The sequence below is a fragment of the Microthrixaceae bacterium genome, assembly GCA_023957975.1.
GTDB lineage: Bacteria > Actinomycetota > Acidimicrobiia > Acidimicrobiales > Microtrichaceae > JAMLGM01.
In genome coordinates this window covers 1-102,693 of the sequence record JAMLGM010000011.1, presented here as the reverse complement: position 1 = coordinate 102,693, position 102,693 = coordinate 1, and the positions used below count along the sequence as shown (strand labels likewise).

Sequence of the window (102,693 nt, the reverse complement as noted above, 5' to 3'; positions counted from 1 at the left end):
TACGGCCCGCGCGGGGTGGTGGCCCGGGGGGGGGGACCCCCGCCGCCCCCCCCCCGACGGCTTTTTCGTGGGACCCGAGCCCCATCGCGTTGGCTCAGACCGAGTTGTACTTGTAACCGACGCCGCGCACCGTCAACAGTCGTTGCGGCGCCGCCGGATTGTCCTCGATCTTGGCCCGCAGTCGCTTCACGTGAACGTCGAGGGTCTTGGTATCTCCGACATAGTCGTAGCCCCACACGCGATCGATGATGGTGCCGCGGGTCAACACCCGCGGTGAGTTCTCCATCAGTAACAACAACAGCTCGAATTCCTTGAGCGGCAGCGCCAGCAACTCACCGTTGCGGCGCACCTCCCGGCTGTCGACGTTGATCACCAGGTCGCCGACGGCGACGATCTCGTCGTGGGATTCGGCTGGGGTGGCATCGACCCGACGGCGAAGGACGGCCCGGATCCGGGCGACCAGCTCGCGCAACCGGTACGGCTTGGTGACGTAGTCGTCAGCCCCCACCTCGAGGCCTACCACGGTGTCGATCTCTGCGGCCTTGGCGGTCACCATGATGATCGGCACCTGTGACGTTGCGCGGATCTCTCGGCACACGTCGATCCCGGAGATCCCCGGCAACATGACGTCGAGCAACACCAGGTCGGGCGCGACTTCAGCAAATCGTGCAAGCGCCTCGGACCCGGTCCGGGCCACCTCGACCTCAAAACCCTCGCGGCGCAGCCCCAACTCGAGCGCGTCGACATAGGACTCCTCATCCTCAACGACCAGGATGACGAGTCGGTCGCCGGTGGCGGTAGTGGTCACGTTGTGTTCTCCGGTCATGTCGGTCGGCTTTCGGTCGGCCGCGGCGTCGCCGATAGGGCTGGGTTCCGGGCAGGAATCTTCACGGTGAACGTCGAACCCTGCCCCTCCTTCGAAGTGACGGTCACCGACCCGCCGTGGTTGTTCACGATGTGGCGCACGATCGCCAGCCCGAGGCCGGTTCCGCCGGTGACGCGGCTTCGCGCACGGTCGACCCGGTAGAACCGTTCGAAGATTCGATCGAGGTCGCGGGTGGGAATGCCGTCGCCGCGGTCGCTCACGCTGATCACCGTGACGTCGCCATCAGCGCCGTGTCCATCCGCGTCGTCTCGTCCTCCTCCGGCCCCGTCGCGACCTCCGGTCGGCGGGCCCATGTCGATCGTCACCACCGATGCGTCGGCGCCGTACTTGATGGCGTTCTCGATCAGGTTGGACAGCGCGCTGGTGAGTTGACGCTGGTCGGCGAACACCGACCGGTCGGGGTCGCCGATGACCTTGAGTTCGATCTCGCGTGCCGCCGCCGCGGAGTCGAGTCGAGCAGCTGCCTCGGCCACGATCGGCCCCAGCACCTGCTCGGTGAGTTCGAGGTCGTCGGCGAACTCGATCCGCGACAGCTCCAACAGGTCGTCGATCGTCGCGGCGAGGCGATGCACTTCCTCGACGATGCGCTTGGTGAAACGAGCGACGGTCGCCGGGTCGGTCTCGGCATCGACGGTCTCGGCGAGCAGGCCGAGTGCCCCCACCGGGGTCTTGAGCTCGTGGGAGATGTTCGTCACGAAGTCACGGCGAACCTGTTCGGTACGTCGGCGTTCGGAGATGTCCTCGATGACGACGACCACGCCCTGTTGTGGAGCTTCCGACGACACGACCAGCGGGGATGCGACGACGAGATAGGTCGCCTTCGGAGGGCCGAACAGATCGACCTCACGTCGACCGCTGCGCCCGGTGGCCGCCTCGGAGATGAGCTCGATCGTCGCCTGACGCACGATCGCACGCGAGTCGCTCGACGTCATGAGTCGACTTGCGACGCCGTTCTCAAAGGCCACCTCCCCGCTGGGGTCGACGACGACCACACCGAGTTCGACCGCCTCGAGCGCCGCGACCAGTCGGGCGAGTTCAGTCGAGGTGTCGACGTCATCGACCCCGGGTTCGACGACATTCGCACGCAGGGCGGACAGCTCACTGCGCTGGCCCAGAACGATCGCGATGAGCGCGACGACGGCAGCGACGAGCACTACGACCGAGACGATGAGGACGATGACCATGCTGATCGGATCCGGGGATCCGGCCGACTCCGAGAACTCAGCCGGCCGCCGGTTCGCGGCGGGTCTTCAGCTCCATGCGGGCGATCGCCGCATGTTCCGGAAGCCAACCGCTCACCATGAACGCAACCCGCTCGCCCATGTTCACCGCGTGATCGCCGATGCGTTCGTAGTAACGGCCGATGAGCGCGAGCTGAACCGCCGAGCTCAACCCGTGAGCGCCGGTGTCGTGGGAGTTGATGATGGCGTTCATGTACTCGACCTGCAACAGGTCGAGCCGGTCGTCGATGTCGTCGAGCGCGTTCGCCTTCGCCGCGTCGCTCTCGACGAACGCGTCGATCGCCTTTCGGGTCAGCGACGCCGCCTCGATGCTCATGTCCTCGATGTAGCTGCGCACCTGCGGTGACATCGTCACGTCGTACATGCGCCGCGACGCCTTGCACACGTTGACCATGAGGTCGGCCGACCGCTCGAGTTCGTTGGCGAGCCGCAGACAACAGATGATGAAACGCAGGTCTCGGGCCATCGGCTGTTGGAGGGCCAGCATCCGGTAGCACGATTCCTCGATCGTGATTTCCAACATGTCGATCGCGTCGTCGGCGTCGATGATCTGCTGGGCGGCGTGCAGGTCCTGGTCGAGCATCGCCGCGGTGCCCTTGCCGATCATTTCGACGGTCATCGCACCCAGGCGGATGATGTCGTCGCGCAGTTCGTCGAGCGACTCGTGAAATTCGATTCGCAGATCGGTGTCGTCCATGGTCACCCCACTCGGCCGGTGATGTAGTTCTCGGTTCGTTCGTCGGCCGGGCTGGAAAAGATCCGTTCGGTCTCGTCGAACTCGACGAGAAGTCCGGTACGGCGGTCGCCTTCGGCGCTCACCTCAACCCCGAAGAACGCGGTCGTGTCGGACACACGGGCAGCCTGTTGCATGTTGTGGGTCACGATCACGATGGTGTAATCGTCGCGCAATTCGCGCATGAGATCCTCGACGCGGTTGGTGGCGATCGGGTCGAGCGCCGAACACGGCTCGTCCATCAGCAGCACCTCGGGCTCCGAAGCGATCGCCCGGGCGATGCACAAGCGCTGCTGTTGCCCGCCCGACATGCCCATCGCCGAGGTGTTCAGGCGGTCCTTGACCTCGTCCCACAACGCCGCCCGACGCAGCGACTTCTCGACGACATCGTCGAGGTCCTGCTTCTTTTTGACCCCGGCGATCCGGGGGCCGTAGGCGATGTTGTCCCAGATCGACTTCGGGAACGGGTTGGGCTTCTGGAACACCATGCCGATACGGCGTCGCACCTCGACCGGGCTGACCTCGGGGTCGTAAAGATCGACTCCCCGGTACAGCACCTGCCCTTCGACGCTCGCACCCTCGACGAGATCGTTCATCCGGTTGAGGCACCGCAGCACCGTCGACTTGCCGCACCCCGACGAGCCGATGAAGGCGGTGATCTCGCCGCGGCGAATCGTCATGTTGACGTCGCGCACCGCACGGAACCCGGAGTACAACACGGACAGGTTTTTGGTTTCGAAGACGGCTTCGGTCACGATGTCGGGAATCTCCTCAGCCCCGGCAGGCGTTTCCACCGGGCCGCTGCGAACGGCGCCGCGTGCGGTTCGCACCGTGGCGCCGCCATTGTCGTTCATCGTCATCAGACTCGGTCCTTGGTCGGGGGTCAAACTCATCTGGCACACCCATCCGGGCACACTCATCCGGCACACCGTGGCGGGCTCGGCCGCAGCCGGTGTCCGGTGGGACGATGGGTACGTTACGGCCGCTATGTGTACCTTCGCCGCCCCGGAGGTGAACAGCAGGTGAACGGTCCACAAAATCTGCAACTTCGGGACCTCGCGCCGTAGGCATCGAGGCGGCGCGTCGGTACCGTGGGTGCGGTGACGACGACGCGTTTCAACAACCGGGAACTCAGCTGGCTCGACTTCGATGCCCGGGTGCTGGCGCTGGCCACCGACCCCGCGGTTCCGGTGCTTGAACGGGCAAAGTTTCTCGCCATCTTCGGCCAGAACCTCGACGAGTTCTACCAGGTGCGTGTCGCCGGCCTGCTCGACCAGGTCGAAGCCGGCATCGTCGAGCCGACCCCCGACGGGATGACCCCCGCCCAGCAGCTCGCCGAGATCTCCGATCGGGTCGAGGAACTCGTCGCCCGCGCCGACGAGGTCTTCGTCCACGGATTGCTGCCCGCGCTGAACGCCGAGGGCATCAGCTTTTGCACGTGGGATCAGCTCGACGTCGACAACCGCCGCCATCTGCGCCAGGTGTTCGACGACCGAATTCTTCCGATCCTCACCCCCCTCGCGGTCGATCCGGCCCACCCCTTTCCCGAGATCTCCAACCTGTCGCTCAACCTGGCCCTGCGCGTCGTCGACCCCGACGACTCCGAGGAGCGATTCGCCCGCCTCAAGATCCCGCCAGCGCTGCCCCGCTACATCCCCACGCTCGACGAGAACCGGCTGTTGCCGATCGAGGAGCTCGTTTCCGCCCACCTCGACCGCCTGTTCATCGGCATGAAGATCGAGGAGTACCAGACCTTCCGGGTGACCCGAAACGCCGACCTCGACCTGTCCGAAGAGGACGCGGACGATCTGTTGGAGCTCGTCGAGATGGAGATCCGTCGCCGGCGTTTCGGCGACGCGGTTCGACTCGAGGTTCCCACCTCGATGTCGGATGAGATGGTGTCGTTGCTGCAGCGCGAGCTCGAGGTGAGCGACGTGCATCGCCACGCCGTGCCGCTCGATCTGTCGGGGCTCTGGGTGGTGGCCGGGCTCGATCGACCGGAACTGAAATTCCCCCACGTCCCGACCGTCGATTCGCGTGCTCTGGCGGGCAGCCCGGGCCTCGACAACGACGTGTTCGCCATCTTGCGCCGTGGCGACGTGTTGGTGCACCACCCCTACGAGAACTTCTCGAGTTCGGTCGAGGAGTTCATCCGCCAGGCGGCCATCGACCGTCAGGTGCTGGCCATCAAGGTGACCCTGTATCGCACCTCCGGCGACTCGGCGATCGTCGCGTCGCTCGTCCGCGCCGCCGAGGCGGGCAAGCAGGTGGTGGCCCTGGTCGAGTTGAAGGCCCGTTTCGACGAGGAGAACAACATCGCCTGGGCGCGTCGCCTCGAACGCGCCGGGGTGCATGTCGTGTATGGGCTCGTCGGGCTCAAGACTCACACCAAGATCACGATGGTCGCCCGCGACGAACCCGACCGGGTGCGGGTCTACTGCCATGTCGGCACCGGCAACTACAACTCCCGAACCGCCAGGATTTACGAGGATTTCGGGTTGTTCACCGCGTCCCACGACGTCGCCGACGACGTGCAGAACCTGTTCAACTACCTGACCGGATACAGCCGTTCGGTCGACTACCGGCGCCTGCTCGTGGCTCCCGACGAACTGCGCAGTCGAATCGTGTCGCTCATTCGCAACGAGCGCCCGGCACCGATCGGCACCACCGAGGCCGGAGCGGGGCGCATCGTCATGAAGATGAACAGCCTCGTCGACCCCGAGATGATCGACGAGTTGTACGCAGCCTCGGCCGATGGGGTCCAGATCGACCTGATCGTGCGTGGCATCTGCTGCCTGCGCCCTCAGGTGCCGGGGATGTCGGACAACATCCGGGTGCGAAGCATCGTGGGCCGGTTCCTCGAGCACTCGCGGATCTACCGCTTCGCGAACGGCACCGGCCCCGGCGAGGCGGCGCTGTATCTCGGTTCGGCCGACCTGATGCCCCGCAACCTGGACGGACGGGTCGAGGCGCTGATCGGCGTCACGAACCCGGCGTTGGTCGACCGTATCGACTCGGTGCTCGACATCGAGCTGGCCGACGACATGCTGGCCTGGGAGCTGCGCGACGACACCTGGGCGAAGGTCCCCACGAGCGTCGGCGTCGATGCCCACGTGCAACTGACCGAGCTTTCGAGAACGTGGGTCAGTCAAGCTCGATAACGTCGCTGGGCGTTATGGCCAAGCAATACGGACCCGATGGGGTGTTGGAGGCTGCGGGCGGTGTCATCATCGACGACGCCGGCCGTGTCGCCGCGATCTACCGACCACACCGAAACGACTGGTCGTTGCCCAAAGGGCATCTCGATCCCGGCGAGGACGCCGAGGCGGGCGCACTCCGCGAGGTTTTCGAAGAGACCGGGCTGCGCTGCCGCATCGACTCGACGGGACCGGAGGTGCGCTATGTCGACGGCAAGGGGCGCGACAAACGGGTCAGGTACTTCCTGATGTCGGTGCTCGACGGTGAGTTCCGAGCCAACGACGAGGCCACCGAGTTGGTGTGGCTCGACGACGACCTGGCGCTGCTCACCTACGAGGTGGACCGCCAACTCATCGCCGACGCGCGCCGTCGCCCGCCAAAGGACCGGGCGTAGCGGGTTTCAGTCGCGACGTCGGCGGTCGCGATCGCGGTCGTCACGGTCGCGGTCGCGGGGTGGGAACGGCTCGCCGAGCTCCGGCGGATCCCAGGTCAGCAGGATGTTCTCGCGCTCCGCATCGCGGATGACTCGCTCGCGGTTGCGGCGAAACTGCGGGTCGTGTGGCGGCACCAGCATCAGCCGGGCGTTCAGCCGACGGAAGAACTCGTCCACCACGGCGCGGTCGCCGAAGTCTGATCGCACGTCCCAATGGGGTGCGACCGGACCCAGATACACCACGGTCACTGCCGCCGTCGGCGGCTCGGTGGACTCTGGTGCGTAGTCAGACATCGGTGTCTCCTGGTTCGACGGGCGCCAGCGGACTGCCGCGGGCGCCCACAGCTTACCGACTGTCGATCACCCGCCGCGGCGGCCCAGTGTCGCGTTGAGGGTCATCTCCCGGCCTCGACGCTCCACGACGATCTCGACCGAGTCCCCGGCGTCGAATCCACGAATGATCGTCCCGACGTCGATGTTGGACTCGACCTGTTGACCGTCGACCCTGACGATGACGTCACCGGGTTGCATCCCGGCGTTCGCGGCCGCAGTTCCCGCGGTTACCGACGTCACGAACGCGCCATGGTCGGTGACCACGCCGTAACGAGCCAACACGTCTGACTGCTGGCTCTGGACATCGAGAGTCGTGACGCCGAGAAACGGGCTGTCGCCGTCGACATCGCCGCGCCCGGCGAGGATTTCCTCGATCAACGGCTTCACCGAATCGATCGACAACGCGAAGCCCAGGCTCTGAGAGTTGTTGATGATCGCCGTGTTCACCCCGACGACCTGACCGTAGCTGTTCACGAGCGCGCCGCCCGAGTTTCCGGGGTTGATGGCCGCGTCGGTTTGGATGAGGTTCTCAAGGACGACGTTTTCGGCGGCCAGCGTGCGGTTGAGTGCCGAAACGATGCCGCGCGTCACGCTCGGCTGCGCGCCGAGGTTCAACGCGTTACCGATGGCGATGACGTCCTCACCCACCGTCAGCGCCTCGGACGATCCGAGTTCCGCCGGCGTCGACTGATGGGGTTCGACCGTGCGGACGATGGCGACGTCCTGATCGGGGAAACTGCCCACGAGCTGGGCCGGCACCGACGCCCCGTCGTGGAACTGCACGGTGATCGCGCTCGACAACCCGTCGGTTCCGGAGATCACGTGCGCATTGGTCAACACGGTTCCGGCATCGTCGATGACGATACCCGATCCGCTGGCCTCGACGCTCGAGGACTCGATCCGAATCGACACGATCGACGGCCGCGCCTTGTCGAGAATGCTCCCGATGTCGAGCGGCTCGCCGACGATGGTCGGGGTCGGGGCGCGATCCAGCGACGTGTTGCCGCCCGGGTTCGACGTGGACCCCGACGTCGCCGAGTCGGAGGTGCGCACCGACGCCGTGTAGATCGCTCCGGACACGATCGATGCCACGATCGCTCCGATCAGCGCACCGAGCACGAGCGCACCCCACCAGTTGCGACCCTTGCCCGGCCTGGTTTCTGGTGCCGACGGCATCGGCCGTGGCGACACATGCAGGGGGGCCGCCGGTCCGTTGGTTCCGGTGAGATACAGCGGCGGCGCTCCATCGAACGCGGATCGTTTGTCGCGATCGTGCGTCGGCGCGGGCGTGGGCGTCGGAGACCCCGGTGGGTGAACGCCGGGTGGCGCATACCGCGGTGATTCTGCACCCAGTGGAGCGGCTGGCGGTGGCCCGCTGGCTGGAGGCGTGGCCGGCTGCGATGCGTACGGCTGCGGCGCGGCGACGGCTGGCTGTGGCACGGCTACCGACGGCACGGCCACCGACGGCACCGCTACCGACGGCACCGCTACCGACGGCACGCCCACGGGCGAGGCAGCATCGACGTTGGCAGGATCGAGTGGGGAAGGGTTGTGCTCGGACGTCACCTGGCTCCTCCTTGGACGCTCCAGTTTGCCCGACCCACACCGCGGTGGCGGACGAGAACCGCTGCGCACTGTGACGACGCTCAGCGAACCCCGCCATTCTGAGATGCATCTCAGAGCTACCGGCCGATCGCGCTCGGCAACCCTCCATGCTGGAGACACGCAATCTGCCCCGGCCCCAGGCCGAAGCAGAAGGAGGCTACATGTACGGCACCGACTATTCCGATACCAGCTGGATGAGCCAAGGCAACTGTTCGCATCGCGACCCGGCGATGTTCTTCCCGTCCGATGGAGTGGGCGTCGAAATCGCCCGAAAGGCATGCCAGGGATGCCCGGTCATTGCCGAGTGCCTGGAGTACGCCATCTCCGAACGCATCGATCACGGCGTGTGGGGCGGATGCTCCGAACGTGAACGACGCCGCATCATCCGGGCCCGCGCCCAGGCCGCCAAGGCTCAGCCGGTCACCATCGGCTGAGCCCGGCACCGCTGACTCACCGGGGCGCTCCGCTGGGCCCTCCGGGCGCGACAACGGCGTCCCGACCATGCCGTGCGGCAAACGGGGCCGTGCGGCAATCGGGACGCCGGCGAACGGCGTTGGATTACGACGACGCCTTGTCAGCCTTGTCGTCGGATTCCTCGGAGGCTCCCTCGTCCAAGCCCTGCTTGAACTCCTTCTTCGCTTCGCCGAGCGAGCGGGCAAGCTTGGGGATCTGGGAGCCGCCGAACAACACGACGACGGCGATGATGATGAAAATCCACTCGGAACCCTGAGGCATGCCCTCACCCTACCCCCGAAGTTCCGTCGTGCGACATCGCCCCGTTCGAGTGTGAACTATGACTTGGCGGCGATGAGGGGTTAGACCTTCCACATGGCCTGGCCCAGCCCCGATTCGCCGAACTCCGAACGCGACGCGCAACCGACCGCAACGCATCTTCGAATGACGATGCGCCGACGTCGCCGCGAACTCGATGACGCCGAGCAGCGTTCCGCTGCGGAGGCGATCGCGGTCCGACTGCTGAGCGATCGGCGGGTCAGCGAGGCCCGACGTGTGGGCGTGTATCTGGCCTTCGACGGCGAGGTGCGCCTGGATCAGGCGATCGAAGCGCTGCGGAACCGGGGGGCCGAGGTGGCCGCCGCAGTCCTCGGCGACGGTCGGTTGCGGTTCGCCTCGATCGGCCCGGATACGCCGTGGCGCACCAATCGTTACGGCATCGACGAACCCGATATTCCGGCTGCGCTCACCCTCGACGGCGGCGAACTCGACGTGGTCGTGGTGCCAGCGGTCGCGGTCGATCTTCGGGGAAATCGCGTTGGGATGGGTGCCGGCTGGTACGACCGCACCTTCGCCGGGCGCAGCGGCGAGTCGCCGCTCCTGGTCGCCACGGTGCACGATTTTCAGGTGGTGGCAGGCATCGCCAGCCAACCCCACGACGTGGCCGTGGACGCGATCGTCACGCCGACCAGATGGATTGACGCGACGCTCGGTTGAACCGCGGCCGACACGGGCGGTCAGGCGGTGCTGCTAGGCGGTTGCCGTGCGGGTGGTTTCGGCCGATGCCTCCGCCGCCCGGGCCAACGCACGCTGACGCCGGATCCGGCGCCGTTCCCGCTCGCTCAGCCCACCCCAGATACCGAACTTCTCACCGTTGACGAGTGCGTATTCGAGGCAGTCGTCGCGCACTTCACAACCTTGGCACACGGCCTTGGCTTCCTTGGTCGATGCGCCGCGTTCGGGGAAGAAGAGGTCGGGGTCAACACCAAGGCAGTTGGCCGCCAGTTGCCAACCGTTGCCTTCATCCGTGTTCTTCGCTTGTGCCATTCCCGTCCTCACCGTGACGTAATTACATCCCTGTTATCCGGAACATCTTGACCGGAGTCGTCAAGAATCGCAAGGCCGACATCGAGAAGTTCACACACGCCCCTCATCCGCCGCCGCCCTCAGCGACGGTTCAACAGGCGGCGGCGCTGATCGAGGAAGTCGTGAAGCACGAAGTCGCCCAGATTCTCGGGGGTTGTGAAGAACGCGCGGCCCCGGTTGAGTTCGGTCATCCGGTCGACGAAATGCTGCAATCCGGAGTCCGCATCGATCATGAAGGTATTGATCGTGATGTGTTCACGGGTGCATCTCGACACCTCGAGCAGGGTCGCATCGATGCAATCGCGGGTCGGTGGATAATCGAAGATCGAACGCCCGTACGAATCGATATGGGCGGTCGGTTCGCCGTCGGTGATCATGATGATCTGTTTGGTGCCGTGTTCTCGTGCCAACAACTGTCTGGCCAGGGCCAAACCGTGTTGCATGTTGGTGCCGTAGTCGTAATCCCAGGTGACCGACGGGAGGTCCTTTGCCGGGAAGACGTGGGCGAGCCGACTGAAGCTGACGAGGCCGAGAAAGTCGCGGGGAAACTGCATGGAGATGAGCGCATGCAGCGCCATCGCCACCTTCTTGGCCGGCAGGAAGTTGCCGCGCATCGGCATCGACATCGACAGGTCCAACATCAACACGGTGGCGGTGCGGACGCTCTGTTCTGTCTGTTCGATCTCGAAGTCGTCGGGGGTGAGCTGCACCCGGCCGCCCATCAGCCCTTGGGATGCCCGGCGGCGCACCGCATTTTCGATCGTGGAGTTGATGTGCAGGTTGAACGGGTCGCCCCATTCGTAGGCCTTGGTGTCGTAGGTCCGCTCGTGGCCAATGCCGGTTCGCCGGATCTGGTGCTCCCCCGCAAGGTGCTCGCCGAGTTTGGAAAACAGCTCGTCGAGCGCATTGCGGCCGAGGCGTCGCAGGCCCTCGGGGGTGAGCTCGAGGCGTCCGTCGACGGTGTCCACCATGCCCGAGTCGGCGAGCATCTTGGACAGTTCGCTCATCTTGCGCATCGACTCGGCGGTGTCGTGTCCGAGCAGCTCGCGGGCCCGGTCGAGATCCACCTCGCCGAGGGAGGCCGGCGACATCGCCTGACCGAGCAGGTTCTCGAGCTGATCGAGATCGCCGAGGTCGCTCATCATCTGCATCGCGGAGGGGAAATCGAGCGGGTCGACACCGTCGAAGTCGTAGCTGCGCCCCCACCCGGCGTCGGGGAACAGCTGCTGCAGGTTCGACGAGAGCTGGTCCATCTGCCAGCGCAGGTCCATGTCTTCGAGCAGCTGATTCGACAGGTCCATGAGCTGCTGGCGCTGCTCGGGGGTCATCGAGTTGAGCATCGCCTGCATCGCCGCCATGCGCTGGGCCATCACCTCCAGCAACTCGTCGAGGGTGCTCGGATTCTCCGGGAAGAAGTCGCCGTAGCGCTCCATGAAGGAGTCGAAGTCGGGCTCCTCGCCGGCCGCACGCTGGGCGAGCATGTTGTTGAGCTCCGCCATCATGTCCTTGAGGCGCGCCATGTCCTCGGGGGTCATGTCCTGCACGGCGGAGGACATCTGATCGAGCGTCTGTTGCATGAGCTGCTCGCGCAGGCGATCGACGAGTTCGTCGAAGCGGTTCTGCGCGGACTCGGAGGTGAAGTCGTAGTTCTGCAGGTCCTTCACCTGCCCGGCGAGGTCGTTCGGCAGCATTTCGAGGCGCATGTTGCGTTCGGCGACGTCGTTGTTCGTGAGCGCCTCGCGCCGTTCATCGCCGGATGCGGCCGCCTCCTGAGCGAGATGATCGAGGCTGGAACGCTCGTCGTCGACGAGTTCGCGCAGCTCGCGGGCGATGTCGTCGAACACGCCGCCCAGGCTGTTGTTCTCGAGCCGTTCGCGCCGGGCCTCCCGGAGGCGCTCCATCATCTCACGCAGGCCCTGAACGTGGTCGCCGTTGCGGTCTTCGAATCCCTCCTGCAGCAGGCGACGCAGCCCCGCGTTCACGTCACCGTGATAGAGCAGGTCGTCGGTGAGTTGCCCCATGACGTCGAGCGCGTCAAGTTCGAAACCGCTTTGGGTTCCGTCCCAGGGCGAGTAGCGAAAGCGCCGGTGCGACATGTCGAGACGCTACCGCGCCAGCCCCGCCAGTTCCCGCGCGCCCCCGCCAGTTCCCGCGCGCCCCCGCCAGTTCCCGCGCGCCCCCGCCAGTTCTCCGATAACCAGTGGTCGTGATCACGACCACTGGTTATCGGAGAACAGGCTGAGGGCGGCTGAGGGCGGCTGAGGGGCTGAGGGCGGTCAGGCGTTGAGGCGGGCGTCGAGGCGTTCGAGCACGACGAGCTCGTTGCGCGCCAGCGACCTGATGGCAAAGCGCGACGACGCGAACCACACGCCGAGCTGTGCCGCCAACGCCCCGATGAACACGAGCGCGGCGAGGCCCCACCGGCGGTTGTCGACCGCCCACCACAGCGAGATCTCCGGCAGCGCCACGATCGCCGCCCCGACCACCAGATACATGATGCCGACGAGGCCAGCCACGCATCCCGTGCCCTGCATGGCCTGTCGGTTGCCGAACGGGTTGCCGCTGTCGGGCACCGGCGTGGCGAATGCCGGCGACATGGCGGACCCGAGCCCGACGAGCGCGAACGTCGCTCCGATCATCGTGGCGACCATCACCGCGAACTGTCGCCACCCACCCGACACCGCGGCCAGCACAACACCGGTGATGAGTACCGGCGTCAGGATCGACACCGCCCCCAACGCCTGCCGTCCGGCCCAGCGGGCGATCTGTTGAGGTCCCGCCACGACCTCGATCCAGAACGCGGCCGGGTCGACGCCGTTCTGGTTCGCGGCGTACTGCAGCGCGAACACCATGGCGAGCGGCGAGACGAGCACGATCATCGGATCGCGGATCTGGCCGCGCGCCGCGAGCATCGCCACGTAGGCGAAACCCAACATGAGCGAGGTGAGCATGGACGCCCTTCGGCCGGGCGAACGTTTGAGATAGACGATCTCCCTGGCGACGGCCGCTCCCGCCGGGGTGTGGGCCAGACGAGACCTGAAGCCGTCGAAGATCGGCAATGCGCTGATCGTGGCGGCGGCCTCGAGGCGTCCGCGCACATCCGATTCCGACATCAGGCGGTCGAGTTGGCGACTCCAGCACCACGCCGCTGCTGCGGCGACGGCACCGAGCGCGGCGATGCGCCACAGCGCGCCCACGACGTCGCCGTCGCCGAGCAGCCGGAAGGCGTCGCCGATCATGCCGAGGGGTGTCGCTCTCGCGATCCGGGTCATCGTGTCGAGTTGCTCGTCGGAGATGAACTGCAGCGCCTGCCCGGCGACGAACAACATCGCCGCTCCGAGCACCGCCACGAAGGTCGCAAGATCGCCGCCACGGCGGGTGCGGTTCAGCACCGCGAGCGATGTAGCGATGGCGCGGCTGCCGATGAGCGCCGTCAAAACGAGGACCACCGCGGCGAGGATCGAAAAGGGCACCGTCCACCAGGGGCCAGCGGTGCCGATGACCAGGCCGATCCCCCACACGACCACCATCAGCGGAGCCGGCCCAACGAGCCCGGCGGCGATCTGACCGCGCCGCAACTGCGCACGCGTGAGGGGCAACAACGCGAGGCGCATCGGGTCAACCGTTTCGTCGGAGCCGCCGCTGAGGACGGGGCCGAACCACCAGCCGAAGATGACGAGAAAGCAGCCGATGACGAGGAACCGCTCCTCGGCGACGGCCGACCATCCACCGCGCAACGACACGGTCGCGATGAAGCCGGCGATCGCCCCCAGCAGCGACGCCAGGAGCGCGACGAACGTGCCGACGCGATTCCACACGCTTTGTCGCCGCCGCAGCGAGGCCCGCAACAGGACGAACTTCAGCTTGGCGAAGGTCCAGGTGAGCGACCCGTTCGAGCCCCCCGCCGACCCGTTCGCACCCCCCGCCGACCCGTTCTCCGATAACCAGTGGTCGTGATCACGACCACTGGTTATCGGAGAACGGGCATTTGGAGGAGGGGGCACGGAAGTCACACCTCCGTGCCGAGCCAACCGAGGTCACCGCCCTGCGCGGTGCGCCCGCCGACCGCGTCGATGAACACGTCTTCGAGCCGTCGCCCGCCACGAACCTGTTCGACCGTTCCTGCGGCCACGATCATGCCGGCGTTGACGATGGCGACGTGGTCGCACAGCCGCTCGACGGTGTCCATGACGTGGCTCGACAAGATGACCGTTCCACCCCCGACGCAGTAGGTGTGCAACACGTCTTGAATCGTCCGCGCCGACACCGGGTCGACCGATTCGAACGGCTCGTCGAGGAACAGAACTCGCGGATTGTGCAACACGGCCGCCGCCAGGCTGATCTTCTTACGCATGCCGGTCGAGTAGTCGGCGATCAGCACCCGGGCCGCGTCGTCGAGGCCGAGCACCGACATGAGCGCGGCCGAGCGATCAGCGACGACGCCCGGCGCGAGCCCACGAAATACCCCGAGAAAGCTGAGGAACTCCCCGCCGGTCAGCCGCTCGAACAGCGGGAGGTCGTCGGGGAGCACACCCAATCGATGCTTCGCCACCGTGACGTCGCTCCAGACGTGATGGCCGTCCACCCACACGTCGCCGGCATCGGGCCGCAGCAGCGTCGTGCACATTTTGATCGTCGTCGACTTGCCGGCACCGTTGGGACCGACGATGCCATAGAAGGCGCCCCGCGGCACGTCGAGGCTGATGCCGTTGACCGCGTGACGGTCACCGAAACGCTTGGTCAACCCGCGGATGATGACGGCCCGCGGGTCGGCAGCGGTGAGGGCGGGTGCGTCCGGGTCGTGTCCGGCGCCGCTCATGCCCGCGAGCGGTACTGGGCTCGCCCGCCGAACGCTTCTTTGTTGAGGCGCTTCGACAGGTGCAGCCCTTCGAGCACCAACTCGACGGCGCTGGCGACGACCTCGGGGCGTTCCGAGCCGGTCACCGAGCGCACCGCCTCGCCGAGCGGCGCGATCTCGGTACACAGCGAGACGTACTCCTGCGCTCCAACGTCCTCGCCGGCGACGACCGGTTCGCGCCCTTCGAACGCCTCGGCGATGCTGATGAGGTACTGCGGGCCGACACGCTCGCGAAACACGGTGAGCACCGCGGCGTTCACGAGGTGGCGGATAACGAGTTCGTCGCGGGCGCTGTCGATCGACTCGATCTCGATCTTGCCCGCCGTCGACGCAGCGATGGCATCGAGGTCGCAGACCCGAGGCGCAACCACCGACTCACCGGCATACAGCGCCCGGCGCGCCGCGGCCGCCACCACCGACTCGTGGTTCGATACGGTCAGGCGCACCGACACCCCCGAGCGCTGGCTGATGTGGTTCGACTCGCGTGCCAACTGACTGAACGTGGCGATGATCTCGGTCATGAACTCAGGAACGTCGACGGTGAGCCCGGCGGCCTGAAGCGGCGCCGCTTCCTGGTCGATGATCGCCATTTCGGTCTCGACGTCGAGCGGGTAGTGGGTGCGGATCTGGGCGCCGAAACGATCCTTGAGTGGGGTGATCATCCGACCGCGGTTCGTGTAGTCCTCCGGGTTGGCCGAGGCCACCATCACGAGGTCGAGTGGGAGGCGGATCTTGTAGCCGCGCACCTGCACGTCGCGCTCCTCGAGCACGTTCAGCAGGCCGACCTGGATGCGCTCGGCGAGGTCGGGCAGTTCGTTGATTGCGAAGATGCCGCGGTTGGTGCGCGGTACGAGGCCGTAATGCAGCGTGAGTTCGTCGGACAGGTAGCGGCCTTCGGCGACTTTGATCGGGTCGACCTCGCCGATGAGATCGGCGATCGAGGTGTCGGGGGTGGCGAGCTTTTCTCCGTACCGTTCGCTTCGATGCACCCAGTCGATGTGAGTGTCGTCTCCGTGTTCGGCCACGAGGTCCCGCGCATAGCGCGAGATCGGGTTGTACGGGTCGTCGTTGATCTCGCTGCCGGCGACGATCGGCATGTACTCGTCGAGCAGATCGACCAGACCGCGGATGATGCGGGTCTTGGCCTGACCGCGTTCGCCGAGGAACACGATGTCGTGGCCGGCGAGCAGGGCCGTCTCGATCTGGGGAACGACCGTGTCTTCGTACCCCATGACATGAGCGACGAGCGGCTCCGCGGCACGGATCTTCGCAATGGCGTTGCGACGCAACTCCTCCTTCACCGGGACCGATTCCCAGCCGGATGCCTTGAGTTCGCCGAGCGTTGCGGGTCGAGTCATGCGCGGCACGATATCGCGTGACGGTGAGGCCCCGGCTGCGCGACCGGGGTTGGTCGGGGTTTGGTCGGAACGATTCGCGTGGGGTCCGGCATGATTGGCCCTTTGCGCCGATAGCCTCTCTTGTCATGACTGCACGTGTCCGACTTCGCAATCTCGCCGTCGCCGCGCCACTCGCGTTGGCGTTGACCCTTGGCGCCACAGCCCCTGGCGCCGGTGCCGCTCCCCTCCAGGAGACCCCCGCGACCGAGGTCCCGACGACTGCGGCGCCCGCACCTGCGCCGGCTCCCGCCGGTCCGGTCACGCTGTTCTATCTCCCGTTGTCGGGCCCCGACTTGGCCAAGGGTCAACACAGCGCCGAAGTGTTCCTGATGCAGATCCACCTGGTGCTGCGCGGCTATCACATCCAGGACTTCCCCGGAGCGTTCGGCGAGTCGACCCGCCACGCGTTGACCGCGTTCCAGAAGTACCACCTCCTGCCGCGGTCGGGCGTGCTCGACCCGCTGTCGCGGTTCATCCTCGGCGCTTCGCTCGAGCGCGTGACGCCGTCGTTTCCGACGTTGGGTCGCAATATCGAGGTCGACATCAACCGTCAGATCATGATCGTGTCGACCAATGGCGTGACCGATTGGGTCTTCGACGTCTCGACCGGCAAGTCCTCCACTCCGACGCCGCGCGGTTCGTACAGGATCCAACGCGAGATCAACGGGTTGCGCGTCGCACGGCTCGGTCGACTGTGGCGCCCCAAGTACTTCCACGGTGGGTATGCGTTCCACGGGTACCCGAGTGTGCCCAACTACAACGCCTCGAGCGGTTGCGTGCGCATGTACAACCCCGACATCGACATGTTGTGGGCGAGCGGTCTCGCCCCGGTCGGCACGCCGGTTCGCATCTTCTAAACCACCCGGCCACTAACCAACCTGCCTGCCCCCAGCCTGTTCTCCGATAACCAGTGGTCGTGATCACGACCACTGGTTATCGGAGAACGGCGTTTTTGGTGGCGTTCTTGGTGGCGTTTTGGGCAGCGATCAGCGTCGATCAGCGGCGGGCCAGTTGCCGCTGCAGGTCGGCGAGCACCACCGGGCGTTGCTTGCGATCCGACAGCAACGCCAGACCGCGCCACAGCCGGCCCAGCGCCAGCACCGCGACTCCGGCCAGAGCGTTCGGATGCAACTCGATGCCATCGGTTCCCTCGTCGCGCGGAGCCGAACGGCCCGAGGCGCTCCACATGCGATCGGCGCGTTGGGCCACCCACACCCTGCCGGGATTGGTCCTGTCGGCGAGGCGCCGGAACTCGGCATTGCCCGTTCGCTTCGCGACCAGGTCCGTGGCGAGAATCCGCGACTCCGCCATGTTCGACGCGCGCATCGACTCGCCGACCCGGTAGTAATACCCGAGCCTGCCGACCCGCACGGGCGGGGCGACCCCCGGAGCGAACAGCGCCTGCCATCGAAACGCCTTGTCCTCGGCCGACGACATCGTTTCCGGATATCGAATGTCTCGTTCGCGGATGAGGGACATGCGAACAGCCGGCTGCATGACCGCCTCGTGATCGACAAACCACGGCGCGATCCGCACCGGCCCGACCTTGCCGGAACGCCACGTCACCCGACTGGCATAGCGGCGGCCGAGTTCGACCGTGCCGTCATCGCTCTGAGAAAACTCGATCAGATCATCGGCCACGATCGATGCATCCGGGTGTGCTGCGATGGCATCGGCGAACCACAAAAGCCGATCCGGCGCCCACAGGTCGTCGGCATCCATCGGGACGTGCCACTGGCCCCGAACCCGGTCGAGCCCGGCGTTGCGGGCTGCGGAACGTCCGACGTTGGAGTCGAGGTGCACCACCACCACCCGATCGTCGAGCGCAGCGAACCGGTCGATCACGTCGCCGGTCGCGTCGGTGGAGCCGTCGTTGACGACGATGAGTTCGAAGTCTCGGCAACTCTGATCGAGCACCGACCGCAACGTGATCTCGAGGAGGTCCTGCGCGTTATGCGCGGCGAGCACGATGGAGAACAACGGAGGGGTGCCGTGTCGCTCGAGGTTGTCGTGGCGCTCGGGGGTGCCGTGTCGGTCGGGGGTGTCGTTGCGGTCGACCGTGTCGTTGCGATCCATCCGATCCGTCTAGTCGACCCGACCCGCGGCAACCCAGTCGTTCGGCCCACCCGAGACCGAATCTGCACCCAGGCGCCGCCCAACTTGAGGCCCCTACCTGACATTTCGTGGCCGTTCAACCCTTGACGCGCCCACCGGTCTGGCGTAGGCAATACCGGACGTCCATGTACGGAATGGATGCCGAGGAGGGGCAATAGACATGATCAACCGATCAGCACTTGCTGTGGTCGTCGGCGCGTTTGCGCTGTGCGGCGCGGCCTGCACACCGAGCGGCGGCAGCGGCTCTGGGACTACGACAACACCAACGACCGCAGCGCCGGTGGATAACGATGCCGACGGTTACAACACGGCGTCCGACTGCAACGACAACGATGCGACAATCCACCCGGGTGCCGCCGATGCGTTGGGCGACGACATCGATCAGAACTGCGACGGCGTCGACGGCGTGGCGACCAACAACGTGTACGTGAGCTCGGCGGCTTCCGACACCTCGACGTGTGGTGACATCGCCGAACCGTGCCGCACGATCAACAAGGGCATCAGCCAGGCGGTGGCGTTCTCGCGCTCGCAGGTGCTGGTTTCCGAAGGCTCCTTCGGTGCGTTCAGCGTTACCGAAGGCATCAACGTGTCCGGTCACTACAAGTCCACGACGTGGAAGAAGGCTGGTGCGGGCGACAGCGTGGTGACCTCGACCACGGCGTCACCATCCCTCGTTGCCGATGGAATCTCCGCGGCGACGGTCGTGTCGGACCTGGTCGTTCAGGGCCGCAACGGATCGGCTGGGCAGGCCACGATCGCGGCCGCGGTCACCAACTCGACCGATGCTCTGGTCTTCGACACCGTGACCTTCCGTGGCGGTGTGGCCGGTGACGGCACCAACGGCAACGCCGGCACGAACGCCTCGCAAACCGCGGCGGCGAGCGGCAGCGCTGGTGAGGCGGGCGCCAACGGCGGGGGCTCATGCGACGACTCGACTCGCAAGGCCGGGGGCAACGGCGGCGGTGCTCCCAATGCCGGCGGCAAGGGTGGCGACGGCGGCAAGATCGACACCAAGTGCAGCGTGTGGGCGTGGGAATGGAACTACGACTCGACCGCTGGCCTCAACGGCGCTGCTGGGTCTGGCGGTGCTAGCGGAGGTAACGCCGGCGGACCGTTGACGACCGCGGCCTTCTGCGGTTCGAGCACCGCCGGCCACGGCGCCAACGGCACCAACGGAGCGGCAGGCTCCGCCGGCCCGGCCGGGGTTGCAGGTGCCTCCTCGAACGGAACCGTCAACACCACGACCTGGGCTTGGACCCCCGCCGCGTCAGCGACCGGCGGAGCCGGTGGTGCTGGTAACGCCGGTGGTGGCGGTGGTGGCGGCGGTGGCGGCGGTGGCGCCGACTGCGACGTCGACGACTTCGGCGGCGCCGGTGGTGGCGGCGGTGCGGGCGGCGCGGCTGCCACCTTGGGCGGCACCGGCGGCACCGCTGGGGCGGCCTCCATCGCACTCGTGTTGCACAACTCCAACCCGACCCTCGCCAGCGTGACGGTCGAGGTCGGCACCGGCGGCAAGGGTGGCAACGGCGGCAACGGCGGCCTCGGCCAGCCCGGCGGCGCCGGAGGTGCCGGAGGCGCGGCATTCCAGAAGGGTGGTGCCGGTGGTGCCGGTGGAGCTGGCGGCGCTGGCGGCAACTCAGGCGCTGGCGGCGGTGGTGCCGGCGGCAACGCCATCGGCATCGCGCTGAGCGGCACCGGAGCGGTCAACGGCTCGCCGAGCGTCTCCGGTGGCACCGCTGGTGCTGGCGGCACGGGCGGCAACGCTGGCGCCTCGGGCGCTGTCGTTGGGCTCGCGACGCTGTAGCGCTCAGACGCTGCCCACAGTTCAACTGTGGGCAAATACGACCACCTGCCGGCCGGGGTTGCCCACAGATCAACTGTGGGCGACCCCGGCCGGTAGCGTTCAGGCATGTTTCGCCGTCGAGCGCCGCGACCAGACCGAGCGTGGTCACGCCCAGAGCGGCCCGACCCAGAGCGGCCCGGCTTCGTTGTCGGCACCTGGCTGGGAGCGATGCCTGCGGCGGGCGACGAACGAAGCGTCCTCACCGCCGCCCACGAACTCGGGATCGGACTCGTGGCGGTCACGCCCGACCAGCACCGGCACCTCACCGCCGGGTTTCTCGAGGCGGCAGCCGACCTCGGCATCACCCTCCGACACGACCTCGCCATCGAGACGCGGTCGGCCCCGCGGCTCGGATGGCGCGGCGGCGACGAACGCGACTTTCCCGAATGGATCCGGCGCCATCGCCGACGAGCGACCTTCGTGACCAGCTTCGGGGCCCCATCGATCGCCGCATCCAACCCGCTCACTGCCGGCTCCAACCTCACCCCCCTCAACCTCGCTGAGGTCGACCCATCGGGGTGCATCGCTCATCACAATCCCCCGGATGTCTTCCCGTCACGAGCGCTCTGGGCGGAGGCCACCCGCAACTACCAAGCGATGGTCGTGCGGTTCGCGATCGAGGCGATGCGGGCGCGGCGCCACGACCCGGTCCTCGGCTTTGTCCACGCGGCGTTACTCGACCACGACGCGCCCGTTGCGTCGCCGGGTCTGCTCGGCGCCGATCTGCAGCCGAAGGAGGCGTTTCGGGCGTTCGAGATCGCGAATCGTCCGGTCGTCGCGGTCGCCGATCGTCTGCCCGGCCATCTCCACGGCGGCGAGCCGTTGGCGCTCGACCTCACCGTCGTGAACGATTCGGAGGAGCGGGTCGAGGGCGAAGTCGAGGCGCTGCTCGAATGGAACGGCGACCACCACCGCTGGGGTGCCCGGGTCGGGGTCGATCCGGATCGTTCCGTCGTGGTCGCCACCCCACAATTCGTGGTGCCTGCCATCACCGGACCGCTCAGCCTCACGCTGAACCTTCACCTGAGCGACGGGTCGCCGGCGATCGTTTCGCGCTACACCGGCGAGATCTTCGCCGACCCCCACGAACACTGATCCCCACGAACACTGATCCCCACGAACACTGACCTCCCACGACTCGAGAACGCGCCGATGCCCACCGACCAGCCCAACGAAGCACCCAACCCAGAAGGATTCCGCCAACACCGTTACCGCCCACCGTCGGGGGCGACACGCCTGTTGCTGGTTCGCCACGGGGAAAGCGAGCCTGCGGTTCGGGGCCAACGATTTCCTCTCGTCGACGGCCATGCGGATCCGGCATTGCACCCCGACGGTCGGGCGCAGGCGCAGCGGGTGGGCGAACGGCTCGGCGTCGAGTCCGACATCGCCGGAATCTGGGTGACGACACTGCGTCGAACCCATCAAACCGCGGCACCGCTCGCGAAGCGCCTGGGGATCGAACCGCAGGTCGCCGCAGACCTACGCGAGGTCCATCTCGGCGACTGGGAGGGCGGTGAGTTGCGTTGGCGCGCTGCGGATCGCGACCCGCTGTATCTGCAGGTCATCGAGCAGCGGCGTTGGGACATCATCCCCGGGGCGGAACCGCGGGCGGACTTTGCGGCTCGCCTGCGGCGCGGCGTGGCGATGATCACCACGGCGCATCGTGGTGAGACGGTGGTGGCGGTGGTGCACGGCGGGGTGATCGGACAGTTGCTCGGCGATGCGGTCGGGGCCGACCCGTTCGCGTTCAGCGGCGCCGACAACGCGTCGATCTCGGAATTGATCATCGACGGCGACCGCCAGGTGCTGCGGCGTTTCAACGACACCGCCCACCTCGGGTGACCGCCAACCGCACCGCCGGCTGAGGGCCGGCCGAGGGCCGACTGTGAGCCGGCTCAGCGCCGCGAATCCCCCGGGAACTTAGGCATGCCTAACCTTGAAGGCCTCGATTGCGAGTTTCCGCGCGCCTCGCGTGCGGGGGTAGGTTCATGTCGTACGAACCGTCGACTGGGAGCATGCCCACATGGCGCAAACGATGAATCGACCCGGCGCACAGGCCCGCCGCGTCAACCCTGAACGCAAGCCCGCACCGTGGCCTGTCGAGTTCTACCGAAGTGCGGTCGGTAAGAAGTGGGCGATGGCGCTTTCGGGTGTCGCGATGCTCGGCTTCGTGCTGGCACACGCGATCGGCAACCTGAAGCTCTACATGGCGCCCCACGACGGCGAAGCGGCGCTCGACGGCTACGCGGAGTTCCTCCGGCGTCTGCTCTACCCGCTCGCCCCCGAGGGTGTGGTGTTGTGGCTGATGCGCATCGGGTTGCTGGTGGCGCTCATCGTGCACGTGCACGCGGCGATCACCCTCACGCAGATGAACCGCCGGGCCCGCCCGATGAAGTATCAGTCGCCGCGCGACTACGTGGCGGTGAACTTCGCGTCCCGTTCGATGCGGGTCACCGGGTTCGTCCTGTTGACCTACATCATCTTCCACGTTCTCGATCTCACGATCGGCACCACCAACGGCGGGTTCGTCGCCCATCACGTGCACAACAACTTGGTGGCCTCGCTCGAGCGGCCGTGGGCTGCGGTGATCTACATCGTCGCCAACCTCGCCATCTCGGTGCACCTGTATCACGGCATCTGGTCGGTGTTTCAGTCGACCGGGTTGAACAACCCTCGCTACAACACCGCCCGGCGCACGGTCGCCACCGCGATCGCCGCGTTGATCGGCGTCGTCAACGTCCTCTTCCCGATCATGGTCCTCGCCGGCGTGGTCGAACGAGTCTGAGAGCGAATAAGGAACACACATGGCATTCACGCTCGATTCCGCGATTCCCCCCGGCCCGCTCGCCGATAAATGGGAGTCGCACAAGTTCACGACCAAGCTCGTCAACCCCGCGAACCGTCGTAAGTTCGAGGTCATCGTCGTCGGAACGGGTCTTGCCGGTGGCGCGGCGGCGGCCACCCTCGGTGAGCTCGGCTACAACGTCAAGGTCTTCACGTATCACGACTCCCCTCGTCGGGCGCACTCGATCGCCGCTCAGGGTGGCATCAACGCGGCGAAGAACTACCGCGGCGACGGCGACAGCATCCATCGCCTCTTCTACGACACAATCAAGGGCGGCGACTTCCGCTCCCGCGAGGCCAACGTGCACCGCCTCGCCGAGGTGTCGCTGAACATCATCGACCAGTGCGTCGCCCAGGGGGTTCCGTTCGGCCGCGAGTACAGCGGTCTGCTCGACAACCGTTCCTTCGGCGGCGCCCAGGTGGCCCGCACGTTCTATGCCCGTGGCCAGACCGGCCAGCAGCTGTTGTTGGGGGCCTACCAGGCGCTCGCCCGCCAGATTCATGCGGGCACCTGCACCCTCTACAACAAGATGGAAATGATCGAACTCGTCGTCGGCGACGACGGCGTGGCGACCGGCATCATCGCCCGAGATCTGCTCACCGGCGAACTCAGCCGCCACTCGGCCCACGCCGTGGTGCTCGCCACCGGCGGCTACGGCAACGTCTATTTCCTGTCGACGAACGCCAAGAACTCCAACGCCACCGCGGCGTGGCGTGCGCACCGCAAGGGCGCGGCCTTCGCCAACCCCTGCTACACGCAGATTCACCCGACCTGCATTCCGCCGTCGGACGAGTTCCAGTCGAAGCTCGTGCTGATGTCGGAGTCGCTGCGTAACGACGGCCGCATCTGGGTGCCGAAGAACGCCGCCGACTGCGGTAAGGACGCCGCCTCGATCGCCGAGGACGACCGCGACTACTACCTCGAGCGCAAGTACCCGGCGTTCGGCAACCTGGTGCCTCGAGACATCGCGTCCCGCAATGCGAAGACGATGGTCGACCAGGGCCTTGGCATCGGTCCGCTGCGCAACGGCGTGTATCTCGATTTCGCCGAGTCGATCGGCCGTCTCGGCGAGGACACGATCAAGGCCCGCTACGGCAACCTGTTCGACATGTACGAGCGCATCACCGGCGAGAACCCCTACAAGGTTCCGATGCGCATCTACCCCGCCACCCACTACACGATGGGTGGCCTGTGGGTGGACTACAACCTCATGACCACAGTGCCGGGCCTGTTTGCGATCGGCGAGGCGAACTTCTCCGATCACGGCGCCAACCGTTTGGGTGCCTCGGCGCTCATGCAGGGTCTGGCCGACGGCTACTTCGTGTTGCCTCCCACCATCGCCGGGTTCCTCGCCCCGCAGTTGGGAACGGCCCCGATGGCGACCGATTCCGCCGCGTTCGACCGCGCCGAGGCGGATGCCCGTGGCCGCATCGACATGTTGATGGGCGCCAAGGGCACGCACTCGGTCGACCACTATCACCGTGAGCTCGGCAAGATCATCTGGGATTACTGCGGCATGGCCCGCAACTCCACCGATCTGGGCAAGGCGCTCAGCGAGATCCCGGTGCTGCGCGAGGAGTTCCGCCGCGACGTCAAGATTCTCGGCACGGCCGAGGGCGTGAACCAGTCGCTTGAAAAGGCGTTGCGTGTCGACGACTTCATGGAACTCGCCGAGTTGAAGGTGCGCGACGCACTGCATCGCGAAGAGTCCTGCGGCGGTCACTTCCGTGAGGAACACCAGACCCCTGAGGGCGAGGCCAAGCGCGACGACGAGAACTTCATGTATGTCGGGGCGTGGGAGTACGGCGGTCCGAACATCCAGACCGACGCCGTCTTGCACAAGGAACCGCTTGAGTACGAAGTGGTTGAGCCGACCCAGCGCAGCTACAAGTAGGAGTCACCGATGACCGATACCGCATCCAACGGCGCTGCACCCCAGAGTCACGCCGAAATGTTGAACCTGACGCTCAAGGTGTGGCGTCAGGAGGGCCCTTCGGCGGCCGGCCATTTCGAGACCTACACGACCTCCATCGCCGATGATGCGTCGTTTCTCGAGATGCTCGACTACGTGAACGAAGACCTGATCGACCACGACAAGGAGCCGATCACCTTCGACCACGATTGTCGTGAGGGCATCTGCGGAACGTGTGGTCTGATGATCAACGGTCAGGCGCACGGCCCTCAGGCAGCGACGGCGACGTGCCAGTTGCACATGCGCCAGTTCAAAGATGGCGACGAGATCGTCATCGAGCCGTGGCGCGCTGCAGCGTTTCCGATCATCAAGGACCTGATGGTCAACCGTGCCCCGCTCGATCGCATCATCGAGTCGGGCGGTTACATCTCGGTCAGCACCGGTTCTGCCCCCGACGCGAACATTCTCGCGGTGCCTCGCGATGCTGCGGAGTCGGCGATGGACGCTGCGGCCTGCATCGGTTGTGGTGCGTGCGTCGCTGCGTGCCCGAACGGTGCGGCGCAGCTATTCACCTCGGCGAAGATGCAGCAGCTCAACATGTTGCCTCAGGGTCAGGCCGAGCGTTGGAGCCGTTCGGAGAACATGGTCGAGACGATGGAGATGTACTTCGGATCGTGCACGAATCACGGCGAGTGCCAGGAGGCGTGCCCGAAGGAGATCAGCATCGACTTCATCGCCATGATGAACCGCGACTACCTGAAGGCGAAGCTGGCGAACCGCCGCCGCGGCGGCCAGAAGAAGTCCGGCTGATCCCCGCTCGCTGCCGGCTCGCTGCCCGTTCCCGCCTGTTCTCCGATAACCAGTGGTCGTGATCACGACCACTGGTTATCGGAGAACGGCGTTTTTGGGGTACCTCACCGATACGCTGGCTGCCATGGGTAGCCCTCGTCGCGTTCTTGTCGGTCTTGGTCTCGTCGCAGCGTTGGGTTGCGGCCTGAGCGGATGCAGCGGTGACGACGAGGCCAACGCCAACCCGTCCACCACCGCCGCGGACGCGGTCTCGGGACAAGATGGCGGCGGCACGAGCGGTGACGCCCCGTACGACTCTTCGTGTGTCGACGCCTCGTTCGTGGTGTCACCGTCCAATGCGATGTCATCGATGGACGAAGGGGTCGCAGCCAAGATGCTGGAGAACTCCCAGGCGTTCCTCGAGACCCTCACCGACGAGCAGCGAGAAGCGTTCACGTTTGTCGGCCAGAAGGCGAACGAGGTCTTCGTCAATGGTGAACTCGACGAACAGGCGCTCGCTGCGCAGGGCAGCGACCCCGAGTTGCAGGCCGCCCAGGCGATCGTGTCGGGCTGGTTCGCCGAGCACTGCACCGTCCAAGCCGAGGGCTGAGGCCTCCCGGCTGCGGTCTCCCGGCTGAGGCCTCCACGGCGCCCGGTTACCGGGCGTCGGTCAGGTGGTCGGTGGCTGGTTGAACTCGATCCAACCGTGTCCGCGGCGTCCGTCGCGTGCGGTGAATCGCGCCAGTGCCCTCGGAAAACGCGCCTCGCGGCCATCGTCGTGCACCAACAACACGGGAGCCCAGGCGATCGGTTCGACATCGAGGGTCAAGCCGCCGAATTCGAGCGTCGCCGAGTCCGCGAGACCTTCGTGACCGAACGCGGCCGACACCCGCACCTCGTCGAACTCGTCGAACTCGGTGGACGAGGAGGCGTCGGGGTCGAGTAGGTAGGCGATTCCGAAGGTGCCATCGGACACGCCGCCTCCCGGTTCGTGGAATCCGCCGACCGCGTGAAAGCGGGTTCCGTCGTCGAGGCGTCCGGCGCTCCACATCCAACCCATCATCCACCAGTCGCGAGGCCCACCCCACGAGTGGTCGCGCTGGCCCCAGGCATCGATGTCGATCGTGTCGGAGCCGACCATCACCTGGCCGTGCACCTTGCAGGGGATCTCCATCCGGGTCTGGATCGGCGGCCAGAGATACGCGGCTCTGTCGGTGGTGAAGTCGAGTTCGAACCCGAAGGGCACCAACGTTCCGCGCTGGTCGTGGTACATGTCGGCGGGGTCGTCGAGTTCGAGGGCGAAACTCTCGAGGTTGACCGAGAACTGCTCGAGGGGGGCGTCGACGCTGTGATCGGCCCACAGCCCGTCGGCGCGAACCTCCAGCGATTGCGGATCCTTCGGCAGCTCGGCGTCATGGGAGGTCACCATGACGAGCCGACGGCCCTCGCCGACGATGCAACCCCAGTACCAGACCCGATTGAGGTTGGGGTAGAAACCGATGCGGAGGTAGCCGCCGAGCGCGCCGTCGTCGGTGAACCAGTCGAGGTAGTACGACTCGTTCCACAGCGGCTGGTCGTCGGGTGTGTGGCGGCGTTCGTCGGATGGCGACGGGGTTCCCATGCGCCCCGACCATAACCGGTCGCCAAGTAGGCTGCGTGGCCGATGGCGCTGCAATATCTGTCCGACGATTGGCTCGACGAGGCCGCCGCCCTGTTGGCCCGAATCGTGATCGAACCGCCGATCGACGGGCCAGCGCTGGCCCTCGACACGATCGTGACCGGAGACGACTCCGACGATTCGGCTGGCGACGGTTCGGCCGGTGACACGGTGCGTTTCCGGTACCTGTTCGATGGTGCGTCGGTGACGTTGATTCGGGAAATTCCGGGTGAGGATGCCGACATCTCGGTCGTGAGAATCACCCAGTCGCGACGGGTGGCGATCGACATTGCCCGAGGCGAACGCAGCGCCCAGGAGGCCTTCCTGGCGACCGACATCCAACTCGGCGGCGACGTCACCCGTCTCATCCAACTCGCCGGGCTGCTCGATCAGGTCGGCGACGCGTTGGCACCGCTACGCGCAACCACCGAGTTCCGCTAGCGACCGCACGCCGCTGGCCGCTGGCCGCTGGCCGCTGGCCGAGCGCGTGCCCCGGCGCGATACGTTGGCGCGATGCCCGAGTTGCCGGAGATCCGAGTGCACGCCGAACGTCTCGAGGCCGCGTACGCAGGACGGGTGCTGACACGGACACAGGCGATCTCGTTCTCGGTACTCAAGACCTTCTCCCCGACTCCCGACGCCGCGCTCGGCGAAGCGCTGGACTCGGTGGGTACACGCGGCAAGTTCTTCCTGTTGCGATTCCCCAGTGCGGTCTTCGTCGTGCACCTCATGCAGGGCGGGCGCCTCACCCCCGACTCGAAGCTGTCGACCAAACCTCGAGGGGGCTTGTTTCGCTGGCACTTCGACCAGGGGCCGGCGCTGTTGCTCACCGAGCCCGGGACCGAACGCAAGGCCGGGGTCTGGGTGATCGCTCCGGGTGACGAAACGGTGCCGCCGCTCGACCAGCAGGGCCCCGAGGCCGATCAGGTCACCCCGGCGATGCTCGACGCGATCCTGACCGAGGCGAAGGGGGCTCGTCTTCACGGGGTGTTGCGCGACCAGCACCGGATCGCGGGGATCGGCAGGCGCCTTGCCAACGAGGTGTGTTGGGCCGCACAGATCTCGCCGTTTGCGCCGGCGAACAAGCTCGGCGACGACGACCGTGTTCGACTGATGACCGCGCTCGACCGGGTCATCGCTGCCGGCTTCGAGGACGAACGCACGCGGGACCACATGGCGAACTCGGCGGATCGAGCGAGTTGTGTCCACCGCCATACCGGCGACGCATGTCCTCGCTGCGGCGACACGATCCGCGAGGTCACCTACAACGCCTACCAGGTGAACTACTGCCCGAGCTGCCAGACGAAGGGCAAGGTGCTGGCCGATAACACCACCTCGAAGTTCCTGAAATAGCTCGCTGCTCGCTCGGCGGTGGGCGTGGCGGCTGTGGCGGCGGTGGTCGGTGAGCGGCGGGCGGCGGTGGTCGGCACATCCTCGACGTCTGAGAGCGCTCTTGGCGACGCGGCTGGCAACGACCGACGACAAGGGGAAGGCTGCCGAAGACCGCGGGCCGATGGCCCTGACCCCGTTTAGGTGTGCCATGTCCGACAACAGCGAGCCGACCAGCCTCGAGCCGACCGGCCTCGAGCCCACGATGAACGACGGCGACGAGCAACGCAACCTCATCCTCGCCGGAGCGCCTCGGTGGGCGGATCCGACGCAGGTCATGCAGGTCGACCCTCACCCGACCGAGCCGATTGCGGTGACCTGGGGCGGGGCGCCCGTTCCCACGACCGCTCCAGCGATCGCCTCGCCAACAACCTCGCCGCAGGCCGCGACACTGGCCGGGACACTGGTTCTGCCGGAGCAGCCTGCTCAGCCGGCGATGTCGCCGCCGTTCCCGCCGTTCCCACCGTTCCCGCTCGGCGGCTATCCGACCCCGAGTTCGAATGCGGAGGAATTGCAGGCCCGGTTGGCCGCAGCCGAGGCCGCACTCGTCGACCAGGCAGCCCGGGCGCACCGGCGAAACGTCATTCTCATCGCCGGAGTCGTGCTGTTCACCGTGGCCGCGTCGGTCGGCGCCGTCGTGATCACCTCCTGGAATAACCAGCGAGGTGACGCCGCCACCCCCGTCCTGCCCGTACCCACCACCGCAGCCCCCCGATCCACCGCTGCGCCGACGACGTCGCCGCGTTCGACGGCTCCGTCGACGACCGCCCCGCGTTCGACGGCCCCGTCAACGACCGAGCCGTCGAGTTCGGCCCCAGCTGTTCCGCCTGCTGCGCCGGGTAACGAGTCCACCTCCGGGCTCGACCAGTGGCTCGATGAGAGCGGCGTTGGCGAGTATTGGGATCGCATCGAGCAGTGGAGTCGAGACCTTGAGCGCGAGGCCGACGCCTGGCTCAACGAGACCTTCGGCGGAGGCCGCTGAGGTACTGAGCCCTGCGGTTCCGAGCCACTGAGGTTCAACGACGCGACTGGGGCGCCCCACGAAGGAGGCGCCCCAATTCACTACCTACCGGTTAAGCGTCCGGGCGCACGAGCGCGCCAACGGTCGGTTCAGATCAGGCCGAGTTCCTTCACCGCATCGCGTTCCTCGGCGAGTTCGCCGACGGTCTTGTCGATGCGCTCCTGGGAGAACTCGTTGATGTCGAGCCCCTGCACGATTTCGTACTTGCCGTCCTTGCACACGCACGGGAACGACGAGATGAGTCCCTCGGGCACGCCGTAGGAACCGTCCGACGGGATCGCCATCGACACCCAGTCGCCCTCGTCGGTGCCGAGGTGCCAGCTGCGGATATGGTCGATCGCAGCGTTTGCCGCCGAGGCCGCCGAGCTGAGCCCGCGGGCCTTGATGATGGCGGCGCCTCGCTGGGCGACGGTGGGGATGTACTCGTTCGCGTACCAGTCCTGATCGTTGACGAGTTCTGCGGCGTTCTGGCCGTTGACCTCGGCGTGGAACAGATCCGCGAACTGGGTGGCGGAGTGGTTGCCCCAGATCGTCATCTTCTTGACGTCGTTGACCGTGGTGTTGGTGCGCTGAGCGAGCTGGGTCATCGCACGGTTGTGGTCGAGTCGGGTCATGGCGGTGAACCGGCCCGGGTCGAGGTCTGGCGCGTTGTTCATCGCGATGAGCGCATTGGTGTTGGCCGGGTTGCCGACGACGAGGATCTTCGCGTCCTTCTTGGCGTTGGCCGACAGCGCCTGGCCCTGGGGCTTGAAGATGCCGCCGTTGGCCGACAGGAGATCGGAGCGCTCCATCCCGTCCTTGCGCGGCATGGCGCCGACGAGGAGAGCGACGTCGATGTCACCGAACGCAACGTTTGCGTCGTCGGTCTGCTCGATGCCGGCGAGCAGCGGGAATGCGCAGTCGTCGAGTTCCATCGCCACGCCGCGAAGCGCCTCGAGGGCCGGGGTGATTTCGAGCAGTTGAAGGATCACGGGCTGGTCGTCACCGAGCATCGCGCCGCTGGCGATCCGAAACAGCAGGCTGTACCCGATCTGGCCGGCCGCACCGGTGACAGCAACACGCATGGGGGCTTTTGTGCTCACAGAGTCTCCTCGTTTGTTGGGCGACGCCCATGCCGCCCGCATATGCCGAGGTTACCGCCTCACCGCTTCCCCGCCGCCACCGCGTCCCGCTCCCGCCTGTTCGCGCGCGCCCCCGCCTGTTCGCGCGCGCCCCCGCCTGTTCTCGCGCGCCCCCGCCTGTTCGCGCGCGCCCTTGCCTGTTCTCCGATAACCAGTGGTCGTGATCACGACCACTGGTTATCGGAGAACGGCGGCTGTCGTTCCAACTCCCGTTCGACCGCGCGCCGAATCCAACTCGACACCGAGCGATCGTCGGCCGCTGCCCGGCTTCGAACCTCATCTATCACCGCAGGCTCAAACCGCACCGGCACCAACTCGCTCAGATTCGACCGCTTCCGCCGACGGGGTGGACCTTGCGGGATCTGGTTCTCGTCTTGCTCGTAGAAGTGGAACTCCTGCGCCGGCGTCATCTCCGCCTGGTCGGCCGCGCTCTTTGGCTCGCGCTTACTCATCGATCCTCCCGATACTTCACCGCCAGGGCCTGCGACGCGACGTAACAGCCGATCGGACGGCACTTCGTCACGGAGCCTGCACGCGCCGGAGCCAACGGCACCACCAACACCACCCCACCTGTTTCGGCAACCATCAGCCAGTGCGCCGGCGGCTTCGCCGGGTAGAAGAGCGGTGCGGATGCCCAGACGTCGTAGATGTCAGCAACGCCAAGCGACGCGTGCTTGAACAGGTGCGCGAGCTGACGGTCAATCTCGAACGGGTCGAACTCATCGAGCAGATCGATGTCGAAATACTCATCCCTCATTTTGTATCACAATCGAATACGTCGGCCCGCTCGCCCCCGCCTGTTCTCCGATAACCAGTGGTCGTGATCACGACCACTGGTTATCGGAGAACGGGTTTGGTGGGCAGGCTCCCGGCCTGACTCCCGGCTTGGGCGCGGGCCTTCGCTCGGGCCTGGGCGCTGACTCGAGCGCGGGCTTCGCGCAACGCGTCGTCAACCCGTTCGAGGATCGGACCCGGACGTTGAAACAGCTCGTCGTCCCAGACCTCGACCACGATGAATCCGTCCGACTCCAACTGAGCGGTGCGTCGGGCATCGGCCTGCACGTCGACGAGCGCACGGTGGTATCGCTCGCTCATCACCTCGACCACGACCGGCAACGACTCGTGACGAAAGTCGACCCGCCCGGTCCAGTCGGCGGCACCGGTATCGACCTGTCGCCGAAACTCCATCAGGTTCGACTCGAACAGGGTCATCGCCCGCGCCTCGATGCCGGAGGCCGGCGGCGTGTAGTCGGGTCCGCGTTCGTCGATGTATCGGCGCAGCCCGGCGGTGCCGTCTCGACCCCGCTCGCCGAGTTGCGCCAAGAATCGGATGATCGATGCCCCCGACAGCAGCCGTTTCGACCACATCTGTTCGACTCGACGAATCGCCGTCTCCTCACGAAAGTCGGCGAACAGGTGCAGGGCCAACAGTTCGGGGCGACAGACGGTGATCCCATCGATCTGCGTCGTCCAACGCGCGGGCAGTTCCTCCATGCGACGAATTCGGCTCCCCTCAGGCGCGGTCGTCACCCGGCTGCGGGTTGTCACGACGTGAATCGGCCGGGGGCGCATTCCGTCGAGCGACCACAACCACCCAGCGGACTCATAGGAGACCGCCGCATGGCCGCGACGTCCGGCCACGAGCAACACCGCAGCGAGCATCTGCTGTTCGACGGTGCGCGGCGTCCCCTTGCGTCGCAACACCCCGTTGCCCAGGTCTTCCCACTGCCCCGAACGAGTGAGCCAGCGGATCTCGGATCGGGTCATTCCCGCGGCGCGAAGCCACCAGGTGGTTGTGAGCCCGTGGGTTCGCTCGGCCAGGTCAGCTGCATCGATCTTCATCGGTCGATCGTGCGCCGTTGGCGGGGCCGGCATCTATGGGGGCTGTCCCCCTACTCACCCTCGGCCTGTTCTCCGATAACCACTGGTCGTGATCACGACCACTGGTTATCGGAGAACGGGTCGGGCTGGGCCGGCGGGCCAGGCAGGGCCAGGCGGGCGGGCGGCCAGGCGGGGCGGGCTAGCGCTGGCAGGGCTATGAGGCGCGGGTGTTACCGACCCACGACCCGTAGAGGCCGGCGTACACCCCGCCGGCCGCGACGAGTTCGTCATGCGCACCCAACTCGACGAGGCATCCGCGGTCGAACACCGCGACCAGGTCGGCGGCCTCGGCGGTGGAAAGCCGGTGGGCGATCGACACCGTCGTTCTCCCCTGCGCGAGGCGCAACAAGGCGCCGGCAAGCGCTCGTTCGGTTTCGGGGTCGACGGCCGAGGTCGCCTCGTCGAGGATCAGCAGGCCGGGATCGGCGAGCTGGGCTCGGGCCAGCGCGACGAGTTGCCGTTCGCCGACCGAGAGGTTGTCGCCACGTTCGCCGGTGTGGGTGTCGAGGCCGTCGGGCAACGAGTCGACCCACCATCGCAGTCCAAGCGCGTCGATCGCCGCCATCGCATCGAGTGCCCCGGCGGGACGTCCGTCATAGCGGGTCCGGCCGAGCAGAATATTGTCACCGACGGTGCCTTCAAACAGGAAGCCGTCCTGGGGAACCATGCGGATGGCATGGGTGCGAGCCTGGGCGTCGACGTCTCGAAGGTCGACCCCTCCGACACGGATCTCGCCGCCGGTCGGGTCGGCGAGACGGCAGATCAGTTTGGCGAGCGTGGTCTTTCCCGAGCCGGTCTCGCCGACGATCGCCAGGTTGGTGCCGGCGGGGATCTTCAACACGACGTCGTTCAACACGAGCGCGCCGTCACCATAGGAGAAATCGACATGATCGATGTCGATATCCAGTGGACCCGCCGGCAACCGAACCCCGTCAACCGGCTCGACGACGTCGACGGGGGTGTCCAACACGTCGAGCACCTTTCTCCACCCGGCAATGGCGGACTGGGTCTGGTCGAGCACCTCGCCGAGCTCGCCGATCGGCTGCTGCAACAGATTCACGAGGAACATCAACGCCACCAGCGACCCGGCGTTCAGGCCCCAGTCGACCCCCACGCTGGCCCCGGTGGCGATCACCGCTCCGAGCGCGACCGCGCAGAACACATCGGCGATCGGAAACATCAGCCCCACATACCAGGCGGCCTTCAACGTGGTGCGGCGCTGCTCGGCGATGGCGGAGTGGAGGTTTCGACGGGCACGTCCGTTGAGGTCGTAGGCCCGTAGAACGCGGGCGCCCATCACGGACTCGGAGATCTCCGAGAACGTGGCCGCGGTGGCGTTGCGCACCTCGTCGTAGGCCGCGATCTGACGCCGTTGCACCGAACGCAACACCACAACCACCGGCATGATCACCGCGATCGTGATGAGCGTGAGCTGCCACGAGTAGACGAACATCACGAGCAGCACACCGACGAGCACCGCCGAGTTCATGATCCAACTCAGCGCTCCCCAACCGGCGAACTGCGTGAGGGTGTCGATGTCGGAGGTGACCCGGCTCACGAGCACTCCCCGTTTCGATTCGGTGTGGGTGCTGAGGCTGAGACGGTGGATGTGATCGAACGCCCGGGTCCGCAGGCCATAGAGGGTGTCCTCGGCGACACGGGCCATCCGGTAATAGGTGAAACGCCCGCCGACGGCCACGAGCACGAGCGCGGCGAGCGCTGCCGAACAGCAGCCGATGACGAAGCCCGGCCGGAAGCCGTCGGGGCCGGTGATGCCGCGGTCGATGATCTGTTGGACGGCGATCGGGATGACCAGGCGACTGATGGCGATGAGAATGCCGACGGCTGCCGAACTCTTGACCCCGCGGCGAAGTTCGGGCGATTCGGCGAGGCCGCGCTTGAGCACCGACCATGCGCCGGCCGGACGAGCGCCGGCGGGACGAGCGCCGGCCGGAAGGTCGTCGGCGGGACGAGCGCCGGCCGGACGAGCGTCAGTCATCGTCGCCCTCCCCTTCCACCTCGTCGGTCTCGGTTTCCTCGTACGCATGCACAAGCGCGGCGTAGTCGGGGTTGGCGAGGAGGTCGGCGTGGGTGCCGTCACCTGCGATGCGGCCGTCATTGAGGAACAAGACCCGGTCGGCCAACAAGATGGTCGACAGTCGGTGAGCGACCACCATGAGCGTGGCGTGCTCGGCGCGGAGATTGGCGAGGATTTCGGCCTCGATCGTGGGGTCGACCGCGGAGGTGGCGTCGTCGAGCAACAGCACCTTGGGTGAGCCCATCAATGCCCGAGCCAGGGCCACGCGCTGGCGCTGGCCACCCGAAAGCGTGACGCCGCGCTCCCCCACGACCGTGTCCCACTTCGCTGGGAGCCGCTCGACGAACCGGTCGACGCGAGCGACGCGCGCCACGTGTTCGAGCCGGGCGTCGAGGTCACTATCGCCGGCTTCACCACCGCCAGCAGCACCGCCGCCGGCGGCCAGCACGATGTTGTCCCGGATCGTCGTCGAGAACAGGAAGCTCTCCTGAAACGCGATGCGCACCAGCGAGCTCAGCGACTGACGATCGATCGTGGAGATGTCGTGGCCGTCGACCGAAATCGTTCCCGAATCGGGGTCGATCACCCGGATGAGGAGGTCGTTGATGGTCGACTTCCCCGATCCGGTCGATCCGACGAGCGCCACGGTTTCGCCCGGTGCGATTTCGAAGGTCACACCGTCCAGCACCTCGACACCGCCCTCGCCCGCGTCCACGCCGACACCCTCGCCCACCTCGTCCGGCGTCGATGTCCCATAGGAGAAGGTGACGTTGTCGAACCGGACGCCCACGGCGCGGTCGCGGTCGGGCGCCACCACCCCGGCGCCATCGGGCTCGTCGGCCTCGTCGAGCACCTCATCGACTCGGCGGATCGACACCACCGACCGCGGCAGTTCCTGCAGGAAGAACCCGAAGATGCGCATCGGCATGGCCAACAGCGAGAACATCGCGGCCGCCTGCACGAGGTTGCCGACCGACGCCGCGCCGCTATCGATCCGCCATGCTCCCACGAGCACCAGCACGATCGTGCCGACCGAGGGCAGCACCTCGAGCACCGGTTCGAACAACGCCCGAAGCGCAGCGAGTCGGTAGCGCTCTTGGCGGAGCTCGTCGGCAGCGGCGGCGAATCGGTCTCGTTCGACGTCTTCGATGCCGAGGGTCTTGACGACGAGCGCTCCGTCGAAACTCTCGTGAGCGACCGCCGAAACGTGGGCGATGCGTTCCTGCGAGCGGCGGATCGGGTCGACGGCGAGGCCCGAGTAGATGCGGTACAACAGCGTGATGAGCGGGAACATGACGACCGCGATGAGGGCGAAGGTCCAGTCCGCTGCCGCGAGGGAGATGAGGGCGAACACGACGAGCGCGGCAACGCCGATGCTGAATGGCAACGCCTTGATCATCGTGGTGGTTCCGATGACGTCGGAGTCGGTGCGGCTGAGCAGTTCGCCCGTGGGTTTGGTGTGGTAGTAGCGCAGCGGGACGGTGAGGTATTTGTCGACGACGCCGCGGCGCAGTGTCGCTTGCATCGAGGCTTCCAACACCGCCGCGAAGTAGCGCCGGATGATGACGCCCGAACCGCGCAGCAGCGACATGACGACGACCGCAGCGAAGGCCGCCCACAAGGTCGAGGCGCTCACGCCCTTGTCACCGAACGCCGGGGTGATGACCTCGTCGGTGATACGGCCGAGCACCACGGTGCCCAACACGGTGGCGCCCGAGAACAGGAAGGCCGCTGCGACCGAGATGACCATCGGGGCCGGATGAGCGCGAGCGATCCGGGCGACGAGTCGGGCGCCGTCGCGATACAGGGTGCTGCGATCGGTGCTGACGAGCCGGTTGAGCTCGTCGGCCGCGCCCGCCACGGCGCCCGCTGCCGCGACGGCCGCGGGAGCGTCGGCGGCGACAGCTTCGCGCGCGGCGAGTTCAGCGGGGCTCAGTTCGTCGAGGTCTGCGGCGCGGTCGGACATCGCCTCTCGACATTACGTGAGCCCACCCCAGCCCGTTTCCCGATAACCAGTGGTCGTGATCACGACCACTGGTTGTCGGAGAACAGGCAAGGCGAGGTAGGGCGCCGCGTCGACCAATACCTGCTCGACAAGGTGAGATAGACTCGCCAAGGGCAGCGACGCCTGCGGCCGCACCGTATCTGCCAACATGATCGCCTGAGCCACTTCGCCACAGGCCCGTATACACGGACTAGCGAAGGAACCCAGTTGGCAAGCGCGCAACGTCCGAAAGCGTGGACCTTTCCGATCGTCATCACGGAGCACGCCTACGACAAGCTCATCGCGATCGACCTCACGTATTCAGAGTTCGAGTACCTCCTGCGAACCTCAGCCGAAGTGATCGAGGACATCGAGGTGGATCATCGCTCCACAAAGGAAGTGATCCTGTACCTACACTGGATTCGACCGCTTCACGTCGTAGTCCTCGTTGACCGTCATCGCCGTGAAGAGCGGGTCGTCACCGTGTACGAACCGACGACCAACCGATGGTCTCACGACTTCCGAAGGAGGAAGCGATAATGCGGTGCACTGCCTGTGGAAGCGAAGAGCGTCATTGTGTTCGCCACTCCAAATTGCTGGAACGTAATGGGGTCGTGATCGTGGTACGGGACGTTCCTATGGAAGAGTGCTCGCACTGCGAAACCCGGTGGCTCACCGCCGACACCGCCCGCACTCTCGACCAGCTCTTCCCACTCCTGCGGTCCGCTCAGCCGGGATCGACCATCGTTCGGGAGTGGGACGATCTCACCCCGACCGCTGCGTAACGCGCTACCGCCCCACTTCTGAGCCCACCCCAGCCCGTTTCCCGATAACCAGTGGTCGTGATCACGACCACTGGCTATCGGAGAACAGGCAAGGCGAGGTAGGACCTGGTTACGGAAGCTGGATCGACTTTGTCTCGAGGAATTCCTCGAGACCCCACTGGCCACGCTCGCGGGTGTTGCCCGACTGCTTGTAGCCGCCGAAGGGTGCCACGGCGTTGAACGATCCGCCGTTGATGTCGACCTGGCCGGTGCGCATCCGGCGGGCGATTCCCTTGGCACGCTCGAGGTCGTTCGATTGCACCGCTCCCGACAGGCCATAGATCGTGCCATTGGCGATGCGCACGGCGTCGTCGTCATCGGTGTAGGTGAGCACCGACAGCACCGGGCCGAAGATCTCCTCCTGTGCGATCGACATCTCGGGGGTGACGCCGGCGAACACGGTCGGCTTCACGTAGAAACCCTTCTCCTTGTCCTCGGGTTGCTCGGGTCCGCCCAGCACCAACTGTGCGCCCTCGTCGATGCCCTTTTGAATGTACGAACGCACCCGCTCCTGATGGGCCTTCGAGCTGAGCGGGCCGAGGGCGTGGAACAGGTCCGGAGCTTCTTCGTGCGGGTCGACGAGGTGCACCTTCGACGCCTCCGCCACGATCGCGTCGAGGTATTCCTGCTCGCGGCTCGCCGGGATCAGCACGCGGGTGAGCGCCGAACACGTCTGGCCGGAGTTGATGAAGCAGCCGAACACGGCCGACATGGCGACAGCCGCGGGGTCGGCATCATCGAGGACCACGTTGGCCGACTTGCCGCCGAGTTCAAGCCCGACGCGCTTGACGGTGTCGGCAGAATCCTTGGTGACCTGCGCGCCCGCACGGCCCGAGCCGGTGAAGCTGATCATGTCGATGTCCGCGTGCTTCGACATCGCCGATCCGACCGTGGGTCCGTCGCCGATGACCATGTTGAACACGCCTGCGGGAAGGCCGACCTCGTGGATGACCTCAGCGAGGATATAGGCGTTGAGCGGCGTGACTTCGGAGGGCTTCAACACGACGGTGCAGCCGGCGGCGAGGGCCGGGCCGAGCTTGCACACGATGAGATACAGCGGGTAGTTCCACGGCGTGATCGCGCCGACGACGCCGATCGGCTCGCGCACGATGAGGCTGTTGCCGAGTTGGGTTTCCCACTCGTAGGTCTCGATGATTGCGGCGTAGTTCTCCCAATCCGACACGGCGAGGCCAGCCTGGATGAGTTCGGAGAACGTCTTGGGCGATCCGACCTCGGACTGGATGGTGGTGGCGATGTCGCCGTAGCGGGCGGCGAGACCGGCGCTGATGTCGCGCAGGTACTTGGCGCGGATGTCGGCGGGCGTGGTCGACCAGGTTTCGAACGCCGTTTTGGCCGCGGCGACGGCGGCGTCGACATCGGCTGCGGTGCCGAGCGGCACGGTGGCGATCAGTTCCTCGGTGGCGGAGTGAATGACCTCAGCGCTGCCGTTGTCACTCACCGGAGCGACCCACTGGCCGCCGATGTAGAACGAGTCGTGATTACTCATGGTGTCCCCTTGTCCCGGTGTTGTGCGTTCCCCTGAGTCGCCGCGGGATCGGCGCTCTGCGCTCACGCTACCGCCCCGACGGGGCGCCGCGGACGCGAACCGGGTGGGGCGGGTGCGCCGCCATCCCGCCGACTCGCCGCCGCCTCGCGGGCCACCATCGCCGTCGGCCCGCGAACTTTGTGCTGAAAGTGACATGACGTGTCACTTTCAGCACAAAGTTCGCGGACAGAGCCAGCCGACCGCGCCAGCCAGCGACGGTGGCGTGGGTACGCTCGCGCACCATGAATCTCCCCGACGTCCGCCTCCACACGAACCGTCAGCCCCAGCACACTCCCCGCCGCGCACGTCGGTCGGTGGTCGTGTTGATCGCCGCCGCGTTGCTGGTGACCGCAACCGCATGCGATGTGGCGGTGGCGGGTCGGCGCTGCACCGGCAGCGGGTTCGGCCGCGACGCCACCCACATCCTGCAGTGCAAGAACGGCAAGTGGACCCGCATCATGACCTTCGGTCAGTACGCCGAGCTGATGGCGAGGGTGCAGGCCGAACAGGAACGAGCGGCGTCGAGCGCGGCCCGAGCCGAGGTCACCCGGGGTACCAGCGCGTGGGTTGACGTCTACGACTGGTCACCGACGTGGGTGAACTTCAAGTCCCCGGGGGCGACCGCGCCGTTCACCCTCGACCGCATCGATCGCATGGCCGATGCGGGCATCACGGCGTTGTGGATCCAGACCGCGAAGGTCGACTTCGGCACCGACGTGCTCGACCGCGACCTGCTCAATCGCATCATCAGCCGAGCGCGCAGCAAGGGGATGAAGGTGTTCGGCTGGTATCTGCCGACCTTCGAGAATCCCGCCGTCGACCAGAACCTGCTCGCCAAGACCGCCGAGTTGGGCCTCGATGGCATCGGGGTGGACATCGAATCGACCGTGGTCGATCTCGCCACCCGCAACGCACGCCTGGTGTCGCTGTCGCAGTGGCTGCGGGCGGCGTATCCGTCGATGCCGCTGGGTGCGATCGTGTTGCCGCCCGTGGTGACCGAGGTGCTCAACCTCAACTACTGGCCGCAGTTCCCGTGGACCGAACTGGCGCCGTTCTATGACGTGTGGATGCCGATGGGGTATTGGACGAACCGCAGTGCGACCTCGGAGTGGCGAGACGCGTTCCGCTACACGACCGAAAACATCGATCGCATCCGAACCAACCTCAACAACCCGAACGCGCCGATTCACGCCATCGGTGGACTGTCGAACACGTCGAGCATCGACGACGTCAACCGCTTCGTGTTCGGTGCGAAGCTTCGCGGGGCGTACGGCGGCGGGCTGTATGACGACATGATCTCGACCGCCGACCAGTACCGGGCCCTCGCACCATTCCGGGGCTGACGCTCGAGCCTCGGGCTGAGGGCCAAGGCTGAACGCGGGTGGTTTGAGCACCGCCCGCGAGCTTGCGTGTACCGAACGCGTGGGTACCATGGCGAATGCACCGCAGATCGCCGCCAGTTGGCTCCGACCTGTGCGCCGTTCGAAACCCGGCAATCGGTTTCCTCCACGATCACATCGACGAAGGAACCAACATGGCTGTCACCGACGCGAGCCGACTCGCAATGCACAAAGACCTCACCGCCGCACTCGGCGAAGAATCGGCGAACACTCTCATGGAACACCTCCCCACAAAAGGCGCTGCCGAACTCGCTACCAAAACCGACCTCGACAACCTGCGCACCGAACTGGACGCTCGATTCGACAAGACCGATGCGCGATTCGACAAGGTCGACGCCCGGTTCGACAAGACCGACGCGCGGTTCGACAAGATCGACGCCCGGTTCGACAAGATCGACGCGGCGATGGCGACGGGCTTCGCCAAGCAACTCCGATGGGTGGTCGGCACCATGGTCGCGATGCAGGCTGGCACGATCGCAACCGTCGGACTCATCCTCGCGTACACGCGCTGAAAGCCGCCGACCGCCGCCCGCCGCCCCAGCGCACACCCGCGCCAGCCACCGACGTTCGAGCCGAACGTTGGCGCGAACGCTCTACGTCACGAGCATCCACCGGTTCTTTGGACTTTTGCGATTCGAGACCGTCCCACGAACCTGACCGTCGGCCTCCATGCGAAGGATCCAATTCCTGACCCCTTGTGGGCTCATGTTGAGTTGGTTTGCCAGGTCGCGAGTGCTCAGGGGGCCATTGCTGAGGAGCGACGCTATCTCGCCCCGCCGGTCACCGCGCGTCTGACCTCTGCGTGTCGCCGGTCTCGATTTCTCACCGAAATCAAGCTGAGGTTGGCTCGTCGGTGCCATGTCGCCAGCGACGAGGTGCCACTTCGCCCAACGTCGATCGTTGGACTTCTCGACCAGGCCCCTGGCGGCCATACCCGTAATGTCACGTGTCGCGTCCAGCGCGCCGCAGCCGGTCAGCGCCCGATATTGCTGGTTCGTCACCGTCGCGTGCCGGTGCAAGAAGGCGAGGCCGAGGCGCTGTCGATCGGAGAGCCCTGTCGTGTCGATCTCGGATAGCCAACGGATCGCGTCGTCATCGAGCAGTCCGTGGTTTCTGACAACAACACGGAACTCGCGGACGAGGTCGATCAGTTCCAGTGGTTCAAGCCCCGCTTCTCGAAGCGCAGCCGCGGTCGCGAGTAAGCCGGATCCTCGGTTCTCACAAACGGTTCGGCCGGTCCCCGGCACCTCGACATCCTCGAGAAGTTTCGCTAGTAGGGCATTTCTTGAAGACGAGACTGGCTCGGACTGGAGATCCTCGCGGGCAAGCGGGCCGTGCAGGCCCCCAGGGCTACCGAACTCGATCCGATCAGGGTAGAGAGCAATCCGCACCTGAGTTCCATGAGCAAGGGCGTTGTAGTCGCGATGCATCAGAGCATTTGCGACGATCTCGCGGATCGCTTCTTCCGGGTACTCCCACCGATCCTCGCGGCCCAAACCGGCAACCACCGACCGCCGCTTCATGTTCCTCCGCAGCGCTGTCAGTGCCATCGCCACCATCGTCGGGATGGGTCCGTCGATCGACTGGTTGTCGAGGAACCTCGTTCCATCGGCGAGCGGTTCACCGGCGACTGTGGGGAATGCGACGAACGTAACATCCAGCTGGGGGAAGAACTGCTGTGGATACCGGCCCAGGGCCAGCAGGCCCGCTAGCGAAACGGCCTGGCCACCCTCGCAATCTACGACGACGCGCATGAGCCGGAGAATCTGCTCATCGCTCGCGTTGGCGAAGACTGCCCCTCGCGTGCTTCGAAGCCTCCGAAGCAGCGCAGCGACAAGGCCCTCGTCGAGGTCGGCCACCGTAGCGCCGGCGACCGGCTGCGCATCGTCCTGTGGCTGACCGCGTGCGGAAAGCAGGACGTGGACTTCATACGTCGTGAGCACGCGGTCCCCGTCGTGGGTGCGCAGAAACGACCCGCGTTCGATACCTCGGGTCCGAACGAAGCACGGTTTCTGAGCGAATGGGAGTTCGTCGACCACCGCAGCCACGATCGACATACCGTCGACCACGACGATGTCGATCTCCGGCCTGACCGGCGGCTCCAGGCGGTCCGAACAAGCTGATGCAAGGTCGGCGGCTAAACGTTCGTGGTCGACCTCGACAGCGGCGAAGTTGTTCGACTCGTCCAAACCCAACAGGAGAATTCCACCGCTTCCGTTGGCGAATGCCGAAACCGACTCAATGCAACTTTGAGGGAGGCCACCAGCGGCTGCTTTGGCCTCAATGCCGTGCAGGTCCGTCCGAGCGCGCCTCAAGCGAGCGACTGCTGCTTCCACTTGGTCTTGGAGGTCCACCAACGGTCATGTCCTTCATGCAACCGGGTGCTCAGCATACCAGTTCAACTCCCCAGCTACGCACAACTTGGGTGTTGGACTTGGGTGTGGGACCAAGAAGTTGAGCGAAAACACTCGCAAGGGTCGACATCCGGCAAGGCTCGTGGTCGTCGCCAGCTGGAGCAAGCGGACTCACTATTGCCGGGAAATCGGGCGTTCCGGCCGACAACATCGGCGGGCCAAGCCACTTCCACGGCCCGCACGCAACACCCAACTCCCAAGTTGTGTGCTTACTCACGACTTGGGTGTTGAACTCGCCGGCCGGCCGGCTCGGGCCAACCTGAGAACCGGCACCGCGACAGCGCCCAGGACCCCTAGCTATCTGACACCCCGTCAGATGGCCTTTCGTCGAATTCGGCGCCGAACCCCGAGCGCTGGGAGAGACACATATGGACTTGGAAGCGCGTCACCGCCGGCAGCGCCGCAGTCCGGATCTGCGAACGCAACGCGGCGCCACCTTGGTGTTGGTTCTCGTCGGCATGGTGCTGACGAGCATCATCGCGATTGCGATCGCTGCGTATTCGGTCACGGTGAATCGAGTCACCGCCAGCACGATTCAGATGCAAGCAGCGTGGCGCCAGGCCGACGGTCACCTGGAACGGGCTGTGCGCGAGTATCGCCTCGATCCCGCGGCGGTCGGGGTGAGTTGCGTCGGGCGCTGGTCGACGAATCCGACCTGGCTTCCGAGCCCCTATTCGCTGACGTGTGAAAGCTCGTCGCTGACTGCGGTGCCCTCCGACGGGCGAATCGCGACCATCGAATTGCACTCGAACAGCAGGCTCGTCGGCCTGGCACGGGTGCGGATCGAGGACAAGCAGGGTTCCGCCCCGTTGACCGGTTCGACGCTAACGGTGTGCGCGTGGCAGGTGGGACAGGTCGATGTGAGCGAGGTGGCGTCATGCGCATGATCCGAACCCCACGCCCCCGCACGCCACACTCCAACACCCCACGCCCCAGCACGAGCCGGCCGCGCACCCAACGCGGTGAGACCATCACCGAGATTCTCGTCGCCATCGTGATTATCGGTCTGGTGGTCGGCGGTTTGGCCTCACTGCTGGCGACGAGTTCGATGTCGACGGCTCGTGGCAACCAGACGAGTCGGCTCAGCATCGCGTTGACGGGTATGGGCGAGGTGGTCAAGAGCCTCACCTACGTGCGGTGCGCGGACACGGTCGAATACCAGGACGCGTTCGACAAAAACGAGAACGCGGCGAAACTCAGTTCACAACAGATCGATCAGGGCGGCACTGCGCTGACGTTCACGGTCGTCGATGTCACCGGCTGTGAGTCCGGGGTGGATCAGGGCACCCAGGACGTGACGATTCGCGTCGGTTCCGGCGGCAGTTCGTTGGAAGCGACCGTGGTGAAGCGCGATCCGGAACCGTTGTCCCGCGACATGTTCGTGGTGTTGGTCGGCACTCCGATCAGCACCGCCGGCGATGTGTTGTACGGGTTCCAGTTGTCTGGCGAGGGGTCGTTTTCGCCGCGGGACATCGTCGAGTATCGGTTCGAGTGCGCCGCCGACCCGCCGACCACCTCCACCGAGAACCCCGACGTCGACGGTCTGACCACCATCGTGACCTCCGACCCCAACGACCCCGCCGCACGGTGTGTGTATCGGGCACGTTCGGACTCCTTCGATGCCGTGGTGACGCTGACGATCACCGATTCGTCGGGAGTCACGGTTTCCGCAACCGAGCGGTGGCTGGTGCCTCCGGCGAGTTCGGTGCCGCTCGCTCCGACGGTGACCTTCGAGTGGACGCCCAAGACGATCACCCAAGCCACCAAGACGTTCACGTCGACGAGCCCCACCCCGGTGGTGTCGCCGATCGTGCGGTGGGAGTGGGATTTCGGCGACGGCTCGCCCCGGGTGTCGTGCACCGACGGCAGTTGTGCCACTACCTCACACACCTACACCTCCTCGGGCACCTACACCGCGGAGCTCCGCCTGACCGACAGCCTCGGGCTGATCGGGGTTGGCGCCTCGGATCCGATCGTCATTTCCATCGTTTCCCCGACGAGCACCACTCCGGCGCCCACGACCACGATCGCCCCGCAGACCATCGAGGTCACGGGATCCGTGTACAAGACGCTCGGCTGTTACGGCGGGGTGACCGACACTTCGGACAGGTTCCTGGAGCAACTCGGCACCGATGGCTGGTGGCACTTCTATTTCCAGGGGTGCGTCGGCAGCGAGTCGGTGGCGCTTTATGACCCTCTGCCCATTCCGTTCGCCGACGCGTTCCACGCCCCGACCGGCAAGAAGTGCCAGATGACCCTCGAGCGTACGAACGGCTCGATCATCGCCACGACGAAGTGGTACGGGCCGAACACGCCGACCCCCGCTCCGATTGCCGACATCGGCCCGGTTGCCGACACCGGCGGCTGGGTGTTCATCCTGGGTGGCGCGTTCAAGTCGTGGCCATCGACGATGGTGTGGAGGATCACATGCACCGACGTTCCCTGACCGCGTCGCCGCACCACACGTCGTCGCACCGCCGTACCGATCGGCGCCGCAACGAGCATGGATACACGCTGATCGAGGTGATGATCGCATCGTTGCTCGCGGGAATTCTGCTGGCGGGCCTGGCGGGTTGGACGATGACGTCGATGCGTTCGCTCAGCCAGGTTCGTGGCTGGGCGATCGACCAGGCGGGCACCGATCGGATCAACCGCACGCTGGTGAACGACGCTGCGACCGCGCTCGTCATCGTGACGCCGACCACGGGGTCGCCGATGCTCGATTGCCCCGGGGGAACCGGCTCGGGTGGTTCACCGAAGCTGGTGATGGTCACCGCCACCAAGCAGCGCATCGTGTATTCGCTCGCGGCGGACTCGACCGCGTTGACGAGCAAGGGCCAGACGCTGTTTCGACGGGCGTGTCCGAACGCCGAGGTCACCGGGTCGACCGATTTCACGCAGACCGACCCGCTGTTGACCACCACGACCACCGCTGCGACCACCGGCGAGGGGTTGGCCGAGGGGGTTGCGGCGGCGACGGCGTCGTGTGTTGCGTCCGACGGCGCTTCGTTGGACCCCGATTGTCAGACCGTGCGGTTGAGGATCGAGTCGGCCAATACCGAGCTGCGAAGCATTCTTGCCGTGGCGACTCGGCGGTCGGACTCCTATTGCCGTCCCGGTTGCAGGCCCGAGGCGAAGTTCACGTTCTCTCCGGCCGACGCGCAACGAAACGTCGAGATCTCGTTCGATCCGGCGCTGTCTCGCGACCTGCGCGGCAACGCGCTCGTTGAATGGGAATGGGATTTCGACCAGGGCGGGCCCACCACCGAGGGCCTGCCGTGCGGGTCGGGGATCACGGGCGGGCCGAGTGCCGAGACGCTCACCAGCGGTGCGGTGTTGAAACGCACGTTCACCACGGTGCTCGACACGTGTCCCGCCTATCAGGTCGGTCTTCGGGTGAAGAACTCCGAGGGCACGTGGAGTAATTGGTATTCGACGGCGATTTCGCCGCGCCTTCGGCGACCGACGGCGCAGATCACGAGCCCGTCCCCGCCGATCAACGTGGTGGAGAACCAGCAGGTGGACTTCACGGGTGTGGTCGCGTCGTTCGAGGAGCCACTGAACGACGCCGCGACGACGTGGGACTTCGGCGACGGAACCGCGGCGGTTGCCGCCTGCACCTTGTGCGGTTACGGCGCAACGTCGACGGTTCAACACACCTTCACCGCGGTCGGCCAGTACCAGGTCAAGCTCGTGGCGACCGATCAGTTGGGGTTGACGTTCACCGCGCTCGCCACGGTCAACGTCGTTTCCGACAAGGTGTTTGTGCGCACCGATGGTTCTGACGGAAGCGCCTGTGGGTCGATCACCAGTCCGTGCAAGACGATTTCGAAGGGCGTCTCTCGGGCCTATGACCAGGGGCTCAACCGGGTGCTGGTCGCGGGTGGCACCTACACCGACGCGGTGGTCATGCGACAGGGAATCTCCGTCACAGGTGGCCTGGACAGCAGCTTTCAAACCCCAGCGACCCCCAACCCGACGATTGTGCAGGTGTCCGGTTCGGCCGGGATCACCGCAACCAACCTGTCCCCGTCGGTCCCAGCGACAGTGCTCAGCAACATCACCGTCAGCGTGACCGGCACCGCGACCGTGAGCACCATCGGTGTCGCACTCACCAATTCGACGGGCCTGACGATCGACAACCTGACCGTGACGAGCGCGACCGGCAAGGACGCGACGGGCGTGTTGATCGCCGGCAACTCGTCTGCGGCGATCAGTAACTCGACGATCATTTCGGGCAATGCCCAGGGCTCGGGCTCAAGCGCATACGGGGTACGTGTCGTCGGCAACTCAAGCGCAACGATCACGAACAGCACGGTGACAGCGGGCACGGGCGTGGCTGGCTCTGCTCCTGCCACGGCGCCAGCGCAAGCGACATCTGGCGGCAACGGGGCAAACGGCGGCAACGCCACAGGGCCTTCGGCGCCTGGCGCCGGCGGGGCGGGTGGGACCGGCACGACCAACGCCGGCGGATCCGGAGGAACAGGCGGCAACTACAGCGGGTCCGGCGCTGCCGGGGCGAACGGCGGCGGCGCTTCGCCCGGTACCGGCGGAAACGGCGGCTGTGGATCGACGACGGGCTGCAGCACGAGCGCGGGTGCCGGGGGTGCCGGGGGTGCGGGTGCGGCTGGAACCGCGGGTACGGCCGGATCCAACGCGCTGGTCGCCTCCGACCTTTTCTCGCCTGCCAACGGCGGTAACGGCGGCAACGGCGTTGCCGGCAGCGGCGGCGGTGGTGGAGGCGGAGGCAAGACCGCCAGTGCTTCCGGCGGTGGTGGTGCCGGCGGTGGCGGTGGCGGTAACGGCGGTGTCGGAGGCACCGGAGGCGTGTCCGGCGGTGGTTCTTTCGGTATCTACGCGAGCAACGCCTCGGTCAGTCTCACGTCGGTGACGGTTACCTCCTCGGCCGGCGGCAACGCCGGCGCCGGCCAAGCCGGTGGACGTGGTGGCAACGGTGGCACCGGAGCGATAGGCGGCGACAAGTCGTGCTGCTCCGCCGGTGGCGGCGGTGGCGGCGGCGGCGGCGCCGGCGGTGGAGGTGCTGGCGGTGGCGGTGGCGCCGGCGGTCCGTCGATCTCGGTTGTCCACGTCGGCACGGGCACGCTCAGCGCTACTGCCAGCACCTACACCCGCTCAACCGTTGCGGCCTCGGGCGGCACCGGCGGCGCCGGTTCGACCAAGGCTTCTGGCGGCGGGGTGAACCACAACGGCACGGCAACTGGCGACGGGAACGCCGGTCCTGCAGGAACGGCCGGCCCAAACGGCCAACTGTTCAGGATTTGGGATAACGGCACGACCACGAGTTGAACAGTCGGCCGCAGCACGAGTGCCGTGGCGTCCATGGCCTTGCGATAGTCCTCGTTGGTGGCCAAGAAAAGTCCTCGCGGTGGTGAGGTAGATCCACCAGGTGGCCGCTCCGGGCGGTGAACGTAACCGACGCCAAGTCAGGTTTTTCCACACCCCGGTGCAGCCTCATCGTCGACGGCTGGCGCTCGGCCGCGACGAGAGGCTCACGCCCAAGCCACGATTGTCGAAACTCCGTTCTCCGGCCAAGCGCGACCGGAGAACGCGTCACAAGAACGGGTCGAGAATCTGTTGGGAGAGCGCCACAAGCAGCATCGCTGACACAAAGAGCGCTGGCCCGAACGGCACCTTGGCCTTGCGGCCCTGAGCCATCAGTCCGCCAATGCCCATCGTGATGCCAATCACCGACGCGCTTACGAAGAAGATGGCGGCCAGGAACCCGAGATGCGCGATCCGGTTGGCTGTCGAAGAGAACGCGACGACCCACCCGAGAAGAGTCGCAAGCCGCACGTCTCCGAATCCCATGGCATTCGGGAGGATGAACCACAGCACAGCGAGCGGTCCAGCGATAAACACCACCCCGAGGGCCGCATACCACAGTCGACTCCACTCGACACCGGCTGCGCATGCAGCAATCGACAATACGATGGCGACAAAGAACGCTGGCCAGACGATTCGAGTGGGAACGATGTAGGTGCGCAAATCGATTGCCGAAACCACAACGCCCACGGGGACCAACCACAGCGCTGGCAACAACCGCCAGTCCCACCCAGCAACAGCGACCAGCCCGACCGCCAACACTGGCACCAGAAACTCAACTACCGGGTGAAAGCCGGGGATCCGCTCGCTGCATGTTCGGCACTTGCCCCGCAGGAGGAACCAACTCAGCACGGGGATCTTGTCGATCCACCGGATGTCAGACCCGCACGACGAGCACCGGCTCTCACCGCCGACGACCTCACGCCATGGCCGGGTGTCGAAGGCGTCGCCCCATTCGTTCGGTTCATCGAGTTGAACGGGCATCCGTTCGATAATCACGCAGCAGAACGAACCGATGGCGGCACCGAGCAGCGCCCCAAAGACGGTGAGGGTCCATGCCTGACTCGCCGTCAGCGCAAGCATCAGAGGTAACGGGCCTGGCCGCCAGCCCCACCTGTAGCGTGAGCGGTGATGTCCTCAGGGTGCACCGATGCTTCCAGTGCCGCCTCGTACGTGATGATCTGCTGGTTCACCAACTGGGCGAGCGATTGTTCGAGTACCATCATCCCCTCACGCTGACCGGTGGCGATGATGTTTCGAAGCTGACGGACCTTGTTTTCGCGGATGAGGTTGGCGACCGCGGAGGTGCCGAGCAGGATCTCATAGGCTGCAACTCGGCCTCCGGTCGCCCGAGGAACCAGCCGCTGGGAGATGACCGCCGCGAGCGACATTGAGAACTGGGTGCGGATCTGGTCCTGCTGTTCGGCCGGGAACACGTCGATGACACGGTCGACGGTCTGGCTGGCGTCGTTGGTGTGCAGTGTCGCGAACACGAGGTGACCGGTCTCCGCGAGGGTCAAGGTCAGCCCGATGGTTTCTGGGTCGCGCATCTCGCCCACGAGGATGACGTCGGGGTCTTCGCGCAGGGCGGCTCGGAGTGCGTCGGCGAAGCTGACGGTGTCGGCGCCCACCTCGCGTTGGTTGACCAGCGCCATTCTGGAGGGGTGGATGTATTCCACCGGATCTTCGATGGTCAGGATATGCACCGGCTTGGTGGCGTTGATCTCGCCAATCATCGCCGCAAGGCTCGTCGACTTACCCGAACCGGTGGGGCCGGTGACCAGCACCAGGCCGTGCGGACGGTGGATCAGCTCCCTGGTGATTGCGGGCAGGCCGAGCTGGTCGGCCGTGGGGATCTGATGAGGAATCAGGCGCAACGCCAACGCCGGCTGGTCGAGCTGGTAGAAGGCGTTGGCACGAAAGCGTGCCGTGGTGCCCCAACTGAACGCGAAGTCGTGTTGGCGCTGGTTGCGAAACGACTGGTAGTCGAGGTCGCTCAGCAACCCTTGAATCGCCTGGTCGACGAACTCGGCACCGACCGCCGGGGCCTCGGGAATCGCCCGAAGCTTACCATCGACACGAATCCGCGGGGTGTCACCCGCGGAGATGTGCAGGTCGGTCGCGCCCACCTGCCACAGGTATCCAAGCAGCGGTTCGAGCAGTTCGGTGTTCGACATCATCCCCCTATCGGCCGCCACGGACCTTACACAAAACGCGAAGAACCGGACCCCGAAGGGCCCGGTTCGTTCAGATCACGCTAAGCGTGGACTACGGCAACACGGCACCCGGGGCGGGACAATCCGTCGTCGACACCTTGCCAGTGTTCGTGCGGGTGAACACGGCACCAGTTGTTGGGGTCGCAGTGGCCAGGTCGCTAGCCACCGAGAAGTATTTGAGCGAGGAGTTCAAAGCCGCCACGCTAGCCTTATCGAGGTATTGGTGGATGTCCTCAGGCGTGGTGTTGACAAGGTTGGCCGTCTTCGCGGCAGACGCTGCGGTGACGAGTGATGCACCTTCGGTCTGACATGCCGTGATCGACGCATTCTTGGTCGAGTTGCCGACCGCAAACACGACGACGCCAGCAAGGATGGCAAGGATGGCGATGACGACCAGCAGTTCGATGAGGGTGAAGCCACCCTGACCACGCTGCTGAACGCGCTGTTGAAGCTTGTTCATGAAAGTTGTCTCCCTCAGTTCAGCGCCCTATCGGGCGGATGAGCCAGTGCGGCTCGTGGATCCCGGCACGAATTGACGACCGATGACGTTTAAGGTCAAGCGACAATCGTCACGCCCGTCAAGGCGTTCGTTGGATTTCCTTGAGGAAATCCTGAAGTGTGTCGACGTTACATGTCGTTCACATCGACCTGGCCGTAGATGCCGTACATCGCACTCACCATCGCCAACGCAACGAAGCCGACCACGACGCCGATGATCAACAGCACCAGCGGCTCGAACCACGCAGTCAATTTGTCGACCGCGTAATCCATTTCTTCCTCATAGAAGCTGGCGGCGTTGTTGAGCTGTTCGGAGAGTTCGCCCGTACGTTCGCCGACACGGATCATCGAGATGGTCGTCGGCTGAAACAACTCGGTCTGAGCGATCGGCTCTGCGAAGCCCGCGCCCATCATGACGCTCTTCGACGCGACCGCCAGGCGTTCGCGAAAGATCACGTTGGTCGTGCAGTCGATCGCCGAGGGCATGGCGTCGGCCAGCGGCACACCGGCCTCGAGGAGCACCGACAACACACGGGTGAAACGCTCGGTTGCGCCATAGACGACAACGGTGCTGAGCACCGGAACCTTGAGCAGAAACGCGTGCAGGTTCCGCTGACCGCCCTTCGTGCGCAGATAGAGCATCCCGCCGATGATGGCGACAACCAGCACCACGCCGGTGACAGCGCCAGCGGTTGATGACACGAAGTCTGCTACCGCCATCAACATCCGGGTCGGCAAGGGCAGCTCGGCATCGAAGCTCTCGAAGAACTCCGCGAACTTCGGAATCACGAAGATCACGATGATCGCCACCACACCAAAGGCCACCACCAACAGAATCACCGGGTAAATGAGCGCCTTGCGGACCTGCTTCTGCAACTGCACGTCACGACGGATGTACTTGTAGAGCTGCTCGAAGGCCTCGTCCATCTTGCCGGTGAGTTCGGCCGAACGCAGCATGGCCATGAAGTAGCTGGGGAACACCTCTGCGTACATGCCCATCGCGTCGCCCAGCGTCACACCATCGTTACCCACCTTCTCGGCAACCTCGCCGAGCACCTGCTGAAACCGCTTGTTCTTGACGTCGCGGCCAAGGGTCTCCAGAGCCTCGAGCAGCGGGATACCCGAGCGGATGAAGGTCGCCATCTGCCGCGAGAAATGCATGATCTCAACGAGCGGCACCTTCTCCTTGGTGAGCTCCATCTGGAGCCCCTTTTTCTCGGAGATCTTGGTGACCCGAACCCCTTGCACCGCAAGCCGGTTACGAGCGATCAACGCGCTCGGAGCCTCGATGATGCCCTTGACGTTCTCGCCGTCGAGGTTGACCGCCTCGTAGCGGAATCTGACATCAATCGCCGAATCGGTCATCCCAAACCTCCATCAAAGGTCGCTGCGGCGACCGGTGAAGGCTCCGGCTCGGCCGCTCCTGCATTCGGTGCTGCGTCAGCGGAATCGATGTAGCCTTCGCCATCAGCAATGAACGCTTGGCGTTGCTGTCCGGCACCCACCGAGAGAACAGGCTGTGCGGTCGAGTCGGCGCCAGACGTGGCCTCAATCTGCCCCTTGCCCGGCATGAGTTCACCAAACGCGTCACCGCCGAGTTCCACACCCGGCGCGTACACGGCTCGCAACACTTCCTCAATCGTGGTCTGGCCGTTCGCCACCATCTGGAAGGCCTGGGTCTGCATCGTCACCATGCCCTCGTTCACCGCAACCTTGCGCATCTCCGAGTGAGTGGCCCGGTCGACGACCATGTGGCGCAAACGGTCGCTCATCGTCAACAACTCATACACACCCACACGGCCGCGATAGCCCGTGAACCCACAGCTCGCACACCCCTCGCCGCGGCGGAAATTCGCCTTCGCCGTGCCCAGTTGGGCTGCCACCAGGCGCACCCGATCCGACGACGGCTTCTCGGGCACCGAACACGACGGGCAGTTGCGGCGCAACAGCCGCTGACCCACCACGCCCGACACCGCCGAGGCGACCAGGAACGGCTCGATGCCCATGTCGGTGAAGCGGTGTACCGCCGCAATGGCATCCACCGCGTGGAGCGAACTCAACACGAAGTGACCCGTCAAGGCCGCCTGCATGGCGATACGCGCGGTTTCGATGTCGCGGATCTCGCCCACCAGGATCGTGTCGGGGTCCTGGCGCAGAATGCCGCGCAGTCCATCCGCGAAACTGATGCCGGCCGACTCGGAGATCTGCATCTGGTTGATGCCGTCGAACTGGTACTCGACCGGATCCTCAACCGTCACCACGTTCTTGGTGGGATCGTTCATCTCGGCGAGCGTCGCGTACAACGTCGTAGTCTTACCCGAACCCGTCGGCCCGGTCACCAACAACATGCCGAGCGGCGCTTTGACGATCTTGGAGTAGTCGGCGATGAACTGCTCGGGCATGCCCAGGTCGCGCAAGCCGATGAGCGAACGCTGCTTGTCGAGAATACGAAGCACGATCTTTTCGCCGTGTACCGTCGCCACCACCGAGGTGCGCACATCGATCGGACGACCGTCGACCTCAAAGCCGAACTGACCGTCCTGGGGACGGCGCTTCTCGACGATGTTCAACTCGGCCATCACCTTGATGCGACTCGAAATCGCGGCCCCCATCGACGACGGCAGGTTCAGCACCTCGTTCAGAACGCCATCGACGCGGTAGCGCACGCGGATGCCGCTTGTCTGCGCCTCGATATGCACATCCGATGCCCGCTGGCGCACCGCCTGGGTGACGATGCGGTTCACCACCTGCACCACGGGGGCGTTCTCGTCCACCCTCGCGGTCGGCTCGTCAGCGAGCTGCTGCGGCGACTTCGTCTCGGTGAGCTGGTGAGCCTGAACGAAAACCTGGGCGTCCTTCAACACCGAATACGCGCTGTGCAGCAGCTTTTCGATATCGGAGCGGTTGCCCAACAACAAGCCGATGCGACCGCAACGCACCGTCAACGTACGAATCGCCTCGTCGTCGCGGGGGTCGTTGGTGACGATCCAGGTTCGGTTCTCCTCGTCGATTCGAAGGGGCAACACGTGATAGTGGCGAGCCAACTCCTCGCCCACCCGGTCGAGGGCCTCCTTTTGTGGCTCCTCATTACGCAAATCAGCGACCTGGATCGCAAACTGCGTGCTCAGGATCGCTGTGATGGTCTGCTCCTCGAGCCCCAACACCTCGCCGATCTTGCCGCCCTGTTCGCGTTGAAGCGCCAGCGCATTGGTCAACCGCTCGGCATCGATGGCGCCCATGCCCAACGCCAGCTCGCCAAACATCGGGCGCTCGGCGCCCAACCAGCTCTCAAGCTCGCTTTCCAACCGGCCCGAACCCGACGCTCCGGGCATCATGCCCGTAGCGCCCTTCGACTGGAATTCACCGGCCTTCGGCGCGCTCTTCGATCGCTTCAGCACCACACACTCCCCTCTAGTGCTCGGAGTTCAACGCGATGGCTGGAACTCCGTAGCCCCAAGCGTAGAGCGCGGACGCTCCCGATGGACCTTGCGACTGTACGGGAGCCGTGACAAAGAGGTCAACGGGCGGATTTACGCGGTCGTTTGGCCGGTGGGCCGCCGAACGTTCACCACGGAACGTTCACCACGGAAGACGTTCCCAGACCCCCGGGATTGCCAACAACCCAATGACGACTCCGACGAACCACACGAACTGTTTCCGCAACGCGTCGCTGATCTCGGCAGCCATATCGGCGCGCAATAAGGCGATCTCGCCCGCCATCTCCGAACGGAACTTGCCGAACTCGCCCGCCATCTCCGAACGGAACTTGCCGAACTCGCCCGCCATCTCCGAACGGAACTTGCCGAACTCGCCCGCCATTTCCGAACGGAACTTGCCGAACTCGCCCTCCACGTCCGAACGGAACTTGCCGAACTCGCCCTCCACGTCCGAACGCAACAAGGCGTTCTCGCCAGACATACCCGAACGCAACAAGGCGATCTCTCCAGACACCTCCGAACGGACATGGTCGATCTTGAGCGACAGTGCGTTGTTCAGGTGTTCGAGATCGGCCTTCGTGGCGACGTCGCCCCAGTACACCGGTGGAAGATTTTCCATCAAGATGTCCGCCGTTTCCTTGCCCAGCGACTTGATCAAGCCGTCGTACATCTCATGACGGCGTGCTTCGGTCATCGACATGACTGGTTTCCGTTTCATACTCGTTCGTACTGAGGAAACCGCGGTTTCGATACCCGGCCGCACCCACGCCCTGTGCGCACGACTCGGCCGTTGGCAGCAGGGTACGCCGCCCGCGCGGGGAACGCAACGAGAGCGCGACCGCCGCTGGTCACCGACCCCCGCTGTCACCGGTCGGCCATAGCCTGTTGGACATGACTCAGCCGACCTCGACCGACACTCGCCTCAGCACGGGCCTCGATGCCCGCCTCAGCTCGGGTGTCGACGCGGTCGTTTTCGATTTCGGCAACGTCGTCGTCCAGTGGTCGATGCGAGCGCTGTTCAGCGAGTTCTTCCACACCGACGCCGCGGTAGACGAGTTTCTCTCCACCGTGCTCACCCCGGCCGAGAACCTGCGCTGCGACCTCGGCACCCCGCTCGCCGACGTCGTCGGCGAACTCGTCGACCAACACCCCCACCACGAAGAGCCGCTGCTCGCTTGGCGAGACCGCTGGATCGAAACGATCCCCGGCATGGTCGACGGCACCGAGGCGCTCATCGACGACCTGTTGGCCGCCGGGCACCGGGTGCTCGGACTGTCGAACTTCAGCACCGAGACCTTCGCCCTCACCCTCGAGCGCTACCCCGTGTTTCACAAGTTCGACGACTACGTGTTGTCCGGCGCTGTGGGCATGGCGAAACCCGACCCCCGCATCTACGAACTGCTGCTCGAACGGCACGATCTCGAAGCGCACCGCTGTGTGTTCCTCGACGACTCGCTCGCCAACGTCGAGGCCGCAACCGCACTCGGCATCCGCTCGCACCACTTCACGACGGCGGCAACGGCTCGTCGGTGGCTGATCGACGACATCGGGGTGGTTGGGCTTGGCGGGCTCGGCGGGCTTGGCGGGCTCGGTGGGCTCGGTGGGGCGGCATGACCGTGACCACGCCGCCCGGCACCTCGGGGCCCGACACCCCGGGGCCCGACGCCTCCACGGTCGTCAGTCGCTTCAGCCTCGCTGCCATCGCGTTGCCGTCGATCGTCACCACCGTCGCACTCGTTGTTCAGATCGCCATCCTCGGCGACCTGCCCGACCAGATCGCCATCCACTGGGGCACCAACGGACGCCCCAACTCCTTCGCCTCGCCGTGGTGGAACCTCGCCCTCACATTCGTGTTGGGATACGGGCTCCCCCTGCTGCTCGGAGTGACCACCCTTCCGGGAATCCGCCGAGGCGGCCGAGGGCCGACCTATCGGATGATGGGGGCGGTGTCGGCCGGCATCACCACCTTCGTCACCGTGTTGTCGACGTGGCTCACGCTCGCCCAACGAGGCCTCACCGACACCAACGACGTGCGCCTCGGCCTCGCCATCCCCGTCTACTCGCTGGCGATCGGATTCGCCGTCGGTGCGCTGGGGTGGTTCATCCAACCCGCCCAGGAATCGCCCGGCACCCGGGTTTCGGCGACCCCTATCCCCGCGGCCGACTCATCTCATGGCGGCGCTGGGGCTGGCGGCTCGTGGCACGGGGTCGCACGTTTCGCCACCAAACCGCTTATCGCGTTGAGCGTGGCCGCCGCCGGGTTGTTCCTGGTGGGGCTCGGCCGGTGGCTGTTCGGCAACAACCTGGTCAGCGCCGCACCGCTCACGTTCGTCGGAATCCTCCTCGCGGTACTCATCGCGTCGACCAGCGTGTTCAACGTCGAGATCGACCGAACCGGGCTCGCCGTGCGCTCGATCCTCGGACTTCCGAGATTCCGCGTGCCGATCGAGGACATCGAATCGGTCGAACTCATCGACATCGACCCGATGGGCGAATTCGGCGGCTTCGGCGTGCGGTCACGACGCGGCCGGCGAGCCGTGGTGTTGCGCCGCGGCGACGCACTCGAGGTCACCCGACGGTCGGGCAAGCGCTTCGCCGTCAGCGTCGAACACCCCCAGGACGCCGTCGCCGCGTTGCGTGCCATCCTCGACCAGCGCTGAGCCATGCCAGAATCGATCGATCGAGCGAGCCATTGAATCCATCTGACTGGGAGGCTGACGTGAGCATCCATCAACGAATCTGGGATGACGACGCCTTTCTGCGGCCCGGCGAAGAGATGCCCCAGCCGCTCACCGTGTCCAGGTTGTGCACGAGACTCGGCGTTGAGGGCGAACCCGATGATGTGCGCGCGGCCGCAGTCACACTCTGGCTGAGCCACAACACGGCCAACGCGAACCTCCAAGCATCAATCGAGCTGTCCGGCTTGCTCGACCAGACACAAGCCGTCTGACCCCACCAGAACGGCTTGCCCACAGCGGCTTACCCACAGAGCGCCCGGGGCGGCCGGGGCGGTACGGCAACCGGCGAGGCGATACGGCGGCCAGCGAGCTGCGGTGATCCTCATCAGAATGTCTTGACATTCAACTTCAACGGTTGAAATGCTGTTCAGGCGCCTCGGCACGACGACACCCGTGCCGTCGAACGAGGCGCCGTGCCGCTGGGGCACATTGCCACCACTTCCGATGTGGGCACATCGCCAAATGCACCCATTCGCTGTGGCGAGCAGTCGTCGGGGTGGGCGTCCGACTACGGACCCCGCCCCGACGCCGTTCATGGCGGCGTTTGGTCACCGATCTCCTCGCGAACTTTCTGCCAAAAGTGACACGTGATGTCGTTTCTGGCAGAAACTTCGCGGACGAGCAGCGCCGAGCGGCGGCGAGCGGCGAGCGCGTGCCGACCACCCAGCGCCGACCACCCGGACCGACGGTCCAGACCGACGGTCCAGACCGACATCGGTGAGTGGTCTAGAACGACATCGCGCGGTGGTCCAGATGAGCATCGAAGCCTGGTCTGCGACGGTATCCTGGCGACATGTCCGATCAGTACGTACGTCGATTCCTCGATGACGAGCTCAGCGAGGTCATCCGCGTGCACCCCGCTGTACTTGTCGTCGGACCACGTGCATCCGGAAAGACCACGACCGCTCGCCGGTACGCAAAAAGCGTCGTTCGTCTCGACCGGCCCGCCGAGGCGGCCGCGTTCGTCGCGGACGCCGATGCGGCCCTCGCCAGTTTTGATGAGCCGGTGCTCCTCGACGAGTGGCAGGCCGTTCCTGGCGTGCTCGGTGCAGTCAAGCGTGCCGTGGACGATGACAGTCGGCCTGGTCGGTTCATTCTGACGGGCAGCATTCGGGCCGACCTTGTGGCCGAGACATGGCCCGGGACCGGTCGGCTGATCCGTCTCGACATGTGGGGGCTGTCCGAGCGCGAAATCGTAGGGTCCATCGGCGAACGGGGTCCGCTCGCGGTACTGGCCGCTGGTGATCCAATGGCGCTCGGCACACCAACAGCGCCACCGGACCTTGTCGGCTACATCGAGTTGGCGCTTCGTGGCGGATTCCCGGACGCGGCGCTCAGGCTAAACGGATCAGGTCGCGAACGCTGGCTCGCCAGCTACCTCGATCAGCTGCTGACGCGCGACGCGGTCGACATATCGGGTCGAGATCCCGTCCTGTTGGAGCGGTACTTTGAGACGTTGGCGCTCAACTCCGCGGGGATTGTGGCTGACAACACGATCTTCGGAGCCGCGGCCGTCGACCGGCGGACGGCAAACGCTTACGAGCGGCTTCTCTCGAACTTGTTCGTCCTCGATGCCGTGCCCGCGTGGCTCACGAATCGACTCTCGCGACTCGTCAAGACGCCGAAGCGCTACATCACCGATGCGTCGCTCATCGGCGCAGCACTCCGCATGGACGCCCGCAGCGTCATGAGACGGGGACATCCTGGGTCGCGGATCGACACCTTCGTCGCTGCACAACTTCGATCTGGAGCTGGCGGTGAGCGGACCTCGACCACGGCTCTTCCATCTCCGCGACAAGAACGGCCGCCGCGAAATCGACCTCCTCGTCGAACTCAGCGGAGATCGAGTCATCGCGATCGAAGTGAAAGCATCCTCTGCGCCGAGCCGTGCCGACGGCGCCCACATCGAATGGTTGCGCGACACGCTCGGCGAACGATTCGTCGCTGGCGTCGTCCTCCACACCGGTCCGTCTCTCTTCGCACTCTCCGACCGGATCGCCGCCGCGCCGATCGCATCGCTCTGGACCGAACCCGCGTAGCGCGAACTTCCTGCCAGAAGTGACACGTGATGTCGTTTCTGGCAGAAACTTCGCGAGCAAACGAACGAGCGGTGCCGAGCGCTCCGAGCGGCGCCGAGCCGCGCGGCGCCCGAAGCCTCAGTGCTTGAAGTGACGCTCGCCGGTGAAGACCATGGCGATGCCCGCCTCGTTCGCGGCGTCGATGACCTTCTGGTCGCGGATCGACCCGCCCGGCTGGATCACCGCGGTCGCCCCCGCCTCGATCGCTGCGTCGAGCCCGTCGCGGAAGGGGAAGAACGCATCCGACGCACACGCGCCGCCCGCCGCGCGGCCGTCGGCCTTCTCCGCTGCGATCCGACCCGAGTCGCGGCGATTCTGCTGCCCCGCACCGATGCCGACCGCCTGGCCGTCCTTCACCAACACGATCGTGTTCGAGGTGACCTTCGCCGCCACCTTCCACGCCAACTCGAGGTCGATCATCTCCGCATCCGACGGCGCCCGGTCGGTCACGACCTTCCACGCCGAACGATCGATGGTGACCACGTCGGTCGTCTGCACCAACCACCCGCCCTCGATGCCGCGGACGTCGAGCGCCGCCGCGACCGGGCGACGGGTTTCGATCACCCGCAGGTTCTCCTTGGACCCCAGCACCTCGAGCGCACCCGGCTCATACGATTCGGCCACGACCACCTCGGTGAACACGTTCACCAACGACTCGGCAACCGCCCTGGTCATCGGGCGGTTCAACGCCACGATGCCCCCGAAGGCCGAGATCGGATCGCACTCGTGTGCCAGGCGGTACGCCTCCTCGATCGTGTCGGCCACCGCCACCCCACACGGGTTCGCATGCTTGATGACCACCGCGGCGGGACGTTCCTCGCCGAGCGACCACACCAACCGCCACGCGGCATCGGCGTCGTACACGTTCAGATACGACATCGCCTTGCCCTGGTGAACGACCGCGCTCTCCCAGCAGGAATCGCCATTGGCGGTGACATAACGTGCCCCGACCTGATGGGGGTTCTCCCCGTAACGCAACACCTCCGAGCGGACCGCGGCGATGTGCAGGGTTTCGGGGAGCTGCGCGGCGGCGTCGGGCTGCGCGTCACCTTCAGGAGCGGCGGGCGAGTCGGCGACACCCGAGGGCGAGTCGAGCGAGTCGAGCCATTGCACGATCTCGGTGTCGTAGGCCGCGGTCACCGCGAACGCCTTGCGGGCCAGGCGCCGACGCAACCCCGACGACAACTCGCCGTTCGCCCGGATCTCGTCGAGCACCGAGTCGTAATCGGTCGGGTCGACCAAAACGCCCACAAACTCGTGGTTCTTCGCCGCGGCCCGCACCATCGTCGGCCCGCCCACGTCGAGCAGTTCCACGCTGGGATCCGACGAGAACGGATAGAGATTCACCACCACCAGATCGATCGGGCGGATGTCGTAGCGCTCGATGTCGGCCTGGTGATCGGCGTCGTTGCGGTCGGCGAGGATCGCCCCGTGCACGAGCGGATGCAACGTCACGACCCGGTGCCCCAACATCGCCGGATACCCGGTGAACTCGGCCACGTCGGTCACCGGGACGCCCGCCGCGGCGATCGCCTTCGCAGTGCCGCCGGAACTGATCAACTCGACGCCGAGTTCGTGCAACGCCGTGGCGAATTCCACCACGCCGGTCTTGTCGTAGACGCTCAGCAGCGCTCTCATCTCACACAACTCCTTCGGTCGGCTTCATCTGCCGGGGTCATCAGCCGGGGTCATCAGCCGGGGTCGGCCGTGGCGTCGGCGCGGCGGCCGAGCAACAGGTTCGGGGTCTCCATGACACGACGGATCGTGTCGACATACAAACGACGCTCGACGTCCTTGATGCGCTCGTGCAGGCTCGCCTCGTCGTCGTCGTCGAGCACGGGCACCGCCTCCTGGGCGAGGATCGGCCCCTCATCGACGCCGAGCGTGGCGATGTGCACCGTGCATCCGGTCACCTTCACGCCGTAGTCGAGCGCATCACGCACCCCGTGCCAGCCCTTGAACGACGGCAACAACGCCGGATGGGTGTTGAGGATGCGATGCGGGTAGGCGGCATGCATCACTTCGCTGAGGATCGTGCCGTACCCCGCCATCACGATGAGATCGAGCTCATAGGGCGCGAGCGCCTCGACCCAGCGGGCGTCGTAGGCCTCGCGGTCGAAGGCGGGGGTGAAGTCGCCGCGCTCGATCTTGATGCACTCGACCCCGTGCGCCGCAGCGACCTCTTCGGCCCGACAGGTGCGATCGACCCCGACCACCGAAATCGGCAGCCCTGAAGTCAAAATCGCGTCGAGGAGGGTCCCGCTGCCGGAGGCGAGCACGGCCAGATTCACCGGCGCAAGGCTACTTGCACCGACCCCACGTGGCGAACGTGGCGAAAGCCTGCCGCCTTGCTCGTTCTCCGATAACCAGTGGTCGTGATCACGACCACTGGTTATCGGAGAACGAGCTGGCGCGGGCGTAGGTGGCGAGGCGCTCGTGATGTTCGGGGTTCAGGACCTCCACCACATCAAACACCGCGCGGCCCTCCCCCATCACCGTCTGCAACGCACGCCACCCCGACGACCCCTTCTTCGGCACGTCGGTGGTCATCAACACCAGCGGCATGGCATCGCCGCCGCCGCTGCCATCGCCGCCGTCACCGCCCGCGGTCTGCCCGGCATGCAGAACCGCAGCGGTGGCGAGCGACTTCCACAGATTGTCGGTGCGTCGCAGGCCGCCGCGCACCGTCGTCAAGGCTCCCGTCACGTCGAAGGCCCAGTCGCGTCCGCCCGCATCGGCGGCCACCAGACTCAACGTGATACCCAACCCCCGCGGCTTCACGTCGACACGAATGTCGTTGAACCCCGCGTCTCGCAACACGATCTCGGCCAACTCGCGCACCTGACGCCCATCGCGAATCGCCGTCTTGAGGCTGTCGTCGACCGGGCCACGAAAATCGTCGGCACGCAACTCGACGTGGACGTCCGAGCCCACCCCGCCCTCCGCCGACACCTCGATGCGTTCGCGCTCCTCGTCGACCCGACGATTCGCGATCTCGATGTAGTTCGGGTCCATGTCGAAACCCACGAACCGGCGCCCGGACCGAACCGCCGCCACCGCAGTGCTGCCCGACCCCATGAACGGGTCGAGCACGACATCGTCGACGTAGGTGTACAGCTCGATGGCCCGCAACGGCAGCTCGACCGGAAACGGGGCGGGATGGCCGACACGGGTCGCCCGCTCCGGCGGGATCTCCCACAGGTCGGTCGTCGCCTCCATGAACTCCTCGCGCGAGATCGTGGCCGTCGACGGCAGGTCGTCCGCCAGGCGCTGCGCTGGGGTGAGCGCACGGTCGAAGCGACCCTTGCTGGCGATCACGATGCGTTCGGTCACGTCGCGAAGCACCGGATTCGACGGGCGCTGAAACGTCCCCCATGCGCACGAACCGCCCGCGGCACGCCCCTTCCACCACACGACCTCGCCGCGCAACAACAACCCGAGATCCTGCAGGATGGCGGTGACATCGCCCGACAACGAGCGGTACGGCCGCCGCCCCAGATTCGCCACATTCACCGCAATCCGCCCGCCCGGTTCGAGCACCCGCTTGCACTCGGCGAACACGTCACGCAACAACTCGAGGTACTCGAGATAATCCGCCGGAACCCCGTTGACCCCGAGGTCTTCTTCGTACTGCTTGCCCGCAAAATACGGCGGCGACGTGACCACGAGCGCCACCGAGTTGTCGGCGACCTTGTCCATCGAACGCGCATCGGCCTCGTAGATGACGTCGACCTCGGCGGGCGGATTCACCGTCGTGTCGGTGGAGATCTCCGGGGCGACGAAACGGTCGTAGAACGCCGAGGCGTCGTGTGCCTCGCGGCGCCCGGAACCGAAGTTCGCCGTCGACGTGGAGACTCGGGTCCGGGCCATGGACCACACCCTACTGATGGGTTCTGACACGGCGCGAACCGGATCGATATCGTGACGTCGCGGCGCCCACACAGGCGACGCGGCGACCGCAGCCAGCGAGCGCCAGCGACGATGATCGCGACGAATCAGAGGAGGCGAACGGTGAAGGTGCTCGTGACGGGAGCCACCGGCTTTGTCGGATCACACGCCGTGCGGGCCATCGACGCCGCCGGCCACGACCTGCGACTGCTGGTGCGCGACCCGGCCAAGGCGCGGGCACTACTCGGCGAGGCGGCCGACCGCTGCGACCTCGTGGTGGGCGACGTCACCGACCCCGCCACGGTCGGCGCCGCGATCGACGGGTGCGACGCCGTCGTACACGCCGCGGCGATGGTCGCACTTCACCGCCGTCAGGCCGCCGAAGCCCACCGCACCAACACCGTCGCCGCGGCCAACGTGCTCGGCGCCGCGGCCCGAGCCGGATGCGACCCGATCGTGCACGTCAGTTCGGTGTCGGTGCTGCAGTCGACGCCGCCGCTCACCACCATCGATGCGCCGCTGCGCCAATCCACCAACGGCTACTCGGCCTCGAAAGTCGACTGCGAATGGATGTGTCGCGGCATGCAGGCCGCCGGAGTTCCCGTCGCCACCATCTATCCGTCGGCGGTCACCGGCCCCGACTCGCCGAGCGTCACCGCCGTGCACACGATGGCCATCTCCTCGACCCGTTCCATGCCGATGACCTCGTCGGGATTCAACCTGATCGACGTCCGCGACCTCGCCGCCATGGTCGCCGCGATGCTCGAACCCGGCCACGGACCCCGACGCATCATGGCCGGCGGGCACTACCTGCCGTGGGCGCAGTTTCTCGACGTGTGCGACGAGGTGCGCGGCCGTCACGTGCGGCGCTACCCCGCACCCGGCGCCGCGCTTCGAGGGGTCGGCCGGCTCGTCGACCTCACGCATCTGCGCCTGCCCGTCGACTTCGAGCTCAGCCACGAGACGATGGTCGAGGCCACCCAGGCCTGCCCGTACGACTCGACCGCGAACGAGCTCGAACTCGGCGTGACGCTGCGCCCCGTCGCCGACACCATGCGCGACACCTACAGATGGCTGCACCAGGCCGGACACATCACCGCGCACGACGCCGGCGCCTGCGCCTCCTGATCGCTACCGGTTTCGGCAGCCGGTTTCGGCAGCGCTCGGGTCAGTAGTCGAGTCAGTGGTCGAGTCGGCGCTCGAGGGCTGCGACGAACCGTTGCGCCGACCCCTCCGCCAGCCACACGTTGTAGGAGGGTTCGAACAGCTCGGCCTCCAACAGCAGCGGACCGTCGTCGGTGGCGACCAGGTCGAGGCGCCCATACAGCGGCGCCGCACCATCGAGGCCCGGGGCGATCCGCGCAATGACCTCCATCGCATGGGACGCAACATCGATCTCATCCACCGTCGCCGTCACGAACTCGAGCACCTCGGTGTAGGTGCCCGAGCGCAGTCCCCCGCCGTGCGTCAACAGCGGGCCCTTGCTGAACGCGTGCGACAACTCGCCGTCGAAGAACACCAGCGCCCGCTCGCCGACCTCGGCGACCGACGGAATCGCCGGCTGCACCATCACCGTCTTGCCGATCTCCAGGATGTGACGAGCGAGCTCCATCGCCGCCGGATCGTTCGCCGCAAACAACCCCGTGTCGATCGAACCGGCCGACACCGTCGGCTTCACCACGACATCGTCGAAGCCCGAATCACGGATCGCCTCGATCGCCTCGCCGACCTCCGACGGCGACGTCGCCAACAGCGTCGGCACGACCGGCACCCCGTGCACGTCGAGTTCCAGCAGATACCGCTTGTTGAGGTTCCAGGCGATCAGCTCGGGCGGATTCCACAACGACGTGCGCTGCGCCACCGCCTCGAGCCATTCGAGAAACCGCCGCTCGTGATGCATGTAGTCCCACGGGCTGCGGATCACCGCCAGGTCGAAGCGCTCCCACGGCGCCGAGTCGTCGCGCCAACTCGCCGTGGTGACCTCGTGGCCGGCCGCAGCGATGGCTTCGAGCAGCGGGATGAGATCGGGATCGTCGAAGCCGATCTCCCCCGGGTCGGTGGTAACGAGCGCGATGCGAGACACGAGCGCAGGCTAGTTCCGCCCCGCGCCTGCCCCGCCTGCCCCGTCCGCCCCGCCTGCCCCGCCCGCCCCGCGCCTGCCGCGCCCCGCCTGCGCGACCTGCCGCGAACTTTGTGCCGGAAGTGACACCACGTGTCGCTTTTGGCACAAAGTTCGCGACCCGCACAGATTCGCGTCGCACCGTCCGCCCCCGACGCCGTACACTGACGCCGCACACTGACGCCACGCATCGGAGGCCGCGCATCGGAGGCCGCGCAGCGCTTCCCGACATCTCCACGATGAAGGGACAACGCGATGGCGATGGATGAAGCCGAGTTGTTGGCGTCGGTGGAACGAACCCATGGGGTCGTCATGCCGGCGGTGATCGAACAGGTCGGGCTGACCCCACGCCAGCAGCGACACCGGATCGAGCGCGGAATCTGGCGGCGAATGGAGTGTGGCGCGCTCGTACTCGTGGGCGTGCCCGAGACGTTCTGGACCCGGGCGTTCGCGATCGCCTCAGTGATGCCCGACGCGGTCATCGCAGGGCGCAGCACGGCCCGGGTGCACGGCATCGACTGCCCTGGCGGCGACCAGATCATCGACGTGATCACGCCACCCGGAGGACGCACCCGATGCCCCGGGGCTCGCATCAAAAAGACCGTGCTCACGCCTGCGGACATCACGCGGCGATCTGGTCTCGTCGTCACCACGCTCGAACGAACCCTGTTCGACCTCGCCGCAATCCTCGGGCCGGCGGCGTTGCGATCGATCATCGAGGGGCAACTCGTCGAACGACGCACGACCTTCGATCGGCTCTACGCCACGTTCGAGCGACTTGCCGGCCAAGGACGGCCCGGCACCCGGAACATGCGGGCAGCGCTGGCGGCCTTGGATTCCAAGCCGCCGACGGAATCCGAACTCGAGCGGCGCTTCAGCGTCCTGGTCGACGGGCTCGGCCTCACTCAACCGAACCGGCAGGTGACGATGCCGTGGATGGCGAACGAGCGCGGCCGGGTCGACTTCGCGTTCGTCGACGAACGGGTCGTCGTCGAGCTCGACGGCCGCCGCTTCCACGCCCGCGACGAGGCCTTCGACCGCGACCGCCGACGCGACCAGGAAGCGTCGGTGCACGGCTACGAGACGCTGCGGTTCACGTGGCGCCAAGTCGTCGACGAGCCTCAGCGGGTCGCGCAGGTGTTGAGCACCGTGCTGAGGCAACGTACAGCCACTCGAACACATCAATATACCAACCGGTAATCTACCATCTCGTATATTAGATCTATGACGGTCCCGACGTTCGAATTCCCGATGATCGACCGCTTCATCGACCGCGTCGATGAGCTTGCTCGCCTCGAGTCATGGTGGAACGACGACGACGCGTTGCCGATCAACCTCTTCGGCCGGCGCCGTGTCGGCAAATCGTGGCTTTTCCGACGATTCGCCCACGGCAAGCCAGCGATCCTGCTCGTTGCGCACAAGGTCGCCCCCGGAGCGCAGCTCGCAACCTTTGCCCGAGCCCTCGAAGCGATCCTCGGCGTGGTACCGGAGTTGCCCGATCTCGCGTCGCTGTTCTCCACTCTGTACCGGATCGCACGCGACGAACGCGTCCTCGTCGTCATCGACGAATTCCCGTGGCTCCTCCCCTCGGGCGAGCAGGCAACCGACCGAGCGCTCACCGCGGTTCAGGCGGTCATCGAACACGAACGCGACCGGTCACAACTCAAGCTGATCCTGTGCGGCTCGGCGATCAAACAGATGGAAGCGATGCAGACCGAACGCAACCCGCTGTTCGGACGATTCGCCCCGCTGCACCTCCGCCCGCTCGCATTCGCCGAGGCATCGCTGTTTCTCACCGAACTCGACCCCATCAGCCGATTCGAGCGATTCGCCATCACCGGCGGGATGCCCCGTTACCTCACCACGCTCGGCGCAGATCGAAGCCTGCGCTCTGCACTGGCCCACCAGGTGCTGAACCACAACGCTGCGCTGTGGGACGAAGCACGAACCGTGCTGGAACAGGAACTGGGAGAACCACGGCTGCACTTCGCGATCCTCGAATCGCTCGCGACAGGCGACAAGGAGCTCAACGAAATCGCCCAGTCGACGCGTGTGCCCGCAACCTCGCTCTCGAAGTATCTCAACGTCCTCAGCGACCTCGGAATTGTCGACCGCCGACTCCCCATCGGCGCCCGGCTGAGCGCGCGCGGTGGACACTGGCACCTCCTCGATCCGTTCTTCCGCTTCTGGTTTCGTTTCGTCTTTCCGTACCAGGACGAACTTGAAAACGGCCTGAGTGGAAACGACCTCTTCGATGCGATCATTTCCGAACAGCTCCACGACCACGTCGCCGGCGAGTTCGAACGATGGTGCCAACGATGGACCCGCACCCACCGAGGCACGAAGTCACCCACCGTCGGTTCATGGTGGGGAGCGGCAACGAAGCACGGGCACACCTCCGCCGGACGTCACACCGAAGAGATCGACATCGTCGGGATCCGCCAGGGCAGACGCGTCAGCATCGTGGGGGAAGCGAAGTGGCGCACGAGGAAACTCGATGCGACGATCCTGCGCGACCTGTACGAGTACAAGCTTCCAGCACTCGAGGCCGCCGGATTCACCCTCGACCGCGACCTCGAAGTCCTGCTGTTCGCGCGCGCCGGGTACTCCGCGTCACTGCGAGCTGCGGCCGACCGAGACCAGCGCGTCACGCTCGTCGACGTCGCCGCCGCTCTCGCGCACTGAAAGTCGCTCGCCTGCCGGCCGTGCGCGAACTTTCTGCCGGAAGTGCTCAAACTTTCTGCCGGCCGTGCGCGAACTTTCTGCCGAAAGTGACACGTGATGTCGCATTTGGCAGAAAGTTCGCGGCGAGGAGGCCGAGCGGGCGGCGAGCGCTCTACTCGAGCACGATCACCGAGTTGTCGACGCGCACCTCGAGCGCCTCACCCACCCGCATCACCCGGGCCAGTGCGCGGCGGCCGATCTGCAGCGAACCGGCCAGGCGGCCATCGGTCGACAGCCGGGGCTCCCAACGCACCAGGCCGAGATCGACGCCGCGCAACGACACCCGCACATTCAACGGCGTGTGGTGAAACACCTCATGGGCGGCGTTGACGATTCGCACGACCCCGCTGGTGAGATCGGCCGCGGTCAGCGCCTCCGCGTGGCCATGCGCGACGAGACCCACCCGCTGATCGTCCTCGGCCGGGTGCAACGGGTGATGGCTGACCGCCGGCTCCTCGTGAGCCACCGGCGCTGCGACGGCCAGCATTCCCTGAAACGACGGCAACTCGACCGTCGCCGACTCGCCCCGGATCACCTTGCCTTCTGTCGACCCGGCACGGGCGCTGGCGATGGAGATGCCGTGTCGTTTCACCTGACCCCCGCCGCCGCGGCTGTTCCCATACGGGATGGGGACGAACGGGTCGCAATGCTGATCGAGCGAAACCGTTCGGGTGCCGACGACGAACGCGTCGAGCATCGCGGAAGCCGTCGCCCGCGGGTCGTTCGCCGCTGCGAACCACACGTACATCTCGTCGAGGTTCGCCAGCAGTTTCAGCGGCCAGCCGTCGGGGTGGGGTTTGTCGGCGCCGACCGGGGTTCGGTACATCTCGTCGACCCGCTTGGCCACCGAACGATCCGCCGCCCCGATGTAGAACACCGCCGCCCCCGGAACTCCCATGGTCCACAGACGCCAACCGAGTTGTTCCGCCGTGGGGTGTGTTCCATCGAGGGCGAGGTCGGGCCGGCTCGCCAACAATGCCTCGACCGCCGATTGCGACAGCCACGGCGCCTCGGGCCCGGCCTCGTCGAGTTCCGCACTCGACGCGACGACGTAGACCCCCGGGCGATCGAGGCCCACCGCCTCACCCCACCGGACCACGCCGAGGGGGCGACACGATGCCGCATCGAAGACGGAACGGACGCTCAACATGATGTCGAACTGTATGGGCGACCACCGACAGCGAACAGGGTCCACTTGACCCATTGCCGCCGGCCGTCTGTGCGGCGAGCGAGCGGCGAACGACTCAGGCGGTGACGCCGTCGATGATCGCGTTGAACGTCGCGCTCGGGCGCATCACCGCATCGGTCTTGGCGGCATCGGGCTTGTAGTACCCACCAAGATCCACCGGCGAACCCTGCACCGCAAGCAGTTCCGCGTTGATCGTGTCCTCGTTCGCCTCGAGTGCGTCGGCGACCGGGCCGAACACCTCGGCGAGTTTGGGATCGGCCGCCTGATTCGCCGCAGCCCTCGCCCAGTACTGCGCCAGGTAGAAGTGCGATCCGCGGTTGTCGATCTCGCCGGCCTTGCGTGAGGGCGAACGGTTCTCGTCGAGGAACTTCGCTGTCGCGGTGTCGAGGGTGTCGGCCAACACCTGGGCCCGCTGATTGCCGCTCACCCGAGCGAGGTGCTCGAACGACGCACCCAGGGCCAGGAACTCTCCGAGCGAATCCCAACGCAGGTGGTTTTCCTTTTCGATCTGCTGCACGTGCTTGGGGGCCGATCCGCCGGCACCCGTTTCGAACAGGCCACCGCCGTTGAGCAGCGGCACGATCGACAGCATCTTGGCCGAGGTGCCGAGTTCGAGAATCGGGAACAGGTCGGTGAGGTAATCGCGCAACACGTTGCCGGTCACCGAGATCGTGTCCTCGCCGCGGCGGATGCGCTCGAGGCTGTAGGCGGTTGCCTCAGCCGGAGCGAGAATGCGAATGGTGAGGCCGTCGGTGTTGTGTTCGGGCAGGTACGCCTCGACCTTGGCGATGAGTTCGGCGTCGTGGGCCCGCGCTGCGTCGAGCCAGAACACCGCATGGGCGCCGGTGATGCGCGCCCGCTCGACCGCAAGGCGAACCCAGTCGCGCACCGGCACGTCCTTGGTCTGACACGCACGCCAGATGTCGCCGGCCGCAACCTCGTGGCTGAACAGCAACGCACCCGACCGATCGATCACCTTCACTTCACCGGCAGCGGCGATCTCGAAGGTCTTGTCGTGGCTGCCGTACTCCTCGGCCTTCTGCGCCATGAGCCCGACGTTTGGCACCGAACCCATCGTCGCCGGGTCGAAGGCCCCGTGGGTGCGGCAGTCGTCGATGACCGTCTGATACACCCCGGCATAGGAGGCATCGGGCAACACCGCGAGGCAATCCTGGCGCTCGCCGGCGGCGTCCCACATCTTGCCCGAGTCGCGAATCATCGCCGGCATCGACGCATCGACGATCACGTCGGAGGGCACGTGAAGGTTCGTGATGCCCTTGTCGGAGTCGACCATCGCCAGCGCCGGACCGTTGGCGAAATCGGCGGCGATCGCCTCCTTGATGAGCCCGACATCGGCGGCGGGCAGGGATTCGATCGCGGCGAGCACCTGGCCGAGGCCCTGGTTCGGGTTGCCGCCGGCCTCGGCGATGAGGGCGCCGTAGGTTCCGAAGGTGGTCGGGAAGAACGCCTTGACGACGTGGCCGAAGATGATCGGATCCGACACTTTCATCATCGTGGCCTTGAGGTGCACCGAGAACAGCACCCCATCGGCCTTCGCCCGGGCGATCTGGTCGGCCAGGAAATCTTGCAGCGCGGCGGCGCTCATGACCGTCGCGTCGAACACCTCACCCGCCTGCAGTGCGAGCCCCGACTTCAACACGGTCTCGGTTCCGTCGGCTGCGACGTGCACGATCGACACGTTGGTCGCCTCCGGCACCGTGACCGACTTTTCGTTGCTGAAGAAGTCGCCGCCCGACATCGTCGCCACGTTCGTCTTGGAGGTCGACTTCCACGCACCCATGCGATGCGGATGCTTCTTCGCGTAGTTCTTCACCGATGCCGCAGCACGACGATCGGAGTTGCCCTCGCGCAGCACCGGGTTCACGGCCGAGCCGAGCACCTTCGCGTACCGCTCCCGGATCGACGCCTCGTTGTCGTCGGCCGGATCATCGGGGTACTCGGGCACGTCGTACCCCTTCGCCCGCAACTCGGCGATGGCCGCCTTGAGCTGGGGCACCGAGGCCGAAACGTTGGGCAACTTGATGACGTTCGCCTCGGCGTGGGTGACGATGTCGCCGAGTTCGGCGAGCGCGTCGCCGATGCGTTGGGTGTCGCTCAGGCCCTCGGGGAAATTGGCGATGATGCGCCCCGCCAACGAGATGTCGCGGGTCTCGACCCGGACACCCGCGACCTTCGCGAACGCCTGAATGATCGGCAGGAATGAGTGCGTCGCAAGCGCCGGCGCCTCGTCGGTGTAGGTGTAGATGATCGAGCTCACGCCGCAAGGCTACCGCCCGACGCCGACCCGCTTTCGAACACCGCCGGCGAGTCGCTAGATCGACCCGACAAACACCACCAACCCCTGCGGGCAGGGGCGGGCAGGGGCGCCGACCTCCTGTGGCCGGCTCACAAGGGCAAACACGGCGAAGCCACATCGGCAACGGGCCTTGTATTGGCGGGCTTTGTCTCCAGTGCCGTTGAAGCAGGGCGACTTCGACAGATCCGACTCGTCTTCCGCTGGACCACGCCCGATCACGGTACGTATCGACTACGATACATACCGTGACCAAGTTCGCCTCCACATTGGGTTCAGCCAGACGGGCGAGCGGGCTCACCCAGTCGGAGCTTTCGAAACGATCTGGCGTCGCCCGCCCGAACATCACCGCGTACGAGTCCGGCCGCCGCGAGCCGCTCTTTCACAGCGCTGTCGAATTACTGGAAGCGACGGGCGCAGAACTCATCGTCGAGCCGCCAGTCGCGTGGACATGGACGGAAGGTCGTCGCCCATACGCAGTGCCCTCGCGGTTGTGGCGACTCGCACCGCATCTGGCACTTCGACGATTCAACCCCGGCACCCACCTGTGGTGGAGCGGGCCACCGCGGAGCTTCAACCTCGCGCTGCGCGCCGAACGCCTTCGAATCTACGAAATCCTCCTCCGCGAAGGGACGCCTGCCGACATCGAACAAACCATCGACGGCGTCTTACTCTGTGAAGCATGGACCGATCTCGTGCTTCCACGCGAACTACGAGCCGCTTGGAATGGCCTCGTCACGCAACACGCTCACGAGCCGATCAAACAAGCGGCATCATGAGCGGGCTCACTGAGTTACAACGGGAAGTCGCACGGATCTTGTTCGGGTTGGCGGAGCGTCGCTTCCCTCACGAGGCTTGAAAACGCCGAACCCGCCGCGTCCCGGGCAAGGATGCACCAGGAGCGGCGGGTTTCGAGGCCTGTAACCAGCGGCGGGGCCAGCAGGGTCGGCACCAGCAGCGGCCCTTGGCTTAGCCGAGGCCCTTGATGATCTCCACCATCAACTCGCCGGCCTCGGTCGGGTTGAGTCCGACCTTCACACCGGCGGCGCGCAGGGCGTCCATCTTGCCCTGAGCCGTGCCCGCGTTGCCCGACACGATGGCGCCGGCGTGGCCCATCTTCTTGCCGGCCGGCGCGGTCACACCCGCGATGTAGGACGACACCGGCTTGGTGACGCTGGTCTTGATGAACTCCGCCGCCTCTTCCTCCGCCGAACCACCGATCTCGCCGATCATCATGATGGCGTGGGTTTCGGGGTCGGCCTCGAACGCCTTGAGGCAATCGATGAAGGTCGTGCCGGGAACCGGGTCGCCGCCGATGCCGACACAGGTGGTCACGCCGATGCCCTGCTGCTGCAGTTCGTAGAGCGCCTGATAGGTCAGGGTGCCCGAGCGGCTCACGATGCCGACGTTCTTCTCACCCGCCACCGCAGGCTTGGCGATGTGACCGGCGGTGATGCCGATGTTCGCCTTGCCGGGGCTGATGATGCCGGGGCAGTTCGGGCCCAGCAACTGCACGTCGGGGAAGTCGCGCTGCAACTTGTTGTAGAACCAGGCCTCGTCGTGGGCCGGCACGCCTTCGGTGATGACCACGATGAACTTGATGCCCGCCTCGGCGGCCTCGATCACGGCGTTCTTCACGCCCGGAGCCGGGATGAAGATGCACGACGCGGTGGCGCCGGTGGCCTCGACAGCTTCGGCGACGGTGGCGAAGATCGGGATGCCGTCGACGTCGGTGCCGGCCTTGGAAGGGCTGGTGCCCGCCACGACCTGGGTGCCGTAATCACGGTTCAACAGGCCGTAGTAACGACCCTGGCTTCCGGTCAGGCCCTGATAGACGACCTTGGTGTTCTCATCGATGAAGATCGACATTGTTCTGTCTCCTTGACGGTCGTTCGATCAGCGGGCCGCGGCCAGCTCGACAGCCTTCGCGGCTGCACCCAACATGGTCGGCGCCATCTGCAACTTGTCGCTCAGATGCGGCTGGAGGATCTCGCGACCCTCATCGGCGTTCGTGCCGTCGAGACGGATCACGATCGGCGCGTCGATCTGCACGCGGCCGAGAGCGGTGATGATGCCGTTCGCCACCTCTTCGCCGCGGGTGATGCCGCCGAAGATGTTGATGAAGATCGACTTCACACGGGGGTCGTTGTTGATGACCTCGAGCGCGCCGGCCATCACGTCGGCATTCGCGCCGCCGCCGATGTCGAGGAAGTTCGCCGCCTCGCCACCGGCCTGCTTGACGACATCGAGGGTCGACATCGCAAGCCCCGCACCGTTGGCGATCACGCCGACCGAACCGTCGAGACCGACGTACTGCAGGCCCTTGTCGTGGGCGGCCTGCTCGCGCTCGTCGCGGTTCTGGGTCTTGTCGTATTCCTCGTATTCCGGGTGACGGAACACGGCGTTGCCGTCGAGGGTCACCTTGGCGTCGAGCGCGTGGACCTCACCGGTCGGCTTGAGGATGAGCGGGTTGATCTCGGCGAGATCGGCGTCGCCCTCGGTGTAGGCGTTGTAGAGCTTCAACAAGATGTCGACCGCACCGTCGGTGGCGGCCGGGTTGAGCTTGGCGGCCTCGACCCAGGTGCGGGCGGTCGCCTCGTCGAGCCCGTCGACCGGATCGATCCAGATCTTGGCGATGGCGTCGGGGTTCTCCTCGGCGACGGCCTCGATCTCGACACCACCCTCAGCCGACAGCATGCCGAGGTACTTCTTGGCGCCACGGTCGAGGGTGAAGCTCGCGTAGTACTCCTCGGAGATGTCGGATGCGTGCTCGACCCAGATGGTGCCCACGATGTGGCCCTTGATGTCGAGCCCCAAGATGTTGCCCGCATGCTCGCGAGCCTCATCGGCGTTGTTCGCCAGCTTCACGCCGCCGGCCTTGCCGCGACCGCCGACGTGAACCTGGGCCTTGATCACCACCGGGTACCCGACCCGATCGGCGATCGCAACCGCTTCGTCCACGTCCTGTGTCGCTGCGCCGTCGGACACCGGAATGCCGAACTTCGCAAAGAACTGCTTGCCTTGATATTCGAACAGGTCCACGCCTGGTCCTCCACCTCGTCGGTGCGCCGTATGAATGCGGCCTCATGCAGACCGGCGTTTCGTTCGCCGGCACGTCGGTCGACTTTACATGTTCAAGACAAGTGGCAGAAACGCCGGGCTTCGCCGAGCAGTTGCTGGCCTGCGCTGCCGACCCGCCGCCCGACGCGCGCAACGTTCGCTCAGGTCACGGCGTCGAGTAGACGCTCGAGGGCCGCGTTCATCTCGTCGGGTCCCACCATCGGGGTGCCGTACACGAGACGACTCGCCCCGAGGTCCTCGAGTTGACGCCGCTTCTCGGCGCTCTTGGAGCCGGCGAAGGTCAGTTCGATGTCGTCGGGGTCGCGGCCAGCCTCGCGCGCCGTCTTGCGCATCGTCGACACCAACTCGGCCAGATCGTCCTGACGCCCGGGAAAGAACCCGTCGCCGAGACGGCCGGCGCGACGTGCAGCAGCATGACTGTGGCCACCGACCACGATCGGAACGCTCGACTGCACCGGATCCGGGCTCGACACCATGTCGTCGAAACGAACGATCGGCCCCGCCGCGCTCGTCGGCCCCGGCGACCACAACGCCCGCAACACCTCGATGTACTCGTCGGTGCGCTCCCCTCGCCGCTCGAAGGGCACACCGAGCGCTGCGAACTCCTCCTCGAGCCACCCCACACCGATGCCCAACTCGACACGACCCCCCGACATCGCATCGAGGGTTGCGATCTCCTTGGCCAGAACCACCGGGTTGCGCAACGGCAGAATCAACACCCCGGTGCCGAGGCGGACCTTCTTGGTATGGGCCGCCACCCAAGTCAGCCACACCAGCGGGTCGGGAAACGGCCACTCGGTGGGAATCGGCATCTTGCCCGACGAGTCATAGGGGTACTCGGAGTCGTAGTTCGCCGGAACCACCGGGTGCTCGACGGTCCACAGCGACTCGATGCCGTGGGCGTCGCACGCCTCGCCGAGCGCCGCCGCACCCTCAGCACTCGCCAGGGGACCCAGATTCGCAAAGCTCAAACCAATCCGCATGACAGGACCCTACCGACCGCGCCGCCTCCGCGCCCCGTGGTCTGCGCTTGGCTCGCGGCCGCTTGGCCCGCCGCCGCTTGGCCAGCCGCCAACGTGGGGATAAGACTGGAGCCACCATGCCGATCGAACGCCGCTCGTCCTCCGCCCAGATCCGCTCGATCTTGCTCGCCCTCGTCGCACTGATCTTCGCGGTCACCCTCGGCTATGCCCTCATCCGGGCTGCGAACGGCGACACCGGCGCAACCTCGAGGGAGAAGCGATCGGTCGGCGGCACCTGGAACACGGGAAGCGCCGAATCCAAAGCGAAGTCGATCGCCGCGGACGGCCCGATCCTGTTGCCCGACCCCACCGGCGCCCAGCAGACCCCGATCGCCATCAGTCACGTCGGCGACGACTTCCGCACCGGCTGGTACGTGTTCGCCGCCCGCCCGGAAGGCCGCAGCGCCGACTGTTTCCTGCGCTGGGATGCCGACGCCGACGTGTTCACCACCAACTGCGGCGACGAGACCTGGGACATCACCGGCGAGGGCCTGCGTCACTTCGGCGCGACCGTCACCAAAGACGGCGACCTCATCGTCGACTTCCGCGCCGGCTCCTAACCTGCCGCCGACTGACCTGCCGACTGACCTGCCGACTGACCTGTTCTCCGATAACCAGTGGTCGTGATCACGACCACTGGTTATCGGGAAACAGGCTGGGGGGCGCCGCGATCGAGTTGGGGTCGGCGGTTCTGGGCAACGTCTGGCCGCGCCAACCAGAACCCCTGGGCCATGTCGCAACCCATCGCCTTGAGCGCCCGATACTGATCGGCGGTCTCCACACCCTCGGCCACGGTCCGACAACCCACCGCGTGGGCCATGTTCACGATCGCGGCGACCAAATTGTGCCCGTCGGGTGTGTCGAGGTCGCTCACGAAACTGCGGTCGATCTTGACGATGTCCGCCTTCAGTTGGCGCAGATACGCCAGCGACGAGTACCCGGATCCGAAGTCGTCGATCGCGATCCGCACTCCAATGCGCTTCAACGCGTCGATCGTTTCAAGCGCCTGTTGCGCATCGGCCATGAGTGCGGTCTCGGTGATCTCAAGGCCCAGACGATCAGGCGACACCGACCCCTCGACGATGGCAGTTTCGACGAGATCGACGAAACCCGGCTGCATGAGCTGAACCGGCGAGATGTTGACCCACATTGTGAAGGGATCGTCCGCTCCGGCACTAGCCCCACCGGCCGCGGCCGACCCGCCGCCCCATTTCGACAACTGCGCGATCGCCTCGATCAATGCCCACTCGCCGAGACGCACGATCGCGCCGGTCTCCTCCGCCACCGGGATGAACTCGGCGGGAGACATGGCGCCCCGCTCGGAGTGGTCCCAGCGCATGACCGCCTCCACCCCGACAACTCGTTCGGAGTTCAGGTCCACCTCGGGCTGATAGTGGAGGCTGAACTCGCGGCGTTCGATCGCACTCGCGAGCGCGTGTTCGATGTCGAGACGTGCCACCACCTGCGCGGCAATCGTCTCGTCGAACACGCACACACGATTTCGGCCCGCTTCCTTGGCGGCGTAGAGCGCGGCATCCGCGTGTTGCAGCATCACCTCAGGGGTGACGATCGCCACCACTGCGGTCGGGGTTCCCTCGGCGAACGCGACCCCGAGGCTCAACGTCATCAACACCGCACGCTCACCGAGAGCAAACGGGGTTTGAAACGCCGCGATCACCGCCGAGGCCAGCCGGTCCATCTCCGGTTGCGAGGTTCGCGAACACAGCACGGTGAACTCGTCTCCACCGAAACGCGACACCAGCCCGAAGTCACCGACACAGCTACCGAGCCGATCGGCGGCCAGCTTCAACAGCTCGTCGCCGGCACTGTGACCCAACGCGTCGTTGATGTTCTTGAACCGGTCGAGGTCGATGAACATCACCGCGACGGATGACCCGCGTTCATCCGACTCATCGAGTGCCTCGCCGAGCTTCTGCATGAACGCGTTGCGATTGGCGAGACCGGTGAGCACATCGTGATTGGCCTCGTAGGTGAGAATCGCCTCGGCGGCCGCACGCTCGATGGCAAGCGCGGCGATCGACGCACAGGCACCCAGCACCCGTACGCCATCGGGGCGTGGGGTATCGCCATCGGGTTCGAACACCGAGATGCAGCCGATCGCGTCGGAAGGCGACCGACCGAGTACGGGAACCGACCAGCACGACACGCGCCCGCTCAGCCCGAGATCACCGCGCGCCCCCAGCGCTTCGCCCCTGGTTCCGGGGCGTTGGACGACCCGACACCCGACGCGTTGGCCCATTCGACGTGCGGCCCTGCGGCCGAACTGTTGGCCAAATCGCTCGTCGAAGACCGCCGGCATCGATTCGCCGCACGGTTCGACGAACAGGTCGTCCACCCGGGTCGACTGGGCGCGAAAGGTTGCGGTTCCCCACGGAGTCGAGTCGGCTGCGACCGCCGTTGCGTCGACCGCCTCGGCGAACGCCTCGCTGACACCGAACGCGGCGACCACCTCACTCGAATCGTCGCCGGCCGCTGCGCTCTCGCCGCGTCGGCGCAACGTGATGACACAGCCGCCCCCGACCTGTTGCGCCACCAGGCGAGCGAGTTCACCGAGGGAGGTGGCCAACTGCTCGCCACGACCGATCATCGACAACACCAACGACTGATGCGACACCAACATGTCCACGGCGGTTCGATCGACCACATCTCGGACCTGCAACACGACGCCGTCGATCGTCTCGGTTTCGCTCGACAGCGCGGTCATCTCGACCGGCAGCCACGAACCGTCACCGAGGCGCAACCGCACGTCGAGGGGGAACTTCTCTCCCGGAAACGACGTCGTCTTGGCCAGTCCAGCCATCGCGGTCTCGAGGTCATCGGGGTGCACGAGGTCGAGGCCGGCGACGTCGGGGGAACGGTCGAGGTCGACGCCGAACGCCATCGCCAGATCGGGAGATGCTGAACGCAAACGGCCCTGGGCATCGAGCACCACCAAGCCGAGCACCCGGCCGCGTCGAAGCTCGCGATAGCGGTCCACACCGGCGATGGTTCCTGCCGCCAACGTGCCCAGCAGTCGCAGGACCGCAAGATCACCGTCGGAGGGAACTTCGCTGTCGTGCAGGACCATGTCGCCGATCCGATCGCCCGACGTCGGGTGCAGCAACGCAATCCGCAACTCATGAGCGAGTTCGTGACGCACCGCCGGCACACAGTCGGTCGAGGCAAGACCGGTCGAGGCAAAGTCGGTCGAGGCAAAGTCGCCGATCCCCGCACCGTCGACGATTCGGCCCGAACTCGCGCCGACGATTCGAACCGCGACGTGCAACACGTCGAGGAGCTCGCGCCGTCGAGGATCGACCGGCGACCACATCGCCGGCTGTTCACCGGAGGCATCGCCAACCGGTCCCAAATCGTCGAGCCCGCCAAGGAGCGGACCAGCATCCCGCACTCTCTTGTTATCCACCATTGACTTCGCTATCGACCCGTCGAGCCCCGAACCTGAACTTGTTCTCCGATAACCAGTGGTCGTGATCACGACCACTGGTTATCGGGAAACAGGCTGGGGGGCGCGGTCGCTAGAGTCGCGGCATGGAGATCTGAGCGATACCCGACGCCTCAACCGAATTCGCACAGATCTGGAGGGTCTCATGACCGCGACCATCCCCTTTCCGCCTGACGCCACCTCACACGACATCGCCGTCGTAGAACTGTCGAAGTCCTACGGCCCCGTCAACGTCTTCACCAAGATCAGCTTCTCCGCATCGCCCGGGCACCGCCTCGGCCTCGTCGGCGAGAACGGTGCCGGCAAGTCGACGTTGTTACGCATGCTCGTGGGCACCACCGACCGCGACGGCGGCACCATTCGCCGACCCAGCCCCGTCGGCTACCTCGAACAAGAACTCCCCTATCCCGACACCGCGACCATCGACGACGTCGTCGAGGAGACCCTCGCACCCATACGCGAAATCGAGGCCGCGCTCACGACCGCCGCGCTCGACCTGGCCTCCGAGGACCCCGCCATCGCGACCGCGGCACAGCAGAGCTACGACGACGCGCTCGAAGCCGCGCACCGCGTCGATCTGTGGAACGCGGACGCCCGCGCCGCCGAGGTACTCGCGGGGCTCAGCCTCGGAAGCCTCGAGCGTTCCCGCACCATCGACACCCTGTCCGGCGGCGAACAGGTACGCCTGGAGTTGGCAACGGTGCTCATCGCCCGGCCCGCGGCCATGGTGCTCGACGAACCGACGAACCACCTCGATGACGCCGCCGTCGACTACCTCATCTCCTACCTGCGCTCGTTTCCCGGACCGGTGATCGTCGCCAGCCACGACCGGTTCTTCCTCTCCGAGGCGTGCACCGGCATCTTGGACCTCGACCCGTCGCGCAACGGGCTCACCCTCTACGGCGGCGACTACGAGCACTACCTGAAACAGAAGCGCTCGGAACTGGCCCGATGGAAGCAGCGCTACCACGAACAACAAGACGAGATCGAAGCCACCCAGTACGCCATCGACAACACCAATCGAAACATCGGACACAACCGCCCCAAGCGCGACAACGACAAGTTCGTTCATCACTTCAAGGGCGGCCGGGTGCAGAATCAGGTGTCGCGTCGGGTGCGCGCATCGAGGGAACACCTCGAAGACCTTCTGGAACACGAGGTCCCCCGCCCGCCCGACGAGCTGCGCTTCTTCAGCGAGGAACTCGCCGCCGAGATCAAACCCGGGCCGATGATCACCGCCGTCGGGGTCAGTGTGGTCGGCCGACTGGCTCGCACCGACGTGAGCATCAGCGCCGGCGACCACCTCCTCATCACCGGACCCAACGGGGCCGGCAAGTCGACACTGCTCGCCGCGCTCGCCCAGGAGGGCCCGACCGACTCGGGGATCGTGACGTGGCGAAAGGGCATCCGCGTCGGGTACCTGCCCCAGGAGGTCGTCGTTCGCGACCCGAACCAGAGCGTCATCGCCGCCTTCGACGCGGTCCCCAAACTGCTCGACGTGACCCTGTCGGATCTCGGCCTCATCGCCGGCAAGGACTACAACCGCCCCCTCGGCGAACTCAGCGTCGGGCAGCGCCGTCGTGTGGCGCTCGGGTGCCTCATCGCGTCGGCACCCCACGTGCTGTTGCTCGACGAACCCACGAACCACCTTTCGCTCGGGTTGACCGAGGCGTTCGAGGCTGCGCTGATGGCATCGAGCGGAACGATCGTGATCGCCAGCCACGACCGCTGGCTGCGCAACAACTGGGACGGCGAGGAACTCCAACTCGAGCGCTGGGGAGGGCCCGTGCCCGAAGGCCCCCGCATCGGCGGCTGAGCCTCAGGAACCGGGCCTCAGCGAAACAGCTCTTCGAGGTGCTCGCGTTGCACCTTCTCGGTGCCGGTGCGCGGCAACTCGTCGACGAATTTCACCTCGCGCGGCTCCTTGTAGTGCGACACGCGCTCACCCACCCACGACCGCAACTCGTCTTCGGTCACCTTCGCACCCTTGCGCACTCGAACCGCCGCCACCGGCACCGAACCGAGCTTCGGATCGGCCTTGGAGACGACCGCCGATTCCACCACGTCGGGGTGGGCGTCGATCACCGCTTCGACCTCGAGCGGATACACCGAGTAGCCGCCCGACTTGATGATGTGTTTGCTGCGCCCACAAAACGTGATGGTGCCCAGCCAACTCAACCGCACGAGGTCTCCGGTGCGGAGCCAACCGTCGTCGGTGATCGCACCACGGGTTGCGTCGGGCGCGTTCCAGTACTGCTTCAACACCCCCGGCCCGCGCATCTGCAGTTCGCCTTCGCGCCCGTGGCCCAACACCTTGCCGTCCTCGTCGACGACCCGGAACCGGTAGCCGGGCATTCGCAGCGCGAGGTTGCCGCCGAACCGTTCCGGCACCAACGGCAGCGACACCCGAAGCGCTGCTCCACCACCGATCTCGACCATCCCGTAGCCCTCGACGAAGGCCGCTTCGCCCACCGGGCCGACCATGGGAAGCTCCGCCGCCGCCCCCAGCTTCTTGAACGTCGACGCCAGCCCCTCGGGCAACGCGTCGGCGCCCGAGATCCACAGTCGGATCGACTTGAGGTCGCGGTGATCGGCCCCGGCTTCGAGCATCATGCGATACATGGCCGGAACCCCGACGAACGCCGCAGATCGGCGCTCCTCGATGGCGTCGAGCACCGGACCGGCCCGGAACCGGCTCATGAAATGGACCCGCACCCCCGCCGCCGCGCTCGCCACGAGCATCGCAAACCCGAAGATGTGCGCGACGGGCAACGCGACGACGACCTCGACGTCGCCAAACCCGATCGGCGCCAGCGTCGCCAGCCCCGCCGACCCGACCAGCGCCTTGTGGGTGAGCGCGGCGCCCTTCGGCTTACCGGTCGTTCCCGAGGTGTAGAACAGCGCCGCCACGTCGTCGTGTGCAGGGGTGGCCGGCTCGATGGCGGCGATGGAGCCGAATCGGTCGCGCAGATCGAGGGCCATCTCGTCGAGTTGGTCGAGCGAGGTCACCACCAGCGCGGCTTCGCTGTCGGCGACCACGTGGTCGATCTCGGCGGGTTTCATCTGCGAGTTCACCGGAACCGGCAGGCACCCGGCCCTCGACACGGCGAGACACAACAGAAACTGGTCATAGGAGTTCGGCACCGCGAGCACCACCCGCTCGTTCGGGGCACAGGAGGCGGCGATGACTTCGGACAAGACGCGAACCATCGCGCCCGCCTCGGTGAACGTCGCCCGGTACCCGCCGGCCTCGTCGACCATCTGACGCGGTCCCCACATCGCCGCGACCCGGTCGGAGAAATCGGCCAGGGTGAACGGTTGCCGGAAGGCGGCGTTGGCTCGTGAAACGACGTTGGACAGCACGTTGAGTTATCCGATCTTGGTGATGGGCGCCCACTTCAACAGCAGCACCTTCTCGTTGCCAGTTTCGCGGAAGCGCACGGTGGCCTGGGTGTCGTCGCCGCCTCCGCGTATGTCAAGGATGACCCCCTCGCCCCACTCGGCGTGGCGGAAGTCGTCGCCGACCTTGAACCCGGCGTTTTGCGCATCGCTGGGCGCCGGCGCCGACGAACGCGCCGCGAGCGGATTGCCCGCCGACCCCGACGAGCCGAACCCAGCCGAGCCGTAACCCGACGAGCCGTAACCCGAGGAGCCGTAGCCAGAGGAGCCGTAGCTGGAATCCCCGTCCCACGACGACCCGAACCGCATCGAACGACGACCGCGCCGCTCCCCGAGTTCGGTCACCAAGCGTGCCGGAATCTCGTCGAGGAAGCGCGAGGGCGGGTTGTACTGGGTCGTGCCGTGCAGCATCCGGGCGTTCGCCGAGGACAGGAACAGCCGCTCTCGCGCCCGGGTGATGCCGACGTAGGCAAGACGCCGCTCCTCCTCGAGCTGGTGTGGTTCATCGAGGCTTCGCATCGACGGGAAAATGCCGTCCTCCAGACCCACGAGAAACACCGCCGGATACTCCAGACCCTTGGCCCCGTGAAAGGTCATCAGTGTGACCGTCGATTCGTCGTCGTCGATCTGGTCGGTGTCGGACACCAGGCTCACCTGTTCGAGAAACTCGTCGATCGTCTCGAACTCGCGTGCCGCCCCGACCAGTTCCGACAGATTCTCCAGACGGCCCTCCGATTCGATGGTGCGCTCGGCGGCGAGTTCATCGACATAGCCGCTGTCGTCGAGCAGCGATTCCAACACGTCGCCCGGGGCGCGATCGAGCGCGTGGCGAGCGTCTTCGATGATCTTCGTGAATGTCTCGAGCCCCTTCAACGCTCGCCCGCTCACCCCCGCGGCCGGAGCGTCGCGCAGCGCCTCGTAAAAGCTGATGCGGTTGCTTCGGGCGTAGGCATCGAGGCGACTCACCGAGCTTTCGCCAATGCCGCGCTTGGGCACGTTCATGACGCGTTTGACGCTCACCTCGTCGTCGGGATTCACCGCGACCCGCAGGTAGGCGAGCGCATCTTTCACCTCGCGACGGTCATAGAACCGGGTGCCGCCGATGACCTTGTAGGGCAGTCCCGCTCGAAACAACCCGTCCTCGATCACACGCGACTGGGCATTCGTTCGGTAGAACACCGCGATGTCGCCGTATCGGAACTCGCCCGAGTCGCGCAGCTTGGCGATCTCCGAACACACCCACTGGGCCTCGTCGGACTCGTCGTCGGCCGTGTAACGAACGATCGCTTCGCCCGCTGCCCCGTCGGTGAACAGTTCCTTCGGCTTGCGGCTCTCGTTGTTGGCGATGACCGAGTTGGCGGCATCGAGAATCGTCTGGGTCGAGCGGTAGTTCTGGTTGAGCACCACCACGGTCGTGTCGGGGAACGCACGCTCGAATTCCAAGATGTTGGTCAGGTCTGCACCACGAAACGCGTAGATCGACTGATCTCCGTCGCCGACCGCGAACACGTTGCGATGCTCGCGCCCCAACAACATGACCAGTTCGTTCTGCACCGGGTTGGTGTCTTGGTATTCGTCGACGAGCACATGACGAAAACGCGTCTGGTACATCTCCAACACGTCGGGGCACCGCTTCATCAACTCGACCGCCTGGCCCAACAGATCGTCGAAGTCCATCGCACCCGCCCGCAACAGCCGCGTCTGGTATTCCCGATAGACGTCCGCGATGCGCCGCTCGATGATGACCTGGGCCTGTTCGACGTAGTCGTCGACCCCGATGCCGCGGTTCTTGGCATTCGAGATGGCGGCGTGAACCGACCGGGGCGACAACTTCTTCGGATCGATGTCGAGGTCGCGCAGAATGTAGGTGACAAGACGCACCGCATCGGTCTGGTCGTAGATCGTGAAGTTCGACGGATAGCCGAGGCGGCCGCCGTCTCGGCGCAGGATCCGCACGCACGCCGAGTGAAACGTGGACACCCACATCCGATCGGCCACCGGGCCGATCAGGCTGGCGACACGGTGCTTCATCTCGGCCGCGGCCTTGTTCGTGAACGTGATCGCCAGGATCTCGAACGGCGACACCCGTTGTTCCTCGATGAGCCAGGCGATGCGGTGAGTGAGCACCCGGGTCTTGCCCGAACCCGCTCCGGCGACGACCAACAGCGGCCCGCCCTGGTGGGTGACGGCCTCGTATTGCGCGGCGTTCAGGCCGTCGAGAAGTTCCGCAGTCGACATCTCCCTAACCTAGTTGGCACCCCTGACAGCCGGTTCAGGGCCGGTGCCAAGGCGGGTTCCGGGTCAGGGAAGGCGGCCGAAGCTGACCGGCTTGGAGGTGCGGTAGATGCTCGACACCTTGACCACGTCGCCGGTTTGCGGGGCGTGCACCATCTGCCCGTTGCCGACATAGATACCGACGTGATGCACCGGGTTGCCGCCGAACACCAGGTCTCCCGGCACGAGTTCAGCCTCGGAGATGCGGCTGGTCATCGAACGCAGCGATCGAGAGCTGTGTGGCAGCGACTTCGAACCCGCATAGGCCCACATGACGAGCCCGGAGCAGTCGAAACCCGTGGACGGCGAACTGCCCGCCCACTTGTAGGGAACCCCGAGCTGCGTCATCGCCTTGGCGACCGCGGCCTGCCCCGCAGCGGTGCCGCCTGCGGCCACCGCCGGTGCGGGGGCAGCGGGCGTCGGTGCCGCGACGACGGGTTGGGTGACCGTGGCAACCGCTCGCCCCGATCCCGAGGTCGAATTCGAGGTGGAGGCGGACCCTGACGAACGCGTCACGGTGGCGCCCGAGGTGCGTCGAGCTGCGGCAGCGCGTTCGGCGGCAGCGCGAGATTCGGCCTGGGCGCGGGCCTCGGCCTCGGCGGCGAGACGGCGCTGTTCGGCCTCCACGGCCTCCTTCAGCTCTGCGTTCACCGATTGCTGAAGCGCTGTTCGTTCCTCGATGGAGGCCTCGAGTTCGGACTTGGCCCGCTCGATCTCGGCCTTCTTCGCCGTAACCTCGGCCTGGACGGCATCGAGTTCGGAACGCTGGGAGTTCAGGACCTTCTGGGAGGCCTGCAACGACTCGATCGAATCGGAACTCGAACCGGCCTGCGACTCGATGAACGCCCGGCGGGCCGACTCGTCCTGGGTGTTGCCCTCGACGAGATACCGCAGCGGATCGGGATCCGCGGCGTCGCCGACGAAGGCCTTGCGGGCGTACTCGCGGGCGGCGTCGGCGGTCGAGTCCATCTCGGCTTCGGCGGAGCTGAGCGAGCTCTGGTTCTCGGCCAGTTTCGCTTCGAGGTCGGCAAGTTCGATGCGGGCAGCGTTCTGTTGTTCGTCGAGGACACTCTCTCGCTCGTTGAGGCGATCGAGGTCTGCGGCGATCTTCGCGGCCTTCTCGCGAATGGAGGCCACCGACTGGGCCGGGGCAAGTGGCGTCGCTCCGGCCGGGACGGGGGCGAGGGCGATCAACAGCACCGGCGCGACGGTGCGCAGGGCGATGCGGCGGGCTCGTGAGCCTCGGCGGGGTCGATCGGGCGTTCGTGAATTGCTGTACATGACGGATTCAGTGTGCCATCGGAATCGAAATATGACAACTTCATGACGAAATCCGCCACTTTGTCATAAAAATGTTCTCAGGGCTCTTCGAGCGGTCAGTGGGTGCGTGCGCCCGCGGAGCGGCGAACGCGGACCGCCCCGCCGCGGCCCAGCCCGTCACTCCCACTCGATGGTGCCGGGCGGCTTGGAGGTGATGTCGTAGGCGACCCGATTGATACCGGGAACCTCGTTGATGATGCGGCTCGCCATCGACTCCAGCACGTCGTAGGGAATGCGTGCCCAATCGGCGGTCATGGCGTCTTCGGAGGTCACCGCGCGGATGATGCACGGATAGCCATAGGTGCGCTCGTCGCCCATGACCCCCACCGACCGGATGTCGGGCAACACCGCGAAACTCTGCCAGATCTCGCGCTCAAGGCCAGCCGTGCGCAACTCTTCGCGCACGATGGCGTCGGCCTCCTGCAGCACCGCCACCTTGTCGGGGGTGACCTCACCGATGATGCGCACACCGAGGCCCGGCCCCGGGAACGGCTGCCGTTGCACGATCTCGTCGGGCAACCCGAGCTCGGAGCCGACCGCACGCACCTCGTCTTTGAACAGGCTCCGCAACGGCTCGACCAGTTCGAAGTCGATGTCGTCGGGCAAGCCGCCCACGTTGTGATGGGACTTGATCGTGGCGGCGTGGCCCGACCCCGACTCGATGACGTCGGGATACAACGTGCCCTGCACCAAGAACCCGGCGCCCACCACCTGGGCCTTCGCGTCTTCGAAGATGCGGATGAACAGCTCGCCGATGGTCTTGCGTTTGGCCTCCGGTTCGGTGATCCCCGCCAACGCCGTGAAATACCGATCGGCCGCCTGCACGTGAATCAACTCGATGCCCTGATGCCGTTGGAACGTCTCGACGACCTGCTCGCCCTCGTTCTTGCGCATCAGACCGGTATCGACGAACACGCAGGTGAGCTGATCGCCGATCGCCTTGTGGACCAGGGCCGCAGCCACCGCCGAGTCGACGCCGCCCGACAGCGCACAGATCGCCCGACCCGCACCGACCTGCTCGCGGATCTGAGCGACGGCCTCGTCGATGAAATTCGCCATCGTCCAGTTCGGCTCGCACCCGGCCGCGTCGTACAAGAACCGTTCCAACAGCCGCTGCCCACCGGGGGTGTGGGCCACCTCGGGGTGATACTGAACGCCGTAGACCCGGCGCTCGACATTCTCGAACGCGGCCACCGGCGCATCGGCGGAATGGGCCAGCACGGTCGCACCCTCCGGCGCCACGGTGATGGCGTCGAAATGGCTCATCCACACGACCTGATCGGCGGCATCGTCGAACAGCGAACCCGTCGCATCGACGGTGAGGTCACAACGGCCGTACTCGCCACGGCCTCCCTTGTCGACCGAACCGCCGAGATCGCGGCTGATGAGTTGTGCGCCGTAACAAATCCCGAGGATCGGCACGCCGAGGTCGTAGACCGCCGGGTCGATCGACGGGGCTCCCTCGACGTTGACCGACTTCGGGCCGCCCGAAAAGATGATCGCCGCCGGCTGACGCCGCGCCACCTCCTGTGCGGTGATCGTGTGCGGAACGATCTCGGAATAGACCCGGGCCTCGCGGACCCGCCGAGCGATCAGCTGCGCGTACTGCGCACCGAAATCGACGACGAGCACGGTTTCGCCGGGTGCTGCCTGATGCTGAATGATGCCGCTCACCGTGTCGATTCCTGCCGTCCGATGCCCACTGTTACCTTCGCGGGCGCGCTAGCGCGTCACCACGAGTTCCGCGCTCTGGAATTCCTTGACCGACTCAAACCCGCACGTCGCCATCGTGCGGCGAAGGTCGCCGATCACCCCCGCCGAGTCGCTTCCCACCGCCTCGACGAGCACCGCGTCGGCCCCGCACGCAATCGCCTTGGCCACATCGCCGCCGGTACGAACCGGCACCGCCGCGATGATCTGGGTGTACACCCCGGTTTCGTCGAGGTGGCGCGAGCGGGCGGCGCGCACATCGGCGATCGCCGTGGCGAGCGGAACGTGCACGCCCTCCGAGGCCAGGTCGCTCTGCACGATCACCGCGGTCGCCCCGGTTCGCATGAGGTGCAACGCCGCCTTGTAGGAGGAACAACCGCCGACGATGACCGGCACCTCGATCGAACGCACCAGCTTCTTCAGGTTGAGGGTGTCGCGGGACTTCGACACGTGCTCGGCAGACACCACCCGACCCTTGATGACCAACAGGTCGGGTTGGGTGCGGCCGAGCGCTTCGAGCAACTCCTCGGCGCGCTGGGGGCGGACCGCAATCGCCGACACCTCGCCGTCGTCGTCGATCTCCTCGAGCACCTCGCCGATGGCCTCGACGTCGAAGGAACCGTCGCCGTTGGTGAACCGCTCGGCATCGAGCACCGCCAACCCGCCGGGAATCGACGTCGCGTCGACGGTCATCAACGGAACGTCGAACTCGAACGCATCGATGCTCCAGGTGGTGGAGACGTCATCAGCGTCGCGGGTGCGTCGCGACGGGATGATCGACACGTCGTCGAGTTCGTAGCCCTGCCGCGCCGACTTGCCGCGTCCGATTTCGATTGATGCCATGACCATGTCCTTCACCCGGCACTCCGCGGCCGGAAAAGGCGCCAGTCTAGGCCTCGGGTTTCGCCCCCATCCACAGCGGGGCGAACCGTTCAACAGATCAGCGTCGAAGCGACTTCAACAACTGACGCGCCACGGTCGAGTTCATCTCCCACGCCGCCCGCACCCCGGCCTTTTGCACCTGACGCACGACGCCACCACCGGTCATCTCCTCGATCGAGTCGAGTCCGCCGACGAGCGCTTCCTTGGTCGTGTCGGTCGCCTTGTAGCCGAGCCCGGTCAGGCCTTTCAGCAACTCGCTCTGCGCAACCGGAGCCGGCGCGGCCGCCGCGATGATGCGCAGCGCGTCCTTGGTGAGTTCAGCACCCTGCTCGATCGCCTCAACCGCTGTCAGGGTCCCTTCCGGGGCCTCCTCGAGCGACGCCAACCAGCGCCGAACCTTCACCACGATCTCGCCGTGGGTCTCACCTTCAAAGGTCAACATCGCCATCGGCACACCTCCCTGTGGATCAGACGATAGCGGCCGAACCGCCGAACGCGTCCTGCCGAACGCGTCCCGACGCGCGCCGCCCGACCTTCAGCGCCCGACCTTCAGCGCCCGAAGTGCTCGGGGCCTCGCATCAACTCCTCGAACGCCTCCGGGGCGAACACGACCGTCAACAGCTGATTGATCATCGAAGCCGTCGCACCCCACAACGTGTCGCCGTAGAGCTCGAAGAAATGCACGGGATGTTGATACCCCGCCTCGGGGGCGTCGCGAAGCGTGGAACCGCTCCAGGTCCACAACTCCTGGCGATAACACCCCTCCTCGAGCAGGTCGGCGAAGCTCACCTGCAAGATGGCGTCGACCTCATCGGGACTGGCCACGACGCTGGGGCGTTGGTCGGTCTCGAACACGATCGGCACGACGGCCTTGTCGCTCGTGAACGTCACCATCGGGTCGAGCGCCGCGATCGGTTCGACCGAACCGGGATCGAGCGCCACCTCCTCACACGCCTCGCGCAGCGCCGTGCCCACCGGAAAGACGTCGCCGTCCTCCTCGCCGCCACCGGGAAAGGCGATCTCGCCTCGATGGGTCCGCATGTGCCAGGCACGCCGGGTCAACAACAGCTCCGGCCCCCGCCGCCCCTGTGACAACACGACCGCAACCGCACTGCGCTGTCGGGACTGCGCCACCATCGACATCGCCCGATCGATCGACATCTGCGTCAATCGTTGTGCGATGTCGTCGAGGTCCAACGACGGGACACTACCGATGGCACCCGACCACGCCGGAGCAGCGCCGAGACGCGCCGAGGTCGGACGAGGGATCTCCTGAGGGCCGCCACGGGGCGCCGGCTCGAGCGACGGCTCGGGCGACGGGCCAGGTGCTGGGCCAGGCGAAGCCTTCGGTGACGGGTCGAACGATTCCACAGCACCGCCACCATAACGGGCGCCGCACCCCTCACATCTCGCCCCGACCCGCCGATGGGAACGCCATGTTCGCAACCGAACCGACGCAACCGCAGGCTGCCCCGGGCATCATCGAAGCCGCCCTGCGCTACCGAAAGCTCATGACCGCGGTGCCGCTCGCATGTGTGCTGATCGCCGTGGTCTTCACGGCGCTTCGACCCAACTCGTTCGAAGCGGTCGGCAAGGTCACCCTCACCGACCCCCGCGGCAGCGCTACCTTCGCCGATGGGATCTCCGTGGTGGACTTCGCCCGCTACAGCGCGGAGCGCGCCGCGTTCGCCACCTCGAGCGACGTGCTCCAGGCGGCCGCCCAGAACTTCCCCCGGGCCGGCTCGGCAGCCGACCTGCGGTCGAACTGCTCCGCCACCGCAGCCGCCGCCTCGACGGTCATGACCGTGACCTGCCAGTTCGGCGAGTTCCGCACCGCCACCGGGGCCGTCGACGCCATCGTCGCCGCCTACCGCGACGCCACGGCGCGCCAGTTCGACGACAAGGCCGAACGAGCGCTCGCCGCGCTCAGCGGCGAATCGCCCCGTGCCGACTCCGGAATCCCCGGCATCGACCTCTCCGACGACGGCCAGATTCAACAACGCATGGCGGAGATCAACACCACCCGCGCACTGTTCGGCGACGGCGTCGACGCCTACGACCCGGCGCGGGTCCCCTCGTCGAGCAACTTCCTCGCCCGCCTCGTGCGCAACGTCGTGATCGCCGGCATCATCGGCTTCCTCGCCGCGGTGCTGATCGCCTGGTTCCGAGCCGACCGCGAACCGATCGGCGAGAACTCCGCAGACGTGTCCTCCTGGCTGGGCCTGCCCATGCTCGGCGAGGTCGGCTACGACCTCGTGAGCGCCAAGACCATCGACATGGTCGCGGTGCCCGAGCCGAGCTTTCAGCGGATCACCTCCAACATCGACGCGGTGTTGTCGGGCGACACCGTGTTGTTCACCCCCGCCGACCTCATGGCCCACGACGCCGACGTCGTCATCAAGACCGCGCTCGTCGCCGCCCGCGCCGGCAAGCGCGTGCTGCTCATCGACGCCGACCACGGGGCGCGCGGCGTGTCGACCATCCTCGGGCTCGACAACCGTCTCGGATTCGCCGACGTCGTCGCCGGCAGCGCGGAGGCCGACGAGGCAACCGTTCGCCTGCGCTTTGGCGAGAACAGCGCCATGACCTCGTCCGCCCTGTTCCTGATGGGCCCCGGCGGCGATCCGTCCCAGCCCCCGGCGTTGTTGCGCACCGGCGCCACCGAATCCGCGCTCGTCGACCTGCGACGCCACTACGACCTCATCCTCATCGACGGACCGCCGCTGCTGAGCGCAGCCGGATCCTCGGTGCTCGGCCAAACCGTCGACGGAGTCGTCGTGCTCATCGAACGCGGCACCAGCCGCGACGTCATCGACCAGACCCGGCGTCAGCTCGACTTCCTCGCCAGCGACACGCTCGGCTACGTCTTCGTCCACGGTTCGTGATGTCGCACCCCTGGCGACTCCCCTGGCGACTCCCCAGCCTCTGGACCGACACCTGGCCGGCGGTGCTCGGCCTCGCCATGATCCTCGGAACCGAGTACAAGTTCCGCCAGCGCGAACTGAACGACTCGTTGTCGGCCTCGGTCGACCTGGCGATCGTCGTCGAGCTCGCCGTGTTCGCCCTCGTCGCCGGGTACCTCATCGGCTACGTCGTCACACCCCCGCGCTGGAACCGCCCCACCGCCGTGCAGTTCTTCATGCGCGGCTACACCGCCGCCATGGTGATGTCGGTGATGTACAGCTCCTATGTGGTCCTCGGCGCGGTTCGGGCGATGCAGTTGTGCATCATGGTCGCGTTCTCGAGCGCGATCGCGGCGAACGCCCGGCGAGGTCAGGTGCTGCAACTGGCCCACGCCTATGTCGGCCTCGTCACCCTGTCGGTGTTCATCGGCCTCGTCTACCGCGTGCCGTTCTCGCCCCTGCAGGCCCACCGGTTCAACTGGCTCTATGTCCACTCGGTCACCGCCGGCGCGATGTTGGCCCTCGGCATCACCATCGCGCTCGGCCTGGCCACCAACCACAGCCGATTCCGACTCGGGGCCCAGCGCTGGCCACGGCCGCTCTATCTGACATGTCTCGCGGTGATGGGTGCCGCGTTGGTGGCCACGCAGACCCGGGGCGCCGTCATCGCGGCAATCGCCGGCGTGTTCGTGGTCATTTACCTCACGGTGCCGGTGCGGGAGCGCATTCCGCTCGGCGTCCTGGGGTTCGTGGGCCTGGCGCTCGCGGTGTTCAGCTTCTGGCCGGTCATCCTCGCCTACCTCGCTCGTGGCGAACCCACCGAGAACCTCACGACCGTGTCGAACCGGACCGAACTGTGGGGCATCGCCGTCGACCTCGTCTCCCAGAAGCCGCTCACCGGCTGGGGGCTGTCGACCTCACGCGGAGTCTTCTATGACCGGGTCGGACTCGGCGGGGCCCACAACGCGTTCATCAACGTCGCGGTCGACGGCGGCCTCATCGGCCTCGGGCTGTGGCTCGGTCTCGTCATCGCCATCGGGCTCGGAATTGCCCGCCTCCAGCGGCTCCGCCACGGCGACGCTCCGTTGCTCGGCGGGGTACTCGCGTGTCTGATGGTGAACGGGTTCACCGTCGAAGGCGTCGGGTCGGGAGTGGGCGTGTCGGCGCTGTGGCTGCTCATCCTCGGCGCCTGGGTCGGAGTCCTGCAACGCGAGGTCGGACCCACCCAACGCAACACTCAGGGAACGATGGCGCTCACCCCGCTCGCCGCACGGGAGCGCGCCACACGAGAGCGCGCCGGCAACACCGTCAGCGTGTAGCGAGAGTCACGAACACGCTTCGCGAAGCTCGCGCCGCAACCGGGTGCTCGAGATGTCCTTGGTGTAGCTCAGATACACGACTTCGGCACCGACGCGGGCCATCGCCGCCTCGAGCGCGTCCCCCTTGGGGGTCCCCCGCCAGTCGTCGCCCTTGAAGATCACGTCGAAGCGAACCCGTTCCCAGATCACCGCCTTGTCGCTCGACGGGTCCTCGACCACCTCGTCGACCCAGTCGAGTTCGGCGACCGCCGCCATACGCGCTTCGAGCGGCTCGGCCGGACGCTCGCCGCGCTGGAGTTCGGCAAGGTCGTCGCCCACGACGCCGACCACCAACCGGTCGCACCGCTCTCGCGAACGTTCCAGCAGCCGGAGGTGACCGACATGTAAAAGGTCATAGGCCCCCGGCGCATAGCCAACCACCGTCATCGTCGCACCCGCTCTCGATCGATCTGCTGCATCTGGCGGAACCGGCTCCGCCCGCTCACCCCGAGATACCCCAGGTTCGCGAGGGCCAACAGGGCGTATCCGCCGAAGAACACCGTGGACGACGGCCGCATGACCATCCACAGACACTGCACGCCGTAGTCGGTCGGGGCGTTGAGCACCATGAACCACCAGGCCTGCGGACGTTCGGGGGCGGCGCCACCGGCGCCACGGCGAAGCTGGTCGGTGAGGATGAAGATGAGAAACAACGTGGCCGCAACCATGCCGAATGCCAACGCGGTCACCTGCGGCCACACGCCGAGGTCTGCGTCGAACCGGTAAGCCGACACCAGGATCGCCCCGTGAAAGACGCCGAGTTTCACGCTGTCGAGCGTGTGGTCGAGCCACTCACCCGCCAGCGACCCACCCGTGGTGAGGCGAGCGAGCTGACCGTCGGCGGAATCGATGGCGTAGCCCAACACCAACAAGGCGGTGGCCAGGATCGACTGGGGCCAACTCGGCGACATCACGGCGAACACCAGGAGGCCCGCCGCCGTGAAACCGAAGCTGATGAGCGAAACCTGATTCGGCGTCAGGCCGACTAGGTGTGCGAGCGCTGCGAAGCGACGCCCGAGTGGCCGGTTGATCAGCAACGAATACGGCGGGGCACCGCGCGAGCTCTTCTGATGAGCGGCGAGGGCCGCGATGTCGGCGCGATACCGGGCGAGCGCAGACGGTTCAGGCGGCACCGCCGCCACGTCGACCGGACTCTCGGCACTCATGTCATCCCTCATAGCCGCGGTCGACACAGATCTGCACGAACGCTTCGGCGGCACCCGCCTCTGAGTGGTTGAGCGCAGCGAGCGCCAATCCGTTTGCGGAGGTGTGGATCTCGGCGACCGCGCTCTGATCGGCGCGCACCGCGGCGACGGCCAGGTGTCCGGTGGCGGCATCCGCCGACAGCTCGCCGAGTCGGACCAACCCGATCTGAGCGTTCGCGCAGGCCAACTGGGCGGCCTCGTCGAGGCGGATCTCGGCCCCGCGACTGTTGCGATCCCACGTCTCGGGCAGGCCCGAGGTAACCGCTTCGAGGTCCGACACCGAGTTCCCGGTGACGGGGTCGGTCGCGCTCGAGACCACCTCCTCCAAGGCCCCGCGCTCGCCTACGGCGCTGTCGTCGACGGCGTCGATGGCGGGATCGGAGGGTGCGGCGGTGACGGTGGACGACTCAGCGTCGTCGGCGCCGGTGTCGGCGCCGGTGTCCGCCTCGTCCGACGGCTCGAGGGCCGGCCGGTTCTCGTCGGGAACCGTCGCGCCGCTGACGTCGGCCGAGCGGTCGCCGTCGGCCTCGTTTCCGGCGCAGGCTCCGTAAACGAGGACTCCGACGGTCACGAGGAGGGCGGTGACCGAGCGGCGGGTTGTTCCGCCGGCGCCGATCTGATGTGTGGGGAAGCGCAAAGTCATGAAATGGTCAGCCTGGGACGGTCAGCCGGAGCGGATCGGACGGGGCCGAGTTTCGGTTGCCCTTGTCGACCGAACGCACCTCGTATCGGCGCGTCCCCGCCGGGACATTGGTGTCGACGAATGTCTCGGTACCCGCAGCCACGAACTTGACGAATTCCCAGTCGCGGTGGATCAGGTAGCCCGACAGGCCGACCCCACCGGGGTTCGGCAGATCCGTCGACGGCGACCAGGTGAGGGTCACCGTGGTCCCGTTCACGGTGCCGGCGACATTCGTCGGCACCGTCGGCGGCTCGTTGTCGGCCAGGCCCACCGTGACGATGACCACGGCCGAGGCGGAATACCGCTCGCCCTTGTCGACCGCACGGACCTCGTAGCGACGGTTCCCCAACGCCACGTTGTCCTCGGTGAAGGTCTCGGTGCCCGCAGCCACGAACTTGACGAACTCCCAGTCGCGATGGATCAGGTAGCCCGACAGGCCGACCCCACCGGGGTTCGGCAGATCCGTCGACGGCGCCCAGTTGAGCGTGACGGTCTGACCCGTCGGCCCCGAAGCGGCACCGACAAGACCCGTCGGAACCGTCGGCGGCTGATTGTCGACCACGCCGACGAACACGTTCACCACCGCAGGGGCGGAGAAGTTGTCGGCCTTGTCGATGGCGCGAACCTCGTACCGACGGTTCCCCAACGCCACGTTGTCCTCGGTGAACGTCGTCCCGTCCGCCACGAATCGTACGAATCCCCAGTCGCGATGGACCAGGTATCCGGACATACCGACCCCACCGGGGTTCGGCAGATCGGTCGAGGGCGCCCAGGTGAGCGTCACCGTTTGACCGTTCGACGTCCCGACGACGTCGGTCGGCACCGTCGGAGCCTGGGTGTCGGGGCCGGCAACGGTGACCGACACCGGCACGGGGTCGGAGATCCGACCGCCGGTATCGACCGAACGGACCGTGAAGGACTGCACCGACCCGGGCGTCAGGTTGGTGAACCCGAAGGACAGGCCGTCGGTATCTCCCGCGAACGTGCCGCCGCGGTACACCTTGTAATACGAGATCGGCAGGGGCGAGGCCGGGGTCTCCCACGCAAGACGGACCCCGCTGTTCACGCTCGTCGCCGTCAGGTTGGCCGGGCCGAGCGTCGGCTGGCAGTACCGCCCGAAGCCGCCGAGGTAGGCGCCGTCCGCGCGGTGGGTGTAGTCGCCACCGATGTACACGCAGTGGTTCGAGTCGACGAAGATCGCATACGTGCCGACCGAGGGCTGGCGCAACTGCGGCCACCACGCGGGCACCGTGTTGTTCGAGGTGTCGAACCCGTGAGCGAAGCGGTTCCGCGTGCGGCTGTTGGTGAACGAGTTGTAGATCGCGTTGTCGGCGTAGCAGTGACATCCGCCGAGCACCATCCCGTTCTCGGTGATCTCGAGAACCTGGTAGTCGCCGCCGCCGGTGAACCCACACGACGGGCTGAAGTTGTTGCAGGCGATCCCGGAGGTGACAAAGCCGACGCGCTGGTTGTTGGCGGTGTCCAACACCTGGATGATGTGTTGGGCTCCGCCGACGTATACCCGGTTGTTCGCGTACACGACCGCGACGGTGTCGCGCTGACCGTTCGGCTGGTTGTTCACGTATGCCGCCAAGCCCGGGATGTAGGCGCCGGTGGCTTCGGTCACGCTCGCGAAACGGGCCGTGTTCGGTTGACCGTTCACCGAGGTGAAAAAGCCCGCCGCATGGATACGGTTGCGATCCTTGTCGATCGCCAGCTGCCAGACGCCTCCGGCATACATCGGTGCGAAGCTGAGATCGATGGCGCCGGTCAGGCCGTCGAGGCGGGCCATGCCCTGGCGGAACGGCGACCCGTTCGGGCCGTGCACGTTGGAGATCTGACCGGCGATGTACACCTGGTTGCCGTCGACGACGATGTCGCGGACCATCGGTCGGTCGCCCGCGGTGATGTGCGTTGGGAAACCGGCGTTGGTTTCGCCGGTCACCGGGTCGACCTTGACGAGACCACCGCGGGCGACGCCGTTGACCTGGGTGAACTCGCCGCCGACCAACAGGTTGCCGTCGGGGCCTTCCTCGACCGTATAGACGGCGCGGTTGAACACCGGCCGAAACGAGGGGATCCAGGCACCGGAGTCGCGCTCGAACGCCGCGAGGTACGACTGCGGCACCACCTCGCTGGTGGGGTCGTCGGCGTTGCGCTGAACGCCGGTGAAGATGCCCGCGACGTAGATGGTGTCGCCGATCTCCGCGAAGTCCCAGACGAGCGACTTGGCGACGGAATAGGTCGTGCCCTTGCCCACGACCCCCCACTGTTTGATGGGGGTCGTCTCGAGCGTGGCCAGATCGACCGACGGCAGGACGCCCGGATCGCGCGGAGTGGTCTCGGAACTCGGAGACTGGGCCGGCGGAGTTGGGATCTCGTCGGCGCCGACGTTGCCGAGTGCCAGCCCGCCGGCGACGACACCGAACACGGCGAACACGGCAAGCGCTGCACGTCCGAGCGTGCGGGAACGTATCGACGCCGGCGGCTGATCGGATGGAAGGGATGTGCTCACTGGTTCTCCTTCGGCGACGCTGGTCGCTACAGCAGATGAATTCGCCGGTAACACATTGAATCGACAATGCGCGTGTTTCAATTGAGAATTTAGTACCGTTGCGGCCGAAATCCGCCTCAGGCGGCATGGGCGAAAGTGCCCGGTAGACACCCGAATTCGGCGAGATTCACGACGCTGAGCGCTGCGACCCGCGCGAAGGGTGAAATACCCCACCCGGTCCGTGCAAGCCTTCGCGAACCCGCCGATAGCCTGAGCGAATGCCACGAGCCTTCCGAGGCCCCCACACCTCCAGCACGGCACTCGACATCGGCGTCTACGGCGCCCGGGGCGTGCCCTCCACCTATTCCGGTTACGAGACCTTCCTCACCCTGCTGCTCCCCGAACTCGCCAAACGCGGCGACCGGGTCACGATGTATTGCCGAAGCGGCGAGGACTTCACCAACGACGACTGGCAAGGGGTACACCGCAAGGTTCTCCCCACGATTCCCGGCAAGAACTTCTCGACGCTGAGCCACGGCCTCGTCGCCGGAGTCGCCGCCCGGTTCGCCCGCCACGACGTCGTGTTGGTCGTCAACGTGGCAAACGCCGCCTACTGCGCACTGTCGCGCTACACCCGACAGCCCGTCGTGCTCAACGTCGACGGGCAGGAGTGGCTGCGGGGCAAATGGGGCAACAGCGCCAAGACCATCTTCTTGAGGTCCGCCCAGATCTCGCGCCACTGCGCCAGCGCCCTGATCGCCGACGGCGCCGCCATGGCCGACATCTACCGCGACGAATTCGCCTCCGACACCACCGTCATCCCCTATTGCGTCACCAACGGCGACTGGACGAAAGACCCCGCGACGGTCCAGAACCTCGGCCTCGAGCCCTACCGGTACCTGTTGATCGCCGGCCGCCACAACCCCGAAAACAACATCGACCGCATCGTGCGCGACTACGCGGCCGGCTCCCACCCGCTGCCCCTCGTGGTGCTCGGCACCGCGAACTACGACTCGCCGGTGACCACAGCCATCGCCGAACTCGCCGAACGAGACGAGCGCATCCGAATGCTCGGCCACGTCGGCGATCGCAACGCGTTCTTCGATCTCGTGCACCACGCCAAGGTGTACCTGCACGGCCACTCCGTCGGCGGCACCAACCCCAGCCTCGTCGAGGCGATGGGAACCGGCTCACGCATCGCCGCGTTCGACACCGCGTTCTCCCGCGAGGTGCTCGGCGACAACGCCGAGTACTTCAACCTCGACGAAACCGCCGGACCGAACGCCGGACTGAACAGCCTCGACCGCGCCGTGACCACGATCCTCGACGACAACCCCACCCACGACCTGCACGTGCGCGACCAGACCGCAGCGCGCGCCGGCGACCTGTACAACGTCGACGACGTGGTCGGCGCGTACCGAGACCTGCTCGCCGCCGCGGCCAACAGCCGCCGACCCGTTTCCCTGCGGACCCGCTGGGCGGCCGGCACCAGAGCGAACGCTGCCTCACGCTGATGCAGACCGGGTTCGTCGCCAAGATCACACAGCGGCGCAACGTCGTCGGCGGTGCCGGCGCCGCGATCGCCAGCCAGGGGGTGGTCGCCGCTTCGAGCCTCGCACTGCAGATGCTGGCGTTGTCGCGCCTCGGAAACCAGGGCCTGGCCATCTTCGCCCTGCTCGTACCGGGCATCATGGTCACCGCCACCGCCCTGCACACCGGATGGATCGGCGACCCGTTGGTCCTGCTCGACCGCCACGACCCACCCATCCGACGGGCCCTGGTGCGGGCGAGCGCCATCTCGGTGTTCGCCAGCTATGCGTTCGGATTCGTCGGTGCGCTGATCTTCACCGACGTCAGCGTCAAAACGGCGGCCATCTTCGGCGCGGCACAGGTCGTGTGGCTCATCGAGGAAACCGGCCGACGCCTCCTCATGGCACGCCTCGAATTCGTCAAGCTCCTCGTCAACGACATCGCCTATGCGGTGGTCGCGGTCGGGGCGATCATCGCGTTGATGACCATGTCGACCCTCACCATGGACTGGGTCCTCATTGCGATGTTGTCCGGGTCGATCGCCTCCGCCGTCACCGCGGTCATCCAGTTGCCACGAGAAGAGCTCCGGTTGCCCAGCCCCGGGCCGGCCGCGTGGCGCACCCTGTTCGACGTGTCGGTGTGGCGCTCAGGACAGCTCATGATGCGACCGTTCGGCATGTTGTTGGTGCGCTGGTCGGTGAGCTACTTCGTCTCGGCCGAAGCCCTCGGCGTGATGGAGGCGGGCCGACTCGTCATCGCGCCGATCCTCACCGCGGCGATCGGCATCGGCGGATTCACCCTTCCGTTCTTCACGCGACGCCGCGACCAGGGTACGGTCAGCGTCCCACTCATCGCCGCGTTCACCACGCTGTCGGCCCTCGTCGCCGTGCTGTACATCCCCGTCGCCCTCGCCATCAGCGGACCGTTCGAGCGGATCAGCAACAGCGACCCGATCCCCCTGCTCCTCACCGCGTCCTGGTCGATCTACGCCGTCGCCTACGCCGCCAACGTTCCGGTCGCCAACGCACTCACCGCGCTGCTGTACAGCAAGCAGGTGCTCGTCGGCCGAGTGATCGACTCGGCGTTCATCGTCGTGATGAGCATCGTCGTGGTCCATCTCGACGGGGTCCGCTACGTGCCCCTGGTCATGACCGCCGGCATTCTGGTGGGCACCGCCCTGCCCGTGCTGTCACTGAAGCGCAAGGGCATCTTCGACGACCCGGCGCACATCGCCCCCGCCGAATTGGCCCCGGCGCCCTCGGCGAAGCTCAGCCCACAAGCCGGGTGACGGCCTCGGCCACCCCGCGAGCCGATCGTTCGGTGGTGAACCGGTCGAGGTATCGAGCGCGGCCCGCCGCCGAATACCGCTCGCGCACGTTCGGATCGCTCATCTCCTCGACCGCCTGGCGGATCCCGTCGGGGTCGACGAGTCCGACGAGACGGCCCGTCTCCCCATCGATCACGATGTCGGTCGGGCCCCCGGGTTGAGTGGCGATGACCGGCAGGCCGGCGGCTTGGGCTTCGACGGTGACGAGCGAGAAACCCTCCGGCCAGGTCGAGGGCATCACCGCGAGGTCCATGCCCGTGTACATCGCCGTGATGTCGCTGCTGTAGCCGTGCCAGACCACCCGATCGGCGATGCCGTACCGCTCGACCTGTTCGTGCAGCGCCGCTTCGATGTGCGCGTGCTCTGCGAGCGCGTCACCCCAGAAATGAATCCGGTAGTCGGCACCCTGCGCGATCTGCGGCCCGAGCGCGTCCAACAGCACGGCCTGGCCCTTTTGGGGGTGCAACCGACCGACGCACACGATCTCGAGCGGAGGCGTGGACGCATCGGGTCGACGCCCCACCACGCCCGGGTCATCGACCCCACCGCAGACCACCTCGATCCGATCGGTGAGGCGCGGTTCCACACGGCGAACGAACGCTGCGGTATGACTCGAGTTGCTCAGCGCCAACGACGCGACCCGGTTGACCTGGCTGAAGATGAGTCGATTCTGTCGATCTCCGGCACGGGGCACCTCGCGAACGTGAACGACGACCGGAGCGGGAACCACCGTGCGGATGAACGGAAGGATCATGTTCGCGACCGTGTTGACGTAGACGCCGGCGAAGTTCCGCTCCCGATGCAACCGCCGGAGCAACGCGGCCGTTCTGGCGACGCGAATCGACGCCGGAATGATACCGGTGGGCGTGGCGAACTTTCGTCGCAACGCGAAGTCGGGTGCGATGATCACCTCGATACCGGCCTCGCGCAACATCGCAACGGTCGGGCCATCTGCCGCAGCAACGACGGTGACGTCGTAGCGTTCGGCGAAAATCGGCGCGATACCGACGAGCGCACGGTCAGATCCGTACCCGTCCGCGGACGGGGACACCACGAGCAATGATCGACGAGGGGACACGGAAACTCCGGGGGGAAGGCTCGCAGTTGACGTTGGAAGTGTATCGCCGCGCTACTGAAATACGGCGGGGACGCGCTCCGCGCGCGATGGGGATCGCGGCTCAGCGTCCGCCTTGACCCGAGACCACCGAGACGGTGTCCCACAGGATCGACAGGTCGTTGCGGAGGGTGATGCGTTCGAGATACGGCAGGTCCTCGTCGAAGCACTCGTGCAGCAGTTTTCCGGTCTGACGGGTCGTCACCTGCCATTCTCCGGTCATCCCGGGGCGGATGCTGTGGCGACGGTGGCCGTGGCCGTGGATCTCCTCGACGATCGTCGCCAACTCCGGGCGGGGCCCGACCAGCGACATGTCGCCGTTCAACACGTTCAGGAGCTGCGGAAGTTCATCGACGCTCAGCTTGCGGAACAGACGTCCGATCGGCGTATGGCGCGGGTCGTGGTCGGCCTTGTGGGTGACCCGACGGTCGGGCCCGGCAAAGGAGTGGTGAGCCTCGCGACGGCTCCAATGCATCGTGCGGAACTTGTACATCCCGAACACCTCGCCGTTGCGGCCGACGCGCTCCTGGGTGATGATCACGTTCGGGCCGAGCACGATCCGCAGCATGAGCCATTCGATCAACAGCACCGGGCTCAGGGCGACGATGATCGCGCTGGCGCCGACGATGTCGAAGGCCCGCTTGCCGAAGCGTTCATACAGCCCGCGGCGCCGATCGTCGAGCGCCGGCAACGCCCGCAATGGCGACCGCTCGTCGGTGAGCCCGGGCGAGCGAGTTCCCGGCGGCGGTGCCAACGTCACGCCTTTGGCGCGCCGGCGGGGATCGAGCATTGGGGTGGGTTCCACGGAAGAGGTTGCGAATTCGCCAAGAGTCATGATGCGTATCCGGCCACCGAGACAATGTGAGATTCGTGGCCGGCGTCCAGCAAACCAGACGTCGTCTCACGAAACCATGAGTCATCTTGACCAGTGCGACATAGGTCACCGTGACACACCGAGCGACGATTGCCAACCAGAAAAACGACGACCCAGAAAAACGACGACGGGGTGGGGCCGACGACTCGGCCCCACCCCGTTTGACGATTAACCGAACGTTGCGGCCCCCGCCGGTGCCGCCACCAGGGTTGTACAACATGCCGCCCCAG

84 protein-coding genes and 3 pseudogenes are annotated in these 102,693 nt (G+C 66.3%); 35 read left to right on the top strand and 52 right to left on the bottom strand.

The genetic code is table 11. From position 1 onward, the window contains the following. Window positions 1–94: 94 nt before the first annotated feature. Genes M9952_14895 through pstB form a run of 4 tightly spaced genes read right to left on the bottom strand, consistent with a single transcriptional unit; the run spans window position 95 to window position 3,720 of the window. Window positions 95–826 carry a response regulator transcription factor gene (locus tag M9952_14895; GenBank protein MCO5314209.1) on the bottom strand — a complete coding sequence of 244 codons (732 nt, stop codon included), beginning with the start codon at window positions 824–826 and terminating at the stop codon, window positions 95–97. After that, a complete protein-coding gene (locus tag M9952_14890; protein MCO5314208.1) occupies window positions 823–2,070 on the bottom strand; it encodes an ATP-binding protein in 1,248 nt (415 codons plus the stop codon). The genes M9952_14895 and M9952_14890 overlap by 4 nt, the downstream gene beginning before the upstream one ends. Before the next feature lie 37 nt (window positions 2,071–2,107). Further along, window positions 2,108–2,824: a phosphate signaling complex protein PhoU gene (gene phoU / locus M9952_14885; GenBank protein ID MCO5314207.1), complete on the bottom strand. Its 717-nt coding sequence runs from the start codon at window positions 2,822–2,824 to the stop codon at window positions 2,108–2,110. Between the two features lie 2 nt (window positions 2,825–2,826). Continuing rightward, entirely contained in the window at window positions 2,827–3,720 is an 894-nt protein-coding gene (gene pstB / locus M9952_14880; GenBank protein ID MCO5314206.1) for a phosphate ABC transporter ATP-binding protein PstB, read from the bottom strand. 240 nt (window positions 3,721–3,960) lie between these two features. Between pstB and ppk1 the strand changes: the two genes are divergently transcribed. Then, on the top strand, window positions 3,961–6,021 hold the full coding sequence (gene ppk1, locus M9952_14875; GenBank protein MCO5314205.1) for a polyphosphate kinase 1: 2,061 nt from the start codon (window positions 3,961–3,963) through the stop codon (window positions 6,019–6,021). Window positions 6,022–6,035: 14 nt separating this feature from the next. Beyond that, complete coding sequence (locus tag M9952_14870; protein MCO5314204.1) at window positions 6,036–6,452, top strand: NUDIX hydrolase; 417 nt, start codon at window positions 6,036–6,038, stop codon at window positions 6,450–6,452. A gap of 6 nt (window positions 6,453–6,458) precedes the next feature. On the opposite strand, the gene M9952_14865 is transcribed toward M9952_14870, so the two are convergent. Together M9952_14865 and M9952_14860 are read right to left on the bottom strand one after the other, a co-directional pair. After that, a complete protein-coding gene (locus M9952_14865) occupies window positions 6,459–6,785 on the bottom strand; it encodes a hypothetical protein (protein ID MCO5314203.1) in 327 nt (108 codons plus the stop codon). Window positions 6,786–6,851: 66 nt separating this feature from the next. Then, window positions 6,852–8,000 carry a trypsin-like peptidase domain-containing protein gene (locus M9952_14860; GenBank protein ID MCO5314202.1) on the bottom strand — a complete coding sequence of 383 codons (1,149 nt, stop codon included), beginning with the start codon at window positions 7,998–8,000 and terminating at the stop codon, window positions 6,852–6,854. A 590-nt stretch (window positions 8,001–8,590) separates the two neighbouring features. On the opposite strand from M9952_14860, the gene M9952_14855 reads away from it, so the two are divergent. Then, window positions 8,591–8,863 carry a WhiB family transcriptional regulator gene (locus tag M9952_14855; protein ID MCO5314201.1) on the top strand — a complete coding sequence of 91 codons (273 nt, stop codon included), beginning with the start codon at window positions 8,591–8,593 and terminating at the stop codon, window positions 8,861–8,863. A 124-nt stretch (window positions 8,864–8,987) separates the two neighbouring features. Here the strand turns inward: M9952_14855 and M9952_14850 are convergent, their stop codons facing one another. Further along, complete coding sequence (locus M9952_14850; protein MCO5314200.1) at window positions 8,988–9,164, bottom strand: twin-arginine translocase TatA/TatE family subunit; 177 nt, start codon at window positions 9,162–9,164, stop codon at window positions 8,988–8,990. A gap of 93 nt (window positions 9,165–9,257) precedes the next feature. Here M9952_14850 and M9952_14845 point away from each other — a divergent pair, with 93 nt between their 5' ends. Then, window positions 9,258–9,878 carry a 5-formyltetrahydrofolate cyclo-ligase gene (locus M9952_14845; protein MCO5314199.1) on the top strand — a complete coding sequence of 207 codons (621 nt, stop codon included), beginning with the start codon at window positions 9,258–9,260 and terminating at the stop codon, window positions 9,876–9,878. Window positions 9,879–9,911: 33 nt separating this feature from the next. Here the strand turns inward: M9952_14845 and M9952_14840 are convergent, their stop codons facing one another. From M9952_14840 to M9952_14820, 5 genes are all read right to left on the bottom strand, one after another. Continuing rightward, window positions 9,912–10,208: a WhiB family transcriptional regulator gene (locus M9952_14840; GenBank protein ID MCO5314198.1), complete on the bottom strand. Its 297-nt coding sequence runs from the start codon at window positions 10,206–10,208 to the stop codon at window positions 9,912–9,914. A gap of 119 nt (window positions 10,209–10,327) precedes the next feature. Next, window positions 10,328–12,343 carry a VWA domain-containing protein gene (locus tag M9952_14835; GenBank protein ID MCO5314197.1) on the bottom strand — a complete coding sequence of 672 codons (2,016 nt, stop codon included), beginning with the start codon at window positions 12,341–12,343 and terminating at the stop codon, window positions 10,328–10,330. 180 nt (window positions 12,344–12,523) lie between these two features. Continuing rightward, complete coding sequence (locus M9952_14830; GenBank protein MCO5314196.1) at window positions 12,524–14,251, bottom strand: hypothetical protein; 1,728 nt, start codon at window positions 14,249–14,251, stop codon at window positions 12,524–12,526. A 5-nt stretch (window positions 14,252–14,256) separates the two neighbouring features. Next, window positions 14,257–15,066: an ABC transporter ATP-binding protein gene (locus M9952_14825; GenBank protein MCO5314195.1), complete on the bottom strand. Its 810-nt coding sequence runs from the start codon at window positions 15,064–15,066 to the stop codon at window positions 14,257–14,259. Next, window positions 15,063–16,463, bottom strand: a complete 1,401-nt coding sequence (locus M9952_14820; protein ID MCO5314194.1) for a magnesium chelatase — start codon at window positions 16,461–16,463, stop codon at window positions 15,063–15,065. Before M9952_14820 ends, M9952_14825 begins: the two co-directional genes overlap by 4 nt. 125 nt (window positions 16,464–16,588) lie before the next feature. Here M9952_14820 and M9952_14815 point away from each other — a divergent pair, with 125 nt between their 5' ends. Beyond that, window positions 16,589–17,359, top strand: coding sequence for a L,D-transpeptidase family protein (locus M9952_14815; GenBank protein ID MCO5314193.1), 771 nt, complete (start codon window positions 16,589–16,591; stop codon window positions 17,357–17,359). A 139-nt stretch (window positions 17,360–17,498) separates the two neighbouring features. On the opposite strand, the gene M9952_14810 is transcribed toward M9952_14815, so the two are convergent. Then, window positions 17,499–18,578, bottom strand: a complete 1,080-nt coding sequence (locus tag M9952_14810; protein ID MCO5314192.1) for a glycosyltransferase family 2 protein — start codon at window positions 18,576–18,578, stop codon at window positions 17,499–17,501. A gap of 199 nt (window positions 18,579–18,777) precedes the next feature. On the opposite strand from M9952_14810, the pseudogene M9952_14805 reads away from it, so the two are divergent. Further along, a pseudogene (locus tag M9952_14805) lies at window positions 18,778–18,980 on the top strand (hypothetical protein). A gap of 1,128 nt (window positions 18,981–20,108) precedes the next feature. Here the strand turns inward: M9952_14805 and M9952_14800 are convergent. Then, window positions 20,109–20,297: pseudogene (locus M9952_14800) on the bottom strand (hypothetical protein). A 229-nt stretch (window positions 20,298–20,526) separates the two neighbouring features. On the opposite strand from M9952_14800, the gene M9952_14795 reads away from it, so the two are divergent. The 6 genes from M9952_14795 to M9952_14770 all read left to right on the top strand — a co-directional run bounded on the left by M9952_14795 (window position 20,527) and on the right by M9952_14770 (window position 26,616). Next, window positions 20,527–21,555 (top strand): hypothetical protein, encoded by a 1,029-nt coding sequence (locus tag M9952_14795; GenBank protein ID MCO5314191.1) that lies wholly within the window; start codon window positions 20,527–20,529, stop codon window positions 21,553–21,555. A gap of 57 nt (window positions 21,556–21,612) precedes the next feature. Next, window positions 21,613–22,302 carry a histidine phosphatase family protein gene (locus tag M9952_14790; protein ID MCO5314190.1) on the top strand — a complete coding sequence of 230 codons (690 nt, stop codon included), beginning with the start codon at window positions 21,613–21,615 and terminating at the stop codon, window positions 22,300–22,302. Between the two features lie 181 nt (window positions 22,303–22,483). Continuing rightward, entirely contained in the window at window positions 22,484–23,245 is a 762-nt protein-coding gene (locus M9952_14785) for a succinate dehydrogenase cytochrome b subunit (GenBank protein ID MCO5314189.1), read from the top strand. A gap of 19 nt (window positions 23,246–23,264) precedes the next feature. Then, on the top strand, window positions 23,265–25,199 hold the full coding sequence (locus M9952_14780) for a fumarate reductase/succinate dehydrogenase flavoprotein subunit (protein MCO5314188.1): 1,935 nt from the start codon (window positions 23,265–23,267) through the stop codon (window positions 25,197–25,199). A 9-nt stretch (window positions 25,200–25,208) separates the two neighbouring features. Beyond that, window positions 25,209–26,027, top strand: coding sequence for a succinate dehydrogenase/fumarate reductase iron-sulfur subunit (locus M9952_14775; protein MCO5314187.1), 819 nt, complete (start codon window positions 25,209–25,211; stop codon window positions 26,025–26,027). Between the two features lie 124 nt (window positions 26,028–26,151). Beyond that, complete coding sequence (locus M9952_14770; GenBank protein MCO5314186.1) at window positions 26,152–26,616, top strand: hypothetical protein; 465 nt, start codon at window positions 26,152–26,154, stop codon at window positions 26,614–26,616. A gap of 60 nt (window positions 26,617–26,676) precedes the next feature. Here the strand turns inward: M9952_14770 and M9952_14765 are convergent, their stop codons facing one another. After that, window positions 26,677–27,627: a hypothetical protein gene (locus M9952_14765; protein MCO5314185.1), complete on the bottom strand. Its 951-nt coding sequence runs from the start codon at window positions 27,625–27,627 to the stop codon at window positions 26,677–26,679. A gap of 42 nt (window positions 27,628–27,669) precedes the next feature. On the opposite strand from M9952_14765, the gene M9952_14760 reads away from it, so the two are divergent. The 3 genes from M9952_14760 (at window position 27,670) to M9952_14750 (ending at window position 30,034) form a co-directional block, all read left to right on the top strand. Continuing rightward, a complete protein-coding gene (locus tag M9952_14760; GenBank protein ID MCO5314184.1) occupies window positions 27,670–28,104 on the top strand; it encodes a hypothetical protein in 435 nt (144 codons plus the stop codon). Window positions 28,105–28,176: 72 nt separating this feature from the next. Beyond that, window positions 28,177–29,016: a hypothetical protein gene (locus tag M9952_14755; GenBank protein MCO5314183.1), complete on the top strand. Its 840-nt coding sequence runs from the start codon at window positions 28,177–28,179 to the stop codon at window positions 29,014–29,016. Between the two features lie 187 nt (window positions 29,017–29,203). Next, complete coding sequence (locus M9952_14750) at window positions 29,204–30,034, top strand: hypothetical protein (protein MCO5314182.1); 831 nt, start codon at window positions 29,204–29,206, stop codon at window positions 30,032–30,034. Window positions 30,035–30,162: 128 nt separating this feature from the next. Here the strand turns inward: M9952_14750 and M9952_14745 are convergent, their stop codons facing one another. From M9952_14745 to M9952_14720, 6 genes are all read right to left on the bottom strand, one after another. Continuing rightward, window positions 30,163–31,155: a malate dehydrogenase gene (locus M9952_14745; protein ID MCO5314181.1), complete on the bottom strand. Its 993-nt coding sequence runs from the start codon at window positions 31,153–31,155 to the stop codon at window positions 30,163–30,165. A gap of 203 nt (window positions 31,156–31,358) precedes the next feature. Continuing rightward, window positions 31,359–31,646, bottom strand: coding sequence for a CopG family transcriptional regulator (locus M9952_14740; GenBank protein ID MCO5314180.1), 288 nt, complete (start codon window positions 31,644–31,646; stop codon window positions 31,359–31,361). After that, window positions 31,643–31,951, bottom strand: coding sequence for a hypothetical protein (locus tag M9952_14735; protein ID MCO5314179.1), 309 nt, complete (start codon window positions 31,949–31,951; stop codon window positions 31,643–31,645). The genes M9952_14740 and M9952_14735 overlap by 4 nt, the downstream gene beginning before the upstream one ends. An 80-nt stretch (window positions 31,952–32,031) precedes the next feature. Further along, window positions 32,032–33,036, bottom strand: coding sequence for a DUF559 domain-containing protein (locus M9952_14730; GenBank protein MCO5314178.1), 1,005 nt, complete (start codon window positions 33,034–33,036; stop codon window positions 32,032–32,034). Window positions 33,037–33,229: 193 nt separating this feature from the next. Beyond that, window positions 33,230–35,074, bottom strand: a complete 1,845-nt coding sequence (locus M9952_14725; protein ID MCO5314177.1) for an ABC transporter ATP-binding protein/permease — start codon at window positions 35,072–35,074, stop codon at window positions 33,230–33,232. Further along, on the bottom strand, window positions 35,067–37,079 hold the full coding sequence (locus M9952_14720; protein MCO5314176.1) for an ABC transporter ATP-binding protein/permease: 2,013 nt from the start codon (window positions 37,077–37,079) through the stop codon (window positions 35,067–35,069). The genes M9952_14725 and M9952_14720 overlap by 8 nt, the downstream gene beginning before the upstream one ends. Window positions 37,080–37,325: 246 nt before the next feature. Here M9952_14720 and M9952_14715 point away from each other — a divergent pair, with 246 nt between their 5' ends. After that, a complete protein-coding gene (locus tag M9952_14715; GenBank protein ID MCO5314175.1) occupies window positions 37,326–37,637 on the top strand; it encodes a DUF4258 domain-containing protein in 312 nt (103 codons plus the stop codon). A 354-nt stretch (window positions 37,638–37,991) separates the two neighbouring features. Here the strand turns inward: M9952_14715 and M9952_14710 are convergent, their stop codons facing one another. Beyond that, window positions 37,992–39,428 carry an aldehyde dehydrogenase family protein gene (locus M9952_14710; protein MCO5314174.1) on the bottom strand — a complete coding sequence of 479 codons (1,437 nt, stop codon included), beginning with the start codon at window positions 39,426–39,428 and terminating at the stop codon, window positions 37,992–37,994. Between the two features lie 281 nt (window positions 39,429–39,709). Between M9952_14710 and M9952_14705 the strand changes: the two genes are divergently transcribed. Both M9952_14705 and M9952_14700 read left to right on the top strand, forming a co-directional pair. Beyond that, complete coding sequence (locus M9952_14705) at window positions 39,710–40,810, top strand: hypothetical protein (GenBank protein MCO5314173.1); 1,101 nt, start codon at window positions 39,710–39,712, stop codon at window positions 40,808–40,810. A 191-nt stretch (window positions 40,811–41,001) separates the two neighbouring features. Further along, on the top strand, window positions 41,002–41,379 hold the full coding sequence (locus M9952_14700; protein ID MCO5314172.1) for a hypothetical protein: 378 nt from the start codon (window positions 41,002–41,004) through the stop codon (window positions 41,377–41,379). Between the two features lie 81 nt (window positions 41,380–41,460). Here the strand turns inward: M9952_14700 and M9952_14695 are convergent, their stop codons facing one another. Beyond that, window positions 41,461–42,810 carry a winged helix-turn-helix transcriptional regulator gene (locus M9952_14695; protein MCO5314171.1) on the bottom strand — a complete coding sequence of 450 codons (1,350 nt, stop codon included), beginning with the start codon at window positions 42,808–42,810 and terminating at the stop codon, window positions 41,461–41,463. An 839-nt stretch (window positions 42,811–43,649) separates the two neighbouring features. On the opposite strand from M9952_14695, the gene M9952_14690 reads away from it, so the two are divergent. The 3 genes and pseudogenes from M9952_14690 to M9952_14680 all read left to right on the top strand — a co-directional run bounded on the left by M9952_14690 (window position 43,650) and on the right by M9952_14680 (window position 46,962). Further along, entirely contained in the window at window positions 43,650–44,168 is a 519-nt protein-coding gene (locus M9952_14690; protein MCO5314170.1) for a hypothetical protein, read from the top strand. Continuing rightward, the gene (locus M9952_14685) at window positions 44,159–45,727 is read left to right on the top strand and encodes a PKD domain-containing protein (GenBank protein MCO5314169.1); all 1,569 of its coding nucleotides are present in this window, start codon (window positions 44,159–44,161) and stop codon (window positions 45,725–45,727) included. Before M9952_14690 ends, M9952_14685 begins: the two co-directional genes overlap by 10 nt. Before the next feature lie 80 nt (window positions 45,728–45,807). Then, window positions 45,808–46,962, top strand: a pseudogene (locus M9952_14680) (PKD domain-containing protein). A 1,890-nt stretch (window positions 46,963–48,852) separates the two neighbouring features. Here the strand turns inward: M9952_14680 and M9952_14675 are convergent. The 6 genes from M9952_14675 to M9952_14650 form a co-directional block, all read right to left on the bottom strand. Beyond that, window positions 48,853–49,707, bottom strand: a complete 855-nt coding sequence (locus M9952_14675) for a prepilin peptidase (protein ID MCO5314168.1) — start codon at window positions 49,705–49,707, stop codon at window positions 48,853–48,855. Then, on the bottom strand, window positions 49,707–50,801 hold the full coding sequence (locus tag M9952_14670; protein ID MCO5314167.1) for a type IV pilus twitching motility protein PilT: 1,095 nt from the start codon (window positions 50,799–50,801) through the stop codon (window positions 49,707–49,709). The genes M9952_14675 and M9952_14670 overlap by 1 nt, the downstream gene beginning before the upstream one ends. 91 nt (window positions 50,802–50,892) lie before the next feature. Next, entirely contained in the window at window positions 50,893–51,300 is a 408-nt protein-coding gene (locus M9952_14665) for a type II secretion system GspH family protein (GenBank protein MCO5314166.1), read from the bottom strand. Between the two features lie 167 nt (window positions 51,301–51,467). Further along, a complete protein-coding gene (locus tag M9952_14660) occupies window positions 51,468–52,703 on the bottom strand; it encodes a type II secretion system F family protein (GenBank protein MCO5314165.1) in 1,236 nt (411 codons plus the stop codon). Continuing rightward, window positions 52,700–54,736, bottom strand: a complete 2,037-nt coding sequence (locus M9952_14655) for a GspE/PulE family protein (GenBank protein MCO5314164.1) — start codon at window positions 54,734–54,736, stop codon at window positions 52,700–52,702. The genes M9952_14660 and M9952_14655 overlap by 4 nt, the downstream gene beginning before the upstream one ends. 181 nt (window positions 54,737–54,917) lie before the next feature. After that, window positions 54,918–55,475, bottom strand: coding sequence for a hypothetical protein (locus M9952_14650; protein MCO5314163.1), 558 nt, complete (start codon window positions 55,473–55,475; stop codon window positions 54,918–54,920). A 191-nt stretch (window positions 55,476–55,666) separates the two neighbouring features. Here M9952_14650 and M9952_14645 point away from each other — a divergent pair, with 191 nt between their 5' ends. From M9952_14645 to M9952_14630, 4 genes are all read left to right on the top strand, one after another. Continuing rightward, the gene (locus M9952_14645) at window positions 55,667–56,389 is read left to right on the top strand and encodes an HAD family phosphatase (GenBank protein MCO5314162.1); all 723 of its coding nucleotides are present in this window, start codon (window positions 55,667–55,669) and stop codon (window positions 56,387–56,389) included. Then, a complete protein-coding gene (locus M9952_14640; protein ID MCO5314161.1) occupies window positions 56,386–57,435 on the top strand; it encodes a DUF1648 domain-containing protein in 1,050 nt (349 codons plus the stop codon). Before M9952_14645 ends, M9952_14640 begins: the two co-directional genes overlap by 4 nt. A 59-nt stretch (window positions 57,436–57,494) precedes the next feature. Continuing rightward, window positions 57,495–57,725: a hypothetical protein gene (locus M9952_14635; GenBank protein MCO5314160.1), complete on the top strand. Its 231-nt coding sequence runs from the start codon at window positions 57,495–57,497 to the stop codon at window positions 57,723–57,725. 1,545 nt (window positions 57,726–59,270) lie between these two features. Continuing rightward, a complete protein-coding gene (locus tag M9952_14630; protein MCO5314159.1) occupies window positions 59,271–59,552 on the top strand; it encodes a DUF4143 domain-containing protein in 282 nt (93 codons plus the stop codon). A 117-nt stretch (window positions 59,553–59,669) separates the two neighbouring features. On the opposite strand, the gene purH is transcribed toward M9952_14630, so the two are convergent. The 3 genes from purH to M9952_14615 form a co-directional block, all read right to left on the bottom strand. Next, a complete protein-coding gene (gene purH / locus M9952_14625) occupies window positions 59,670–61,229 on the bottom strand; it encodes a bifunctional phosphoribosylaminoimidazolecarboxamide formyltransferase/IMP cyclohydrolase (protein MCO5314158.1) in 1,560 nt (519 codons plus the stop codon). A gap of 53 nt (window positions 61,230–61,282) precedes the next feature. After that, on the bottom strand, window positions 61,283–61,882 hold the full coding sequence (purN, locus tag M9952_14620; protein ID MCO5314157.1) for a phosphoribosylglycinamide formyltransferase: 600 nt from the start codon (window positions 61,880–61,882) through the stop codon (window positions 61,283–61,285). 88 nt (window positions 61,883–61,970) lie between these two features. Then, on the bottom strand, window positions 61,971–63,461 hold the full coding sequence (locus tag M9952_14615; GenBank protein MCO5314156.1) for a site-specific DNA-methyltransferase: 1,491 nt from the start codon (window positions 63,459–63,461) through the stop codon (window positions 61,971–61,973). 141 nt (window positions 63,462–63,602) lie between these two features. Here M9952_14615 and M9952_14610 point away from each other — a divergent pair, with 141 nt between their 5' ends. Continuing rightward, entirely contained in the window at window positions 63,603–64,607 is a 1,005-nt protein-coding gene (locus M9952_14610; GenBank protein MCO5314155.1) for an NAD-dependent epimerase/dehydratase family protein, read from the top strand. 52 nt (window positions 64,608–64,659) lie between these two features. On the opposite strand, the gene M9952_14605 is transcribed toward M9952_14610, so the two are convergent. Further along, window positions 64,660–65,562 (bottom strand): hypothetical protein, encoded by a 903-nt coding sequence (locus M9952_14605; GenBank protein MCO5314154.1) that lies wholly within the window; start codon window positions 65,560–65,562, stop codon window positions 64,660–64,662. Window positions 65,563–65,853: 291 nt separating this feature from the next. Here M9952_14605 and M9952_14600 point away from each other — a divergent pair, with 291 nt between their 5' ends. Together M9952_14600 and M9952_14595 are read left to right on the top strand one after the other, a co-directional pair. After that, window positions 65,854–66,798, top strand: coding sequence for a DUF559 domain-containing protein (locus M9952_14600; protein MCO5314153.1), 945 nt, complete (start codon window positions 65,854–65,856; stop codon window positions 66,796–66,798). Between the two features lie 24 nt (window positions 66,799–66,822). Further along, window positions 66,823–68,283: an ATP-binding protein gene (locus M9952_14595; GenBank protein MCO5314152.1), complete on the top strand. Its 1,461-nt coding sequence runs from the start codon at window positions 66,823–66,825 to the stop codon at window positions 68,281–68,283. Between the two features lie 151 nt (window positions 68,284–68,434). On the opposite strand, the gene M9952_14590 is transcribed toward M9952_14595, so the two are convergent. Together M9952_14590 and M9952_14585 are read right to left on the bottom strand one after the other, a co-directional pair. Continuing rightward, complete coding sequence (locus M9952_14590) at window positions 68,435–69,472, bottom strand: hypothetical protein (protein ID MCO5314151.1); 1,038 nt, start codon at window positions 69,470–69,472, stop codon at window positions 68,435–68,437. 94 nt (window positions 69,473–69,566) lie between these two features. Next, window positions 69,567–71,789 carry an NADP-dependent isocitrate dehydrogenase gene (locus M9952_14585; protein ID MCO5314150.1) on the bottom strand — a complete coding sequence of 741 codons (2,223 nt, stop codon included), beginning with the start codon at window positions 71,787–71,789 and terminating at the stop codon, window positions 69,567–69,569. Window positions 71,790–72,073: 284 nt separating this feature from the next. On the opposite strand from M9952_14585, the gene M9952_14580 reads away from it, so the two are divergent. After that, a complete protein-coding gene (locus M9952_14580; GenBank protein MCO5314149.1) occupies window positions 72,074–72,604 on the top strand; it encodes a helix-turn-helix domain-containing protein in 531 nt (176 codons plus the stop codon). Window positions 72,605–72,794: 190 nt separating this feature from the next. Here the strand turns inward: M9952_14580 and sucD are convergent, their stop codons facing one another. The 3 genes from sucD to M9952_14565 all read right to left on the bottom strand — a co-directional run bounded on the left by sucD (window position 72,795) and on the right by M9952_14565 (window position 75,889). Next, a complete protein-coding gene (gene sucD, locus M9952_14575) occupies window positions 72,795–73,694 on the bottom strand; it encodes a succinate--CoA ligase subunit alpha (GenBank protein MCO5314148.1) in 900 nt (299 codons plus the stop codon). A gap of 27 nt (window positions 73,695–73,721) precedes the next feature. Continuing rightward, window positions 73,722–74,867 (bottom strand): ADP-forming succinate--CoA ligase subunit beta, encoded by a 1,146-nt coding sequence (gene sucC, locus M9952_14570; GenBank protein ID MCO5314147.1) that lies wholly within the window; start codon window positions 74,865–74,867, stop codon window positions 73,722–73,724. Between the two features lie 179 nt (window positions 74,868–75,046). Then, window positions 75,047–75,889 (bottom strand): LLM class F420-dependent oxidoreductase, encoded by an 843-nt coding sequence (locus tag M9952_14565; GenBank protein ID MCO5314146.1) that lies wholly within the window; start codon window positions 75,887–75,889, stop codon window positions 75,047–75,049. Window positions 75,890–76,005: 116 nt separating this feature from the next. On the opposite strand from M9952_14565, the gene M9952_14560 reads away from it, so the two are divergent. Continuing rightward, window positions 76,006–76,488, top strand: a complete 483-nt coding sequence (locus tag M9952_14560; GenBank protein MCO5314145.1) for a hypothetical protein — start codon at window positions 76,006–76,008, stop codon at window positions 76,486–76,488. A gap of 80 nt (window positions 76,489–76,568) precedes the next feature. On the opposite strand, the gene M9952_14555 is transcribed toward M9952_14560, so the two are convergent. After that, window positions 76,569–79,352, bottom strand: a complete 2,784-nt coding sequence (locus tag M9952_14555) for a GGDEF domain-containing protein (GenBank protein ID MCO5314144.1) — start codon at window positions 79,350–79,352, stop codon at window positions 76,569–76,571. Window positions 79,353–79,536: 184 nt separating this feature from the next. Here M9952_14555 and M9952_14550 point away from each other — a divergent pair, with 184 nt between their 5' ends. Beyond that, window positions 79,537–81,207: an ATP-binding cassette domain-containing protein gene (locus M9952_14550; GenBank protein ID MCO5314143.1), complete on the top strand. Its 1,671-nt coding sequence runs from the start codon at window positions 79,537–79,539 to the stop codon at window positions 81,205–81,207. Between the two features lie 17 nt (window positions 81,208–81,224). Here the strand turns inward: M9952_14550 and M9952_14545 are convergent, their stop codons facing one another. The 7 genes from M9952_14545 to M9952_14515 form a co-directional block, all read right to left on the bottom strand. Then, a complete protein-coding gene (locus M9952_14545) occupies window positions 81,225–82,754 on the bottom strand; it encodes an AMP-binding protein (GenBank protein MCO5314142.1) in 1,530 nt (509 codons plus the stop codon). A 6-nt stretch (window positions 82,755–82,760) separates the two neighbouring features. After that, window positions 82,761–85,028 (bottom strand): DNA helicase PcrA, encoded by a 2,268-nt coding sequence (gene pcrA, locus M9952_14540; GenBank protein ID MCO5314141.1) that lies wholly within the window; start codon window positions 85,026–85,028, stop codon window positions 82,761–82,763. A gap of 63 nt (window positions 85,029–85,091) precedes the next feature. Continuing rightward, window positions 85,092–86,345, bottom strand: a complete 1,254-nt coding sequence (locus M9952_14535; GenBank protein MCO5314140.1) for an NlpC/P60 family protein — start codon at window positions 86,343–86,345, stop codon at window positions 85,092–85,094. 156 nt (window positions 86,346–86,501) lie between these two features. Continuing rightward, window positions 86,502–88,058, bottom strand: coding sequence for a glutamine-hydrolyzing GMP synthase (gene guaA, locus M9952_14530; GenBank protein ID MCO5314139.1), 1,557 nt, complete (start codon window positions 88,056–88,058; stop codon window positions 86,502–86,504). Window positions 88,059–88,106: 48 nt separating this feature from the next. Further along, the gene (locus M9952_14525) at window positions 88,107–88,937 is read right to left on the bottom strand and encodes an alpha-hydroxy-acid oxidizing protein (GenBank protein ID MCO5314138.1); all 831 of its coding nucleotides are present in this window, start codon (window positions 88,935–88,937) and stop codon (window positions 88,107–88,109) included. A 97-nt stretch (window positions 88,938–89,034) separates the two neighbouring features. Beyond that, window positions 89,035–89,424 carry a hypothetical protein gene (locus tag M9952_14520; protein MCO5314137.1) on the bottom strand — a complete coding sequence of 130 codons (390 nt, stop codon included), beginning with the start codon at window positions 89,422–89,424 and terminating at the stop codon, window positions 89,035–89,037. A gap of 101 nt (window positions 89,425–89,525) precedes the next feature. Then, window positions 89,526–90,347, bottom strand: coding sequence for a CoA pyrophosphatase (locus M9952_14515; GenBank protein MCO5314136.1), 822 nt, complete (start codon window positions 90,345–90,347; stop codon window positions 89,526–89,528). A gap of 65 nt (window positions 90,348–90,412) precedes the next feature. Here M9952_14515 and M9952_14510 point away from each other — a divergent pair, with 65 nt between their 5' ends. Together M9952_14510 and M9952_14505 are read left to right on the top strand one after the other, a co-directional pair. Then, entirely contained in the window at window positions 90,413–91,861 is a 1,449-nt protein-coding gene (locus M9952_14510) for a hypothetical protein (GenBank protein MCO5314135.1), read from the top strand. Next, window positions 91,861–93,198, top strand: coding sequence for an O-antigen ligase family protein (locus M9952_14505; protein ID MCO5314134.1), 1,338 nt, complete (start codon window positions 91,861–91,863; stop codon window positions 93,196–93,198). Before M9952_14510 ends, M9952_14505 begins: the two co-directional genes overlap by 1 nt. 6 nt (window positions 93,199–93,204) lie before the next feature. Here the strand turns inward: M9952_14505 and M9952_14500 are convergent, their stop codons facing one another. The 4 genes from M9952_14500 to M9952_14485 are packed head-to-tail and all read right to left on the bottom strand — an operon-like array spanning window position 93,205 to window position 97,639. Then, window positions 93,205–93,624, bottom strand: a complete 420-nt coding sequence (locus M9952_14500; GenBank protein MCO5314133.1) for an adenylyltransferase/cytidyltransferase family protein — start codon at window positions 93,622–93,624, stop codon at window positions 93,205–93,207. Continuing rightward, entirely contained in the window at window positions 93,621–94,403 is a 783-nt protein-coding gene (locus tag M9952_14495) for a CDP-alcohol phosphatidyltransferase family protein (GenBank protein ID MCO5314132.1), read from the bottom strand. Before M9952_14495 ends, M9952_14500 begins: the two co-directional genes overlap by 4 nt. Before the next feature lies 1 nt (window position 94,404). Beyond that, window positions 94,405–95,085 (bottom strand): hypothetical protein, encoded by a 681-nt coding sequence (locus M9952_14490; protein MCO5314131.1) that lies wholly within the window; start codon window positions 95,083–95,085, stop codon window positions 94,405–94,407. Between the two features lie 7 nt (window positions 95,086–95,092). After that, window positions 95,093–97,639, bottom strand: a complete 2,547-nt coding sequence (locus tag M9952_14485; GenBank protein MCO5314130.1) for a hypothetical protein — start codon at window positions 97,637–97,639, stop codon at window positions 95,093–95,095. 257 nt (window positions 97,640–97,896) lie between these two features. Here M9952_14485 and M9952_14480 point away from each other — a divergent pair, with 257 nt between their 5' ends. Further along, window positions 97,897–99,132 carry a glycosyltransferase gene (locus M9952_14480; protein ID MCO5314129.1) on the top strand — a complete coding sequence of 412 codons (1,236 nt, stop codon included), beginning with the start codon at window positions 97,897–97,899 and terminating at the stop codon, window positions 99,130–99,132. Further along, window positions 99,132–100,436, top strand: coding sequence for a hypothetical protein (locus tag M9952_14475; protein ID MCO5314128.1), 1,305 nt, complete (start codon window positions 99,132–99,134; stop codon window positions 100,434–100,436). Before M9952_14480 ends, M9952_14475 begins: the two co-directional genes overlap by 1 nt. Here M9952_14475 and M9952_14470 read toward each other — a convergent pair. Beyond that, complete coding sequence (locus M9952_14470; GenBank protein ID MCO5314127.1) at window positions 100,417–101,526, bottom strand: glycosyltransferase; 1,110 nt, start codon at window positions 101,524–101,526, stop codon at window positions 100,417–100,419. The two genes, M9952_14475 and M9952_14470, sit on opposite strands and share 20 nt — an antisense overlap. 127 nt (window positions 101,527–101,653) lie before the next feature. Further along, on the bottom strand, window positions 101,654–102,394 hold the full coding sequence (locus M9952_14465) for a sugar transferase (protein ID MCO5314126.1): 741 nt from the start codon (window positions 102,392–102,394) through the stop codon (window positions 101,654–101,656). Window positions 102,395–102,693: the final 299 nt, after the last annotated feature.

Coding starts and splice junctions, on each gene's coding strand:
- M9952_14895 (MCO5314209.1), bottom strand. CDS start 826: ATGACCGGAGAACACAACGTGACCACTACCGCCACCGGCGACCGACTC.
- M9952_14890 (MCO5314208.1), bottom strand. CDS start 2,070: ATGGTCATCGTCCTCATCGTCTCGGTCGTAGTGCTCGTCGCTGCCGTC.
- phoU (MCO5314207.1), bottom strand. CDS start 2,824: ATGGACGACACCGATCTGCGAATCGAATTTCACGAGTCGCTCGACGAA.
- pstB (MCO5314206.1), bottom strand. CDS start 3,720: ATGACGATGAACGACAATGGCGGCGCCACGGTGCGAACCGCACGCGGC.
- M9952_14870 (MCO5314204.1), top strand. CDS start 6,036: ATGGCCAAGCAATACGGACCCGATGGGGTGTTGGAGGCTGCGGGCGGT.
- M9952_14865 (MCO5314203.1), bottom strand. CDS start 6,785: ATGTCTGACTACGCACCAGAGTCCACCGAGCCGCCGACGGCGGCAGTG.
- M9952_14860 (MCO5314202.1), bottom strand. CDS start 8,000: ATGCCGTCGGCACCAGAAACCAGGCCGGGCAAGGGTCGCAACTGGTGG.
- M9952_14855 (MCO5314201.1), top strand. CDS start 8,591: ATGTACGGCACCGACTATTCCGATACCAGCTGGATGAGCCAAGGCAAC.
- M9952_14850 (MCO5314200.1), bottom strand. CDS start 9,164: ATGCCTCAGGGTTCCGAGTGGATTTTCATCATCATCGCCGTCGTCGTG.
- M9952_14845 (MCO5314199.1), top strand. CDS start 9,258: ATGGCCTGGCCCAGCCCCGATTCGCCGAACTCCGAACGCGACGCGCAA.
- M9952_14840 (MCO5314198.1), bottom strand. CDS start 10,208: ATGGCACAAGCGAAGAACACGGATGAAGGCAACGGTTGGCAACTGGCG.
- M9952_14835 (MCO5314197.1), bottom strand. CDS start 12,343: ATGTCGCACCGGCGCTTTCGCTACTCGCCCTGGGACGGAACCCAAAGC.
- M9952_14825 (MCO5314195.1), bottom strand. CDS start 15,066: ATGAGCGGCGCCGGACACGACCCGGACGCACCCGCCCTCACCGCTGCC.
- M9952_14820 (MCO5314194.1), bottom strand. CDS start 16,463: ATGACTCGACCCGCAACGCTCGGCGAACTCAAGGCATCCGGCTGGGAA.
- M9952_14815 (MCO5314193.1), top strand. CDS start 16,589: ATGACTGCACGTGTCCGACTTCGCAATCTCGCCGTCGCCGCGCCACTC.
- M9952_14810 (MCO5314192.1), bottom strand. CDS start 18,578: ATGGATCGCAACGACACGGTCGACCGCAACGACACCCCCGACCGACAC.
- M9952_14795 (MCO5314191.1), top strand. CDS start 20,527: ATGTTTCGCCGTCGAGCGCCGCGACCAGACCGAGCGTGGTCACGCCCA.
- M9952_14790 (MCO5314190.1), top strand. CDS start 21,613: ATGCCCACCGACCAGCCCAACGAAGCACCCAACCCAGAAGGATTCCGC.
- M9952_14785 (MCO5314189.1), top strand. CDS start 22,484: ATGGCGCAAACGATGAATCGACCCGGCGCACAGGCCCGCCGCGTCAAC.
- M9952_14780 (MCO5314188.1), top strand. CDS start 23,265: ATGGCATTCACGCTCGATTCCGCGATTCCCCCCGGCCCGCTCGCCGAT.
- M9952_14775 (MCO5314187.1), top strand. CDS start 25,209: ATGACCGATACCGCATCCAACGGCGCTGCACCCCAGAGTCACGCCGAA.
- M9952_14770 (MCO5314186.1), top strand. CDS start 26,152: ATGGGTAGCCCTCGTCGCGTTCTTGTCGGTCTTGGTCTCGTCGCAGCG.
- M9952_14765 (MCO5314185.1), bottom strand. CDS start 27,627: ATGGGAACCCCGTCGCCATCCGACGAACGCCGCCACACACCCGACGAC.
- M9952_14760 (MCO5314184.1), top strand. CDS start 27,670: ATGGCGCTGCAATATCTGTCCGACGATTGGCTCGACGAGGCCGCCGCC.
- M9952_14755 (MCO5314183.1), top strand. CDS start 28,177: ATGCCCGAGTTGCCGGAGATCCGAGTGCACGCCGAACGTCTCGAGGCC.
- M9952_14750 (MCO5314182.1), top strand. CDS start 29,204: ATGTCCGACAACAGCGAGCCGACCAGCCTCGAGCCGACCGGCCTCGAG.
- M9952_14740 (MCO5314180.1), bottom strand. CDS start 31,646: ATGAGTAAGCGCGAGCCAAAGAGCGCGGCCGACCAGGCGGAGATGACG.
- M9952_14735 (MCO5314179.1), bottom strand. CDS start 31,951: ATGAGGGATGAGTATTTCGACATCGATCTGCTCGATGAGTTCGACCCG.
- M9952_14730 (MCO5314178.1), bottom strand. CDS start 33,036: ATGAAGATCGATGCAGCTGACCTGGCCGAGCGAACCCACGGGCTCACA.
- M9952_14725 (MCO5314177.1), bottom strand. CDS start 35,074: ATGACTGACGCTCGTCCGGCCGGCGCTCGTCCCGCCGACGACCTTCCG.
- M9952_14720 (MCO5314176.1), bottom strand. CDS start 37,079: ATGTCCGACCGCGCCGCAGACCTCGACGAACTGAGCCCCGCTGAACTC.
- M9952_14710 (MCO5314174.1), bottom strand. CDS start 39,428: ATGAGTAATCACGACTCGTTCTACATCGGCGGCCAGTGGGTCGCTCCG.
- M9952_14705 (MCO5314173.1), top strand. CDS start 39,710: ATGAATCTCCCCGACGTCCGCCTCCACACGAACCGTCAGCCCCAGCAC.
- M9952_14700 (MCO5314172.1), top strand. CDS start 41,002: ATGGCTGTCACCGACGCGAGCCGACTCGCAATGCACAAAGACCTCACC.
- M9952_14690 (MCO5314170.1), top strand. CDS start 43,650: ATGGACTTGGAAGCGCGTCACCGCCGGCAGCGCCGCAGTCCGGATCTG.
- M9952_14685 (MCO5314169.1), top strand. CDS start 44,159: ATGCGCATGATCCGAACCCCACGCCCCCGCACGCCACACTCCAACACC.
- M9952_14675 (MCO5314168.1), bottom strand. CDS start 49,707: ATGCTTGCGCTGACGGCGAGTCAGGCATGGACCCTCACCGTCTTTGGG.
- M9952_14670 (MCO5314167.1), bottom strand. CDS start 50,801: ATGTCGAACACCGAACTGCTCGAACCGCTGCTTGGATACCTGTGGCAG.
- M9952_14665 (MCO5314166.1), bottom strand. CDS start 51,300: ATGAACAAGCTTCAACAGCGCGTTCAGCAGCGTGGTCAGGGTGGCTTC.
- M9952_14660 (MCO5314165.1), bottom strand. CDS start 52,703: ATGACCGATTCGGCGATTGATGTCAGATTCCGCTACGAGGCGGTCAAC.
- M9952_14650 (MCO5314163.1), bottom strand. CDS start 55,475: ATGTCGATGACCGAAGCACGCCGTCATGAGATGTACGACGGCTTGATC.
- M9952_14645 (MCO5314162.1), top strand. CDS start 55,667: ATGACTCAGCCGACCTCGACCGACACTCGCCTCAGCACGGGCCTCGAT.
- M9952_14640 (MCO5314161.1), top strand. CDS start 56,386: ATGACCGTGACCACGCCGCCCGGCACCTCGGGGCCCGACACCCCGGGG.
- purH (MCO5314158.1), bottom strand. CDS start 61,229: ATGAGAGCGCTGCTGAGCGTCTACGACAAGACCGGCGTGGTGGAATTC.
- M9952_14615 (MCO5314156.1), bottom strand. CDS start 63,461: ATGGCCCGGACCCGAGTCTCCACGTCGACGGCGAACTTCGGTTCCGGG.
- M9952_14600 (MCO5314153.1), top strand. CDS start 65,854: ATGGCGATGGATGAAGCCGAGTTGTTGGCGTCGGTGGAACGAACCCAT.
- M9952_14595 (MCO5314152.1), top strand. CDS start 66,823: ATGACGGTCCCGACGTTCGAATTCCCGATGATCGACCGCTTCATCGAC.
- M9952_14590 (MCO5314151.1), bottom strand. CDS start 69,472: ATGTTGAGCGTCCGTTCCGTCTTCGATGCGGCATCGTGTCGCCCCCTC.
- sucD (MCO5314148.1), bottom strand. CDS start 73,694: ATGTCGATCTTCATCGATGAGAACACCAAGGTCGTCTATCAGGGCCTG.
- M9952_14565 (MCO5314146.1), bottom strand. CDS start 75,889: ATGCGGATTGGTTTGAGCTTTGCGAATCTGGGTCCCCTGGCGAGTGCT.
- M9952_14560 (MCO5314145.1), top strand. CDS start 76,006: ATGCCGATCGAACGCCGCTCGTCCTCCGCCCAGATCCGCTCGATCTTG.
- M9952_14550 (MCO5314143.1), top strand. CDS start 79,537: ATGACCGCGACCATCCCCTTTCCGCCTGACGCCACCTCACACGACATC.
- pcrA (MCO5314141.1), bottom strand. CDS start 85,028: ATGTCGACTGCGGAACTTCTCGACGGCCTGAACGCCGCGCAATACGAG.
- M9952_14535 (MCO5314140.1), bottom strand. CDS start 86,345: ATGTACAGCAATTCACGAACGCCCGATCGACCCCGCCGAGGCTCACGA.
- M9952_14525 (MCO5314138.1), bottom strand. CDS start 88,937: ATGGCATCAATCGAAATCGGACGCGGCAAGTCGGCGCGGCAGGGCTAC.
- M9952_14520 (MCO5314137.1), bottom strand. CDS start 89,424: ATGGCGATGTTGACCTTTGAAGGTGAGACCCACGGCGAGATCGTGGTG.
- M9952_14510 (MCO5314135.1), top strand. CDS start 90,413: ATGTTCGCAACCGAACCGACGCAACCGCAGGCTGCCCCGGGCATCATC.
- M9952_14505 (MCO5314134.1), top strand. CDS start 91,861: ATGTCGCACCCCTGGCGACTCCCCTGGCGACTCCCCAGCCTCTGGACC.
- M9952_14500 (MCO5314133.1), bottom strand. CDS start 93,624: ATGACGGTGGTTGGCTATGCGCCGGGGGCCTATGACCTTTTACATGTC.
- M9952_14495 (MCO5314132.1), bottom strand. CDS start 94,403: ATGAGTGCCGAGAGTCCGGTCGACGTGGCGGCGGTGCCGCCTGAACCG.
- M9952_14490 (MCO5314131.1), bottom strand. CDS start 95,085: ATGACTTTGCGCTTCCCCACACATCAGATCGGCGCCGGCGGAACAACC.
- M9952_14480 (MCO5314129.1), top strand. CDS start 97,897: ATGCCACGAGCCTTCCGAGGCCCCCACACCTCCAGCACGGCACTCGAC.
- M9952_14475 (MCO5314128.1), top strand. CDS start 99,132: ATGCAGACCGGGTTCGTCGCCAAGATCACACAGCGGCGCAACGTCGTC.